The sequence below is a fragment of the Marichromatium sp. AB31 genome, from assembly GCF_003718685.1.
In the GTDB taxonomy this organism is placed as follows: Bacteria; Pseudomonadota; Gammaproteobacteria; order Chromatiales; family Chromatiaceae; genus Marichromatium; species Marichromatium gracile.
Map to the genome: position 1 here is coordinate 1 of NZ_RHFI01000013.1, position 98,850 is coordinate 98,850.

Below are 98,850 nucleotides of genomic sequence, written 5' to 3' on the forward strand. Positions count from 1 at the left end.
ATCTTATCTCATCAATTTTTATATTTTTATATTCATCTAGCAAATGTGAATAGGCATTTTTTATAGTCTTTTCACTAGCCATATCTTTGTCCGAAATTATTATTCTTTTTATGAATTCCGAGTGTTTATCTAGGTCTAGATGTTTTGCCCAATTTTTAATTACATATTTTCTTATGTATAAAGCACTTTCATACTGTTCTTTGTTCTTCTTTAATTTAAGAAAAGACTTGATTTTGTCTGCACCTATAGCTGCTGCAACAGCTGCGCTTATAGCAGATAGTAGAGATAATGGATCCATAGTATTTCCTCTGTATTTTTAATGCCCTAACAGTTGATTAGACAGAATCCCTAAATATGGCGCTAGACGGATTCTCTAATTTCCGTGCTAGACAGATTCTGTCTAGCAGCGCCCCCATGCCAAATCCGTCCGCCCACGCAGACCGACGATACTCCAGAAACCCCTCGTCAGCACTGCTGCCAGGTGCCTCATACCATCTATTCGCGACACCAAACACGGCTGAGTCCGCAACACTAGACAGAAACTGAACGCTATATCCGGCACCTTACCTGGGACAGACCTTATCACCCCCACCGAGCAATTCGGCATCAGAAATTTGAGTAAACCTTTACTCGCCGTTCAACCTCCTCCCCGCGTCGTCACAATCCCCTCCCGCGCGGAGGAAAAGGACACCCAAGTTCCGACTCCCCCAACCACCAAATCCTACACTTCCCCCTCCTGCAAAAACAAAAAAAAGCCCGCTCACGCGGGCTTCTTCCTCTCTTCCTGATCTCTAGCTGCCGCCAGCAACACACCCCAGCGACAGCCCTCCCGACCTCACTCCCACTCGATGGTCCCCGGCGGCTTGCCGGTGATGTCGTAGACCACGCGCGAGACGCCGTTGACCTCGTTGACGATGCGCAGACAGACGCGTTCGAGGAAGTCGTAGGGCAGGTGGGCCCAGCGGGCGGTCATGAAGTCGATGGTCTCGACCGCGCGCAGCGCGATGACGTGGGCGTAGAGACGGTTGTCGCCGACGACGCCGACCGAGCGCACCGGCAGGAACACGGCGAAGGCCTGCGAGACCTGGTCGTAGAGATCGGCCGCGCGCAGCTCCTCGATGAAGATGTGGTCGGCCTGACGCAGGGTCTCGGCATAGTCCTTCTCGACCTCGCCGAGGATGCGCACGCCCAAGCCGGGACCGGGGAAGGGGTGGCGGTAGACCATCTCCGAGGGCAGGCCCAGCTCGACGCCGATCTTGCGCACCTCGTCCTTGAACAGCTCGCGCAGCGGCTCGACCAGCGAGAGGTTCATCTCCTCGGGCAGGCCGCCGACGTTGTGGTGCGACTTGATGACCTTGGCCTTGCCGGTCTTAGCGCCGGCCGACTCGATCACGTCGGGGTAGATGGTGCCCTGGGCGAGCCACTTGACGTCCTCGATGCGGCTGGCCTCGTCGTCGAACACCTCGATGAAGGTGTTGCCGATGATCTTGCGCTTCTGCTCGGGGTCGGAGACGCCCTTGAGCCGACCGAGGAAGCGTTCCTCGGCGTCGACGCGGATCACCTTCACGCCCATGTGGTTGGCGAAGGTGCGCATCACCTGATCGCCCTCGCCGAGACGCAGCAGGCCGTTGTCGACGAACACGCAGGTGAGCTGATCGCCGATGGCGCGGTGCAGCAGCGCCGCGACCACGCTGGAGTCGACCCCGCCGGAGAGTCCGAGCAGCACCTTGTCGCCGCCGACCTGCTCGCGGATGCGGGCGATGCTGTCGTCGATGATGTTGCTCGGGGTCCACAGGCTGGCGCAGCCGCAGATGTCGTGGACGAAGCGCTCGATGATGCGCTTGCCCTGACGGGTGTGGGTGACCTCGGGGTGGAACTGCACGCCGTAGAAGCCGCGGCTCTCGTCGGCGATGCCGGCGAGCGGGGCGTTGTCGGTCTCGGCGATGACGGTGAAGCCCTCGGGCAGGCTCTCGACGCGGTCGCCGTGGCTCATCCACACGTCGAGCAGACCGAAGCCGGCCTCGCTGGTGTGGTCCTCGATGTCGCGCAGCAGGCGCGAGTGACCGCGCGCGCGCACCTGGGCGTAGCCGTACTCGCGGTGGTTGGCGGCGTTGACGCTGCCGCCGAGCTGGGCGGCCATGGTCTGCATGCCGTAGCAGATGCCGAACACCGGCACGCCGAGCTCGAAGACCAGCGGATCGGCGCGCGGGGTCTCGGCCTCGTGCACCGACTGCGGGCCGCCGGAGAGGATGATGCCGCGCGGGGCGAAGTCGCGGATCGCCTGCGCGTCCATGTCGCACGGGTGGAGTTCGCAATAGACGCCGGCCTCGCGCACGCGGCGTGCGATCAGCTGGGTGTACTGGGAGCCGAAGTCCAGGATCAGGACGCGGTCGGCGTGGATGTTGGTGGTGTGACTGGACATTGGTGGTCTGCTGCTAGGGGTTGGCGCCACCCCTGGTCGCCGCCGCGCGGGTCCGACCGACCCGGCCGCGCCTGGGGCATCGGCGCAAAGCGCATCGCGGCGCCCGAGGGCGCCGCGATGGGGCTTAGTTGTCGATGCGGTAGTTGGGCGCTTCCTTGGTGATCTGCACGTCGTGGACGTGCGACTCACGCATGCCCGCGGCGCTCACCCGCACGAACTGCGGCTTGGTGCGCATCTCGTCGATGGTGGCGCAGCCGGTGTAGCCCATGCTCGAGCCGAGACCGCCGACGAGCTGGTGGATGACGTTGCGCAGGCTGCCCTTGTAGGGGACGCGCCCTTCGATGCCCTCGGGCACCAGCTTCTCCTTGTCGGTGTTCTCCTGGAAGTAGCGGTCGCTGGAGCCCTCGGTGGCGCCCATGGCGCCGAGCGAGCCCATGCCGCGATACGACTTGTAGGAGCGACCCTGGTAGATCTCGACCTCGCCGGGGGCCTCGTCGGTGCCGGCGAACATGCCGCCGATCATCACGCTGTTGGCGCCGGCGGCGATCACCTTGGCGACGTCGCCGGAGAAGCGCAGGCCGCCGTCGGCGATCACCGGGACGCCGCTGTCCTTGAGCTCCTCGGTGACGTTGGCCACCGCGGTGATCTGCGGCACGCCGACACCGGCGACGATGCGGGTGGTGCAGATCGAGCCCGGACCGATGCCGACCTTGACCGCGTCGGCGCCGGCCTCGACCAGCGCGCGCGCCGCCTCGGGGGTGGCGATGTTGCCGCCGATCACCTGCACGTCGGGGTAGTGCTGCTTGACCCAGCGCACCCGGTCGAGCACGCCCTTGGAGTGACCGTGGGCGGTGTCGACCACCACCACGTCGACGCCGGCCTCGACCAGCGCCGCGACCCGCTCCTCGGTGCCCTTGCCGACGCCGACGGCGGCGCCGCAGCGCAGCCGGCCCTGGTTGTCACGCGAGGCCTTGGGGAAGTCCTTGGCCTTCTGGATGTCCTTGACGGTGATCAGGCCGCGCAGCTCGAAGCGGTCGTTGACCACCAGCACCTTCTCGATGCGGTGCTTGTGCAGCAGGTTCATGACATCCTGACGGTCGGCGCCCTCGCGCACCGTGACCAGTCGCTCCTTGGGGGTCATGATGGCCGAGACCGGCGCGTCCATCCGCTTCTCGAAGCGCAGGTCGCGACCGGTGACGATACCGACCAGCTCGCCGTTGTCGGTGACCGGCACGCCGGAGATGTTGTTGGCGTGGGTGATCTGCACCACCTCGCCGATGCTCAGGTGCGGCGAGACGGTGATCGGGTTGCGGATGATGCCGCTCTCGTACTTCTTGACCGTCAGCACCTCGCGGGCCTGGTGCTCGATGGTCATGTTCTTGTGGATGATGCCGATGCCGCCCTCGAGCGCCATCGAGATCGCCAGCCGTGCCTCGGTCACCGTATCCATGGCCGCCGACACCAACGGGATGCGCAGATCGATCTCGCGGGTGAGCTTGGTCTGGAAATCCACCTCGCTCGGGATCACCGTGGAGTGAGCCGGGACGAGGAGGACGTCATCGAAGGTAAGTGCTTCCTGGATCAGGCGCATGGGTGAAAGGGCTCCGGGGTGGTGCAAGGTGGAAGGTAACCTATAATTATAAAACGTATATGGACTCCTGTAAACTGGCGTTTTCCCTTGGTCTCGGGGTGTGGCGATGAGCGCGATCTTCGATCCGGATGTCTATACGGTCTCGCGGCTCAATCGCGAGGTCCGTGCGGTGCTCGACGGCGCCTTCCCGCTGTTGCGGGTGCGCGGCGAGGTCTCCAACCTCGCCGCGCCGGCCTCGGGGCATCTCTATTTCACCCTCCGCGACACCGGCGCGGCGGTACGCTGCGCGTTGTTTCGCGCCCGCGGGCGCTCGCTCGCGATGCGTCCGGCCAACGGTCAGCAGGTGGTGGTGCGCGCGCGTGTCGGGCTCTACGAGCCGCGCGGCGACTTCCAGCTCATCGTCGAGTCGCTCGAGGCCGACGGCGAGGGCGCCGCACGGCTGGCCTTCGAGCGCCTGGCCGCGCGGCTCGAGGCCGAGGGTCTGTGCGCGCCCGAGCGCAAGCGCGCGCCGCCGGCCTTTCCGCGTCAGGTCGGGCTGATCACCTCGCCGAGCGGGGCGGCGCTGCACGATCTGCTGGTGGTGCTGCGACGGCGCCAGCCGGGGCTGGCGGTGCTGATCTACCCGGCCCAGGTGCAGGGCGAGGGTGCCGCGGCCTCGCTGGTCGCGGCGCTGGCGCAGGCCAATGCCCGTGCCGAGTGCGACGTGCTGATCCTCGCCCGCGGCGGCGGCGCGCGCGAGGACCTGGAGGCGTTCAACGACGAGACCCTGGCGCGCGCCGTCGCCGCCTCGTCGATCCCGGTGGTGAGCGGGGTGGGGCACGAGACCGATCTCAGCATCGTCGATCTGGTCGCCGATCGGCGCGCGCCCACGCCCTCGGCGGCGGCCGAGCTGGTCGCCCCGGCGCGCGAGCCGCTGCTCGCCCGGCTCGATCGGCTCGAGGGTCGGCTGGCGCTGGCGTTGCGCCAACGCATCGAGACCGAGCGCCGACGGGTGCAGGGGTTGGAGCGTGGGTTGCGGCTGCTCCACCCGCGTGCCCGGCTCGAACAGCGCGCCCAGCAGCTCGATCGTCTGGAGGCGCGGCTGCGCGCGGCGCTGGCGGTGCGGTTGCGGCACGAGACGCAGCGTCTGGACGCGCTCGCCAATCGTCTCGAGCGCTGTCATCCGGGGCGGCGCCTGACGCCGGCGCGGGTACGGTTGGAGGCCCTGGAGCGGCGGCTGCATCAGGGGCAGGCGGCGCAGCTCGAGCGTCAGCGCGCGCGGCTGGCGCGCGCGGTCGCCGGGTTGGACGCGCGCGGTCCGCTGGCGACCCTGGCGCGTGGCTATGCCCTGGTCACCCAGCCGCCGGGTGGTGCCCCGGTGCGCGATCCGAGTGCGCTGGCGCCGGGGCAGCGGGTCGGGGTGCGGGTGAGCGGTGGGTGCTTCATCGCCCGGGTCGAGTCGGTGGCGGAGCCCGACTGAGCGCGCTCAGCCGTTGCTGGCGTAGTCGATGAAGCCCTTGTTGATGCTGTTGATCTTGCGGCCGTGTCGGCGCAGCACGCCGATCCCCTCGCGCCCGCCGGCGACATTGGTGTTGCCCTCGATGGTCACCAGCCGCGCCCCCTCGATGCGCTCGACCAGCCCGGTGTGACCGGCGCCGCCGGGGTCGCCGGTGTCGATCACGAAGATCGCGCCGGGCTGGACCCGCGTCGGGTCGGCGCTCGCCTCGGCCCGGGTGATGCGGCGTACCCCCTCGTGCCCGGCCCGGTTCCAGTGATCGAGCACCCCGGCGGTGTTGATGCAGGGGTTGTCGATGCCGAGGCCGCGCGCGGCCTCGGCGAAGCACCAGTGGACGAAGGCCGCGCACCAGGGGTGACCGCCGTCGAGCCCGGTGCTGGCGAGATAGGCCTCGACCCGGGGGCCGCGGTTCGACCCCGGTGGTTCCTCGCGCACCCCGATCTCGCCGCGGGCGATCTCCAGCACCTGGGTCAGCAGCCTGTCGGCGGCGCGCCTGCGGGGCGGCTCGGCGCCGAACAGCGCCGCCCAGGTCAGCGGCCCGAGGATGCCGTCGACCACCAGCGGCTCGCCGCGCGGGTCCTCGCTGCGTGCCTGGAACAGTCGCAACGCCGCCTCGGTCTTGCTGCCGAAATCGCCATCGATCACCAGCGCCGGGGCGGCGCAGCCGAGGGCGTTGAGTCGTCTCTGTACCCGGCGCACCAGCGCGCTGTCGCGCACGCCCTGGCGCAGCATCACCCCGGGGTAGTCGAGTGTGGCGGGCGCGCCGGTCGTCTCCGCCGTCGCCGGCTCGTCGAAGACCTCGACGCCGTGCGCCTCGAGCGCCTTGAGGAGGGTCGCCGCGCCGCACTGGCGCGAGACCAGCTCGGGGTCGAAGCGGCCGTCGGCGGCATACTTGCCCTTGCGGTAGTGCCCCGAGAAGGACCACAGATAGGGCGATCGCACCTCGGGGTGGTACTTGCGATAGCCCCAGCCGTTGTAGGCCTCGAGCCGGAACAGGGTGCCGGCCAGTCCCCAGTCGTGCCAGCCGGCAAGCCCGCTCAGGTGCAACGCGTCGAGCGCCGAGCGCTCCCAGCTGAACGGCGGCTCGCCCGGTGGTCGACCGGCGGGGACGCGACGGGTGCGGGCGTGCAGCGGGTCGCCGTTGTGCAGATGACGGTCGAAGCGCAGCCCGGACTCGAGCGCGTGGATGACGGCGATCACCGGCCAGGGGACCGCGGCGATGGCACCGAGCGCGCGATAGCGCTCCTGCTGGGCGAGGATCCGTGCGGCCAGTCGCTCGACGGCGCCGGTACGATCGGGGGCGGTCGTGCAGCTGTTGAAAAGCCGGGTGTATTCCTCGCGCAGTGCCTCGAGACGGATCGGCGTCGACATGGTGGCGTACTCCTGTTGCCGGCGGATGGCGCGCCAACAGGCTAGCACGTTGCGTGTTTTTCGGTCAGTCCGAGAGCGCGTTGATCAGGGTGCGCCAGATTGGGTCCTCGCTGCCGTCGAGCGATGGCTGGTCCTCGACGAGGGCGAGCGCGCGTCCGCCGTCGTCGTAGAGACGCAGCTGGCGCCTGGAGGTGTCGGCGCGCTGGAACACCCAGGCGCTATCGATCGCCCCGGTGTCGAGACGCAGTCGCGCGCCGTCGCCGATGAGCTGCAGCCAGGGCCCGGCGCGGCGGTGATGGGTGTGGAAGACGCCGCTGAAGCGCTGGGCGACGCCGCGGGTGCCGGTGAGCACGTGCAGTGCGCGGCCCTGGTCGGCGAGGGCCTCGAACAGACACCCGACCAGCTCGTGATCGACCAGGGTGAGCCGGCCGTGATCGCGCAGCCGGGGCGGATGGAGCCTGAGCCAGCCGCAGACCTCGGCCAGGTCGTGTCTGGTGTCGGGGTCGGTCGGCCCTTGCCAGGTGGACGGGGCTGGCTGGTGACGGCCCTGGCCAGGAGGAACACGACGGTCGTCGTCTTGATGTGTATGGATGAGCGTGCGCAGGGCGAAGTCGCTGGCGTCGCGCGCGAGCGAGATGCCGAGCAGCTTGGCGCCGCCGGCGTCCTCGATGCGCAGGCCGCGTGGCTGGCCCTGCAGCCGCTGCCAGTGGGCGAGGAAGCCGTGTAGCGCGAAGCCGCGCCCCTCCAGCCAGGCGTAGTGATCGCGGATCCGAATACCCTGCAACAGCGCCTGCTGGGTGAGCTGTATGCCCGGTAGCTCGGTCTCGATCCACACCTGATCGAGACAGCCGAGGTCCCACAGCAGCTCGGCCCAGCACCGGCGGTGCGGTGGCGATGGCGTGGCAGGGTGCAGTGGGGTGACGGTGGCGAGGTTGGCGTTGGCGTGCATCTGCGGCTCCTGTCGATCAGGCTTGAGGCGGTGGCCGCTCCCCGCGCGCGGGCGAGGGCCGAGCTGCGCTGGCCAGGGAGGCGCTGCTGGCCGGTATCGGGCTGGCGCGGCCTGGTTCCGTGCCCGGTGATCTAGGGCGTCGGTGGCAATCCTTCAATGGCTATGCACCAGGGTGCCGGCGCGCTGCTCGGCCAGCCAGCGCCAGTGTCGGGCGAAGCGGCGCAGGTGGCACTGCTGGTCGGGGTCGCGGCTGCCGGCGGGGTGCAGATAGAGCGCCTCGATGTGCTGGATCACGGCCCGGGCATGGCGCGTCGAGCCCTCGCGCGCATAGCGGCGGATGAGTTCGCGCAGCCGTGATTCCAACTCGCCGGGCGCGAGCCGGTGGAGGTCCTGGGCGGTGAGCTGGTCGGTGATCTCCTGCATATCCTGTACCTCTGAGGTCGTCATCGGAGACACGCTCTCGGCTGCGGCGGGGCGAGGGTGTTCGCGTGCCGCTGGAGAGGTGTCGACAGGGTGCCGCATCCGTGCGGCGCAGCGATGCCCTTGGGTCAGGGCTGGCGGGGATGTCCAGGGTGGCGTTGCCGCCCCGGAGGGCGCGGGTTCTGGTGTGGCGATGTCCATGTCGGGGTCTGTGTGTTCCTGGTCCGGTCGGCAGGGCCGCGCGGCGAGCGGGACTGGCAGTGAGGGGCCAGACCCGGCGCCGCGTCGGCTGGGACTATTTGGTCAGGATCAGCTTGTTGTTGCGGGTCATCCTGAGAAAGTAGCGCTCACCGGCGTGATCGATGAGCAGCAGGTGCTGACCGCCGAGCAGGGTGTGGCTGTCGATGCTGCGCATCTGCGGCGGGCCCTTGCGGCAAAGGGGGGCCTGGCGGTGGCTGTCTGTCGAGGGAACGGATGGCATGGTCACGGCGCTCGGTCTCCAGTCTCGCGTTGGTGAATCTTACAAATGACAATCGTTATCGTTTGCGATAACGCTAGTCTCTCGCGTACTGGATGTCAACCCCTGGTTGCGCCGCTCAGTGTGTCTGGCCCTCGCCGAGATAGTCCCGCAGGAGTTGCTGATACTCGGGCTCCTGCTTGAAGCGGGCGAGTTCGACGGAGAAGCGCTCGACCAGCTCGGGGGAGACACGCGCCTTGCTGAAGATGATGTAGATGCCGTCGCTCTTGATCGGGTGAGCGGTGATCGGAACGATGCTATCGAGCATCCCCATCCGCTCGATGATGTGGTGGGCATTGCCGTGTTCGGCGATCACGAAGTCGAGCCGACCGGCCTGGAGCTTGCGAAAGTTCTGCTCGTCGCTCTCGGCTGCCTCATAGACCTGATGGCGCTCGACGAACGCCCAGAACTCCGGCGTATAGCTGTAGCCGCGGACCACGCCGACGCGGTGGCCGCGCAGGTCGTCGAGTCCGTGGTAGGTCGCCGCCAGCTCGCGGGAGGTCCAGAGTTCCCAGGGGGTTTCCACCAGCGGTTGTTCGGGATAGAGGGCGAACTCGCTGCGTGCGTCGGTGTAGTTGGCCGAGAAGAGCGCATCGGAGGCACCGCGTTCGAGCATGATGATGGCGCGCTTCCAGGGGTAGACCCGGGTCTCGCGGACGGCCACATCGAGCCGCTCGAAGATGCGGCGCACCACTTGGGTGCTGAAGCCGTCGAGTCTGCCGTCGACGACCATCTGGTAGGGCGCCCAGAGGTCGCAGATCACGTTGAGTTGCGGTGTCTCGGTCGCCGCCCTGGCCGGTTGCGCCAGGGCGGCCGCGCCGCACAGCAGCATCAGCGCTGTCGCATGCATGAGGCGTGCGATGAGCCCGTGTCGGGTGAGAGAGGGCGGGAGGGTGTGGCGCATGGTGAGATCCTGGCGGGGCATTGGCGGGCCTGTCTGGAGCAGTGGATGGGGACGGCTTGATGGCTCGCCAAGGCAGCCGATGATGCGTTGATGCTGTACGCGTGCATCGTCGCGGTGGCGTGGCCTGCGGCGGCTGCGTGCTCATCATGCCGGTCGCCGGCCCTGGCGGTGGCTGCTCTAAACTTCGCACGCGCGCGAGAGATATTTGATCGCGATTCATTGAGATCCGCGAAGATCAAGTCGAGTTCTAAACTTCGCGCGCGCGAGAGAATTGATGCCAACACTGCCTGCGGGTACACAATTACCCGACGCTCTGAACTTCGCGCGCGCGCGCGAGAATTGATGATATCGTGCCATCGGGCTTGCTGATCGGCATCCCGCCAGCGGTCGCGATTCGCATGACGGACTTGAGTCGCTTTCATCAAAAAGCTTGATCTGACACACACTGTCTGTCACTCGACATGGACTGGCGCGTTAAAGGCTGATCTCTTGCCCGGGTTCGCGCTGGATGCGACGAGCGGTCCGGGGGGACGTGTCAACGCCGGCGCGAGCGTCCGACAGTGAAGTGAGGAGATATTAGTGTGACGCTACTCAATCGACATTCGATTGGCTTCAAGATCGCCCTGTGGTCGGGGTTGACGCTGATCGTGCTCGGCGGCGTGATTACCGCCTATGCCCTCAACCAGATGGCACAGATGGCCGACCGGCAGCGCGCGGAGGCGCTGGAGAACGGTCGTGCCTTCATCGTCAACGCCGCGCGCGAGCAGGCCGCGGTCATCAAGGGCGATGCCGATCGTGCCTTCGGTGTGGTGCGCAGCCTCGCCCAGGCCTTCGCCTCGGCCGCGCACAAGGACGGCGAGGCACTGAGTGCCTCGGACTGGACGCGACTGCGTGCGCGCTACAAGCGCATGGAGGTCGTCTCGGAGTTGGCCGCCTCGGCGATCGCCCCCCTGGTCGCTGCGGCCGAGCGTGGCGAGATGCCGCTGACCGAGGCCCAGGATCGCGCCATCGAGCTGGTGCGCAGCATGCGTTTCGATGGTGACAACTATCTGTGGATCCAGGATCTGGGAACGCCCTATCCGCGCATGCTCATGCACCCCTATCAGCCCCAGCTCGAGGGGCAGGTACTGAACGATCCGCGTTACAACACCGCGATGGGGCGAAACGAAAACCTGTTCGTCGCGCTCGGCGATCGGGCCCGCGCCGAGGGCGGTGGCTACATCCATTACAACTGGAGCCGACCGGGCGACAGTGGCACCACGCCCAAGTTGTCCTATGGTCGCCTGGTGCCCGAATGGGGCTGGGTGCTCGCCTCCGGGCTCTGGTCCGACGACATGTCCTTCTACAGCCGCGACGACATCAACCAGATGCTGCGCTCGGTGTTGCAGAACAACCCCGGTTTCGCCGGTCTCTACACCGTCTGGGAGCCGAACGCCTTCGACGGCATGGATGCCGAATTCGCCAACACCCCGGGGACCGACGCCAGTGGTCGCTTCATCCCCTACTGGAGCCGTGGCGGCAATGGCGAGCTGGTGCTCGAGGCGTCACGTGATTATGACGTGGCCGGGTCGGGTGACTATTACCTGATCCCCAAGCGCACCGGCAAGGAGCAGGTGATCGATCCCTATCTCTACGAGATACAGGGACGTGAGCAGCTGATCACCTCGGTGGTGGTGCCGATCACCAGCAACGATCGCTTCCGTGGCGTGGTCAGCGTCGATATCGCGCTGGCGCACCTGCAGCGTCTGGTCGAGGAGACTGCCTCGACCCTCTATGAGGGCAGGGGCAAGATCGCCCTGGTCTCCTATGAGGGGACGCTGGTTGCTTCCAGCCGGCGACCGGATCTGGTCGGCAAGCCCTTCTCCGAGCTGCACCCCGAGTCGGGGCGGATCATCGACGACATCCAGGCCGGTAAGACCACGGTGAGCGAGGTGGACGGTGAGCTGCTGGCCTTCGTACCGATCCGGCTCGGCGAGAACGAGCGCCCCTGGTCGGTCGGCGTGGCCGTGCCCATGGATGTGGTCACCGCCGCGGCCGATCAGGCCGAGGCCAGCGCCAAGCGGGCCGCGACGGTGATGCTCGGCGTGGCGGTGCTGTGCATCGTCGTCGGCGTCGGGGTGATGCTGTTGGTGGCGCGGGTCATCGTCAACCGTATCCATGGTGTCTCGGAGACGATGCGCGACATCGCCGAGGGCGAGGGCGACCTCACCCGCCAGATCGAGGTCCACGGCAAGGACGAACTGGCCGAGCTGGCGACCGCCTTCAACCTGTTCCAGGGGAAGGTTCGCGAGCTGGTCTCTCAGGTCGCCGGGGGAGGGGAGCGGCTGGCCGCCGCCGCCGAGGAGCTTTCGGCCACCAGCGAGCAGACCGACGAACAGGTCCGCCGTCAGCAGGCCGAGCTCGATCAGGTCGCCACCGCGATGAACGAGATGACCGCCACCGTCGCCGAGGTCGCACGCCATGCAACCGAGGCGGCCGAGGCGACGCGTCAGGCCGACCAGGATGCGGGCGCCGGTCGCGAGGTGGTCGCTCGCGCGATCGGCTCGATCGAGGCGCTGTCGCAACAGGTCGAGGAGGCCACCGGGGTGATCGGTCGCCTCTCGGCCGACTCCGAGGAGATCGGCAAGGTACTCGACGTCATCCGCGGCATCGCCGAGCAGACCAATCTGCTCGCGCTCAACGCCGCGATCGAGGCGGCGCGCGCCGGCGAGCAGGGCCGCGGCTTCGCGGTGGTCGCCGACGAGGTCCGCACCCTGGCCAGCCGCACCCAGGCCTCGACCACCGAGATCCAGCAGATGATCGAGCGCTTGCAGTCCGGCGCCGGGCAGGCGGTGACGGTGATGGAGCAGGGTCGCAGCCAGGCGCGGGAGAGCGTCGGCATGGCCGCCGAGGCGGGCAACTCGCTCGATCAGATCACCCAGGCGGTGAGTGCGATCAAGGACATGAACACCCAGATCGCCAGCGCTGCCGAGGAGCAGTCGGCCGTCTCCCAGGAGGTCGATCGCAACCTGATCAACACCACCCAGGCGGTCGAGGGCATCGCTGCCGGTTCGACCCAGATCAACCATGCTGCGAGTGAGCTGGCACAGCTCGCGGCCGAGCAACAGGAGCGTGTCGGGCGGTTCAAGTTCTAGACCGTCCATGCCAGTCGGGCGCCGGGCAATCCGGCGCCCGGGTCGTTCAGTTGCCAGTTTTCAGCCTCCAGCCTCCAGCCTCCAGCCTCCAGGAAATTGAACCGCAAAGCCGCGAAGGACGCGAAGGGTTTGATGGGGGGTAGGCGGTTTTTTCGCGAGTCGTCAGCCGTCAGCTGTCAGTCTCCAGCCTCCAGAAGTTGAACCGCAATGGTGTGAAGGGTGGGAGGGCGTTGAGGGGGAGTCGGCGAGAGCTTCCCCACTGGTGGCTGAAAGCTGGCGGCTGGAGACTGACTCAACCGCCGCCAGCGATTCGGCCGTGCCTCTGTGGGGATAGATTTCAAACGATCGTTTGAATTAAACATTCGTTTGAACTATGTTTCTGGTGTGTTCCGATCAGCGAGTCCCTTGAGATGACCACCAGACCCTCTACCCAGGAGACCCGCGAGCGTCTGCTCGCGGCCGCGCTGGAGGCCTTCGGCCAGCGTGACTACGATGCGGTCAGCACCCGCGAGCTGGCCACCGCCGCCGGGGTCAACCTCGCCGCCATCTCCTATCACTTCGGCGGCAAGCACGGGCTCTATCTGGCCACCGCGCGGCTGCTCGGCGAGCGCATGCGCGCGCTGCTGCACGAGGATCTGTCGTGGATCCGCAGCACCTATGCCGACGCCAGTCCCGAGGAGTGTCGACGGCTGGTCGGCGACCTGATCGGGCGTCTGGCCTCGCGTCTGCTCGGCGACGAGTTCGGGCGTCACGTGCCGGGGCTGATCATCCGCGAGCAGGGGCGACCGACCGAGGCCTTCGAGATCCTCTACGAGACCCTGTTCGGTCCCGTCCACCACGTCCTCGGTGAGCTGATCGGTCGCGCCCGCAATCGCCCGGCCGACGACGACGAGATCCGGGTGATCGCCCATGCGCTGATCGGTCAGGCGGTGATCTTCCGCGCCGGTCGCACCGCATTGCTGCGTTACATGGATCGCGAGGGCTTCGACGAGGGCGATCTCGTCCACATCCGCCGGGTGGTCGCCGCGCTCGCCGAGAGCGCCCTCGCCACCCCCGGCGAGGGAGCGCAACGATGAACCCGAGTCCCACGCCGCGCTGGCGTCGCCTGCTGTTGTTCCCCCCGATCATGCTGGGGGTGCTGATCCTGGTGCTGATGGTGCGCGGGCGCGAGCCGCCGGTGCTCACCGAGCCGGTCGAGCCGGTGCGCGCGGTGCGGGTGGTCGAGGCCACTCTGGTGGCGCTCGCGCCGACCGCCGCGGGCTATGGCTCGGTGCAGCCCGAGCGGGTGTGGGCGGCGGTGAGTCAGGTCGCCGGGCGGGTGGTGTGGGTCCACCCGAGGTTGCGCGAGGGCGAGATCCACGCCGCCGGCAGCGAGCTGCTGCGCATCGACCCGGTCGACTACGAGCTGTTGCTGGCGCAGGCGCGCGCCGAACTCGCCGATCTGGAGGTGCAGCGCGGCAACGCCGAGGCGCTGCTGGTGATCGAGCGGCGCAACCTCGAGCTGGCCGAGGCGGCGCTGGCGCGCAACCAGCGGCTGATCGGGCAGGGCACCACCTCGCAGAGCGTGGTCGATGATTCGGAGCGGGCGCTGCTCGCCAGTCGCGCCGAGGTGCGGCGGCTCGACAACACCCTGGCGCTGATCCCCGCCCGGCGGGCCCTGCTCGAGGCCAAGGCACGGCGCGCCGAGCGCGATCTCGCCCACACCCGCATCACCGCCCCCTTCGAGCTGCGGGTGGCCGATCTCGCGGTCGAGGCCGAGCAGTACGTCGGCGTCGGTCAGCGGTTGTTCGTCGGGGATACCGTCGAACGCATGGAGATCGAGGCGCAGGTGCCGCTGGCGTCGCTGCGGCGGTTGTTCCTCGATCGACCCGCAGTCGAGGTCGATGTCACCCGGCTCGGCGAGTTGGTCGCCTCGGTCACCGGGGTCGAGGCCCGCGTGCGGCTCGATCTCGGCAACCATGTCGCCGAGTGGGCGGCCGAGTTCGTGCGTTTCGACGATACCGTCGACCCGCGCACCCGCACCATGGGCGTGGTGGTCGCGGTCGATCGTCCCTTCGACAAGATCCGTCCCGGCTATCGCCCGCCGCTGTCGAAGAACATGTTCGTCGAGGTGGTGCTGCGCGCGCGTCCGGCCGGCGAGCAGCTGGTGGTGCCGCGTCTGGCGGTACGCGACGGCGCGGTGTTGGTGGCCGACGCCGAGGACCGGCTGCGCCGTCGCCCGGTCGAGGTGCGCTACACCCAGGGCGAGCTGTGCGTGATCGCCGCGGGGCTGGAGCCGGGCGCGCGGGTGGTGGTCTCCGACCTGGTGCCGGTGGTCGAGGGCATGCGTCTGGCCGTCGAGCCCGATGAGCGTCTGACACGGATGCTGCGCGCCCAGGCGGTGCAACCATGATCGCCTGGTTCGCCCGTCACCAGACCGCGGCCAACCTGCTGATGGCCGCGATCATGATCCTCGGTCTGACCCGCCTGCCGGGGCTGCAGCGCGAGACCCTGCCCGAGGTCGCCAATGACGAGGTCGAGGTACGGGTGGTCTATCGCGGCGCCACCCCGGGCGAGGTCGAGGACGCCGTCTGCCGGCGCATCGAGGACGCGCTCGAGGCGGTCAACGACCTCGACGAGCTGCGCTGCGAAGCCGTCGAGGGGCAGGGCGTGGCGGTCGCGGTGATGCGCGAGGGCGCGGAGATGATGCGCTTTCTCGACGACGTCAACGCCGAGGTCGAGGCCATCGACGACTTTCCCGACGAGACCGAGCGCCCGGTGGTGCGCGAGCTCGGCCGCACCGATCCGGTGATCGCGGTGGCGGTCACCGGTCCCGATGATCCGGTCGCGCTCAAGGCCTATGCCGAGGACCTCGAGGCGCGGATGCTGGCCGAGACCGCGATCGCCCAGATCGACATCCAGGGCTTCTCCGATCATCACATCCGTCTCGAGATCCCCTCCTGGCGGTTGCGCCAGTACGGTCTGTCCGCCGCCGAGGTCGCCGAGGTCGTCGCCCGTCACAGCGTCGGCACCCCGCTCGGCTGGATCGAGGGACCGGACGAGGATCTGCTGCTGCGCTTCGACGATCAGCGCAAGCGCGCCGCCGATTTCGCCGATCTGGTGGTGGTCTCGGGTGCGAGCGGGGCGCAGATCCGTCTCGGCGAGATCGCCACCATCACCGACCGCTTCGACCGCCCCGAGGACCAGGTGCGCTTCGACGGACGCCGCGCCGCACTGCTGGCGGTGAGCAAGACCCGCGACCAGGACGTGCTCGACATCTACGAGACGGTGCGCGCCTTCGTCGCCGCCGAGCGTGAGCGCGCCCCCGCCGGGATCGCGCTCACGCTCACCCAGGACGTCGCCTCGATGGTCGGCGACCGGCTGGAGATGCTGGTGGGCAACGGTCTCCAGGGGTTGGCGCTGGTGTTCCTGGTGCTGTGGCTGTTCTTCGGCATCCGCTACAGCTTCTGGGTGACCATGGGGTTGCCGGTCTCCTTCCTCGGCGCCTTCGTGCTGATGCCGCTGTTCGGCATCACCGTCAACATGATCTCGATGGTCGGGCTGTTGATCGGCATCGGCCTGCTGATGGATGACGCCATCGTCATCGCCGAGAACATCGCCGCCCGGCTGGCGCGCGGCGCCGCCCCCGCCGAGGCGGCCATCGCGGGTGCGCGCGAGGTGCTGCCCGGGGTGCTCGCCTCCTTCGCCACCACCACCCTGGTGTTCGGCTCGCTGGTGTTCATCGGCGGGGATCTCGGGCAGATCCTGCGGATCATGCCGGTGGTGTTGTTGCTGGTGATCTCGGTGAGCCTGATCGAGGCGTTCTGGATCCTGCCCCATCATCTCAACCACGCCCTGGCGCGCGAGCGCGGTCGTCCGCCCGCGCGGTTGCGCCGGGGTGTCGAGCGCGGCTTCGCGTGGCTGCGCGACGGGGTCTTCGGCCCGCTGGTCGATCGTGCCCTGGCCTGGCGCTATCTCACCCTCGGGCTGGCGCTGTTGTTGCTCCTGGTCTCGGTGGCGATGATCGCCGGCGGACGGCTCAAGTTCGTCGGCTTCCCCGAGCTCGACGGCGATGTCATCGAGGCCCGGGTGCTGTTGCCGCAGGGCACGCCGCTGGCGCGCACCGAGACCGTGGTGAGTGAACTCGAGGCCGCGCTCGGGCGTGCCGCCGCGCGGGTCATGGCCGGACAACCCGACGCTGGGCCGCTGGTGCGACACGTCGCCGTGCGCTTCGGCCAGAACCCCGATGCCTACGAGGGCGGCGCCCATGTCGCCCGGGTGGTGGTCGACCTGCTCGAGGCCGAGCGGCGCGCCTTCCCCCTCGACGAGCTGCTCGCGGCTTGGCGCGAGGAGACCGGGCCGCTGGCCGATGTCATCAACATCAAATACACCGAACCGGCGATCGGCCCGGCGGGTCGGGCGATCGACATCCGTCTGCTCGGCGCCGATCTCGAACGGCTGCGTGCGGCCTCGACCGAGTTCCAGGGCTGGTTGCTGGGCCATGCCGGGGTGCTCGACCTCGGCGACGACCTGCGTCCCGGCAAGCGTGAGCTGCGGCTGCGGCTCAAGCCCGGCGCCGATGTCCTCGGGCTCGACGCGCGGGCGGTGGCCGAGCAGGTGCGCGCGGCCTTCCAGGGGGTGGAGATCGACGAGTTCCAGGTCGGGCGCGAGCGCTACGAGGTCAACCTGCGGGTGGTGGCGGCCGATCGCATGGGGATCGACGATCTCGACGACTTCCGCGTGATCGGCGCCGAGGGCGCCTTGGTGCCGTTGTCGCTGGTCGCCGAGGTCGAGACGGTGCGCGGCTGGGCGCGTATCCACCGCATCGACGGGCGTCGCGCGGTGACCATCCAGGGCGAGGTCGACCGCGATCGGGTCAATGCCCGCGAGTTGCTCACCCTGGCTCAGTCCGAGTTCGTGCCCGGGTTGCGCGCGCGTTACCCCGAGATCCAGGTGGCCTTCCACGGCGAGATCCGCGAGTCGCGGCTCACCGGGCAGTCGATCGTCGGCAACGTGGCACTCGGGCTGATCGGCGTCTACATGCTGCTGGCGCTGCAGTTCCGCGGCTATCTGGCGCCGCTGACGGTGATGGTGGTGATCCCGATGGCGCTGGTCGGGGTGGTGTTCGGCCATCTCGCGCTCGGCATCGATCTGGCGATGCCGAGCATGATCGGCATGGCCTCGCTGTTCGGCGTGGTGGTCAACGACTCCATCCTGCTGGTGGTGTTCATCCGCGCCGCGCGGGCGCGCGGCGCGGCGGTGGTCGAGGCCGCCGCCGAGGCGGCGCGGGCACGCTTTCGCCCGATCCTGCTGACCTCGGTCACCACCATCGCCGGGCTCACCCCGCTGCTGCTGGAGAAGAGTCTGCAGGCGCAGATCCTCATCCCGCTGGCCACCAGCCTGGCCTTCGGGCTGACCACCGCAACGCTCGCCGCGCTGCTGCTGGTGCCCGCGCTCTACGCCATCCTCGACGACCTCGGCTGGCTCGGCGCGCTGGAGGCCGAGCGCGACTGAGACCTCCCGATGTCGTCATGCCGTCGGTTGGGCGGCCGTACCCGGCAACCCAACACCCGCGTGCGGAGGGCTCAGACGGCCCCGTCGTCGGGCTGCAACCCGGCGACGACCTTGCGCATCAGCGCGACGAAGGTCGCGCGCTCGGTCGCCGAGAGCGCGGCGAGGGCGTGGGCGTTGACCGCCGTGGCCGCCGCCGTCGCCGGTCCCTCCAGGGCGCGGGCGGTCTCGGTCAGCCAGATGCGCTGGGCGCGTCCGTCGTGCGGGTCGCGCCGGCGTTGGATCAGCCCGTCGCGCTCCATCCGCGCCAGGGTGTTGGCCATGGTCGGCTGCTCGATGTCGAGCGCGGCGATCAGCTCGCGCTGGGTCAGCCCGTCGCCCTCCCACAGCACCAACAGCGCGGGAAAGGTGCCGATGCTCAGACCGAGCGGCTTGATCCGCGCCTGCAGCTCGCGTGCGAAGAGTCGCGCCAGATGGTTGGCGAGATAGCCCGCCGAGTCGTCTCTGCTGAATGTCATGGCGTCTTGATAGCACTTGTATAGCTTGGAATGCAATGCTATATAGCAAGCTATGTTTAGTCCCGGAGCGGAGACCGTCATGACCAAGTGGATCCATCCCATCGCCGGCGCGCTGGCGCTGCTGACCATCCTGAGCTTCTGGTTCGCCACCGTGATCGTCGAGACCCTCGGCGCCCCGGCGGCCATCGTCGCGGTCAAGACCGCCATCCCCTGGGGCCTGCTGGTGCTGGTCCCGGCGCTTGCGGCAGTCGGCGGCTCGGGCTTCGCGCTGGCGCGTGACCGCCAGGGGGAACGGGTCGCGGCCAAGCGCCGGCGGATGCCGATCATCGCCGCCAACGGGCTGCTGGTGCTGGTGCCCTGCGCCTTCTTTCTCGCCGCCAAGGCCGCGGCGGGGGAGCTCGATGGCGTCTTCTACGCGGTGCAGGGGCTGGAGCTGGTCGCCGGCGCGGTCAACGCCACGCTGCTCGGGTTGAGCCTGCGCGACGGGTTGCGGTTGAGCGGTCGGCTGCGCGGCCAGCCGGTGCGGACCTGAGCGGGGGGCGGCGATCATGCGTATCCAGCTGTCACTCCTGTTCGTCGCCGTCGCGCTGCTCTCCGGCGGCTGCGGCGCGCCCCACCTGCGTCAGGTCCACGAGGCCGAGCAGCGCTTGCTCGGCGCCGAGGTCGAGCGGCTCGCGCACTGCATCGGCGAGCCGTTGTCGGTCACTCGACCGGCCACGGAGCCCGGTGTCACGCTGCGCCACTACTCCTCGGCGCAGCGCCGCGGTGCAGACGGTCTGCTGCGCGCCACCCCGGCCCCGGACCCCGAGGACGACGCCCGCGCCTGTGTCTTCGACATCCGCGTGCGCGACGGGCGCGTCGTCGCCATCGCCAGCGACAACCGCGCCGGTTGGGGCTTTGGCAGCATCAAGCGCTGCTCGGCGGTGATCGGACGCTGTGCGGGTGGTTGATGCGGCGGTGTCAGGGTAGGCTTCGGTCTGGCGCTTCCGACGCTGATGACCCGAACCGAGTCCAGGCCGCTGCTTCGGGCTCGGTTCCGTGCAACTGGCGCTCACCCGCCGCCATCGACCGGAGCTGCCTCCAGCTCGACGGGCAGTCGACGGAAGGTCCCGCGCCGGTGGAGCCTCGGGGCCCGATCCTCGATCTGACCGAGGATCACGGCGAGGGAGGTGTCATGATCCTTGGCCGATGAGCGAGGGCACCGCGTCTATCCATGACGGTTCGAGACGATCCTCCCCGCAGCCGTCAGCTCCCCGACATCCCCGGGGTCGAGGTGCTGTGCGGGACCTTCCGTGACCATGCCTTTCCCCGTCACTGTCACTACGGGCTGATGATCGCGCTGATCGACGGCGGCGCGCAGCGGGTGGCGTCCGCGGGCGGTCGGCTGGTCGCCACCCCCGGGCAGATCGTCGCCATGCCGGCTGGGGTGGTCCATGCCGTCTCGGCGATCGACGCCGAGGGTTGGCGTTATCGCGTCCTGACCATTCCCGAGCGTCTGCTGCTGCAGGTGAGCGAGGGGCCGCCCGCGGGGTTCGCGTCCGCCCCCGTCATCAGTGACCGAGCGCTTGCAGCGGCCTTGGCCGCCACGCATGAGGCGCTGACCGATCGCGTGACCTCGCTGAGCTTCGAGACCCGGTTGCTCGATGTGCTCGCCGGCTTCCTCGCGCGGCACGCGCGCCCGTGTCCCGCGATCGTGCGCAGCGGACGCGAGCCCGAGGCGGTGCGCCGCGCGTTGGAGTATCTCGGCGACTGTCCGGAGCGCGCAGTCTCGCTCACCGAGCTGGCCTCGGCGGCGGGGCTCGATGCCTACCGCCTGGCCCGTGCCTTTACCCGTGAGCTGGGGTTGCCGCCCCATGCCTGGCACCTGCAGTACCGGCTGCGCGCGGCGCAGTCGCGACTCGCCCGGGGCGAGGCGGTCGCCGCCGTCGCGCCGGCGCTGGGGTTCGCCGACCAGGCCCATTTCACCCGCGCCTTCAAGCGGCTGACCGGGGTGACCCCGGGGCGCTATCGCTCCGACCACGGTCATCCGCGCACACGCCGCCGTCGCTAGGCTGCCAAGATCGTTCAAGACAGCGCCGTCGGCGCCTCCTAGCCTGCGTGCCTCTTGATGCGGTTAGGGGGATGGTGCTGTGCGAGGGATGAGGCCGACGGGTTCGGTCGAGATGGTCGGACTGGGGGCTGCGCTGGTGACCCCGGTGGCCTGGGGGCTGACCGGGGTCTTCGTGCGCTTGTTGCCCGATCTGCCGGCGATGGTGATCGTCGTCGCCAGGCTGGGCGTCGGGCTGCTCGTACTGGCGCCCTTCCTGCTGATCCATCGGCGCCAGGCCGTGCATGCACTGCGCACGCCCTTGCCGCTGGCGATGGGGCTCTACTATGTGCTGGCCACCGAGGCCTTCGTGCGCGCGCCGGTCGTCGAGGTGACCCTGGTGATCGGCGCGGCGCCGGTGATCGCGGTGCTCCTGCAGTGGGTTGGTGGCGCGGCGCCGAGTGGACGCCAGCTCGGGTGTGTCGCGCTCGCGCTCGCCGGCCTGGCGCTCTATCTCGCCCCGGCGTTGGGCGCGGGCGGTCTGGGTGTCGGTCATGGGTTTGCGTTCGGCTGCGCGCTGGTCGCGGCGCTCTACGCGATCGGGGTGCGCCGGCGCGCGCTCGCTGGGGGCTGTCCTCACCCGCTCGCGCTCACCGCGGTGGCCTGTCTCTGGGGGCTGGTCGTGAGTCTGCCCTGGCTCTGGGCCGCGGCCCCACGCTGGCCGGTTGCCGGGGAGTTGCCGGTGATCCTGGCGCTTGCCCTGGTCTCGACCGTGTTGCCGACCTTGTCCTATGGGATCGCCGCCGCTCGTCTGTCCCCGTTGATTAGCACGACCCTGGGGCTGCTCACGCCCCTGGTCGCCGCCCTGGCCGCTGTCGCGGTGCTCGGTGAGTGGCCGCACCCGGCCTCGCTGCCGGGTGCGGTGATGACGCTCGCGGGTCTGTTCCTGCTGGTACGGACGCCGGCGCGGGGGTGAGGCGCTCTCAGTCGCGCGCTCGCTGTGCGGCCTCGAGGTCGGCGAGCAGCTCCAGCGGATCGACCACCATGCCGCTGCCGTCGGGGGCGGCGAACACCGAGACCAGACGGTCGTCGCGGTCCATGCCGGGCAGCCAGCGTTCCATGAAGGTGTCGAGCGCGAGCGCCTCGGGGCGGCAGTCGGCCCAGTCGTCGTCGGCCAGGGCGGCGGCCAGCTCCGGGGCCGGCCAGAAGGGGAAGCAGTCGGTGTCCTCCTCGTCGCTGAAGGCGACGAAGCCGTCCTCGGCGCACAGCGTCCACACCTGGCCGTGCTCCAGCACCTCGGTGACGAAGAGGGTGTAGCGCTCGGGGGCCGGCAGGTCGAACAGGGCGGCGAGTTCCTGGGTGGAGCGTGGTGCATTCATGGTGGGGCCCCCTTGCGGTCGGGTGGTTTGGGTTGCATCCCGCATTGTATGACAGCCGGGCGCGTCCCGGGGGCTCAGGGTGCGGGTGCGGTGCGCACGATCAGCAGGTGGTCGTCGAGAGCGGTCTCGACCGCGGTGACAGTCGATGCGGTGACGAGCGGGATGGCGAGCCGTTGCATCGATCGGGTCCGGATCACCAGGGGGCCATGGAGTCCATCACGCGGAAGGGCGCGCCCATGGCGCGGGTGTCGCTGGCCATGCCGCCGACGCCCTGGCGCATCAGCAGGGTGTCGTACTGGATGCGACCGATGGTGGCGTTCATCTGGGTCATGTCGCGGCTCATCGCGGTGATGTCGGTGGACATGCCGTCGACGCTCAGGCGCATCCGTCCCATGTCCTCGCGCATCGCCTCGATGCTGGTGCGCATCGCGCCCATGTCCCCGGCCATCGTGGCCATGTAGCTCTCGCCCTGGGCCTTGAACTCGAAGGGGCGGGTGCGGGCGTCGTCGGTGGCATGACCCATGTTGTACATGTAGTCCTCCATCCGGTTCATGTCGCGGGCCATCATGAACACCAGATAGAAGAGTACGGCACCGATGAGTAGCGCGAACAGGCCGAGCACCGCCGTGTACCACTTGGCACGGGTGTGACGCCGCTCCTCGATGTGGAGACGTTGTTCGAGCCCGTGGATGTCGGTGAGCTGGCGCTCGGGACCGCTCGCCGCGAGCAGGCGTTCGAGCTGTTCGCCGAGTCGGGCGCGCTGTGCGGTGTCGTCCCTGAGCGCCTGGATCAGCGCCTCGATTCCGTGCTGGGCTGAATCGCCCTCGATCTGATCGGCCATCTGCGCCCTCGTCCTGAGTCTTGCCGGGGATGTCGATTATAGAGCCGTCGTCGACGAGACGGCGAGGGTGGTGCGTCCCTGCACCGATGGCTCAATGCTTGCGCGAGGTGAACTTCTTGAGCCGCTGGCGGCTCTTGATCTGGCGCGGGGTGAGCGGGTTGCGCTTGCCCTCGTAGGGATTGCCGCCGCTCTTGAACTCCAGGCGCAGCGGGGTGCCGAGCAGGTCGAGCTCACGGCGGAAACGGTTGATCAGATAGCGCTTGTAGCTCGCCGGGGTCTCATCGGTCTGGTTGCCGTGGATCACCACCACCGGCGGATTGCGCCCGCCCTGGTGGGCATAGCGCAGCTTGATGCGCCGGCCGCGCACCAGCGGCGGCTGGTGCTCCTGTACCGCCGCCTCGAGCAGCCGGGTCAGCTCCGGGGTGGAGAGGTTGCGGGTGGCGTTGGCATAGGCCAGGTCGACGTCGTCGAGCAGCAGCCCGACGCCGCTGCCGTGCAGCGCCGAGATGCGGTGCAGCTTGGCGAAGTCGAGGAAACCGAGCTTGCGGGTGAACTGCGCCTTGACCTGTTCGCGCGCCTCGGCGTCGAGTCCGTCCCACTTGTTGATCGCCACCACCACGGCGCGGCCGCTGTCGATGACATGGCCGGCGAGGGTGGCGTCCTGCTCGCCGATGCCGGCATGGGCGTCGATCACCAGGACCACCACGTTGGCCGCCTCGATCGCCTGCAGCGTCTTGATCACGCTGAATTTCTCGATCGCCTCCTTGACCTTGGCGCGACGGCGCAGACCGGCGGTGTCGATCAGGGTGTAGCGCTGGCCATCACGCTCGAAGGGGATGAAGACGCTGTCGCGGGTGGTGCCGGGGCTGTCGAAGGCGACCACGCGCTCCTCGCCGACGAGACGGTTGATCAGCGTCGACTTGCCGGCATTGGGGCGACCGACGATCGCCACCTTGACGCCACGCTCGTCGTCGTCCTCGGGCGTTTCCTCCTCGGCGGCCTCGGGGAGCTGGGCGAAGACGTGCTCGATTAGCGGCCGGATCGCCATCCCCTGGGTGGCCGAGACCGCACGCGGTTCGCCCAGCCCGAGGGCGTGGAACTCGGCGGTGGCGAGCAGCGGGTCGAAGGTGTCGCTCTTGTTGACCACCAGGGTCATCGGCTTGCCGATACGGCGCAGCCGCTCGGCGATGGCGATGTCCTCCGGGGTGCAGCCGTCGCGCGCGTCGACCACGAACAGCAGGTGATCGGCCTCCTCGATGGCCAGTTGCACCTGACGCTCCATCAGCGTCTCGACGCCCTCGGTGGCGGTGGCGATACCGCCGGTGTCGACGATCACATAAGGGCCGGGGCCGATCCGCCCGACCCCGTACTGGCGATCGCGGGTGAGCCCGGGGAAGTCGGCGACCAGCGCGTCGCGGGTGCGCGTGAACCGGTTGAACAGGGTCGACTTGCCGACATTGGGACGACCGACCAGGGTGATGACGGGGAGCATGGTATTCAGGGACTCGCGTTATCGGCTTGCTCGGGCGCGCGTTGCGCCGTCCGCGCCGGGATGGCGCCGACGCTGAGGGCGCTCAGCGTCCCGTCGTCGGCATAGACATAGAGCCGCCCGGCGGCGGCCAGCGGCGGTGCGGTGATCGGCGCCTTCTTGGTGACGCGGGTGCGCCCGAGCAGCTGACCGTCGGCGGCGTCGAGCAGGTGGACATAGCCCTCCAGGTCGCCGACCGCGACCACCTGGCCGAGCAGCGCCGGCGCGGTGAGCCGACGATAGCGCAGCGCCTCCTGCACCCAGCGCCCGGCGCCGCTGAGCGGGTCGGCGCCCCACACCTGATCGCGCGAGTCGGTGACGAACAGCGCCTCCGGGGTGGCGGCGAGACCGGCATGGGCGGAGAGCTCGCGGCGCCACAGCACGGTACCGGTGACGGCATCGACCGCAGCCAGGTCGCCGTTGTAGGTGCCGACGAACACCGTGGTGCCGACCAGCACCGGATCGGCGTCGATGTCGGCGATGCGCGAGAGCTCGGAGCGCCCGCTCGGTCGGGTGATGGTGACCTCCCACAGCGGCGTGCCGTCGGCGACGTCGAACTTGATCAGCTTGCCGCCGGAGAGCCCGACGATGACCCCGTCCGGGGCCACCGCCGGGGTGCTGCTGCCGCGCAGGGTGAGCACCGGGGCGGGGTAGGTGAGGTGCCAGCGCTGCTCGCCGGTGGCCGCCTCGATGCCGTAGAGACTGTCGTCGAGGGTGTGGACGACGATGGTCTCGGCATCGGCGAAGCGCGGCACCGAGAGCACCTCGCTGCCGAGCCGGGTCCGCCACAGCTCGGTGCCGTCGGCGGTGGAGAAGAGCGCCAGCTCGCCGCCGGTGGTGCCGAGCACCAGACGCTCGCCGTGGACCTCGGGACCGCCGCTGAAGGCCAGTTCGGTCTCCTGGCGCCACAGCACGCGGCCGCTGTCGGCGGCTACCGCGGCGAGGGTGCCGCGGGCGTCGGCGACATAGAGCCGACCGGCGGCGAGCGTCGGCACCAGATAGAGGCGACGCCCGTCGGTGCCGTCGGTGACGCGCGCCGACCACAGCGTGGTCGGGGTCAACGACTGGTCGAGCTCGGGCAACTCGCTCGGCGGTGTCGGATCCTCCTCGCTGCCGAGCCAGGGGATGAGACTGCAGCCGCCGAGCAGCGCACTCAACAGCAGTGCGCTGGCGCCGGTGATCGCCGCTCTGGTGTGGATCGCCATAACTTCCTTCCGTGTGTCGTCTAGCCGGCCGAGGGCAGGTTATCGAGCTTGAGCTGGATGAGTTGCGAGAGTGCGGCGCCACCTTCGATGGCCGTCTCATAGGCCTCGCGGGCGGTGTCGAGGTCGCCGCGCGCGGCGGCCAGGTCACCGCGCACCGCGGCGAAGTCGGCGCTGAACTCGGGGCTGTCGTCATGGTCGGTGATGGTCGACTCGGCGGCGTCGAGCGCGCCCTCGGCGAGCTGGATGCGCGCCAGGCGCAACGCGGCGAGACGCGCCAGCGCGGCGTCCGGGGCGTCATCGATCACCCGCTCGAGTCGAGCGATGGCCGCCTCGGCCTCACCGGCCTGATAAAGCCCCTTGGCCGCGACCAGGGCGCCGAGCGCGGCATAGGGTGTGGCGCCGAAGTCGGCGTCGAGCTGTTCGGACTGCTTGGCCAGCACCGTGGCCGCATCGGCGTCCTCGGCGCTGTAGAGCATCTGCTCGAAGTGGGTCGAGGCCTGGGCGGCGAGGTCGGTGCGGTAGTCGCTCCAGTAGCGCCAGCCGAAGATGATGACCAGGCCGAGCGCGAGACCGGCGAACACGGCCACGCCGTTGTCACGCCACCACTTCTTGATGGCTTCGGCCTTTTCCTCGTCGGTTTGGTAACTCACAGGTCTGTCCTCTATGGGTGCGCGCGCGCTGTCGAGCGGCGCGGGTGGGTCTCGATGGGGTCAGGCCGGCGCGCCGGCGAGCAGCTCGGTCAGTGCGGTGAGGTCGAGTTCGCGCTGCTCGACCTGTTCGCGCAGCGCCTTGACGCCGACCACGCCGCGCTCGGCCTCGTCCTCGCCGAGGATCAGCGCGTAGCGCGCGCCGCTCTTGTCGGCGCGCTTGAACTGGCTCTTGAAGCTGCCGCCGCCGGCGTGCACCACCAGGCGCAGCTCGGGCAGGGCGTCGCGCAGTCGCTCGGCGAGCACCGGGGCCTCCTGTTGGGCGCGCTCGCCGAGCGCGACCAGATAGGCGTCGATGCCGGGATCATCCTGCGCGCCGCTCAGTTCGAGCAGCTCGACCAGACGCTCGATGCCCATGGCGAAGCCGACGGCGGTGGTCGGGCGACCGCCGAGCTGGGCGACCAGACCGTCGTAACGACCGCCGGCGCAGACCGTGCCCTGGGCGCCGAGTTCGTCGGTGATCCATTCGAACACGGTGCGATTGTAGTAGTCGAGTCCGCGCACCAGACGCGGGTTGAGCTGGTAGTCGACCCCGGCGCGCTCGAGTCCGGCGCGGATGTGATCGAGATGGGCGCGACTGGTCTCGCCGAGGTGATCGAGCAGCGAGGGCGCGTCGGCGACGACCTCGCGGGTCTGCGGATGCTTGGAGTCGAGCACCCGCAGCGGGTTGCTGTGCAGCCGCTTGCGGCTGTCCTCGTCGAGTTGGTCGATGCGCGCCTCGAGATAGGCGATCAGCTCGGCACGATAGGCCGCGCGCTCCTCGGCGTCGCCGAGCGAGTTGATCTCCAGGCGGAAGCCCTCGAGTCCGAGCGCGCGCCACAGTCGCGCGGTCATCAGCATCAGCTCGAGGTCGATGTCCGGTCCCTCGAGCCCGAAGACCTCGACGCCGATCTGGTGGAACTGGCGGTAGCGCCCGCGCTGTGGGCGCTCGTAGCGGAACATCGGGCCGCGATACCACAGCCGCTGCGGCTGCATCAGCAGGCCGTGCTCGATGGCCGCGCGCACGCAGCTCGCCGTCCCCTCGGGACGCAGGCTGAGACTGTCGTCGTTACGGTCGGGGAAGGTGTACATCTCCTTCTCGACGATGTCGGTGACCTCGCCGATGGAGCGCTTGAACAGGTCGGTGACCTCGACGACGGGGGTACGGATCTCGCTGTAGCCGTAGCCCTCGAGGACCCGCCGCGCGGTGTCCTCGAGACGGTGCCAGGTGGGGATGCGGTCCGGCAGGATGTCGTGCATCCCGCGGATGGCTTGGATCTTCTTGCTCATGCTGGGCGGATACTGATGGCCTGTGGGATCGCAGCGCGCCGGACTCAGTCGGGCTGACTGGGATCGAGGGTGAAGCGGGCGACGTTGCCTCGGGCGCGCTCGCTCAGATCGAGCGGTTCGCCGTCGATGGTGAGTCGCGCCATGGCGGTGTTGCCGATGATGAAGCGATAGGGCGGCTCGCCCTCGAGCACGCGTCGGTCGCCGGCACGCAGCTCGCCGGTGAGGATGATGCGACGGTTGACGTCACGCACCTCGACCCAGCAGTTGCCGGTGAACTCGAGCGCGACCTCGGGCGGCGTCGGTGCCGTTTCGACGCTCGTCGGCGCGGCCTCCGGACGATCCTCGTCGATCCCGGATGCGACAGTGGGCGCGGGCGCGGGCGCGGGCGCGGCGCCGGGCGGCGTCGAGATGGTGTCCGGTGTCGCCCCCGGCTCGGGCGCGGCGATGAGCGCCGACGTCTGCTGGGCGGGCGCCGGGGTCGGACGTGGCGCCGGCTGCGGGGCCCGGGGCTCGGGCGTCGTCGGTGCCGGAGCGACAGGGGCGGGTGTGGCCTGGGACGGTGCCGGGTCGAGGCGCGGCTGCTCGCTGGGCGCGACGTCGTCTGCGAGCGGCGCCGGGGCGATCTCGGGGCGGCTCTGCCACCACAGCACCAGCATGGCGACAGCCGCAGCCATCAGCGCCAGGCTGATCAGGCGCATCAGCCAGCGCGAGGTGGTCTCGGCGAGGTTGCCGCGCGTCCGTGGCCCCGTCTGGGCGGCGGCCTGCTCCTGGGTCACCGTGCGTGCCGACTCGATCAATGGTGTCGGGTCGATGCCGAGCAGTCTGGCGTAGTTGCGCAGATAACCGATCGCGAAGACCGGCCCGGGCAGCGCATCGTAACGATCCTGTTCGAGCGCCTCGATGATCTCCGGGCGCAGGTGCAGTTGCGAGGCCACGCGTGCGATCTCGAGGCCGCGCGTCTCGCGCTGCTGACGCAGGCGCTGACCGGGGTGCATGATGATGTCTGGCGTGCTCGGCGCCTCAGGACTCGGTGATCTGGTCTCGCTCATCCAACTGGACTCCCTGGGATTCTCTGGATGCCGCCGCGTCCGGGAAGCGCTCGCGCAGTGCCCGCTGGTAGAAGTTGGCGCGCTCGCGATCGCCGAGCTGGCGCTCGATGCTGGCGCCGAGCTGCAGGGCCTCGCGCGTGCTGGTCGCGGTGCGCAGGGTCTCTGCTCCGAAATAGCGGTCGATGTCCCCCTTTGCCGCCTTGATCTCGCCACGGGCATAGGCCATCGCCGCGCGCTTGACCAAGGCCGGGCCGAACTTCGGATTCGCCGCGACGGCGGAGCGATAATACGCCTCCGCCTGGCTCGCGTCGCCCTTCTTGCGGGCACAGTCGCCGGCATTGGTCATGGTCACCCAGGGGGTGGCATAGAGCGGATTGTCGAGTGCCTCGAGGAACTGGGCCTCGGCCTCCGCATAGCGCTGTTCACGGCACAGATAGGAGCCGTAGGCGTGGAGCACGTCGGGGTTCTTCGGCGCCAGCTGCACGGCGCGCTCGTAGTGCTCGGTGGCCAGTGCGTCCTTGCCCAGCTGCTCGTAGAGAAAGGCCATCCAGACATGCGCGCGGGCGTAGCGACGATCGGCCTCGAGGGCCTGGAGCGCACGGCGGAAGGCGACCTCGATCTGGCCCCGGGCATAGTACTGCTCGGCCATCCGCACGTAGATCTCGGCGGGGCTGTCGTCGGGTTCGAGACCGAGCGCGTCACCGCCCTCGGGGCGCTTCTCGGCGCCACCGCAGCCAGCCAGCAGGGTCAGGCACAGCAGCACGGCCAACGCGAGCGGGCGAGGCCAGCGAGGGGTCATGGCGCTCCTGTTCGGTCCTGTTCGAGTTGTACCCGGGCCTGGCGACGGGTGCGATCCTGCACCCGGCCGACGAGCTGGCCGCAGGCTGCGGCGATCTCCTCGCCCCGGGTCTTGCGGGTGATCGCGATCAGCCCCGAGCGCAGCAGTCGCTGGCGGAAGGCCTCGACCTGCTCGGGCGGACTGGTGGTGTAATCGACCCCGGGGAAGGGGTTGAAGGGGATCAGGTTGATCTTCGACGGCGTGCCCTCGAGCAGACGGATGAGCTGCTTGGCGTGGGCGATGCTGTCGTTGAGCCCGGCGATCATGATGTATTCCCAGGTCACCTTGCGGCGCTTGTCGTCGGCGACATAGCGGCGGCAGGCCGGGATCAGCTCGGCGAGCGGGTACTTGCGGTTGATCGGCACCAGCTCATCGCGCAAGGCGTCGTTGGGGGCGTGCAGCGAGACGGCCAGGGAGACGTTGCTGACCTCGCGCAGGCGCTCGAGCGCGGGGACGATGCCGACCGTGCTCACCGTCACCCGCTGCTTGGCGAGCATATAGGCGAGGTCGTCCTGCATCATCGCCATCGCCTTGACCACCGGGTCGAAGTTGGCGAGCGGCTCGCCCATGCCCATCATCACCACATTGGTCGGGGCGGTCTCGAGCTGGCGGGTGGCGTGCCACACCTGGGCGATGATCTCGCCGACCGTGAGGTTGCGATTGAAGCCCTGCTTGGCGGTGGCGCAGAAGCGGCAGTCGAGCGCGCAGCCGACCTGCGAGGAGACGCAGATGGTGCTGCGGCGGCCCTCGGGGATGAATACGGTCTCGATGTGTTGGCCGTCGGCCAACTCCATCACCCATTTCTTCGTCCCGTCGGCGGAGGGGTGTTCGTGGACGATCCGCGGCAGGCGGATCTCGGTGCGCTCGCGCAGCTGTTCGCGCAGCGCGAGCGGCAGATCCGTCATGGCGTCGAAGTCGACGACGCCATGCTTGTGGATCCACTTGAACAGGTTGCGGCCATGGAACGCCTTGCGGCCGAACTCGACGGCGAGCGCCTCGCAGTCGGCGCGGTCGAGATCGAGCAGGTTGGTCTTGGGTTCGCTGGCGTTCATGGCCGTCACCGGATCAGGATCAGCGGGTGCGCTCGCAGACGCCCTCGGGGAAGAAGAAGGCGATCTCCTCGGCGGCGGTCTCGGGGGCATCGGAGCCGTGGGCCGCGTTCTCGGTGAAGGAGTCGGCGAAGTCGGCGCGGATGGTGCCCGGGGCGGCCTCGGCCGGGTTGGTGGCACCCATGATCTCGCGGTTCTTGGCGATGGCGCCCTCGCCCTCGAGGACCTGGACCATGACCGGGCCGGAGGTCATGAAGTCGACCAGCTCGCCGAAGAAGGGACGCTCCTGGTGCACGGCGTAGAAGGCCGAGGCCTGCTCGCGGCTCAGGTGCATCATGCGCGCGGCGACGATGCGCAGGCCGGCGGCCTCGAAACGCCCGAGGATGGCGCCGATGGCGTCCTTGGCGACGGCGTTGGGCTTGATGATGGAGAGGGTGCGTTCGATGGCCATGCGGGCTCCTGAAGAACTCTTAAAGGATGATGTTAGGACACACGGGCTTCCCTGGCTCCGGCAACCACCAATACGCCGTCGTCGCCGATCGCGAGACGCCGAGCCAGGGCCGGAGAACCTGAGAAGATCAAAAGAAGTCGGTGAGCAGGCAAGTCTAACGTCAGCGGCTGTACCGGGCAATGCCGATGCGCGCTTGTCAGGATAGTCGCGCGCTGGTTAGGCTCCTCGCATTCCACTCGAATCGAGCCGGGCCGGGGATCGGCCAGGGAGGAGACGCGCATGGCCCTGTACGATGTCTTCAACGGCGACGCGGACGGACTCTGCGCGCTCCTGCAACTGCACCTGGCCGAGCCGCGCGAGAGCGTGCTGGTGACCGGGGTCAAGCGCGACATCGCGCTGCTCGATCGCGTCGAGGCCGGCGCCGGTGACGAGGTGCGGGTGCTCGACCTCTCGCTCGACAAGAACCGCGCCGCGCTCGAGCGGCTGCTCGCCGCCGGCGTGCGGGTGCGCTACTTCGACCACCACTTCCCCGGCGAGATCCCCGACCATCCGGGCCTCGAAGCCCATATCGACACCGCACCCGATCGCGGCACCAGTCTGCTGGTCGACGCCGCGCTCGACGGCGCCCATCGCGCCTGGGCGGTGGTCGGTACCTTCGGCGACAACTTCGACGCCGCCGCGCGCCAGGCCGCCGCGCCGTTGGGGTTCGACGCGCCGACGCTCGAACGGCTGCGCGAACTCGGCATCTATCTCAATTACAACGGCTATGGTGCCCGTGTCGCCGACCTCCACGTCGATCCGGCGCAGCTCTTCGAGCGCCTGCGTCCCTATGCCGATCCGCGCGCGTTCATCGCCGCCGACCCGGTCTTCGCCCAGCTCCGCGATGGCTACGCCGATGACATGGCGCACGCCGAGGCACTGCGCCCCGAGGTCGACGAGACGGCGGGGCGGGTGTTCGTGCTGCCCGATGCGCCCTGGGCGCGGCGGGTCAGCGGGGTGTTCGCCAACGCCCGGGCCCAGGCCGCCCCGGAGCGCGCCCATGCGCTGCTCACCCGCCTGCCCGAGGGCGGTTTCCTGGTCAGCGTGCGCGCCCCGCTGGCGCGTCCCGACGGCGCCGACGCGCTGTGCCGCCAGTTCCCTAGCGGTGGCGGACGCAAGGCCGCCGCCGGCATCAACCACCTCGCCGAGGACGACTATCCACGCTTCGTCGAGGCATTCCTCTCGACCTTCAAGCGCTGAGAGCGCTCGCCTCCCGTCCTGACCGGGGAAGGGTTCCCCGTGCGGCGGCGAGTCTGGATCCCTGCGGTGTCGGCGGAGTACCATCGGTCGCGCCCTTGCCGGAGCGGCGCGCGCGAGCGTGTCGGGACTGGGACTGCTCCGGGGTCTCTCCGTCGCGGCTGCGGCGGTCGCGCGTGACTCGCGGGGACCGGCTGCGGCTGGCGGGAGTGCCGCGATCCATCCTGAAGCCACCACCCCGACAAGCAGAGACCACATGCCTACGATCGGAACCCCTTTCTCCCCCAACGCGACCAAGGTCCTGCTTTGCGGGGCCGGCGAACTCGGCAAGGAGGTCGTCATCGAGTTCAAGCGACTCGGCCTCGAAGTCATCGCCTGCGACCGCTATGCCAATGCGCCCGCCATGCAGGTGGCCGATCGCGCCTACAGCTTCTCGATGCTCGACGGGGCCGAGCTGCGCCGGGTCATCGAGCTGGAGCGTCCCGACTATATCGTCCCCGAGATCGAGGCGATCGCCACCGACACCCTGCTCGAGCTGGAGGCCGAGGGCTTCAACGTCGTCCCGACGGCGCGGGCGACCCGGCTGACGATGAACCGCGAGGGCATCCGCCGGCTGGTCGCCGAGGAGCTGGGGCTGCCGACCTCACCCTATCGCTTCGCCGACACCCGCGAGGCGTTCGAGCAGGCGGTTGCCGAGATCGGGCTGCCCTGCGTGGTCAAGCCGATCATGAGTTCTTCGGGCAAGGGGCAGAGCCTGGTGCGCGAGGCCGCCGAGCTCGATCGCGCCTGGGAGTACGCCCAGGCCGGTGGGCGCGCCGGGGGCGGGCGGGTGATCGTCGAGGGCTTCGTCGCCTTTGATTACGAGATCACCCTGCTGACCGTGCGTCACCGCGACGGCACCGCCTTCTGCGCGCCGATCGGGCATCGCCAGGAGGATGGCGACTATCGCGAGTCCTGGCAGCCGCACCCGATGACGCCGACGGCGCTGGCGCGGGCCGAGGAGATCGCCGCGCGGGTGACCGCGGCGCTCGGCGGGCGCGGGATCTTCGGGGTCGAGTTGTTCGTGCGCGGCGACGAGGTGATCTTCAGCGAGGTCTCGCCGCGTCCCCACGACACAGGCATGGTCACCCTGATCTCGCAGGATCTCTCGGAGTTCGCGCTCCACGCCCGCGCCATCCTCGGGCTGCCGATCCCCGAGATCCGCCAGCACGGTCCGGCGGCCTCGGCGGTGATCCTGGTCGAGGGTGAGTCGCCCCGGCCCCGCTTCACCCATCTGGCCGAGGCCCTCGCCGAGCCGGGCACGGATCTGCGCCTGTTCGGTAAGCCCGAGGTGCGGGGGCGGCGTCGCATGGGCGTGGCGCTGGCGCGTGGCACCGATGTCGAGGACGCCAAGGCGCGCGCGTTGCGCGCCGCCGCACGGGTGCGTGTCGAACTCGACTAGGGCGCGGCGCGGGCGGATGTCCTCTGCGGGGAGCGACCGGCGCGGGCGGGCCGCGACGGTTGAGCGGTCTGCGGCGCGGCCCGTTGGTCGCTCGCCCGTCTCGACCGCCTGCCGGTGCGGCGCGAGCGGTGGTCGGGGCGCGGGTCGATGACCGCGATCCTCGATATCGTCGTCCCCGTCTTCACCGTCATCGTCGCCGGCTATGTGGCGGTGCGGCTGGGGGTGATGGAGCGCGCGGCGACGGCGGTGCTGGGGCGCTTCGTGCTCCATGTCGCGATGCCCGCGCTGATCGTCGCGACCCTGGCCGGCACCGATCTGCGTCAGGCGATCGAGCCGGGGTTCCTGCTGGCCTACGGCACCGGGACGCTGCTCACCTACGGGCTGATGCTGGCGTGGTTTCGGGGTGGTCGGGGCGACCGGCTTGATCGCGCGGCGGTGAAGGCGCTCGGCTCGGCCTTCTCCAACAGCGCCTTCATCGGTTACGCGCTGCTGCTGCAGGCCTTCGACGAGCCGCCGGTGGCCGGCTTCGCCATGGCGTTGATGTTCGAGAACCTGGTGCTGATGCCGCTGGTGCTGAGCGTGCTCGAACTCGGCACCGGGCAGGGGCGGGCGCCGGGCGCCCGGGCCACCGCGCGGTTGATCGTGGCGCGGCTCGTCACCAACCCGCTGATCCTGGCGATCACCCTCGGTCTCGCGCTCGCGCTGTTCGAGGTGAGGCTGCCGCCGGGGCTGAGCGGGGCGCTGGGGTTGCTCGGACAGGCGGCGGCGGGGGTGGCGCTGTTCTTCGTCGGTGCGACCCTGGTCGGCAGCCGTCTCCACGCCAGCCTCGGCGAGATCGGGCAGGTCGCGCTGGCCAAGCTGGTGCTGCACCCGGTGCTGGTGGCGGCGATGGTGCTGGCCCTGCCGGCGTTCGATCCCGACCTGCAGCGCGCCGCCATCCTGATCGCCGCCTGTCCGATGTTCGCCATCTTTCCCGTCCTCGGCGCCCGCTACGGTCACGCCGAGCTGGCCAGCGGGGCGCTCCTGGGTGCCACCGCGCTTTCCTTCCTCAGTCTCTCGGTGGTGCTGGCACTGTTGCTGTGATGGCCGGCGCGCGGGCGCGAGCTCAGACCTTGAAGCGCGCCATCATGTGGTGCAGCTGCGCGGCCAGTTGTGCGACCTGATCGCTGGCCTGCGCGCTCTGCTCGGACCCGCCCAGGGTGGTCTCGATGGAGTGGGCGATGTTGGTGATGTTGCGGTTGATCTCCTCGGTCACCGCTGATTGCTGCTCGGCGGCGCTGGCGATCTGGTTGGTCATGTCGCTGATCCGCTCGACCGAGGCGCTGATCGTCTTGAGCGACTGACCGGCCTCGCCGGCCTGGGAGACGCTGTCGCGCGCCTTGACGCGCCCGGCGTGCATCGCCTTGACGGCGCTGTCGGCGTTCTGCTGCAGCCGCTCGATCATCTCGCGGATCTCCTCGGTGGAGTGACGGGTACGATCGGCCAGGGTGCGCACCTCGTCGGCGACCACCGCGAAGCCACGTCCCTGCTCGCCGGCGCGCGCCGCCTCGATCGCGGCGTTGAGCGCGAGCAGGTTGGTCTGCTCGGCGATGGCGCGGATCACCTCGAGCACGCGACCGATGTCGTCGCTGTCGGCCGAGAGCCGGTTGATCACCTCGGCGGCGCCCTCGACGGCCTCGGCCAGCGCGTCGATGGAGTCGACGCTGTGACGCACCACCGCCTCGCCCGAGGTGGCCTCGCGTAGCGTCGTGCTGACCGCGCGTGCGGTCTCGTTGGCGTTTTGCGCGACGCCCTGCACCGTGGCGGTCATCTGGTTCATGGCGGTGGCGACCTGTTCGCTCTCGCGTTGCTGCAGCTGGACCTGGTTGCGGCTCTCGCTGCTGTTGGCCGAGAGTTGTTCGGCGGCGCTGGCCAGCTGCGCCGAGGCGGCGTTCACCTCGACGATGAGCTGCTGGATCTTGTCGACGAAGGCATTGAAGGCGCGCGCCAGATCGGCCAGTTCGTCGCGTCCCTCGGCCACGAGCCGGTGGGTCAGGTCGCCCTTGCCGTGGGCGATCTCGTCGAGTCGCCCGGCGACCTGACGGATCGGGGTCGCGGTGAGCTGTGCGAGCACGAAGGCGCCGGTGATGCCGAGGGCGAGGATCAGCGCCAGCCCGACCGCGAGTCGGCGTTCGAGCTGATCGACACCGGTGGCGACGATGGCGTCGGTCTGAGCGCGGGGGATGCCGAGGAAGAGGAGACCGATCACCCGTCCCGCCTCGTCGACGAGCGGGTCGTAGACGGTGAGATAGGGTTCGCCGAGGATCTCGGCCTCGCCGATGAAGCGTTTGCCCGCCATCACCGGGGCGAAGGCCGCGCTGGCCTCGCCCAGCCGGGTGCCGACGGCACGCCGTCCGTCGGCGAGCCGGATGCTGGTGGTGAGGCGGGTGAAGTCGTCGCCCTCGCGGGCAAACACCGTGGCGAGTACGCCAAGATCCTCGCTGAGTCGGTCGACCAGTTCGAAGCGCTCGCGGATCGCCTCGCCGTCGGCATCGACCAGCACGCCCGCTTGCATTCGCACGTTCCCCCAGGACTGGGCGAGATAGACCTTCGCCGCCTCCAGGTCGCCGGCGATCTTCATCGACAGGGTGTGATCGACCAGTTGCCGGCCCATGGCGGTTGCGCTGTGGGTCGAGATCAGCAGGGCGGCCCCACCGACGAGGATCAATAGCGCGACGGTGAAGGCGATCAATCGCTCACGTATCGTCAATTTTCTCCACATGGAACTGCTGTGCCCGATGGTCTGGCGGTGGGAGTTGAGATGGTGGCGTCAAGCCATCAGTCCAATGGGTTTTTACCGCTTCCGGCCTTTTTCAATCAGGTCGCTAGGGCTTGGGTGCCGTCGGCGGCAGAGGACGATCGTGGCGGCGGGGTGATGGCTCAACGGGGTCTGAACCCCTGAAGTCGTGTCGTCTCTGCGTGTAATGTGCGGCGGTTTTCGTTGCTCCCGCTCGCCTGCCCCCTTGGGAATGCCTGAATACCGACTATGCTGTGTACGACTACGGCAGGGTGGGGCATGGAAGGGTGCGCGGTGCGCCCCCCGGGGCAGCGACTGGAGGCCGATGTGGCTGGCGATGGTGCGATGCAGTGCAGGTTGGAACTGCCCCCAATGCTCGAGGCATTGCCGGTGGCTCGTGGCTTCGCCGGCGAGCTGGCGGCGCTGGCCGGTTTCGACTCGAGACGGACCAATGCCATCGAGGTGGCGGTGGAGGAAGGCGTGGCCGGCGTCCTCGAACGTGCCGCTCCCGACTCCATCGAGCCGCTGGCGCTGGTCGGCGAGCTGACGCCGCTCACCCTCACCCTCACCCTCGACGATCGCGAGGCGCCGCCGACGCCGCAGGCCGATCCGCCGTCGCGCGCGGTGCTCGATCGGGTCGACGAGATCGACCTCGACGGTCTGCAGCGGCAGATGATCCGTGCCGCCGCCGATGTCGCGCAGTGGCAGTCGCGCGGGCGCGAGGGCAATCGGCTGCGGCTGGTCTTCAACCGCCCCGAGGCCGATATCGTCGCCCGCGCCGATCTCGATGCCCGTCCGCTGGAGCCGTTCGCCGAGTCCGTCGCCCGTGCACCCGAGCAGACCTATACGGTGCGCCGCGCCGCGCGCGACGGCGACTGGTACCAGGTTTCGCGGCTGGTCTATCGCGCCTATGGCTATACCCACCCGAGCGATGATCTCTACTACCCGGACCGGCTGTGTGAACTCAACCGCGCCGGTCGACTGATCTCGGTGGTGGCGACCGATGCCGCCGACACCGTGGTCGGGCACTATGCGCTCGAACTCGGCGGGCTCGGTCAGCTCGGCGCCTCGCGCCTCGCCGTGGCCGAGACCGGGATGGCGGTGGTCGACCCCGCGCATCGCGGGCGGCGGCTGATGGAGCGGATGCGCGAGCGGCTCGAAGCCCTCGCGCGCGAACGCGGGCTGAGCGGGCTGTTCGGCCAGCCGGTGACCACCCATCCCTTCAGTCAGAAGGTCAACGAGCGCTTCGGCGCCCATGTCTGCGCGCTCTCGCTGGCCTTCCTCGCCGGCAACCTGCGCTTTCGCGCGATGGCCGAGGAGCGCCCGGCGCAGCGCGAGAGCTGTCTGCTCTACTTCAAGCCGCTCGCCCCGCCGCCCGAGCGGCTGATCCTGCCCCCCGCGCACCATCGCGAGATTCTGCTCGAGACCTATGCCGAGAGCGGCATCCCGGCGCGTCTCGGCGAGCCCGGCGGCAGCGCCGGCGCGAGCCGGTTCGATGCCCATTATCTGAGCGCGCTCGATCTCGGCATGATCCGTCTCGAACGGGTCGGCGACGATGTCGCCGAGGCGCTGCGCGCGGCGCGCAACGAGCTGTGTCGGCGCGCCGGGGCGCGGGTGCTCTATCTCACCGTGCGCCTGAGCGATCACGGTTGCGCGGCGGCGGTGGCCGCGGCCGAGCGGCTCGGCTTCTTCTACGGCGGTCTCGCGCCCTGTTTCGACGAGGGCGAGGACGTGCTGCGGCTGCAGTACGTCGACACCGCGCTCGATCTCGATCGGGTCGAGTTGGTCGCGCCCTTCGCCCGGCGGCTGCTCGACTATGTCGAGCGCGACCGCCGGCGCGTCGAGCGGTAACGGCCGGTGCTCGAGCTGTTTCGCGCCCATCCCGCCTTCCTGCGCTTCTGGCTGGCGCAGGCGGTCTCCCAGATCGGCGACCGGGTGCACTCGCTGGCGCTGATCTGGCTGGTCTATCACTGGTCGGGCTCGGCCTCGGCGGTCGGCGTCATCCTCATCGCCACCTCGCTGCCCGGCATCCTCGTCGCGCCCCTGGCGGGGATGGTCTGCGACCGCTACCCGCGCCGTCTGGTGATGATCTGCGCCGATCTGGTCCGCGCCCTGGTGGTCGGCGCGCTCGCCTGGCTGGCCCACGGCGGCGCCCTGGCGCTGCCCGAGCTGATCGCGGCCACGGTGGTGATCTCGATCGCCTCGGCCTTCTTCAACCCGGCGGCGCTGGCGATGGTGCCGGGGCTGGTCGCGCCCGCGGCGCTGCTGCGCGCCAATGCCGCCAGCCAGCTGCTGGTGGGGGCGAGCGCGGTCGCCGGACCGCTGTTCGGCAGCGCCCTGATCGCGCTGATCGGGGTCGCCCTGGCGTTCGCCATCAATGCCGTCTCCTTCCTGCTCTCGGCGCTGTTCATCGTCTCGGTGCGCGAGCCGGCGCGCCGCGTCGCGCCGCGCCTGGGGTTCTGGTCGGAGCTGCGCGCGGGGCGCGAGGCGTTGCGTCGCGCCCCCTTGATCGGCGCGCTGATGGGGCCGGTGGCGGTGGTCAACTTCTTCTTCGCCGCGGTACCCGTGGTCACCCCGGTGTTGGCCGAGGGCGTCCATGACGCCGGCGCCGCCGGGTTGGGGCTGCTGATGGCCTGCTTCGGCGCGGGGATGCTCGGCGGCTCGCTGGCGCTGTCGACGCGGCATCGTCCCGGCGAGCGCCGCGTGGTGCTCGCCGGGTTCCTGGTGATGGCCGGGTGTCTCGTGGTGGTTGCGCTCAGCCCCTGGCTGGCGCTCGCCGGGGCCGGACTCGTCGGGGTCGGGGTCGGGCTCAGCGCCATCAACATCACCCTCATCACCCTGTTCCAGCGTCTGCTGGAGGATGCCAGCCGGGGCAAGATCATGGCCCTGGTGACCGCCCTGGCGCTGTCGCTGCAGCCGCTGGCCTATGGCGTGATGGGCGTGGTCACGGATCTCATCCGCCCGGGTGGGGCCCTGCTGGTCAGCGCGGCGGTGATGCTGCTGATCACGCTCTGGGTTGCCCGGCTGCAAGCCCTCAAGGAGGTGTGCGTTGAATCCTGAGCAGTTCGTGCGCGCGGTCCACGACTCGGTGCCGGCCTATCGCCGCTTCCTCGCCGCGGCCGGGTTGAGCGCGCCTGGGGATTGGGCGGCGCTGCCGCTGATGGACAAGCAGGGCTATCTGCTCGCCTATCCGGTGGAGACGCTCTGTCATGGCGGCAGTCTCGAGGGTTGCCACCTGATCGGCAGTTCCTCGGGGTTCAGCCGCGGCGGCTCGACCTTCTGGCCCAAGCGCCCGGCCGACGAGGGCGACTATGTCGCCGCCATCGAGCAGATGCTGATCGCGCATCACGGCATCGAGCGCAGACGTACCCTGGTGATGGTCTGTCTCGCCCTCGGTACCTGGATCGGCGGGATGCAGCTGGCCGCGGCCCTGCGCACCCTGGCCGCCAGCGCCCGTCACCCGATCACCGTCGCGACCCCGGGGCTCAACCTGCGCGAGGCCGCAGCGCTGTATCAGCGCTTCCATCAGCAGTTCGAGCAGTGTCTGATCCTCACCAACCCGTCGAACATCAGCCTGCTCGGCGCCTTGCTGCGCGCGCACTGCCCGGACCTAGCCCCGGGCAGCGTCGCCTTCCCGGTGGTCGGCGAGTTCTTCACCGAGAGCTTCCGCGAGCAGGTGGCGCGCGACTTCGGCCACCCGGTCGAGGCCCCGTTCTGCGTCTGGACCGGCTACGGCTCGGCCGATACCGGGGATCTCGGCGTCGAGACCGCCGCGACCATCGCGCTGCGCAAGTGGCTCGCGCGCCGTCCCGAGCGGTTGCGGGCGCTGTTCGGCCGCGCCGAGGCGCCGATGCTGCTCGCGCCCACGCCCAAGGCGCTGATCGAGATCATCGGCGGCGAGATCGTGGTCACCAAGGACCAGTTGATCCCGTTGGTGCGCTACAACACCCGCGACCAGGGCGGGCTGCTCGCGCGCGCGCAGCTCGCCGCCGAGACGGGGCTGCCCGAGGCGCTGCTTGCGGCGCTGCCCGAGCAGCTCCTCTATGTCCACAGTCGGGTCAGCGACGCGCTGGTGTTCTACGGCACCAACCTGCCGGTGGCGGCGATCGGCGACTTCCTCCTCGGCCTGCCCGAGGCGTTCGGCTACGGCGGCCTGTTCCAGGTGGTGCGGCGCGAGCGCGCGGGCGTCGCGCGGCTGTTCTTCCGGGTCTTCACCCGCGACGGGGCGGGGCGCGCCGAGGACTACGGCGAGCGCCTGCTCGCCTTCCTGCGCGAGCACAGCCTCGAGTTCGCGGCCAAGTACGACAACCTCTGCGCCGCCGCCGGCGGGTCGCTGATCGAGGTCGAGCTGCGCGACATCGCCGCTCTCGACCCGAGCGTCAAGCACCGTTTCATCCTGGACGAGGAGGAGTAGCCGCATGTTTCCCTGGATCGAGTCCGAGCACCAGCTCGGACGCGCCCGCGAGATCTGGCACGCCGCGCTGGCCGCGCCCTTCTTCGCGGCCAAGTACGCCGGCATGCCGGCGCCGATGGACTGGACGCAGTGGCGCGCGCTGCCGGTGCTGAGCCGCCAGGAGCTCTACGACAACGCCTGGCCGCGGACCGGAACCATGCTCACCGTGCCGCCCGAGGGGATGATCGTGACCTCGACCGGGGGCACCAGCGGCATGGCGCGCTATACCGTGCTCACCCATGCCGAGTGGGATCGCTTCTGCGCCGAACAGGCCCGGGCGCTGGCGCTGATCGGGGTCGGGGCGAAGGACCGGGTGGCCAATCTGCTGGTCGCCGGCAGTCTGTGGCCGTCCTTCCTCGGCGGTCACGAGATCATCAAGCGCCTCGGCGCGCTGCACCTGCCGATCTCGGCCAACATCCCGGTGGAGACGGTGCTGCGCTTCTGTCGCGAGTTCCAGCCGACGGTGATGCTGAGCCTGCCGACGCTGTTCGTGTTTCTCGCCGATCTGGCGCTGCGCGACGCCATCCGCTTCCCCGGGCTGCGGCTGATCGCCTATGCCGGCGAGCACATGAGCCCGGCGGTGCGGACGCATCTGCAGCGCGCCTTCGGCGCCGAGGTCGAGATCCACGCCCTGGCCTATACCAGCGCCGACGCCGGGCTGATGGGTTATCAGTGTCGCCGCTGCGCGCCCAATGCCTATCACGTGCCGAGCGATTTCCAGCTCATCGAGGTCGTCGACATGGAGCGCGGACGGGTCGCTGAGAGCGGCGAGGAGGGCGAGCTGCTGGTGACCAACCTGGCGCGGCGCTCGCAGCCGATCGTGCGCTATCGCATCGGCGATCGCGGCTGCTATACCGGCGAGCCCTGCGCCTGCGGCGATCGCAACCCGGTGCTGCGCCTGGCCGGGCGCGCCGGCGACGACTTCAAGCTCGGCGGCGCCTATGTCGCCATGGCGGTGGTCGAGCGGGCGGTGGAGACGGTCGCCGGGCGCGACGGCATCAGCCCCAACTACTGTCTGCGCATCGCCGACGAGGCCAACCGCATCGCCCTCGAACTGGTGGTCGAGGCCGGCGACCCGACCGCCGCCGCGCCCCACGCCGAGACCCTGGTCGGCGCGCTGGAGACGGCCATCCCCGAGCTCGGGGTGGCGCGCGAGCGCGGCTATCTGGCGCGGCTCGAGGCCCGCTTCGTCGCGCTCGGCAGTCTCGAGCGCAGCCCGGTGACCGGCAAGGTCCGCCATCTGCACGACCTGAGGGTCGAGGAGCCCGCATCATGAGCGCGATCGCCTCGCTGGACGCACTGTTCGAACTCGATGCCTTCGCCGCCGGCGCGGAGGCCGACCGCCGCTTCCTCGCCGCCGTGCGCGAGGTCTGCGCCCACCACATCGCCCACTGTCCGACCTATCGCCGGCTCTGCGAGCAGGAGGGCTTCACGCCGGAGCGCCTGGCGCGCATCGACGATCTCGTCGAGCTGCCCTGGATCATGGTCAACGTCTTCAAGCGCCATCGCCTGCTCTCGGTGCCCGAGCGCGAGCTGGTGGCCACCTTCACCTCGAGCGGCACCAGCGGTCAGCAGAGCCAGATCGCCTGGGACCAGGGCTCGATGGCGCGTCAGGACGCGATGCGCGCGGCGATCGTGCGCGGGCTCGGGCTGGAGTCGAGCGAGCCGGCGAACTATCTGGTGTTCGCCTACGCGCCCGAGGTCGCCGGGGGCAAGGGCGCGGCCCATGCGCACAGCCGCTATACCGCCTTCGCGCCCGCCGCCGAGCGTTTCTTCGCCATCCACGCCGACGCCGAGGGCGCGGCGGTGTTCCGGGTCGAGGAGTGTCTGGAGCAGCTCGCGCGCTTCGCCGCGAGCGGACTGGCGCTGCGGGTGATCGGCTTCCCCGCCTTCGCCTGGCGGATGCTGCGCGAGATGGCGGCGCGCGAGCTGCGCATCGCCTTCCCGCCCGGCAGCCTGATGATCCTCGCCGGCGGTTGGAAGGCGGCCCAGGACGAGGCGGTGCCGCGCGCGCGCTTCGCCGCCGTCGCCGCCGAGCACCTCGGCATCCCGCCCGAGGCGCAGCACGACGTCTACGGCTTCGTCGAGCACGGCGTGCCCTACATGACCTGCGAGGCCGGGCGCTTCCACGTCCCGGTCTATGCCCGCGCGCTCACCCGCCGCCCCGGCGGGCTGGAGCCGCTGGGGCGGGGCGAGCCGGGACTGCTGCAGGTGATCTCGCCCTACAACCTGGCGCAGCCGGCGCTGTCGGTGCTCGCCACCGATTACGCGATCGTCGACCAGGGCTGCCCCTGCGGGCGCGGCGGGCACACGCTCGACATCATCGGGCGCGCCGGCGTCGCCAAGCACCAGGGCTGCGCGATCACCGCCGCCGAGCTGCTCAAGAGCTGAGGGAGCCACGCCATGCACAACTACATCCACGGCGAGATCGACCATGCCGAGGCGCCGCTGACCGGGGCGCGGCTGGAGGCGATCCTCTCGCGCGCGCACGCGATGAAGGCGCGGGTGGCCGCCACCCCGCAGGGCTATCTGCTCGACCTGCTCGATCGCGTCGCGCGGGCCTGGAGCGCGCCGGACTATCCCTACCGGGTCGAGGCGCTGCGGCAGCTGCCCGCGCGGATCGGCTTCAGTCCGGCGATGATCGAGGCCGGGATCGAGGTGATGGTCGACCTGCTGCGCCGCGAGAACCTGCTCACCCGCCTGGGCTGCGACCTGGGGGATGCGCGGATGCTCGACGACTGGGTGTTCGATGCCCGCTTCCAGGGGCTGGTCAAGGCCCAGCCGCTGGGGGTGCTGGCCCATGTCTCGGCCGGCAACGTCTTCGTCGGCGGGGTCGACAGCCTGATCCAGGGCATCGTCACCCGCAACGTCAACCTGATGAAGATGTCCTCGGTCGATCCGATCTTCCCGGTGCTCTTCGCCTCCAGCCTGCGCGATCACGACCAGCGCGGCGACATCGCCCGCGCGCTGGCGCTGCTGACCTGGAAGGGCGGCGATCAGGGGGTGGAGCGGGTGCTCAAGCGCGACTGCAACGCCATCGTCGTCTACGGCGGCGCCGACACCATCCGCAGCTATCGCCGCGATCTCGGGCTGCACACCCGGCTGATCGAGTACGGACCCAAGTACAGCTTCGTGATGGTCGCCGCCGATGCGCTCGAGCGGCGCGGGCTGTCCGCCTGCGCCCGACTGATCGCGCGCGATGCGGTGATGTGGGAGCAGTCGGCCTGCTCCTCGCCGCACGTGGTCTATGTCGAGGGGCGCGAGACCGCCGAGCGGCTGATGGCGGCGCTCGGCGCGGCGCTGACCTGCTGGGCCGAGGAGATCCCGCCGGGGGCGATCAGCGGCGATGCCGCGGTCGAGATCGACAAGGTGCGCGAGCTGGCCAAGGTGGAGCGGGCGATGGGCGTGGGCGACCTGCTGCACGGCGGCGGCGCCGGTTGGACGCTGGCGCTGCGCGACGACCCCGAGTTCGAGACCTCGTGCCAGCACCGTACCCTGATCATCAAGCCGGTCGATCGGCTGGAGTCGGTGATCGAGCGGGTCGCGCCGATGGGCGAATACATCCAGACCGTGGCGCTGCTCACCGACGAGGCGCGCGCGCGGCGGCTCGGTCGCGCGCTCTCGGCGCTGGGCGCCGATCGCATGGTCGAGATCGGGCGCATGGCGGTGCGCAAGCACGGCACCCCGCACGACGGCACCCGCGGGCTGGCGACCCTGGTGCGCTGGACCTCGCTGGCGCGTGATCGGCTCGAGCAGGGCGCGGAGAGCGCGCCCTGGCGCCGGCTCGACGACTCGGGCGACAGCTTCGATTTCCTCCCCGACGCCGAGCGCGCCGCCCAGACTCGCTCGCGGCTGCTGCAGGTGATCGAGGACTGTCGCCAGGACTCGCCGCTGTTGCGCGAGCGCTATGCCGGGATCGCCCTGACCGGGTTTGACGATGTGCGTCGGCTGCCGCTGATGTCCGGCGAGGACTACAAGCAGCACCTGCCGCCGCGCGGCGACGGGCTGCTGACGGCGGGCGCGAGCGACGGCTATGTGTTCTCCAGCGGCGGCACCACCGGCGCGCCCAAGCTGGTCTATCGCACCGTCGCCGAGCAGCACGCCAACGCGCTGCGGCTCGGCAAGGGGCTGTCGCTGTCGGTGTTCGGGCCCGGCGACGTGGTCGCCAACCTGCTCTTCGCCGGCAGCATGTGGGCCTCCTTCGTCTCCTACAACCAGGCGCTGGAGGTCACCGGCTGTCGCATCCTGCCGATCTCGGGCAACCTGCCGATGGAGCAGATCGTCGAGCAGCTCACCGGTTACGGCGCCACCGCCATCATCACCATCCCCTCGGTGCTGCTGTCGCTGGCCGAGTACGTCGAGGCGCACGGGGTGGCGCTGCGCATCGACAAGGTCGCCACCGGCGGCGAGCACCTGTTCGCCGGCTCGCGCGCCTATCTCGGCCGGGTGCTCGGCATCACGCGCTTCGCCTCCACCGGCTACACCACCAACGACACCGGCGCCATCGGTTATCAGTGCGCGCACTGCGAGGGCGGGGTGCACCATGTCCACGAGGACCTGCACCATGTCGAGCTGCTCCACCCCGAGACCCTGACGCCCGTGGGGCCGGGCGAGATCGGCAAGGTGGTGGTGACCAACCTGCAGCGGCGGCTGATGCCGACCATCCGCTACGACGTCGGCGACCTCGGGCGCTGGGTCGAGGGCGAGTGCCCCTGCGGTCGGCGCACCCGGCGCATGGAGCTGCTCGGGCGCGCCGACGACGTGCTGATCATCGGCGGCGGCAACATCCAGCCCGAGGTGGTGGCGGCGGCGATCGCCGCGGTGCCCGGGCTGGGTGCCCACTTCCAGCTGCGCGCGCGCCTCGACGGGCATCGCGATCAATTGGTGGTGCGGGTCGAGCGCGCCGCCGATACCGCGTCGGAGGACGCCGCCGGGCTCGCCGAGACGCTGTTGCGGCGCCTGCTGCACGACTCCAAGGAGATCCGCGCGATGACCGAGGCCGGGCTGGTGGCGCCGACGCGCATCGAGGTGCTGGCGCTCGAGGGCATCGAGCGCAACCCCAAGACCGGCAAGATCCGGCTGACGGTGGACGAGCGCGGCTAGCGCGGCTCAGTCCCCGAGCGGCGTGCCCGCGCCGCGATAGGCCAGCGCCATCAGGGTGATGTCGTCGGCCTGGGGCGTGTCGCCGGCGAAGGCGTGGACCTCGTCGAGGAGGCCCTCGACCAGGCTCCGGGGTGAGCCGGGGCCGAGCGCGCGCAGGGCCTCGCGCAGTCGCGCCTCGCCATAGAGCCCGGCCTCGGCGTCCATCGCCTCGGTGACCCCATCGGTGTAGAGCAGCAGGCGATCGCCCGGCGCGAGCCGGGCGCGCGCGTCGCGATAGTGCGCCCCTTCCATCACCCCGAGCACCAGTTGTCGCTGCGAGGGCAGGGGTTCAACGCTGCCCTCGGCGCGCAGTAGCAGCGGCGGGTTGTGTCCGGCGTTGCTATGGATCAGCTCACCGCTGCGATGATCGAGGATGGCGCAGAACAGGGTGACGAACATGCACCGCGGGTTGTCGCGGGCGAGTTCGGCGTTGACCCGCTCGAGCACCTCGGCGGGGCCGCGCCCGGGCGTGCTCGTCGCCTTGACCAGGGTCTTGGCCACTGCCATGAACAGCGCCGCCGGCACCCCCTTGCCGGCGACATCGGCGATCACCAGACAGTGATGCTCGGCATCGAGGGCGAAGCAGTCGTAGAAGTCGCCACCGACCTCGCGTGCCGGCTCGACCAGGGCGTGGAGGTCGAAGGCGGGGTGCGGCGCCAGCCGTCGCGGCAGGATCGAGAGCTGGATGTCGTGGGCGATGTGCAGCTCGCTGGCGATGCGCGCCTGGGCGGCGGTGCTGGCGGTGAGACGCTCGATGTGATCGCGCAGCGAGCGGGTCATGGTGGCGAAGCCGACGGTGAGGTCGCCGATCTCGTCGGCGCGCGGGTGGACCGGAAGCGGGGTGTCGAGTCGTCCCGCGGCGACCTCGCGGGTCGCCGCGACCAGTCGGCGCAGCGGTCGGGTGATGGCGCGCGCGCTGAGGGTGATCGCCACCAGCATCAGCGCCAGCCCGAGCAGGCCGATGGCGCTGGTGGTCAGCGCCAGGGCGCGGACGTCGTCGTCGATCTCCTCGGCCGGCAGCACTACCACCAGGGTCCAGCCGGAGGGGGCGACCGGGGCGTGATAGAGACGGATGGGATCGCCCGAGACATCGACCCCGTCGATCACGCCGGGGTGCCCCGAGAGCAGTTCGGCGGCGCGTTCGGGATGATGATCGAGCCCGAGCGCCTCGGGCACGGCGTGGATGTCGCGGCGCAGCGCCAGACCGGCCAGGGGATGGGTGATGAAGGTGCCCCCGGCGTCGAGCAGTGCGGCGTGACCGCTGTCGAGGAGGCGCAGCGCGGCGACCTCGCGGGTGAGTCGGTCGAGGTTCAGGTCGAGGCTCACCCGACCGCCGTCGAAGGCGGCGCTCAGCGTCACCATGCGCGCCTGACCGAGGTCGTCGTCGAAGTAGGGGGGCGACCAGGACAGCCCGTCAACCGGCGCCGGGTGGGGCAGGGGCGTGTCCGTCGGGCCGCGTTCGACCTCGCGCCCGTCCAGACACTCGACCTCGGTGCCGCGCCAACGGCAGTCATGGTCGCGTGGGCGTGGCGTGCCGGTCGGGGACGGGGCGAAGAGCAGGGCGCCGCCGAGGACGTCGCGGTTGTCGGCGATGCCCTGACGCAGCAATTCGCGCGCGCCGGCGTCGTCGAAGTGGCCGTGGTTGAGCGCCGCGGCCAGCGCGCGGGCGGTGCGGGCGGCTGCGCTCAGCGGGATCTCGAGGGCGTTGGCGGTGGCCTCGGTCTGGAGGCGCGCGCCGCGGTCGATCTCGGCCTCGAGGGTGGCGAGCGAGCGCAGATAGTCGACCCCGAGTACCGCGAGCAGGATCGCCGAGGTGTAGAGCGAGACGATCAGGCTCAGCCGGGCGGCGATGCTCGGGCGTCTCATCGGCGTGGTTGGCCGGGGAGGCGCATGGTCAGGCGCAGCAGGTTGCCGTCGTCGACCCGACGGTAGTCGAGGGCGTCGACCAGACGGCGGACCAGCACCCAGCCGAGACCGCCGACCGGGCGTGTCGCCAGCGGTCGCGTCAGGTCCGGTGTCGGCGCGCGGGTGCCGTCGAAGGGGATGCCGCCGTCGCGGATCTCGATCGTCAGGCGGTCGTCGGCGTGGTGGGTGCTGATCTCGACCCAGCCTGGCGCATCGACGGGGTAGGCGTGGGTACAGAGGTTGACGAAGACCTCCTCGACGGCCAGCTCCAGCCGTCCCCGGGCCTCGGCTTCGAGCCCGGCCCGCTCGGCCGCCGCGACGACGAAGGCCAGCGCCCGGGGCAGGGCCGCGGTCTCGGCCGGGAGTTCGAGCCGCTGGGTCGTCACCGGCCCCTAGGTGGCGTCGAGCGCCGTGGCGACGGAGTCGTAAGTCTTGAAGATGGCGTCGAGTCCCGCCATCTCGAACACGTCGCGGACATTGCCGGTGAGGCTGGCGAGCAACAGGACGCCACCCTGCTGCTGCAAGGCCTTGGCGGTGACGATCAGCGAGCGCAGTCCGGCGCTGCTGATGTAGGTGAGCCCGGCGAGGTCGAGTACGATGCGGGTGGCGCCGTCATCGATGAGCGCGAGCGCCCGGGCCTCGTAGCTCGGCGCGGTGAGGGTGTCGAGCCTGCCGCGGAGGGCGATGATCTGCGCACTGGGTGTCTGCTGAACGGCTAGCTCCATGGTTCAATCTCCTCGTTGCGGAGCGCTGTGCTGAGGGTGGTTGGAGGACACCAGCGGCGTTGTGTCGGTGCCCCGCAGGAGCCGAGGGGCACTTGTGGGGAATGGCCGTCAGCCGGGGTGGCTGGCGAGGATGTCAAGGCCCGGTTCCTGGTCGCAGAAAGGCGGGCAGCCTGCGAGCTGCTCTCCGACTGGCTGGGTCGGCGCCTCATGGACCGGGAGCGCGGCGTCGGTGGATAGCCAAGAATGCATGAGCAGGACGGCCGAAGCGGCCCCCAGCGCTGATTTGATCAACATCGTTGTCAGTCCCTTGTTGTCAGTCCCTTTTCGCATCACTGCCGACATGGCTGTGGGCGTCATGATGCTAGCACCCGTCTCGCTCGTATTGGAAGGCGGGGTGGGGCAGGCGCTGTCGGCGGCGCTGCATCCCGATCGCGATCCGCTGGCCCTTGGCCGACCCGCGGCTGGTCGCTCCGCCTGTCCGTGCCGACTCCTGGCGGGCCTCTTGGCATGCTCTAATCGGCGGGCCGATACGAGGAAGAAGGGGATGATCGCCGCCTTCTCGATGCATTTCGATGCCATGGGTCGTGTTCCCGCGCTCGCTGCCCGCTTGGTAGGGATGGACTCAACTCGAAGGAAGTCGAGGGTGTATGGATTCGCTGTGTGATGTGTACAGTCGACGGGGTGGCCGCTCGGGTGAGCGGCGATCCTGGCAATTTGGCTGGCTGGTCGGTGTCGCCGGGCTGGTGTGTTGGGGGCAGGCGCAGGGCGCCGCGCGCACCGAGGCCGATCAGATCGCGGGTCTGCTCGATCTGCTGGAGACCGAGACGCAGCTGGCCACCCGTAGCGGGATGAACGCCGACTTCGTCCCCGGGATGGCGACCATCCTGCTCGGTGACGAGATGCTGGCGCGCGGTGCGCGCACCGTCTGGGAGGCGCTGGCGCTGGTCCCGGGGATGAGCCCGGCGCTCGAGGTGACCGGTGAGCGACAGGTTCTCAGTCGTGGCGTCGGACACGGTTATGGCTCGGGCAACATCAAGGTGCTGCTCGACGGCATGTCGATGAACTCGACCATGATGGCCACCGCCAATCCGGTGCTCAACATGCCCATCGAGCAGGTCGAGCGCATCGAGGTGATTCGCGGACCGGGTTCGTCGGTCCATGGCGAGTATGCCTTTGCCGGTGTGGTCAATGTCATCACGCGCACCCGAGAACGTGTGCTCGGGGGCATGGCTGCAGAGGGTGGTGCTCAGGGTGTGACCGGGCGCTGGTTCTGGGAGGACCGGACGCGTGATCTGGAGGTCTCGGTCAACCTGGCCGGCACCCAGGGCGATGGCGGCAAGGCGTGGGTCGAGCGCGATGCCCTCGATCCGCTCGGGCTCGACGGGCTGTCGAATGCGCCGGGACCGGCCAATGCCGCGTTTCGCTATCGTGCCCTCCTCACCGATCTGCGCTGGGGCGCGAGCTTTGCCAAGCTGCGGCTGATCGACGACGCCAATGGCGATCATTTCGGCATCAACCATTTCCTCCCGCCCGACGACGGCAATCTGGCCGCGCGCCAGCGCTATGTGGCGCTGCAGCTGGGCCACCGGATGGCGCTCTCCGAGACGCTCGAACTCGAGCTGCGGGCCGAGGCCATCGAGCATGAACGTGATCGCGATCGATTGTTCGTCTTTCCTGCCGGTTATCTGGCCGATGAGGCGGTGTTCATGGATCAGGACTACCGCGAGCATCGCTACGAGGCCGTCGCCGATCTCCATTGGTACGGGTTGGAGGGACACGCGCTGCTGCTCGGTCTGGAGGCGGCCCATGTCGAGATCGACGAGGCGAGCTGGGCGTGGTCGGGATTGCCGTTCGCGCTCGAGCCGGAATGGCTCGACACCGCCCGCTCTCGGCGGATCCTCAGTGCGCTGATACAGGACCAGTTCAACCTCGGCGAGCGGGTGATGCTGACCGCGACGCTGCGCTACGACGACTACAGCGACGTCGGCTCGCTGGTCAGTCCGCGGCTCGCTGCGGTCTGGCGGATCGACGCGTCGAACATCCTCAAGCTGCAGTACGCCCGTGCCTTCCGTCCGCCGACCTTCTACGAACTGGAATACGCCCCGGCGGGTGATCTGCACGCCGGCGAGATCGCCAGCTATGAGCTTGGCTATATCTTCAAGCGACCGACTTGGGAGGCGCGACTGATCCTCTTCCACTCCGATCTCACCCGCCCGATCCAGTTCGACGACCAGGGTCTCGACGGTTTCGTCAATGGACCGGATGCTCGGCTGCAGGGGGTCGAGCTGGAGTACCAGCACCGCTTCGGTGCTCGTTTCAAGATCGACGCCAACCTCTCGCTGGTGGACGCACGTCGGCATGACAGCGATGAGCCGCTGGCCGGCGGCGCCGACCTGCTGGCCAATCTCGCGCTGCTCTGGCGACCGCACGAGCGCTGGACCGCTGCATTGCAGCTGCGCCATGTCGGGCCGCGACATCGCGCCGAGCGCGATCCGCGCGATGCGGTCGATGCCAGTACCCAGCTCGACCTGACGCTGAGCTATCGCCAGGTCGGCGGTGGTCCCTTCCTGCACCTCGGGGTGAAGAACCTGACCGATACCGAGGTCTGGCTCCCCGACCAGCTCACCAGTTATGACGGTGTCGGGCTGGTCTATCCCGATGGCTATCCGACGCCGGGGCGGCGCTGGTGGCTGTCGGTCGGATACAGCTTCTGAGGGCGCTCCGATGTCGCGATGGCGCGTGCTCATCACTCCTCTTGCGCTCTGCTGGCCGCTGCTGCTGGGGGGCTGGCTGTATACCGGGCAGGCAATGGCCGAGCGGACCGGGCTGTGGCCGGAGGACGAGCAGCGATTGCGCGTCGGGTTGAAGCTCTTCCCCGCCTGTCTGGGGGCGCTCGAGGGGTTGGAGAGGCATCTCGGCGCGGGTGATGTGCTGCACGTGGTGGTGGTCTACGAAGGTGCGTTGGATACCGCGCGTCAGGCGGCCCAGGTGCTCGGGGGGGTTGCCACGGTGCGTGATCATCCGCTGCGGGTCGAGACCCTGCCCGCCCACGAACTCGATGCCGAGCGCTGGCGCCGGGGGCCGCCGGGGGCGATCTTCGTCGCCACCCCGGGTCTGTCGAGCGGGCAGCTGCGCACCTGGTCGCGCGAGCACGGTGTGCTGGTATTCTCCCCCTTTGCCGGCGACGTCGAGCGTGGCGCCGTGGCCGGTCTGCACGTGGCCGACCGTATCCTGCCGCTGGTCAATCTCGGGCAGGCCGAGCGTGCCGGGATTCGGTTCCGCTCCTTCTTCCTGCAGGTGGCCAAGATCCATGAATAAAGGCGCAATGGTGATGCTGGGCCAGGCGTCGCTGAGATTCGAGCGAGTATTGGCGCTGATCTTCGCGCTGCTGGGTGCCACCATCATCGCCGTCAGCAGCGTCTACTGGATGTTCGCGCTCGAACCCCTGTTGCGCGAGCACTACGAGAGCCAGTCACGCGCCTTTGCCCAGGCCCAGGCCCCGGGACTCGAGCGGCTGCTCGACGGTACGGCCCGCCCCGAGTATCTGCGTGGCGAGCTGCAGGCGGCGCTCGATGCCATCCTGCTGCTCGAGGACCAGTCGACCGGCATCGCCTTCATCCATCGCATCGAGCTGGTGCTCGACTACGACATGCTGGATCTGCCCAAGGGGTGTCTCGACATGACGCGTGGCGACCTGGGCTGCGAGAGTTGCGTGCTGGTGCCGATCGCGCTCTATCACCCGCGCGACCATCTGCTCATCGGGGTGGTCCGGTTCTACGCCAATCCCGAGTTCCTGCAGCAGCTGATCGCCGGGGTGCGTGGCAAACTGCTGTGGGGTGCGGGGACAATGTTGGTGCTGATCACCCTGGCCTGGGTCGGTATCAGCCGCTTGCTGCGCCGCCTCGGCGAGAGCGAGTCCAACCTGCGCAATGTCTTTGAGGCGGCCTCTTTCCCGATGGTGCTCCACGAGCCGGGGCGGCGCAGCCTGTCGCGGGCCAACGAGGCGGCGCGCCGTTATCTCGCGCTGGAGGGGATGGCCGGTGATCTGAGCAGTGAGGACTGGCGCTATCTGCTTGCCGCCGGACTGCCGAGCGGTGATGGCGAGCAGCGCGAGATGTGTATCCCGACCGAGGACGGCGAGTTGCGCTGGGCGCTGGTGTCGACGGTCGAGCTGCGCTTCTCGGGAGGTCAGGGGCGGCTGGTGTCGCTGGTCGATGTCACCCGACTGAAGGCGATCCAGGAGGAGCTGCGCGCGGCCTCCTTCACCGATGGGTTGACCGGCCTCTACAACCGCCGCTATCTGTTCTCGATGCTGGGCAAGGAGGTGGACATGTTCCACCGCTATCATCAGCCGCTGTCGATCTTTCTCTTCGATCTCGACGACTTCAAGAAGATCAACGATCAGTACGGCCATCCGGTGGGCGACGAGGTGCTGGTGCGGGTGGCCGAGGAGCTGCGCCAGTGCGTTCGCGAGGTCGATGTGATCGGGCGTTATGGTGGCGAGGAGTTCATGGTGATCCTGCCCCATGCCCATCTCTCGGCGGCCCGTGAGGTGGCCGAGCGGATCCGGGTGCAGGTCAGCGCGCTGGGGTGGCCGCAGGCGGGGTTGCGGGTGACCATCAGTGGCGGTGTGTGCGAGTTCAACGGCGTCTCCGTCGACGCCTTCGTCAAGCTCGCCGACGACAGCCTCTATCGGGCGAAGAAGGCGGGCAAGGATCAGGTCTTGACCGATATGTCGCCAACCGGGGTTGAATTGCTCGATCAACGCCCCGACATTGGGGGCGCTCGCCAGCATGGGCGAGACGGATGAACCGACCGTCAGTTACGTTTAAGGGAGATAGTCAATGAAACGCATGCCAGCCAGCGCTGTCGCCGGCGTCCTCGCCGTCGCGCTCGCCAGTGTCGCCTCCGCCGCCGAGCTCAAGCCCGAGGATCAGATCCAGTACCGTCAGGCCGGCTACAGCTTCATGGCTTGGAACATGGGTAAGATCAAGGCCAACCTCCAGGGTGACTTTGATCAGGGGCAGGTCGAGGCCGCGGCCAACGCCATCGCCGCGATCGCCAACTCGGGCATGGGCGCGCTCTACGGTCCCGGCACCGACAAGGACGTGGGCGACGTCGAGACCGACGTCAAGCCCGAGTTCTTCGAGAACATGGAAGAGGTCGGCAAGGTGGCGCGTAACTTCATCGCCGCCGCCAACAACATGGCCGAGGTCGCCGCCGCTGGCGATCAGGCCGCGGTGCAGGATGCCTTCGGCAAGCTCGGCCAGAGCTGCAAGTCCTGTCACGACAAGTTCCGCGCCGACGACTGATCGCCCGGCCCGGGTCCGGTGACGGACCCATGGAACGACGAGGCCGCCTCCGGGCGGCCTCTTGCGTTATCGCCTCACCAGGCCGGGATGCTGCCCGGCGGTGGTGGCGGTGGCGGGGCGGGCAAGAGCCCGCCGGCGGCGATCCACACCACCAGCGCCGCGACCAGCAGCGCGAACACCAGGGCGATCGGTCCACCGCCGCGCGCCGAGGGGATGGCGGGGTCGTCGACCTCCTTGACGCCGTTGATCATCGGGATGACCAGGTTGTTCTTGCGCACCAGGGCGTAGAACAGCATCGCCGCCACGTGCAGCGAGACCAGCGCGATGATCAGCCAGTAGGCCTGGCGGTGCAGCCCGATCAGCCAGTCGCTGACGTCCTTGGAGACCAGCGGGTAGAGCGGTCCCTCGAAGGCGATGTCGTCGTTGCCGAACAGGCCGGTGAGGGTCTGGATGGCGAGGATGCCGAGCAGCACCAGCACCGAGACCGCGCCGAGCGGGTTGTGGCCGACGCCGTGCCAGCGTCCGCGCAGGTAGTCGAGCACCGCGCGCGGGCCGCGCACGAACTGGCTGAAGCGGGCATAGGTCGAGCCGACCACCCCCCAGGTGACGCGAAAGGCGATCAGACCGGCGATCGCCAGCCCGATCCAGCCGTGCCAGGTCATCAGGTTGCCGCCGATCTCGCCGGTGACGTAGGCCGCCACCACCAGCACGAACAGCAGCCAGTGCACGGCCCGGGTCGGCAGATCCCAGAGCCGGATACGGTATGCTTGCATGATGATCGATCCATGGTTCGGTTGAGTCCGGGACGTGATCGGTCACGACCCGGATAAGGGCCGTCGCGCCTCGGGCGGCGACGGTTCCGGACGGCGGGCGCTGACGATCGTCGTTGCGCGCGCTGGCCGCGCGGCGGGACAATCCCGGCACGGGCTCGCGGCCCGCCCGCCGCGGGGTTCGACGCCCGCGCTCGCCATCAGTTTCACCCACCGGGCCGAACCCTGCCAAGCACGCCCCGGCGGACAATCGCTTTTTTCGGAGACACGACCCAATGACCCCAGCAGTGGTGCTGCTCAGCGGTGGCCTCGACTCGACCACCGTGCTTGCGATCGCCAAGGACCAGGGCTTCGCCCCCCATGCGCTGTCGTTTCGCTATGGTCAGCGCCATGGCTGCGAGCTCGACGCCGCCGCGCGGGTGGCCGCGCAGCTCGGGGTGGTCGAGCATGTGATCGCCGATATCGATCTGCGTCGTTTCGGCGGCTCGGCGCTGACCGCCGACATCGCGGTGCCCAAGGGGCGCTCCGCGGAGGAGATGGACTCGGCGATCCCGGTCACCTATGTCCCGGCGCGCAACACGGTGTTTCTCTCCTTCGCCCTGGCCTGGGCCGAGACCCTGGGGGCGAGCGACATCTTCATCGGTGTCAACGCCCTCGACTACTCCGGCTATCCCGACTGTCGCCCCGAGTACATCGCCGCTTACGAGCAGATGGCCAACCTCGCCACCGTCGCCGGGGTCGAGGGGCGTCAGCGGTTGCGGATCCACACCCCGCTGATCGACCTGACCAAGGCCGGGATCATCCAGCGCGGACTGGCGCTCGGCGTCGACTACGCCCTCACCTCCAGCTGCTACGACCCCGACGCGCACGGCCGTCCCTGCGGCGGCTGCGATTCCTGCCTGCTGCGCGCCAAGGGCTTCGCCGAGGCCGGGGTCGCCGATCCACTGCTCAACCGATTCGAGAACCCATGACCGAACGTCTTCTCCATGTCGCCGCCGCCCCCTTCGAGGCGGCCCGTCACGTCTCCGTGCTGCCTGCCGAGCACCGTTGCCGCGCGCTCCACGGCCACAGCTTCCTCGCCCGGGTGCGCACCGAGCTGGCGCCCGGCTGGGCGCCCTTTGCCGGCGCCGAGACCGACGCGCTGCGCGAGCGTCTCGCCGAGGCGGTCGCGCCGCTCGACTATGCCGATCTCAACACCCGGCTGCGGGTGCCCACCGACGAGAACCTGGCGCGCTGGGTGCGCGATCATCTCGCCCTCGACGGGGTCGAGTCGGTCGGTATCCACAGCACCCGCGACCAGGGCGTCGATCTCGATGCCGACGGCCATTGCCATCTGTGGCGACGCTTCCGTTTCGAGTCCGCCCACCAGCTGCCCAACGTCCCCGAGGGGCACCAATGCGGGCGGATGCACGGTCACGGCTTCGAGGTCATCCTCCATGCCGACCAGACCCTGGCCGAGGATCAGGACATGGGCGTCGACTACGACTGTATCGACGCCCTCTGGGCGCCGCTCGGCGCCACCCTCGATCATGCCTGTCTCAACGACATCCCCGGGCTCGAGAACCCCACCAGCGAGATGCTCGCCGCCTGGATCTGGGCGCGGCTCAAGCCCGAGTTCGCGCCGCTGTCCTGGGTCAGCGTCTACGAGACGGCGACCGCCGGCTGCCAGTTCGACGGCAGCAGCTACCGGATCTGGAAGGAGCAGCGCTTCGAGAGCGCGCTCAGCCTGAGCGCCGCGCCCGAGGGCGACGCGCGCCGTCGGCTGCACGGTCACAGCTATCTGCTGCGGTTGCATCTGTGTGCGCCGCTCGATCGGGTGATGGGCTGGACGGTCGACTACGGCGACGTCAAGCGGCTGTTCAAGCCGGTCTATGCGCGGCTCGACCATCACCGTCTCGACACCCTGCCGGGGATCGATCAGGCCGCGCCGGGCGCGCTGGCGCGCTGGATCCGCGCCGAGGTCGGCGATGCGCTGCCCGCGCTCGATCGGATCGACCTGCACCAGACCCCGGGTTGTGGCGCGGTGCTCAGCTGGGGGCCGCAGGGCCCGGCGCTGCCGGTATGAGCTACGCGGTCAAGGAGGTCTTCTACACCCTCCAGGGCGAGGGCGCCCAGGCCGGGCGCGCGGCGGTGTTCTGTCGCTTCGCCGGTTGCAACCTGTGGTCGGGGCTGGAGCGCGATCGCGCCACCGCCCGGTGTCGCTTCTGCGATACCGATTTTCGCGGCACCGATGGCGCCGGCGGTGGGTATTTCGTCGACGCCGAGCGACTCGCCGCGCACATCGCCGCGTGCTGGCCGCGCGATGCCGACCCTCAGGCCATCCCTTATGTGGTGTGTACCGGCGGCGAGCCGGCGCTGCAGCTCGATGCCGCCCTGATCGCGGCACTGCACGCGCATGGCTTCGAGGTTGGCGTCGAGAGCAACGGCACCCTGGCACTGCCGGCGGGGATCGACTGGGTCTGTATCAGCCCCAAGGCCGGGACCGAGCTGATGGTGCGCCGTGGCGACGAACTCAAGCTGGTCTATCCGCAGCCCGGCGCCGAGCCCGAGCGCTATGTCGGACTCGCCTTCGAGCACCGTATCCTCCAGCCGCTCGACGACGCCGAGCGCGCGGCCCACACCGAGGCCGCCGCCGCTCACTGCCTCGCCGATCCGCGCTGGCGGCTCGGCATCCAGATGCACAAGCTCGTCGGGCTGCCCTGAGGTCGGCCGCCAGCCGCCAGCGGATTGAACCGCAAAGCCGCAAAGGGCGCGCAGGGATTCAAGCTGCCAGCCATCAGCGGCCAGCCGCCAGTGGATGGTCGGCGTCGACGATAGCGCCACTCCCCATTCGCTGTCAGCGACCGGTTGGCGTGCGTTTCCGACCAACACTCGAAGACAGGCAGTCACTGGCGGCTGGAGGCTGATCGCTGGAAGCTGCTTTGAACCGCAAAGGCCCAAAGGGCGCGCAGGGATTCAAGCTACCAGCCATCAGCGGCCAGCCGCCAGTCGATGGTCGGCGTCGACGATAGCGCCACTCCCCATTCGCTGTCAGCGACCGGTTGGCATGCGTTTCCGACCAACACTCGAAGACAGGCGGCCACTGGCGGCTGGAGGCTGATGGCTGGAAGCTCTTCTCTCCTTTGCGTGCTTTGCGGTTTTGCGGTTCAATCTCCTGGCCGCTGGCCGCTGGCCGCTGGCCGCTGGCCGCTGGCCGCTGGCCGCTGGCCGCTTTCCCTTGCGATTGGTTTCTGCCCAGGGGTGGCTGTTGTAAATCGTTATTGACATTGCTTGGTGTCAATATAAGATGACATGCTCAAGATCTCAGAGCGGGTCCATCCGAACGCGCGAGACGTGTGCACGGGTGAGCCGCGCCAGCTGTCGCGGTCGGGGTCATGGCGTCTCCCTTAACGCATGATTGAGGCGGCGACATCATCTCTAACCCCTCAGGAGGCCACTGTGGCTGATCAAAAATCCTTCTCCGCTCCCAAGGGTGGCGCGGGCAAATCGCGCGGCGCGGCCAAGGCGGCCAACAAGCAGCAGGCACCCGCGAAGCAGCAGGCACCCGTGCAGCAGCAGGCAGCGCCGGCTCAGCAGGCTGCACCTGCAGCCGTGCAGGCGAACACGTCCGGGATCACCGAGGCGCAGGCGAAGGAGTTCCACGAACAGTTCAAGGTGACCTACACCGCGTTCGTCGGACTCGCAGCCGTCGTGCACCTGTTCCTCATCGCGACCAAGCCCTGGTTCTGATCCCCCTCCGCAAGGACCAATCAACATGAGCGAAAACACCATGAAGCCGAGCAATCCCCAGGACGACTGGAAGATCTGGATGGTGGTCAACCCCGCGACCTGGCTGATGCCGATCCTCTACGCCGTGCTGGTGATCGCGCTGGCGGTGCACGCCGTCGTGTTCGCGGCCGGCTTCGGTTGGAACTGATCGCGCGCTGAGCCGTGCCTCGCCGCGCGCGGGGTCGCCGCTCCCAACGGCCCTGACGGTCTGCGACCGTCGGGGCCGTTGTCGTTTGGAAGGGCGCTGACAGCTGTCAGCGATCAGCGATCAGCGATCAGCGATCAGAAGATTGAACCGCCAAGACGCGAAGCACGCAAAGGGGTTTGGATATGCAAGCCTCCTGCGCCGACGCGGCTCACCACTGGAGGCTGTCAGCTGGTCGCTGGAAGCTGATTCGAATCGCAAAGACACCAAGGACGCAAAGAAAGCGGCCAGCCATCAGCGGCCAGCCGCCAGTGTCGGTTTGCAGTCAACCCAGGCGGTACGAGACAAGCCCGCGCCGCTCGCTAGAGGTTGACCGCAGGAAGCCCTTCTTCCCTTCGCGTTCTTCGTGACTTTGCGGTTCAACCTTCTGGCGGCTGGCGGCTGGCGGCTGGCGGCTGGCGGCTGATCGCTGGAAGCTGATTCGAATCGTAAAGACACCAAGGACGCAAAGAAAGCGGCCAGCCATCAGCGGCCAGCCGCCAGTGTCGGTTTGCAGTCAACCCAGGCGGTACGAGACAAGCCCGCGCCGCTCGCTAGAGGTTGACCGCAGGAAGCCCTTCTTCCCTTCGCGCCCTTGGCGGCTTTGCGGTTCAATCTTCTGGCCGCTGGCCCTCCCCGTGTCTCAGGCGCTCGCCCAGAAGGTGTCGAGCGCGGCGATGGTCGCCTCGGGACGCTCCCAGTGCGGCAGGCCGAGGTGCGGGGCCAGGGGCTCGCTGCGCCAGTTGGGGTGGTTGGCGATGAAGCCGGGCAGGGCGGCGAAGTCGATGTAGGGATCGCGGTCGGCGATCACCAGCACCGGCAGGTCGGTGAGCCGGCCGTAGAGACGTTCGCGCGCCTTGCGGGTAAACAGCAGGGTGGAGAGGAAGTGGAGCGGTGCGTGATGGGCGCCGGGTTGGTGCGAGGTGGCGTGGGCGTAGTCGATCAGCGCCTGCGGCGGGGTGGCGGTGAAGGAGCGCCCGAGATAGTGACGGATGCTCGGTCGCGAGGCGACCAGGGCATAGAGCGCGCGCCCGAGCAGCGGCAGGGTGAGCACCCGGCGCAGGATCTGCCCGGTGCGCTCGCTGGGCAGTTCGCGCTCGCTGAAACCGGTCGGCGAACTCGCTGCTCAGCGACAGCGCCAGCAGGTCGGCGGGGGCGCCGACGACCTGTTCGAGGAACTCATGGATCGCGGTGGCGAACAGCTCGGGGGTATAGCTGCGCGCCGAGCGCTCCGAGTGGCCGAAACCGGGCAGCTCCAGGCTGTAGACCGGACGCTTGCCACGATAGTGCTCGAACAGGGGACGGAGTTCGTAGCTGCTGGGCGCGGCGTTGATGCTGTGGATCAGTACCAGCGGGCGTCCCGTTGCGGTGGTGTCGGCGTAGTAGGCAAGTCTGCCGCTGGCAGCCTGCAAGGTGCCGCGCTGGGCGTCGAGTGCGTCGCCCAGTGTTGCGCGTTGCGCGACGTGCAGGATATGCGGTGCGCTGGAGGATTGAACGGCGTTGCTCATGGGTTGCCTCTCGGGGTGATGTTGGCGATGGCCGGATCCTACCCGATGCGACGCCCGGACGTTTATAGTGCTGCTCGATGTCGACCTCTTGGCAGAGGGGGCGATGATGGCGGGGTCGTCAGAACACGGTGGAGGCAGTCTATGGCGATGCGGATGGTGGCAGGATGGATGCTGCCCCTAGTGACATCCTTGCTGGTGATGCCGGTGCACGGCGAGGACCTGACCGCACTCAGCCTGGAAGAGCTGCTCGATGTCGAGGTGACCTCGGTCGGCAAGAAGTCGCAGGCGCTCGCCGATGCCGCCGCCGCGGTGTTCGTGATCGGTGCCGAGGACATCCGGCGCAGCGGCGCGACGGCGCTGCCCGAGCTGTTGCGGATGGTCCCGGGGCTGCAGGTCAGCCGACTCGACGCCAACAAATGGGCGGTCTCTGCGCGCGGCTTCAACGGTCGCTTCGCCAACAAGCTGCTGGTGTTGATCGACGGTCGCACCCTCTACACGCCGAGCTTCTCCGGTGTCTACTGGGAGCAGCAGAATCCGCTGCTCGAGGATATCGAGCGCATCGAGGTGATCCGCGGTCCGGGCGCGACCCTGTGGGGGGCCAATGCGGTCAACGGCGTGATCAATATCATCACCCGTTCGGCCGAGAATACCTTGGGCGGGCTGGCGAGCCTCGGCGCCGGCTCCGAGCAGCGGGCGATGGCGGCGCTGCGTTATGGCGCCGAGGTCGCGCCCGATACCTTCGCCCGGCTCTATGCCAAGTATCAGGACCATGACGCGCTGATCACCCTCGATGGTGACGGTGGTCGTGACGACTGGGACAGTGGTCAGGGCGGCTTTCGGGTCGATTCGCGGTTCGCCGACGGCAATCGTCTCACCGTTCAGGGCGATCTCTATCGCAGCAACCTGCGCCAGCAGCTCAACGTCCCCGCCCCCGAGGTGCTGCCGGAGCGCTATGTCGCGGTCGACGATCGCCTGCAGGCCAGCGGCGCGAACTTCCTGGCACGCTGGGAGCGGGCGCTGTCGGTCAGCTCGCAGGTGTCGCTGCAGCTCTACTACGACCATGTCGAGCGCGACGAGTACTATGTCTCGCAGCGCCACGACATCCTCGATGTCGAGTTCCAGCACCGGGTGATGCTGGGCGCGCGTCATGACCTGGTCTGGGGGCTCGGTTATCGGCATGTCGCCGACGACTTCAGTGGCGGCGTGCTGGTCGATCTCGACCCGGACGCCGAATCACGCGAACTCTGGAACGGTTTCCTCCAGGACGAGATCGATCTGGTGCCGGGGCGCTTGCACCTGACCCTGGGAAGCAAGTTCGAGCACAACGACTACACCGGGTTCGAGCTGCAACCCAACATCCGGCTGCTGTGGCACGCCACGGATCGCTCCTCGGTGTGGGGTTCGGTCTCGCGTGCGGTGCGCACGCCGTCGCGCGCCGAGCGCAGCGCCGAGGTCTGGGCCCGGGTGATCGAGTCCGGGTTGCCGGGATCCTGGCCGCAGTCGCTGGTGTTCGCCACCGCCGGCGACGACGACTTCGTCTCCGAGTCGCTGATCGCCTATGAACTGGGTTGGCGGCTGGCCCCATCGTCGCGGTTGAACCTGGACCTCACGCTGTTCTACAACGACTACGACGACCTGCGCTCCTCGGGCGACGCCGTGTTGCAGACCGGTGCCGATGGCGATGCGCTCTACTTCAGCCTGCCCTTCGACAACCAGGCCAGCGGGTCTGGTTATGGCGTCGAGCTCGCCGCCGAGTGGCAGTTGCGCGAGTGGTGGCGGCTGGCGCTGGCCTATGGCTATCTCGAGGTCGAACTCGAGGTGCCGGAGACCAGTCTCGATCGCAGCAACGAGACCCTGGCGCGTGCCGATCCGCGCCAGCAGTTCTCGCTGCGCTCGTTGATGAACCCGCGCGAGGATGTCGACCTCGATCTGTGGCTGCGCTATGTCGATTCGAGTTACCCGCCGTTCGACATCGGTCGGTTCAGCGACAGCCGCATCCCCGCCTACTGGGAGCTGGATGTCCGCTTGGCCTGGCGCCCGCGCGCGGGCTTGGAGCTTGCCCTGGTGGGACAGAATCTGCTGAGTCCCGCGCATCCGGAAGGCTACCCGGAGGCCTTCGCAGCCTTGCCGCTGGAGGTCCAGCGCGGCGTCTATGCCTCGGTTCGTCTCGAGTTCTGAGCGCTCCTCTCGGCGCGCGGTTCGGCGCATGCGGCGTCGTTGCGGGGCACTGATGGTCTCGATGCTGCTCTATGGCTCTGCGGTGTGCGCCGGCGTCGAGGAAGGCGAGTTGATGGCCGCCTATCTCTACAACTTCTCCAAGTTCATCCATTGGCCACCCCGCGCCGAGTCCCTGCATCTGTGCGTCTATGGACGCAGTGAGTCGGCTCAGGCGCTGGAGGCGCTGAACGGGAAGCAGGTCCAGGGACGGTCGATGACGGTGGTGCGCCGCTCGCGTGGCGAGTCGCTCGAGAGTTGCCACATCGTCTATGTCGCCGACTCCGAGCGTCCCTTTCTTGCCGCAGTGCTGAGATCGCTTGCCGGACGGCCGGTGCTCACGGTGAGCGAGATCCCCGAGTTCGTCGCCGCCGGCGGCATGGTGCGCTTCGTGCGCGTCGAGCGCAGGCTGCGCTTCGAGATCAATGCCGCCAGTGCGCGGGCCGCAGGACTCGGGATCAGTTCACAGCTGCTGAAACTGGCCGTCGACGTGGTGAGGGACTGAGATGAGACAGTGGCTGGAACGGCTCTCGATCCGCTACAAGCTGATGCTGCTGATGCTGGTGGTGGCGCTTGCGGTGTTGCTGCTCTCCGGGGCGAGTCACGGACTCAACCAGCGCCAGGTGCTGCAGCGCAGCGCCATCGACGAGCTCAATGCCCTGGGCGACATGCTCGCCTACAACGTCGCCGCGGCACTGACCTTCGATGATCCCGAGGCCGCGGCCCGGACCCTGGCCGCGCTCGCCGATCGCCCGCAGCTGCTCGGGGCCTATGTCTACGACCTCGACGGCGGGCTGTTCGCGCGCTACCCGCCGAGTGCCGAGCCCTTGCCGCCGGACGAGTACGGCCCCGGCGGCAAGGGACACCCGGGGATCGGCATCGAGCCCGATCATCTGCACGTGGTGCGCGCCATCGTCATCGACGACGAGGTCATCGGCCATGTCCATCTGCTCGACACCCCCGCGCGGGTACGTGCGGCGCTCAACCGCTCGCTGGCGATCAGCGCGCTCACCCTGATCGCGGCGGTGGTCGCCGCGCTGCTGCTGGCGCACTGGCTGCAACGACTGGTCTCGGCGCCGATCCTCTCGCTGACCCGGGCGATGGAGCGGGTCTCGAGCGCGCGTGACTACGGCGTGCGGGTGAGCGAGTCGCGTGGCGACGAACTCGGTTCGCTGGTCCACGGCTTCAACGACATGCTCGACCAGATCCAGCAGCGCGATCTCAGGCTCGAGAGCTATCGGGAGGATCTCGAGCGTCAGGTGCATGCGCGTACCCGAGAACTCGAGCATACCGTGGCCGCGCTGGCCGAAGCGCGCGATCGTGCCGAGGCGGCGAGCCGGGCCAAGAGCGACTTCCTCGCCACCATGAGCCACGAGATCCGGACCCCGATGAACGCCGTGCTCGGCATGGCCGAGCTGCTGCGCAAGAGCGGTTTGAATGCCCGTCAGATCCGCTTCGCCGAGACCATCCAGCGCTCGGGCGAGGCGTTGCTCGAGATCATCAACGACATCCTCGATTTCTCCAAGATCGAGGCCGGGCGGCTGAGCCTGGAGCGTTACGACTTCGAGCTGCGGGCACTGATCGAGGGCACGGTGCAGCTGTTCGCCGAGTCGGCGAGCATCCAGGGGCTGCGGCTCGAGACCGAGCTGCCCGAGGACCTGCCGGTGCGGGTCAACGGTGATGGTGCGCGGTTGCGTCAGATCCTGATGAACCTGATCGGCAATGCGGTCAAGTTCACCGCCGCCGGCGAGGTCCGGGTACGCGCGCTGACCCGGCAGCGGGCACATGGTGGACTGATCCTGGTGGTGACCGTCAGCGACACCGGTCCCGGCATCGATCCGACGCAGCAGGAGGACATCTTCGAGGCCTTCGCCCAGGGTGACGGCTCGATCACCCGCGACTACGGCGGCACCGGGCTGGGGCTGGCGATCTGTCGCCAGCTGGCGCGGATGATGGAGGGCGATATCCGGGTCGACAGCGCTCCGGGGCGGGGCGCCGCCTTTACCCTCGAGGCGCGGTTCGACGAGGCCTGCGGTCGAGTCCCTCCCGGTATACTGGAGACCGGCCGGGTCGAGCACGAGCCCGAGCCCGACCCGAACTCGACCCTGCGCGGCCGGGTTCTGCTCGTCGAGGACAATCCGGTCAACCAGGAGATGGCGACGCTGATGCTCGAGGACCTCGGGCTCGAGGTCATCATCGCCGATAACGGAGAAGAGGCGGTCAAGGCGTTTGCCCACGATGCGTTCGACCTGGTGCTGATGGACTGCCACATGCCGGTGATGGATGGGTTCAGCGCCACCGCAGCGATCCGTCGACTCGAAGGCGAGCAGCGGCCTGCTTCATCGGTCCCGATCATTGCGCTCACCGCCAACGTGCAGAAGGGGATCGAGCAGCGTTGCGACGAGGCCGGCATGAACGGTTATCTGAGCAAGCCCTTCTCCCAACGCCAACTTGCCGCGCGCATTGCTCCCTGGGTCGTCGCCAGGTCGCCGGAGGCGGGAGGCGGGGGTGGGGGTGGAGGTGGGGCGCCGCCACTGCTCGATCCGGCGGTACTCGACTCGATCCGGGCATTGCGTCGTGACGGTCGGCCCGATCCGCTCACCAAGGTGATCGGCCTGTATCTCGACAGCGCCCCGAAATTGATGTCGGAGCTGCGCCAGGGGCTGGAGAGTGACGCCGCCGAGCTGGTCCAGCTTGCCGCGCATACCCTCAAGTCGAGTAGCGCCAACCTCGGCGCTCACGGCTTCGCCGCGACCTGTCGCGTCCTCGAACGGCTCGCCCGCGCTGGCGCATTGGATGAGGCAGGCGGTACCCTCGCCGCAGCCGAGGCCCAGTTCCGAGAACTCGTCGCCGCGCTCGAGCGGCTGCAGCGCGACTCCTGAGGATATCTTCCGATGCGTCCACATCTCGCCGTCTCTCCGATCCGCGTGCTGCTCGTCGACGATGACGTCACCTCGCGCTATCTGCTCGCCGAGGCCCTGGAACAGTGCGGCATGGAGGTTGTGGAGGTCGATGGTGGCGCGCAGGCGCTCGCCTGGGTGGCCGCCGAGGGGCTGCCCGAGATCGTGTTGCTCGATGTGATGATGCCGGGGCTCGACGGCTTCGAGACCTGTACGCGGCTGCGTGCGCTTCCCGGGGGGGACTATCTGCCCATCCTGATGATGACCGGTCTCGACGACGAGGGCTCGATCGAGCAGGCCTATCGAGCCGGGGCGACCGATTTTGCGGTCAAGCCGATCATCGCTTCGGTGATGGTGCACCGCATTCGCTACATGGTGCGTGCCGGTGAGGCCACCGAGGCGCTGTTGCTCAGCGAGCGGCGTCTCGCCGCCGCGCAACGGATGGCGCGGATCGGTGACTGGGAGTGGCTCCCCGGTGAGGGACGGATACGCTGGTCGGCACAGGCGCTCGAGATCCTCGATTGCACGCTCGCGAGGGATGTCTGTGGCCTCGAGGCCCTGGTCGAGCGGGTGCCGCTCGATGAGCGCGATGCGGTGATCGACTGGTTTGCGCATCTCGAACGGTGCGATCGCGATGCCGAGCTGCACCACCGGGTGCTGACCAGCGGGGGCGAGGTGCGCCATCTGCGTCAGTTCGTCGAGCCCTCGCATTCCGTGGCGCCTGGCGGCGTTTGCTGCTATGGCGCGGTCCAGGACATCACCGCGCTGCAGGAGGCTCAGGCCAGCATCCATCGGCTCGCCTTCTTCGACACCCTCACCGGACTGCCCAACCGGGTGCTGTTCCAGCAGCGTCTCGAGCAGGTGCTGACGGTGATGCACCGACGCCGCCATGCCTGTGCGCTGGTGTTCCTCGATCTCGACAACTTCAAGCAGATCAACGATACCCTGGGGCACCATCTCGGCGACCTGCTGCTCAAGACCGTCGCCGAGCGCCTGTCTGCGAGCCTGAGCGTCAGCTGGTCGAAGACCTGCGAGGCCGATCCCGATGCGCAGCAGTGTCTGGCGCGCCTCGGTGGCGACGAGTTCGCGCTGCTGTTGCCCGATGTCGGTGGGGTGCGTGGTGCGATCCGGGTGGTGCGTCAGCTGCAGCGCGATCTGAGCGAGCCGCTCGAACTCGACGACACCACCGTGGTGGTGACCCCGAGCATCGGCATCACCCTGTTCCCGCAGGATGCGCAGAACGCGACCGACCTGCTGCGCAACGGCGACCTGGCGATGTATCAGGCCAAGCGCTCCGGCAAGAACACCTATCGGCTGTTCGACGTCAGCATGAACGATGACATGCGCCAGCGGATGCGGATCGAGAACGCCTTGCATCAGGCGCTCGCCAAGGACGAGTTCGCCCTGCACTACCAACCGCAGGTGGATCTGCACCGTGGTGAGGTCAGTGGGGTCGAGGCATTGTTGCGTTGGACGCATCCGGAGCTGGGCGCGGTCTCGCCACAGTTCTTCATCCCGGTGGCCGAGGAGAGCGGACTGATCCTGCAGATCGGTGACTGGGTGCTGCGCCAGGCCTGTCTACAGCTGGCGCGCTGGCGTGCCCAGGGGGTGTTCATCCCGCGGGTGGCGGTCAATGTCTCGGCCAACCAGTTCGCGCGTCCCGGCTTTTCCGAGCGTGTCGCCCAGGTGCTGCGCGAGAGTGGACTCGATCCGACCTCGCTGGAGCTTGAGTTGACCGAGACGGTGCTGATGAATCAGCCCCGGGAGACGGTGACCACCCTGCGCGCGCTCAAGACCATCGGGGTGCAGTTGGCCGTCGACGACTTCGGTACCGGCTATTCGAGCCTGAGCTATCTGCGCCGCTTCCCGATCGGCCGGCTGAAGATCGACAAGTCCTTCCTGGTCGATATCGAGCGTGACCGTGACAATGCCGCCATTGCTCAGGCGGTGATGGCGATGGCCGAGACCATGGGGCTGAAGGTGACTGCGGAAGGGGTGGAGCGTCACTCGCAGCTCGAATTGCTGCGCGCGCATCATTGCGACGAGGTGCAGGGGTTCCTGTTCAGTCGTCCGGTTGCGCCGGCGACGATCCCCGAGATCTGCCAGGCGATCCGCATCATGGCCGCAACGGCAAGCGAGGAGCTGGAGTAGGGGAGAGGGAGTTGGCGCGCCCGGCAGGATTCGAACCTGCGACCCCAGCCTTCGGAGGGCTGTACTCTATCCAACTGAGCTACGAGCGCGTGGGAGACACGATAGACGCAGAGGCTCTATCGAGAGAGCGATTATGACGAATCTGCCCGCGTTCGTCAAAGGGCGCCGCCGGCGACCAGTCACCAGCTATCAGCCGCCAGCCGCCAGCGGGCGCGATCACCCGACGGCGGTGTGGACCCGCGCCGTCTGTGGCCTCACGCCGACATCACACATCATTCACTTTGCGTGCTTCGCGGCTTTGCGGTTCACGACCAGCCACCGCCCGTCGCCCACGCAACCCTGACGGTCCCATACCACCGCCCGCTGCCCGCACCCACTGACGGCTGACGGCTGGTCGCTGGCGCGCTAGGACCCGAGCATCTCCTTGAGCATGTCGAGATGGCTGCGGCCGCGCGCCTTGCTGCGTTCGGGGTCGGCCTTGGGGCCGCCCTCCCAGATCAGGTCGTCCTCGGGCAGTTCGGCGAGGAAGCGGCTGGGTTCGCTGCGCACCCACTCGCCGTAGCGCCGGCGGCGGCGCGCCAGGGTGAAGGTGAGGCCGCGCTGGGCGCGGGTGATGCCGACATAGGCCAGACGGCGCTCCTCCTCGATGGTGTCCTCCTCGATGCTGGTGCGGTGCGGCAGCAGCTCCTCCTCCATGCCGACCAGGAAGACGTGAGGGAACTCCAGCCCCTTGGCCGCGTGCAGGGTCATCAGTGAGACCCGGTCGCCGCCTTCCTCCTCGTCCTGGCGTTCGAGCACGTCGAGCAGGGCGAGGTGGGCGACCAGGTCGCCCAGTCCGCGTCTGCGCTCGGTGTCGCGGTGCAGGGTACCGAGCCATTTCAGCAGGTCCTCGACGTTCTCGTAGCGGCGCTCGGCGACCTGCTGGCTGGAGGCGTTCTCGCGCAACCAGGTGGGATAGTCGATACGCTCGACCAGGGTGCGCAGCGCCGTCGGCGGGTCGCCGGCGGCGGCGCGCGCCTGCTCGCGGATCAGCGCGGTGAAGGCGCCGAGCCGGTCGCGCTGGCGCGGGTTGAGGTGTTCGGCCAGGGCCGGGTCGGCGCAAGCGGCGAACAGGCTGGTGCCCTCGGCGCGGGCGTGGGCGGCGAGGCGCTCCAGGGTGCTCGGGCCGATCTCGCGGCGCGGGGTGTTGACCACGCGCAGCAGCGCGGCGTCGTCCTCGGGGTTGGCGAGCAGGCGCAGATAGGCCATCACGTCCTTGACCTCGGTGCGGGCGAAGAAGGAGGTGCCGCCGCTGAGGAAGTAGGGGATGTCGTGGACCCTGAGCGCCTGCTCGAACAGCCGCGCCTGATGATTGCCGCGATAGAGGATGGCGATGTCGCCGAAGGCGACGCGCTCGGCGTGGTGGAGATGGAGGATCTCGGCGGTGACCCGCTCGGCCTCGTCGCGCTCGTCGCGACAGCGCAGTACGCGCGCCGGCTCGCCGGGACCGAGTTCGCTCCACAGCCGCTTCTCGAACACATGCGGATTGTTGGCGATGAGGGTGTTGGCGAGCCCGAGGATACGGGCGCTGGAGCGGTAGTTCTGCTCGAGCATGATGATCTCGAGCCGCGGGTAGTCCTCGCGCAGCCGCGCCAGGTTCTCCGGGCGGGCGCCGCGCCAGGCATAGATCGACTGGTCGTCGTCGCCGACCACGGTGAAGGCGCCCTCGGGGCCGGCGAGCAGCCGCACCAGCTCGTACTGGGCGCCGTTGGTGTCCTGGTACTCGTCGACCAGCAGATAGCGGATGCGCGCGCGCCAGGCCTCGCGCACCGGCTGGCACTCGGTGAGCAGCCGCGCCGGGGCGAGGATCAGGTCGTCGAAGTCGACCGCGTTGTAGGCGCGCAGGCTGCGCTCGTAGTCGGCGTAGAGTCCGGCGAGCTCCGCCTCGAAGGCGTCCTCGGCGCGGCTCAGTGCCTCGGCCGGGCCGATGGTGTCGTTCTTCCACCGCGAGATGCGCTGCTGCAGCGCGCCCGGGGCGATGCTGTCGGGCGCGCGCGATTGGCGCAGGTGCTCCTTGAGCACCGATTCGACGTCCTGGGCGTCGAGCAGCGAGAAGCCGGGGCGCAGCCCGGCCGGCTCGGGATCGCGACGCAGGATCTCGAGTCCGAGGGTGTGGAAGGTCGAGATCGCCAGGCCGCGGGTGTCGGTGCCCTGGAGCTGCTGGCCGATGCGCGCGCGCATCTCGCGCGCGGCCTTGTTGGTGAAGGTGACGGCGCGGATGTGGCGCGGCTTGAGGCCGCCGTGGTCGATCAGATGGGCGATCTTGCGGGTGATCACCCGGGTCTTGCCGGAGCCGGCGCCGGCGAGCACCAGCAGGGGGCCGTCGGTATAGCGCACGGCCTGACGCTGTCGGGGGTTGAGTCCGCTCATGGGGTGGGGCGTGCCGGGTTGGTCAACGCATCATTATGCCCCAGGGCCCCGGCGCGATGGGGCGCGGGTGACAAGCGAAGGGGCTTGGGCGATGATTGGGCGCGTCATCACCGCGTCAGGAGCCGAGCGGGGCGAGTCCTCGTGCCATGATCATCGTCCGCCGTATCCGGCGCCCGCCGATGCGTCACCATCCGAGCGCCGCGCTCGCCACCGGGTGCCGGCGTCGGCGCCGCGCCCGGCGGCTCGTTGCGCGTCCCGGCCTGACCTCCCCGATCCGTCCGTGTCATGCATCCAGGTCGACCGCGATCGGCGCGGACCGGATGCCCTCATCCCGTCTGCCCGAGGCCTCATGGAACTGTTACTGCTGACCGCCCTGATCCTGCTCAACGGCGTCTTCGCCATGTCCGAGATCGCGCTGGTGACGGCGCGGCGCGCGCGCCTCGCGCGCCTCGCCGGGGATGGCGACCGCGCCGCCCAGGTCGCCATCGAGATCGGTGAGGATCCGACCCGTTTCCTCTCGACCATTCAGATCGGCATCACCTCGATCGGTATCCTCAACGGCATCGTCGGCGAGGCGGCGCTGGCCGAGCCGCTCGCCGTCTGGCTGCAGACGCTCGGGGTCGAGCAGGCGAGCAGCGAGGTCGGCGCCACCGTGCTGGTGGTGATGGTGATCACCTATGTCTCGATCGTGATCGGCGAGCTGGTGCCCAAGCGCATCGGTCAGCTCGACCCCGAGGGCATCGCGCGACTGGTGGCGCGACCGATGAACCTGTTGGCCAGCGCCTCGCGTCCGTTCGTGTTCATGCTCTCGCGCTCGACCGCGCTGACCCTGCGTCTGCTCGGCCAGCGCGAGTTGGTCTCGCCGACGGTGACCGAGGACGAGATCCAGGCGCTGCTCGAGGAGGGCTCGCAGGCGGGCATCATCGAGAAGGTCGAGCACGAGATGGTGCGCAACGTCTTCCGCCTCGACGATCGGCCGATCAGCTCGCTGATGACCCCGCGCTCGGAGCTGGTGTGGCTCGATCTGGAGCGCCCGCTCGATGAGAACCTGGCGCGCGTGGCACAGGCCGGGCACTCGCGTTTCCCGGTCTGTCGTGGCGGCTTCGGTGACGTGCTCGGGGTGATCGGCGCCAGACAGCTGTTCGTCCAGCAGCTTGCAGGAGGCGCGATCGACCTCACCCGCGACCTGCAGGAGCCGCTCTACGTCCCCGAGTCGCTCAATGCCATGGAGCTGCTCGGTCAGTTCCGCGACTGCGGTACTCATCTCGCCTTCGTGGTCGACGAATACGGCGAGGTGCAGGGCATGGTGACCCTGCATGATCTGCTCGAATCGGTCGCCGGTGAGTTCCACGCACTCGGTGACGAGGACGATGCCTGGGCGGTGGAGCGCGAGGACGGCTCCTGGCTGCTCGATGGTCTGATCCCGGTGGTCGAGCTCAAGGATCGTCTGGGGTTGCGCACCGTGCCCGAGGAGGAGCGCGGGCGCTATCACACCCTCTCGGGGATGATGATGTGGCTGCTCGGTCGCCTGCCGGCGACCGGTGACGTCGCCCACTGGGAGGACTGGCGCCTGGAGGTCGTCGACCTCGACGGCAAGCGCATCGACAAGGTGCTGGCCAGCGCCTGCCCGGCCGCGTCCGAGACCTCGCCCGATGAGGCCGCTCCGGTGAACGGGGAGACGGGCGGCGATGACACGAAGACGGATTGAGCCAACAGTGGGAAGCGACCAGCGACCAGCGGTCAGTCGCCAGCTGGCAGCTGCCAGCTGCCAGCGACCAGCTGCCAGCGACCAGTCGTCAGTCGTCAGTCGTCAGTCGTCAGCGACCAGCGGTCAGCCGCCAGCCACCGGCGGCCAGCTGGCAGTGACCAGCGGGGCGGGTCTCTGCCGCGACCGTTGAGTGGGCCACCCACTGGAGGCTGACGGCTGCTGGTTAGCCGCCGATCGCGCACGCGGTGGGCGTTTCGTAATACCATTGGGGCTTCGTATACGCCGAGGAGAAGGGTGACGACGTGAAGAGGTTGCTCGCGATCATCGTCCTGGCCGTGATGGCCGGGACGCTCCATGCCCAGGAGCCGGATGCGTCCGGTGGTGGTTTCCTGGAGGTGCCGACCGTCGTCCCCTCGCCGGTCACCGGCGAGGCCGTCGAACCCGACATCACCATCCGCGAGGACGGCGATGCCGTGGTCTACGAGTACCGGGTGCGCGGCGCCCTGTACATGGTCAAGGTCCAGCCCCAGGTGGGACCGCCCTACTATCTGTTCGATACCGATGGTGACGGGGTGATGGACGCGCAGGACAGCTCGCCCGACAACCTCGCCGTCCCCCAGTGGGTACTGTTCCGCTGGGATTGAGCGGCTGAGCCCCGGCCCCTGGATGTGGCCGGGGCTCCGTGCTGACCGGACGCCTCGCTTCGTCTTCGTCTCATTCCCGCCCCTGGTGTCGTCCTGACCCCGGGGGGTTCGATCGTCCTGTAACGCATGGACGCGAGCGCGCGACGGGCTCGTGTCTCCGAAACCGAAAAACCGACAGATGAACAATCACTCTGCAACCCGTGCGGCGCGTCTGCTCGCCCTCGCCGATCGGGTCGAGCGCACGATCCGGCGCATCGGCGAACTGGTCGCCTGGCTGGCGCTGGCGATGGTGCTGGTCACCTTCACCGTGGTGGTGCTGCGCTATGTCTTCGATCTCGGCTGGATCGCGCTCCAGGAGTCGGTGACCTATCTCCACGGGCTGATGTTCATGCTCGCCATCGCCTACACCTTCGGCGCCAACGGTCATGTGCGGGTCGATATCCTCTACCAGCGCTGGTCGCGCCGCACCCGCGCCTGGATCGACCTCGGCGGCACCCTGCTGCTGTTGCTGCCGGTGTGCGGCTTCATCCTCTGGCTCGGCTGGGACTACGTGGCCGAGTCGTGGCGGGTGCGCGAGGCCTCGCGCGAGGCCGGCGGACTGCCCGGGGTCTATCTGCTCAAGACACTGATCCTGGTGATGCCGGCGTTGCTGCTGGCCCAGGGGTTGAGCTATGCGCTGCGCAACGCGCTCTATCTCGCCGGTGTCGACTCGGCACTGCCCGCCAGCGAGGGGGAGAGCGCCCGTGTCTGAGCTGATGCCGTTGTTTCTGTTCATCGGGGTGGTGGCGGTGCTGCTGCTCGGCTATCCGGTGGCGCTGTCGCTCGGCGGCACCGCGCTCGCCTTCGCGCTCGCCGGCGAGGCGCTCGGCTGGTTCGACCCGAGCTTCCTCGAAGCGCTGCCCAACCGGCTCTACGGGGTGATCACCAACGAGACCCTGATCGCGGTGCCGCTGTTCGTGTTCATGGGGGTGATGCTCGAGCGCTCGCGCATCGCCGAGCACCTGCTCGACACCATGGCGATGCTGTTCGGCTCGGTGCGCGGCGGTCTGGGGATCTCGGTGACCCTGGTCGGCATGCTGCTGGCGGCGAGCACCGGCATCGTCGGGGCGACCGTGGTCACCATGGGGCTGTTGTCGCTGCCGGTGATGCTCCGACGCAACTACGACCCGGCGGTGGCCGCCGGCACCATCTGCGCCTCCGGCACCCTGGGGCAGATCATCCCGCCCTCGATCGTGCTGGTGCTGCTCGGCGACGTGCTCTCCTCGGCCTATCAGCAGGCGCAGCTGGAGATGGGGGTGTGGTCGCCCGACACCGTCTCGGTGGGCGATCTGTTCGTCGGCGCACTGGTGCCGGGGTTGTTGCTGGTCGGGCTCTATCTGCTCTACCAGATCGGTCTGGCGGTCGTCCGTCCGCAGGCGGTACCGGCGATCCCCGCCGAGGAGCGGCCCGCCGGTCGTGGCGAGCTGGCGCGTCGCGTGGTCTCGGTGCTGCTGCCGCCGTTATTGCTGGTGGTGGCGGTGCTTGGCTCGATCCTCGGTGGTCTGGCGACGCCGACCGAGGCGGCCTCGGTCGGCGCCGTCGGTGCCATGGTGCTCGCCGCCGCGCGCCGTCAGCTGTCGCTGACGATCCTGCGCGAGGTGGTGCGCCAGACCGCGACGGTCACCAGCATGGTGTTTCTGATCTTCATCGGCGCGGCGATCTTCTCGCTGGTGTTCCGCGGCTTCCACGGCGACGACCTGATCACCGAGTTCCTCACCGGGCTGCCCGGCGGCGTGGTCGGCGCGGTGGCGGTGGTGATGCTGGTGATGTTCCTGCTCGGCTTCATCCTCGACTTCATCGAGATCACCTTCGTGGTGGTGCCGATCGTCGGTCCGGTGCTGCTGGCGATGGGACTCGATCCGGTGTGGCTGGGGGTGATGATCGCGCTCAACCTGCAGACCTCCTTCCTCACCCCGCCGTTCGGCTTCTCGCTGTTCTATCTGCGCGGCGTGGCGCCGCCCGGCGTGGGCACGGCGCAGATCTATCGCGGGGTGCTGCCCTACATCCTGATCCAGCTGGCGATGCTGGCGATGCTGGCGTTGTGGCCGGCGCTGGCGACCTGGCTGCCGGGGCTGATCTACGGCTGAGGCCGATCCCGGGCACCCTGACCATTCAGCCCCGCGAGGGCTGAACAGGGTGGGGTCGGAGCAGGGAGGGGTGGTGAAGAGGCTCAGTAACTGCTGACGTGCAGTCGAGCGGTGGCGGCGGACGCCTGGGCGGGGAACTTGGCGGCGGGGCGACGCGGCAGATCCTGGTAGAGGGCGTTGTGTTCGTCGCGGAACATCACCCCGACCCCGCCGCCATGGTGATGGACCACGATCGCCGGTATCAGCCAGTGACGACCGAGCGCCTGGAACTCCAGCTCGATCAGGGTGCCGGTGGGCAGGGTGACGTTGCGGACATCCAGGAACATGCCCTGGCTGGACAGGTTGCGCGCGGTGGCGCTGCAGAAGCGGCGCTTGCGGTAGAGGATCTGGACCTGCAGATCGATCGGCAGGCGCGCGCAGTAGCGGCGTTCGACGGACATCGCTGAGCGACTCCATAGGGTTGATGGTCAGGCCATCTTAGTCAGCGATCTTGACGGTGCCGTGACCGGCGAGCTCGATCGCCGGTTTCAGCTCTCAGCTGCCAGTCGCCAGCTGCCAGTCGCCAGCTTCCAGCTTTCAGCTTTCAGCTTTCAGCCTCCAGTCGGGCGGGCCGGCGCACATGACCGGCGGTTGACGGACAAAGATGCTCTTTCGTGTTCGCGGCTCACAATCTCCTGGCCGCTGGCCGCTGGCCGCTGGCCGCTGGCCGCTGGCTGCTGGCTGCTGGCTGCTGGCTGCGCCCCAAAAAAAACCCCCGACGGCCCAGGGGGAGAGGGCTGCGGGGGAGTCGCTTCCCCGGCGAGGGCTGCCGGGCACTGGGCCGCTCCCAGGGGGGAGAAGCGGCCTGTATCGCACACGTCGGTTGTGACCGACTATTTTAGTCGGAGTTCCCCGAGGGTGCGTCTCAGTGCGCGGCCTGCCAGTTCTCGCCCACGCCGATGTCGACCACCAGGGGCACGTGCAGCTCCGCGGCCTGCTCCATGGCGACGCGGATCCGTGCCCCGACCGCCTCGACCGCGTCGGCGGCGACCTCGAACACCAGCTCGTCGTGGACCTGCATGATCATCCGTGCCGGCGGTCGCTCGCGCTCGATCCAGTCGTCGAGGGTGATCATCGCGCGCTTGATGATATCGGCGGCGCTGCCCTGCATCGGTGCGTTGATGGCGGTGCGCTCGGCCGCGGCGCGGCGGTTCTGATTGCGGCTGGCGATCTCGGGGAGGTGCAGGCGGCGACCGAACAGGGTCTCGACATGACCGTCCTCGTGCGCCTGGGCGCGGATGCGCTCCATGAAGGCATGCACCCCGGGGTAGCGCTCGAAGTAGCGATCGACATAGTCCTGGGCGGCGGCGCGGCCGATGCCGAGCTGACGCGCCAGACCGAAGGCCGACATGCCGTAGATCAGCCCGAAGTTGACCGCCTTGGCCGAGCGGCGCTGCTCGGCGTCGACCGCCTCGGGGGTGATGCCGAGGATCTCGGCGGCGGTGGCGCGATGGATGTCCTGACCGCTGGCGAAGGCGGCGAGCAGACGCTCGTCGCCGGAGAGATGGGCCATGATGCGCAGCTCGATCTGCGAGTAGTCGGCGGCGATCAGCAGGTTGCCCGGCTCGGCGACGAAGGCGCGACGGATGCGCCGTCCCTCCTCGGTGCGGATCGGGATGTTCTGCAGGTTGGGGTCGCTCGAGGACAGTCGGCCGGTGGCCGCGACCGCCTGATGGTAGGAGGTGTGCAGCCGCCCGCTGTCGGGGTCGACCAATTGCGGCAGCTTGTCGGTGTAGGTCGAGCGCAGCTTGGCCAGACCACGGTGTTCGAGGATCAGCCGCGGCAGCTCGTGGCCCTCGGCGGCGAGCTGTTCGAGCACCGACTCCGAGGTCGAAGGGGCGCCCTTGGGGGTCTTGGCCACCACCGGCAGCCCCTGCTCGTCGAACAGGATGGCGCCGATCTGCTTCGGCGAGCCCATGTTGAAGGGCCGCCCGGCGACCTCGTGGGCCTGGGTCTCGAGCGCCTGGATGCGCGCAGCGAGGTCCTGGCTGTGCGCGGCGAGCTGCTCGCAGTCGATGCGCACGCCGTGGCGCTCCATGCGCGAGAGGATCGGCACCAGCGGGATCTCCAGGTCGCGATAGAGGGCCGCCAGTCCAGCCTCGCTCTCCAGCCGGGGCCACAGGTGTCGGTGCAGGCGCAGCGTCACCTCGGCGTCCTCGGCGGCATAGGGGCCGGCCTGTTCGAGTGGGATCTGGTCGAAGGTGAGCTGCTTGACGCCCTTGCCGGCGATGTCCTCGAAGGCGATGGTGTCACAGTCGAGATAGCGCTTGGCCAGCGAGTCCATGTCGTGTCGCCCGGCGGTGCTGTCGAGCACATAGCTCTCGAGCATGGTGTCGTGGGCGATGCCGCGCAGGGTGATGCCGTGACGCGCCAGCACGCTCATGTCGTACTTGAGGTTCTGTCCGACCTTGGCGCGTTCGGGGTCCTCGAGCAGGGGCTTGAGTTCGCCGAGCACCCAGTCGCGGTCGAGCTGCTCCGGGGTGCCGGGGCAGGTGTGGGCGAGCGGGACATAGGCCGCGGCGCCGGGCTCGGTGGCGAAGGAGACGCCGACGATCTCGGCGCGCATGTAATCGAGCGCGGTGGTCTCGGTGTCGAAGGCGAACAGCGGCGCGGCGCGCAGCCGCTCGACCCAGTCGAGGAACCCGTCGCGATCGAGCACCACCTGGTAGTCCGCCGCCACGCCCTGTGGGGCCTCCGGCGCGGTCGGCGCCGGGGCCGTCGGGTCGAGGCGGTCGAGATCGGCGAGCAGCTTGCGCGACTCGATGCGCTCGAACCACTCGCGCAGCCGCTCGCGATCGGGCGTCCCCGGCACCAGTTCGGTGGGACCGAGCGGCAGCGCGACGTCGCACTTGATGGTGGTGAGCTGGCGTGACAGCGGCAGCTGGTCGAGCGCGGCGCGCAGGTTGTCGCCGACCTTGCCCTTGATGGCGGCGGCGTTTGCGATCACCCCGTCGAGGTCGCCGTGGGCGGCGAGCCACTTGACCGCGGTCTTGGGTCCGCACTTGGGCACCCCGGGCACGTTGTCGACGCTGTCGCCCATCAGGCTCAGGTAGTCGACGATGCGCGCCGGCGGCACGCCGTACTTCTCCTCTACCCCGGCGGCGTCGAGCAGGGCGTCGGTCATGGTGTTGATCAGGTGCACTTGGTCGTCGACGAGCTGCGCCATGTCCTTGTCGCCGGTCGAGATCAGGGTGCGGATGCCGGACTCGGCGGCCTGGGTGGCAAGGGTGCCGATGACGTCGTCGGCCTCCACCCCGGGCACGCACAGCAGCGGCAACCCCATGGTCTCGATGATGGTGTGCAGCGGTGCGATCTGTTCGCGCAGATCCTCGGGCATCGGCGGGCGATGGGCCTTGTAGTCGGCATAGAGGTCGTTGCGGAAGGTCTTGCCGCTGGCGTCGAACACCACCGCGAGATAGTCCGGTCGGTAGGTCTCGATGAGCTTGCGCAGCATGTTGAGCACGCCGATCAGCGCCCCGGTCGGTTCCCCCCGCGAGTTGGTCAGCTTCGGCATGGCGTGATAGGCGCGGAACAGATAGCTCGAACCGTCGACCAGGATCAGGGGGTAGGGTGCTGCCATGGATGGGATCTCTCGCGAGTCAGGGTGGATCGGGGCGAAGACGGTAGCATAGCTCGCGCTTCGGACCGCCGGGAGATTGAACCGCCAAGACACGAAGAGCGCGAAGATGAGGAAAGGCTTCCAGCCGCCAGCCTCCAGTGAGGGGGCAGGGTTGTCTCGTCGCGTCGCGGTTAACCGCATACCGACACTGGAGGCTGTTTGCTGAAGGCTGGTCGCTTTCTTCGTGTCCTTTGGGTCTTTGCGGTTCAATCCCCTGGCGGCCGCCCTCAGTCTCGTAGGTTGGGTTAACCGTCCGTCCACCATGCCATCGACGAATCTGCGGCGTTCGTCGACGGTTAACCCAACATCGGGGCTGGTGGCTATCAGCTGATCGCTGGAAGCGAATTCGAACCGCCAAGATACTGTCTTGCCCGTCAATCGCCGATCATGCACACCAGCCTCCCCGACTGGAGGCTGGAAGCTGCTTCGAACCAGCCAAGGCATCAAGGATGCGAAGGGTGGTCGAGCGATTGGTTAGCCGCCAGGGCGCATCACTGGCCGCTGGCGGCTGATCGCTGGTCGCTGGTCGCTGGTCGCTATCGGTCCGATCGCTCGGATCGATGGGTATACCTAGTAGGTGTGGGTCTATAATGGCCGCGCAGTCAATGCTATGGTGGTGCAGGGATGACCACCAGGGTCGCAGACCTCGGGTCTGTGGCCCATGTCGCGGGGGAAAGCGAGCCGGAATCCTGGTCATGCGCTGCCCCGCATTCGGCTCGTCCAAGCTTGCAATACAGGAGTTGACTCATGAATTTGCCCAAGAACGTTGGCAAGACCGATCGTAATTTCCGCCTCGCCGCCGGCGGCGTGCTGGTGCTCGGCGGTATCGCCAGCGGCAGCTGGATTCCCAGTGCCATCGGTCTGGTGGTGCTCGCGACCGGTTTCCTCGGCACCTGCCTGGCCTACGTGCCCTTCCACATCAACACCTGCAAGGAAGGCGAGGAGTAAGGCGCTCTCGCCCCGGGCCCGGATTCGCCCTGTCGCGTCCGGACTCGGCGGACGGGCGGATGCCCGTCCGGAAGACCCGGCCTGCTGGCCGGACCCGGGCGTCGCTCCAAGGAGCGACGCCCGGAGTCGCCGATTACGGCGTCATCGATGTGCGACGGCGATGTACTCGGCTGACCCTTGGGGCTCAAGCCCCACCTTCATTTGTCGTCGAAGTGCGCACGGATGCGCGAGAGCGTGTCGCGGGCGCCGCGCTTGAGTTCGTCCCACTTCTCCTCCGCGTCCTCGCGGATCTCCTCCCAGCGCTCGTCGGCCTCCTCGCGAATCTGTTCGCGCTTCTCGTGTCCGGCCTCCCACTTCTCGCGCAGTTCGTCGATCTGCTGCTGCACGCGCTCGCGCGCCTCCCCCGAGCTCTGCGCGGCCTTTTCCTGCAGCTGTTCGAGGTCGTCCTTCCACTCGTCGAGTTGCTGTTTGAGGCGGCTGAGATAGTCGTCTTTGGTCGGCATCTGCTTCCCTCCTGTCGCTGTCTGCAAACCCGGTCGCGGGTTCATTCCCGCGCCGTCCCAGTCCGACATTGGGTCGGCTGGGGCGGCAGTGCAAGGCATCGAGCATATCCTTCGGGGCGCGCGGGGTCAGCGTCCGCTGGTCTCGGCAGGCAGGGCCGGCTCGCGACAGGCGCCGGCGAGCCGCTGCCACCAGGGACAGGCATGCTCATGGCCGTGCTCGCGGGCATGCAGCCAGAGCGCGAGCCCCAGGGTGATGATCAGGATCAGCACCGCGCCCAGCACCACCCCGGGCCAGTCCGCCCAGTGCCAGTAGGGACCGAGATAGAAGCCGCCGAGGCTCGCCCCGGTGTAGTAGAACACCAGATACAGCGAGGAGGCGCTGGCGCGTGCCCGGGTGGCCTTGTGGCTGACCCAGCTTGCGGCCTGGGAGTGAGCGAAGAAGAAGCCGACGGCGTTGACCAGCAGGCCGCCGATGATCGCCGCCAGGTGCGGCACCAGGGTCAGCAGGGTGCCGCCGAGCAGCAGCAGGGTGCCGGCGGCCATCGCCAGCGGTTGCGAGCGCCCGCGCGCCAATCGGCCGGAGAAGCTGGCGGCGACGGTGCCGGAGAGATAGGTGAGGAACAGCATCCCCAGCCACATCGGCGAGAGGTGATAGGGCGGGGCGCTCAACAGGAAGGTGACATAGCTGTAGAGGTTGATGAACACCATGAAGTTGAGCCCGCCGATGAGATAGGCGCCGAGGATGCTCGGGTTACGCAGGTGCAGCGCGAGGTCGGCGACCATGGCGCGCGGCCGCGGCGGCTTGGGCTGGAAGCGGCGCGAGGGCGGCAGCAGGATGATGAAGGCGATCAGCACCGCGAGGCTGAGCAGCCCGGCGCTGAGGAAGCTCGCCTGCCAGCCCCATTCGGCGGCGCTCGCGCCGCTGAGCAGGCGTCCGGCGATACCGCCGATCGAGTTGCCACCGATATAGATGCCGACGGCCAACAACAGCGCCTCGTGGTCGAACTCGTCACCGAGATAGGCCAGCGCCAGCGCCGGCACGCCGCCGAGGAAGAAGCCCTGCAGTGCGCGCAGGGCGAGCAGGGTGCCGAAGTCCGGGGCGAAGGCGAGCGCGAGCGCGCAGGCGGTGGCCAGCGCCAGGGTGGTGAACATGATCGCGCGCCGACCGATGGCGTCGGAGAGCGGCCCGAAGAGCAGCAGCGACAAGCCCAGGGTGAAGGTCGTGACCGAAAGGGTCAGGCTCGCCTGCAACTCCGAGATGCCGAGATCACCACGCAGCAGCGGTAGCAGCGGTTGCGGGGCATAGAGGTTGGCGAAGATGGCGATCGAGCCGAGACAGAGTGCCAGGGTCGCGCGCCAGAAGGCCGGGGTGCGTGCGGTGATCGGTGGGCTCATTGGAATCCTGGATGGGTGAGGCATGGGTTCATTGTATGAACGCCATGCTCTATAAATAAAATAAATTTAAGATATTTTTTCGATTCGAAATCGATATGGATTTGAAGCAGCTGCGTTACTTCCTCGCCGTGGTCGATGCCGGTGGTTTCACCGCCGCCGCCGCCCGTCTCGGCATCGCCCAGCCGGCGCTGAGCATCGCCATCCGCAAGCTCGAGCGCGCGCTCGACCTGGAGCTGTTGCATCGCGGGACGCGTCGAGTCACGCCGACCAGCGAGGGCGAGGTGCTGGCCGGGCACGCCCGGGCCCTGCTCGAGCGCGCCGAGGCCGCCGAGCTGCAGATGCGCGAGTTGCGCGGACTGCTCAAGGGCGAGGTGCGGATCGGGTTGCCGAGCATCCTCGGCTCCTACTTCTTCCCGCCGCTGTTGATGGCCTTCAAACACCGTCATCCCGGGTTGCGGCTGTCGGTGCAGGAGGCGGGCACCCGGAGTCTGCTGAGCATGATCCGCGCCGGGGGGCTGGATCTCGGCGTGGTGACCAGCGACGCCGAGCTCGACGGTCTCGAGACCCATCCCTTCCTGCGCGAGGAGGTGGTGGTACACGTCGGTCGCTCGCATCCCCTGGCGGAGGCCGAATGCATCGACTTCGCGATCCTGTTCGAACACGATCTGGTGGTTGCGCGTAGCGGCTACTTCCTGCGCGAGTTCATCGACCGTCATGCCGCCGCGCTCGAGGTCGAGCCGCGCATCGCCTTCGAGACCAATCTCATCCCGCTCGCCGAGACCATCGTCCGCCAGGGCTTCGGCATCACCTGCGTGCTGCGCATGGTCAGCGAGCAGACTCGCGACCCCGGGCTGGTGGCGATTCCATTCGCGACCCCGGTTCATCTCGACTTCTCGCTGGCATGGCAGAGTGGGGGCTATCTCTCGCGTGCCGATCGCGCTTTTCTCGACTTCGTGCGAGAGCAGACCGCGTGACGTGGCGATAAGGTCGAGACGAGGTGACGGAATTCTTGACGGTGTTGGTCGCGGGTTTCGGGTCTGTCGCGCCGGCGGGTCCTGTCGCGGTGAGGTTTTTGGTCCGGTGGCTGGGCGTTGCCGGTAAAAACGTCGACCTTTTTTACACAAAAAGTGTCTTGCTCGTTATTGGGTCCAGCAATCTCTTCCCTTTCCTTTTGTCTTCAATGGCTTGTCGGGTCTGGCCTGCTTTTCGCTTTTCTGTCAGCGGGGTGGAGCAGCCCCTTCTTGAAGCGATACAGGGAGATGGATCATGTTGACTCGGAAAAGCGCGCTGCTCGGTGCGGCGATCATGGTGTCGCCGCTTGCCGGCGCTGATGTCATCAATGTCGGCGGGGTGTTGTGGAACCCGGATTCGCCGCTCGACATGAAGATGGATAGTAACTTCACCCAGTGGTTCCAGAGCACCAACTCGGGCTACGACATGGGCAGCCTGGTGGGCATCAACGCCACCAACGCCACCACGATGATGTTCGGCAACTATCTCTATGGCGGCGGCAAGATCAACAACTTCAACGACGCCAACGACCAGACCGGTCAACCGAACCCCGAGACGAATCCGGCGGACTTCTGCCCGGGCTGTGAGCTGACCTATGAGTTCGGCGGCATCGAGTTCGTCGAGAACACGCCCGGTGGCGGCGACTTCCTCGATCCCGCCACCTATACGGTCGACTGGAGCCAGTCGTATTTCAAGATCTGGGTCGATCACAGTCGGAACTTCAACGCCAACAACGACTTCGAGGCCGACCCGAACGAGATGTACGAGGCCACCGATGGTGCCCTGTTCCTCGAAGGTACCTTCGAGTCGATCTCCTTCACCGGTCAGCTCTTCGCCGCGGGCATGCTGTTCAGTAACGCCGGCTCCGCGATGCACGTCACCGGCGGTATGGCCCGTGACTATTTCGATACCGACCCTCTCGTGACCCTGGGTGGCACGCCGTTCGACTTCTCCTACACCGCAAGCTCGCAGTTCATGGTCGATCTGGCGGGAGGAGCAGATGTCTTCTTCGCCCGCGTCTCGACCGCCGAGCTGTTGGGTGACACCATCAGCATCCCCGAGCCTGGCGCGCTGGCGTTGCTCGGCGCCGGCCTGATCGGTCTGGCGCGGGTGCGGCGGCGTCACGACGCGGCCTGAGGTCGTGCTCGGGCTGAACGGCTGACGGCGCCGGGGTGTCCGCCGACACCCCGGCGTCTTGCGTTGTGCGGGCAGGAGATGGGTTTGTTGGAAGCCATCGGTCAGCGTTTTTGTATGCGATCTGGCTGTCCTTCGCCGTCTCCGGTTCTCACCCGGGTCGCTTCGTCAACGGCGTGATTCTGCCGCTGGCCGTGATACGGAGTCTGGCGCTGTTCGCCGCTGCGTTCGATCGGGTCGAGAACCCGCCGCGCTCGGTCCCATGCAGGTCGATATCGCGCGCTGTCGCAACGGCGGCGGGCGTGACTGACGGTTGACCGGGTAGGGGGCGGCTGATAGAACCCGCCCGGTCTGCTGTCATCGGATCGACCGCCATGTCTCTGTCGTCAGTTCTCCCGCCCTCGCGCAGATCAGCCCTGATCGCCTTCCTCGCCGGCGCCCTGGCGGTGTCGAGCTTCGCGCCTTTCGGGGGCTTCCCGCTCGCGGTGCTCGCCCTGGCGCTGCTGCTGCTGGCGCTGGAGGGGGCGACGCCGCGCGCCGGTTTCTGGCGCGGTTGGCTGTTCGGGGTCGGGTTGATGGGGTTCGGGGTGTTCTGGATCCGCATCAGCCTCAACGAGTTCGGCAACATGCCGGCGCCGGTGGCCCAGTTGCTCACCCTGGTCTTCGTCGCCGCGATGGCGCTCTACTACGGCGTGCTCGGCTGGGCGCTGCGGCGGCTGGCCGCCGGGCCGGACCGGGTGGGCGCGCTGCTCTGCTTCCCGGCGCTCTATGTGCTGCTCGAATGGCTGCGCGGTTGGCTGTTCACCGGCTTCCCCTGGCTCGCGCTCGGCTACGGGCAGATCGACGGACCACTGGTCGGTTGGCTGCCGCTCCTCGGCGTCTATGGCGCCTCGTTGGTGGCGGCGCTCTCGGCCGGGATGCTGTGGTGGTCGGTGCGGCGGGCGCGGGGCCGGGGGCGTCCGCTGGCGCTGGCAGTGCTGGTCGTGCTCTGGGGCGGCGGCTGGGCGCTGGCGCAGCTCGACTGGACCCACCCCGAGGGCGCGCCGCTGCGTGCGAGCGTGGTCCAGGCCAATATCCCGCAGGCGATCAAGTGGAACCCGGAGACGGGACCGGCGACGGTGCGCGCCTATCTCGAGCTCACCCGCGATCATCTCGACGCCGATGTGGTGGTGTGGCCGGAGACCGCGCTGCCCGACTTTCTCGATGTGCTGCGCGCGCCTCTGATCGATCCGCTCGCCGAGCGCGCGCGCGAGACCGGAACCGAGATCGTGCTCGGCATCCCGGTGCGCGAGCCCGACGGTGGTCGTTATTACAATGCGTTGCTCGCCATCGGCAGCGTCGAGGACCGCTACTTCAAGCGACATCTGGTGCCCTTCGGCGAGTTCCTGCCGTTCAAGGCCTGGCTGGGGCCGCTGATCGCCTGGTTCGAGGTGCCGATGTCGGACTTCAGTCGCGGCGAGGCGGCGCGCCCGCTGCTCCAGGTCGGGACGCATCCGGTCGGTGCCTCGATCTGCTACGAGGACGCCTTCGGCGCCGAGCTGATCGAGGCGCTGCCCGAGGCGCGCTATCTGATCAACGTCAGCAATGACGCCTGGTTCGGCGACTCGCTTGCGCCTCACCAGCACCTGCAGATCGCCCGCGCCCGCGCCCTCGAGAGCGGGCGCGATCTGCTGCGCGCGACCAACACCGGGATCTCGGCGATCATCGATTACCGCGGCCGGGTGATCGAGCGCGTCCCGGCCTTCGTGCGCGGCGGCGCCAGCGCCGAGATCCAGCCCCGCGTCGGCGCCACCCCCTTCGCGCGTCTCGGCAACGCACCGGTCGTCGTCCTCGCCGCGCTGATGCTCGCGCTCGGCATCGCGCTGGCGCGGCGTTGAGCGGACGGCTGCCAGCCGCCAGTCGCCAGTCGCCAGCGATCAGCCGCCAGCCTCCAGTGGCGGCCTGCCCTCGAACACTGGTGCCGAGAATGTGCGCTTGCCGGTCGCCGACCGTTGGTGGCAAGTGGCGCTGTCGTTGAGTACCACACCCACTGGCGGCTGGCGGCTGGCGGCTGGCGGCTGGCGGCTGGCGGCTGATAGCTGACCGCTGAACTTGCGGTCGTCGTGGTCCCGGCGGTTATCATTGGCGCCATGTCCCGCTGCAGGTGATCGTCGTGCAGGCCCTAATCATGTTCTTCGCCGAGCTGTGCTGGCTGCGTCGTACGCCGCAGCAGCTCCCGGCCTCGGAAACCCTGTTCGTTGTCGTGTTGCTGGCCGATCTGCTGGTCGGGATGCTGGTGGGGGTCTCGGCGGGGATCGGCTGGTGGCCGAGCCTGTTGCAGGCGCTTGCCGAGATCGTGCTGACCCTGGCCGCGCTCTATGTCGGTCTGAGCGCGGTGCGTCACGCCCGGCGCTTCCTGCAGACGGCGACCGCGCTGCTCGGCGCCGGCGCGCTGCTCGGGTTGCTCGCGCTGGTGCCGCTGGGGCTGCAGCCGACCGGCAGTCGCGAGACCGAGCTGGCCGCGCTCGGTGCCCTGCTGTTTCTCGCCCTGGTGGTGTGGAGCCTGGTGGTGACCGGGCACATCCTGCGCCATGCCTTCGTCATCGGCCTCGGTCAGGGGGTGGCCATCGCGCTGGCCTTCGAGCTGTTTGCGGTGGCGCTGATCGGCGCGCTGTTCGGGGGCGGCTGAGCGCCGTCGCCGCTGAATCCTCGTGCGGGCCCGCGCGGCCCGCGTCCTCGTCGTTCGGGAGAACCGTCTCGCATGCATCTGCATATCCTCGGTATCTGCGGCACCTTCATGGGCGGGGTGGCGCAGCTCGCGCGCGCCCTCGGTCATCGGGTGACCGGCTCCGACGCCAACGTCTATCCGCCGATGAGCACCCAGCTCGAGGCGGCAGGGATCGAGCTGATGGAGGGCTATGACGCCGCCCATCTCGATCCCGCCCCCGATGTGGTCGTCGTCGGCAACGCGATGCGGCGCGGCATCCCCGCGGTGGAGGCGATGCTCGATCGCGGGCTGCCTTACTGCTCCGGCCCCGAGTGGCTGCGCGAGCACCTGCTGCGCGAGCGCTGGGTGCTGGCGGTGGCCGGCACCCACGGCAAGACCACCACCGCGAGCATGCTCGCCTGGGTGTTGGAGGAGGCCGGGCTCGCCCCGGGGTTTCTGATCGGCGGGGTGCCGCGCGACTTCGACGTCTCGGCGCGGCTCGGTGAGACGCCCTTCTTCGTCGTCGAGGCCGATGAGTACGACACCGCCTTCTTCGACAAGCGCTCGAAGTTCGTCCACTACGGACCGCGCACCCTGATCCTCAATAATCTCGAATTCGATCATGCCGATATCTTCGACGACCTCGGCCAGATCCAGCGTCAGTTCCACCATCTGGTGCGCACCGTGCCCGGCTCCGGCCTGATCCTCCACCCGGACGGCGACGCCGCGCTCGAGACGGTGCTGGAGATGGGCTGCTGGACGCCGACCGCGCGCTTCGGTGGCGAAGGCGAGTGGCGCGCCGAGCTGCTCGCGGCCGACGGTTCGCGCTTCGGCGTGTTCCATCACGGGCAGCCGGTCGGCGAGGTCGACTGGGCGCTGACCGGTCGGCACAACGTCGACAACGCCCTGGCGGTGATCGCCGCGGCGCGTCACGCCGGGGTGGTGCCGGCGCAGGCGCTGGCGGCGCTGAGCCGCTTCGGCGGGGTGAAGCGGCGCATGGAGCTGCGCGGCGAGGTCGGCGGGGTGCGGGTGTTCGACGACTTCGCCCATCACCCGACGGCGATCGCCACCACCCTCGACGGGTTGCGCCAGCAGGTCGGCGCGGCGCGCATCCTCGCGGTGCTCGAACCGCGCTCCAACACCATGCGCCTGGGGGTACACAACGCCGCCCTGGTCGACTCGCTGGCCGCCGCCGACCGGGTCTATGTGTACGCCCCGGATGATCTCGGCTGGGACGCCGGCGCGGTCTTCGCCGGGCTCGGCGAGCGCGGCGCGGTACTCGATTCGGTCGCGGCGATCGTCGCGCGAGTGGGTGCCGAGGCGCGCCCCGGCGATCAGGTGCTGGTGATGAGCAACGGCGGTTTCGGTGGGATCCACCAGCGTCTGCTCGATGCCCTCGGGCGTGCCCGCGCGTCGTGACCACGTCCAGCGCACGGCAACCACTCAGTCAATCACGGGAAGATGCTTCGATGACCCATGTTCCGAGCCAATGGCCGCAGACCGTCGCGGTGGCGCTGACCGGTGCCTCGGGGGCGCAGTACGGGCTGCGTCTGATCGAGACCCTGGTCGGCGCCGGGATGCGCGTCTATGTGATGGTCTCGCAGGCGGCGCAGGTGGTGTTGCAGATGGAGTTGGGGCTGGAGGTGCCCTCGCGACCGGCCGAGGCCGAGCGCTTCTTCAGCGATCGCTTCGATGCCGAGGTCGGTCAGTTGCGGGTGTTCGGTCGTCAGCAGTGGACGGCGCCGGTGGCCAGCGGTTCCAACCCGCCCGATGCGATGGTGGTCTGTCCCTGCACCACGGGGACCCTCGCCAATCTCGCCGCGGGCATCTCCAACTGTCTGATCGACCGCGCCGCCGATGTCGCGATGAAGGAGCGGCGCAAGCTGATCCTGGTGGTGCGCGAGACCCCCTATACCAGCATCCATCTCGAGAACATGCTCAGCCTGTCGCGCAACGGGGTGGTGATCATGCCCGCCAGCCCCGGTTTCTATCACCGTCCGCAGCGCGTCGAGGCGTTGGTCGATTTCATGGTGGCGCGGGTGCTCGATCATCTCGGTGTCGAGCACGACCTGCTCGAACGCTGGGGACGGGAGCTGGAGGAGTAGCGCGCCCCCTCGGGGCGGGGGGCGTGCAGTGACGTGATTGCGCGCCCGGTGCTGGGCGCGCTTTGGGGTCAGACCCCGAGCAACAGCAAGGCCGGGTCCTCGAGCAGCTCCTTGATCGCGACCAGGAACTGCACCGCCTCGCGACCGTCGATGATGCGATGGTCGTAGGTGAGGGCCAGATACATCATCGGCGCGACGACGATCTCGCCGTTCTCCACCACCGGGCGCTCCTGGATCTTGTGCATGCCGAGGATGCCGCTCTGCGGCGGGTTGAGGATCGGCGTCGAGAGCATCGAGCCGAACACCCCGCCGTTGGTGATCGAGAAGGTACCGCCGGTCAGCTCCTCGTAGCTCAGTGAGCCGTCCTGGGCCTTGGTGGCGAACTCGGCGATGCCGCCCTCGATGTCGGCCATGGTGAGCTGGTCGCAGTTGCGCAGGATCGGCACCACCAGACCGCGCGGCGAGCTGACCGCGATGCCGATGTCGTAATAGCCGTGGTAGAGGATGTCCTCGCCGTCGACGGTGGCGTTGAGCACCGGGTAGCGCTTGAGCGCCTCGACCGTGGCCTTGACGAAGAACGACATCAGCCCGAGACGCACCCCGTGCTGCTGCTCGAAGCGGTCCTTGTAGCGTCCGCGCAGCGTCATCAGCGCCGACAGGTTGACCTCGTTGAAGGTGGTCAGCATGGCGGCGTTGCGCTGCGCCTCGAGCAGCCGCTCGGCGATGCGCGCGCGCAGCCGGGTCATCGGTACGCGTTGCTCGGGACGCCCGGCCTCGCCGGTGAGGCTCGGCGAGGCCGGTGCCTGCTGCTCGAGCAGGTGCTCGTCGGTGGCCTCGGGGGCCTGGCGTTCGCGTTCGTCGAGGAAGGCGATGACATCGGCCTTCTGCACCCGGCCGTCCTTGCCGCTGCCGTGGATCTGGCTGGGGTCGATCGCCATCTCCTTGACCAGCCGCCGTGCCGCCGGGGTGATGATCGGCTCGTGCGCGGGCGCCGGCTCCGGCGCGGCGGCCGGAGGCGTCTGGCGAGTCGGCGCCGGCGCGGGCGTGGCGGCCGCCGGCGCCGCTGGGGCCGACTTGGCCGGCGCCGTCTTGGGGGCTGCCGGCGCGCTCGGTGCGGCGCCTTCGGTGATCACTGCGAGGACGGTGTCGAAGGTGACCAGCTCACCCTCCTTGGCCTTGATCTCGCCCAGGACGCCGTCCGCCGGCGCCGGGACCTCGAGCACCACCTTGTCGGTCTCCAGGTCGACCAGGGTCTCTGCCCGTGAGACGCGCTCGCCGGGCTGCTTGTGCCAGGTCAGCACAGTGGCGTCGGCGACGGACTCGGGGAGGGCGGGTACGCGGACTTCACTCATTGTGGCGGGATCCTTCTGTTCATGCTCGGGTTGAAACGACCGCTCAGCGCCTCATCGATCAGGCGCTCGTGCTGCTCGACATGGGCCGCGCGATGGCCGACCGCGGGGGCGGCGGAGGCCGGGCGTCCCACGTAGTAGGGGCGCTTGCCGTCCTGGATCAGGCAGTGGAAGCGGTGCTTGATCTGGTCCCAGGCGCCCTGGTTCTGCGGCTCCTCCTGACACCAGACGATCTCCTCGGTGTGCGCGTAGGTCTCGATCACCTCGGCGAACTGACGCTTGGGGAAGGGGTAGAGCTGTTCGATGCGGACGATGGCGACATTGCTCAGGCCGCGCGCGCGCCGCGCCTCGAGCAGGTCGTAGTAGACCTTGCCGCTGCAGAACACCACGCGCTCGACCTCGGCCGGGTCGATCGGGTCGACCTCGGGCAGCAGCGGCTGGAACTGGCCGCTGGCCAGCTCCTCGAGCGAGGAGCCGGCGAGGCGGTGGCGCAGCAGGCTCTTGGGGGTCATCACCACCAGCGGCTTGCGATAGTCGCGGACGATCTGACGGCGCAGCAGGTGGAAGATCTGTGCCGGGGTGGTCGGGGTGCAGACCTGGATGTTGTGCTCGGCGCAGAGCTGGAGGAAGCGCTCGAGCCGGCCCGAGGAGTGCTCGGCGCCCTGACCCTCGAGTCCGTGCGGGAGCAGCATCACCAGTCCGCAGAGCAGGCCCCACTTGGTCTCGGCCGAGGTGATGAACTGGTCGATGACCACCTGGGCGCCGTTGGCGAAGTCGCCGAACTGCGCCTCCCACAGCGTCAGCGCGTGCGGCTCGGCGGTGGCGAAGCCGTACTCGTAGCCGAGCACCGCCTCCTCGGAGAGGATCGAGTCGATGGCGATGAAGGCGCCCTGGTTGGGGCCGAGGTGCTGCAGCGGGGTGTAGGACTCGCCGGTGAGCTGGTCGTGGATCTTGGCGTGACGGTGGAAGAAGGTGCCGCGCCCGGCGTCCTGACCGGAGAGACGCACCGGGGTGCCGGCGTCGAGCAGGCTGGCGTAGGCGAGGTTCTCGGCAAAGCCCCAGTTGGCGAGCTGATCGCCCTGGGCCATCTTGCGCCGTTCGTCCCACAGCTTGGCCACCCGCGGGTGGAGCTTGAAGCCCTCGGGGACGGCGAGCAGACGCTCGGCGAGCGCGCGCAACTGCTCGAGCGGCACCCCGGTGTCGACGTCCTGCTCCCAGTGCTGGTCGCGACAGAACCTCCAGTCGACCCGGTAGGCATGGTCGAGCCCGCAGAGCACCGGACGGGCGACCACCACGCCCTGTTCCATGGAGTCGCGATAGTCGGCGACCATCGCCTCGGCCTCCTCGCGCTCGATCACGCTGTCGCTGATCAGACGCTCGGCATAGACCGCGCGCGGGGTGGGGTGCTGGCGGATCTTCTGATACATCATCGGCTGGGTGACCGCCGGCTCGTCGGCCTCGTTGTGACCGAGACGACGGTAGCAGACCAGATCGATGATGACGTCCTTGTGGAACTGGTTGCGGAAGTCGAGCGCCATGCGGGTGACGAAGATCACCGCCTCGGGGTCGTCGCCGTTGACGTGGAACACCGGCGCCTGAACCATCTTGGCGACGTCGGTGCAGTAGAGCGTCGAGCGGGTGTCGAGCGGGTGGCTGGTGGTGAAGCCGATCTGGTTGTTGATGACGATGTGCACGGTGCCGCCGGTGGCGTAGCTGCGCGTCTGCGACAGCTGCAGCGTCTCCATCACCACGCCCTGGCCGGCGAAGGCGGCATCACCGTGGATCAATACCGGCAGCACCTGATCGCCGGTGCGATCGCGGCGGCGGCGCTGGCGCGCGCGCACCGAGCCCTCGATCACCGGATCGATGATCTCGAGGTGTGAGGGGTTGAAGCCGAGCACCAGGTGGACGATACCGCCGGGGGTGTCGATGTCGGTGGCGAAGCCCATGTGGTACTTGACGTCGCCGGCCATCTTGCGCGAGTCCATCGCCACCCGGCCCTCGAACTCGGCGAAGATGTCCTGCGGCGGCTTGCCGAAGATGTTGGTGAGCACGTTGAGCCGGCCGCGGTGGGCCATGCCGATGACCACCTCCTTCTGGCCCTTGCGCCCGGCGCGCTGGATCAGCTCGTCGAGCAGCGGGATGAGCGCGTCGCCGCCCTCGAGCGAGAAGCGCTTCTGGCCGACATAGCGCTGATGCAGATACTGCTCGATGCCCTCGGCGGCGGTGAGCAGGGTGAGCAGCCAGCGTCGCTCCTGGGTGTTGAGCTCGGGGGTGGCGCGATAGCCCTCGAGACGCTTCTGGATCCAGCGCTTCTCGAGGGTGTTGGTGATGTGCATGTATTCCGAGCCGACGGTGCCGCAGTAGATCTGCTCGAGCATCTCGAGGATGTCGCGCAGCGGCATGCGGTCGGGGGCATAGAGCGACCCGGTGTGGAACACCTGATCCATGTCGCCCTGGTCGAGGTTGTGATAGGCAGGATCGAGATCGGCGATGCGTCGCTGCTCGCGCAGGGTGATCGGGTCGAGGTCGGCGACCTGATGGCCGCGATAGCGGTAGCCGTTGATCAGGCTGAGCACCGCATACTGTTTCTCGGCGGCGGCCGGCTCCAGGTGCTCGGTCGATCGGGTGCGCGCGCGCGAGCGACTCTCCTGCGCCAGACGCAGGAAGTTCTCGCGCACCGGTCCGTGCGGGACCTCGTTGGCGGCCTCCTTGCGCATGGCGTCGAAGCGTTCCCGCCAGGCCAGATCGACGCTCTCGGGGTCTTGCAGATAGCGTTCGTAGAGATCCTCGATGAAGGCCGCGTTGCCTCCATAAAGCGCGCCGGAACTCCGGAACAGTTCTAGGATTGCGCTCATGCTGTGTCTTGATCTGCCTTTGATAGAATGGGCCTGAGTCGAAGCCGGTTCCTGAGTGGCTCCGCAATGACGACCCCTCGGGCACGCCGTCGCGTCCGCCACGGCGTGTCGTCGGGTCGGTGACTTCTGGGTCGCAGGGTGCCAGACAATCGCGGCCGAGGCCGCTCCGAGGTCCGTGATACATGGATGCCGTGGACGCTGCGCGTCTCGGGACCCGCCCCGAGGTCCTCGCCAGTCCCCGGTTCGGACATGTCTCACGGAAGATGCTTCCCACATCCCCCTAATACCATATCATCGGAGCCGGTGAACACGACTCTTTGACGGCGGGACCCCGCGTCCCTGCCCGAGGCCTGGTGCGAGATGGCGTATCGAAAATCCGATGCTCAGACACAGACGCGGCATCGGCGCCGCCTCCAGATTGCGCGCCTCGAGGCCGATCTGGCCTACTTCCAGGCGCGTCTGGAGCTGTTGCGCGCGCCTCGCAGCGCCAACCAGTTGGCCCAGCGCAAGGCGTTCAAAATGCTTGCCGAGGTGCTCGCGCAGCGCATCCGGCGAGCCCGGCAGAAAGTGAAGGAGGGCCGTTGAGTGTGTACCCTGGTGATGTTGCGCCGTCCCGGCGAGGACTGGCCGCTGCTGCTCGGTGCCAACCGTGACGAGCAGCGCGCCCGCCCGGCGCGTGCGCCCGGGCGGCACTGGCCGGATCGTCCCGAGGTGTTCGCCGGACTCGATCTGGTCGGCGAGGGCAGTTGGCTGGGGGTCAACGACCATGGCCTGATGGCGGCGGTGCTCGATCGCCGTGCCAGTCTCGGTCCGGCCCCGGGCAAGCGCAGTCGTGGCGAGCTGGTGCTCGAGGCGCTCGATCACGCCGAGGCCGATGTCGCCGCCGAGGCGCTCGCCGATCTCCACCCCGCCGCCTATCGCCCCTTCAACCTGGTCGTCGCCGATCCGCGCGCGGCCCATTGGCTGCGCCATGATGGCGCCGGCAGGATCCGGGTCACGCCGATCCCGGCGGGGCTGCACATGCTCTGCGCCGGCGAACTCGACGATCCCGGCGATCCGCGCATCGCCGCGCAGCTGCCGCGGTTTCGGAATGCCGAGCCGCCGGACCCGTTGCGCGGCGACTGGGAGGACTGGCAGCGGCTGCTCGCCGGGCGCGAGCCGCTGGCGGGTCTGGCGCCCGAGGCGGCGATGGTGCGGTGTCGCGACGACGGTTTCACGACCCGTTCGAGTGCGCTGATCGCCATCCCCGCCCACCCCGGGTTCGGGGCCTGGCCGCACTGGTTGCATGCCGAGGCCGACCCGGTGCCCGAGACCTTTCGCCAGCTGTTGCCCGAGCCCACTCGTTCACGTCCCAATTGACTGGGATCATCGCAGTCGCGCCGCGAGGGTGAGAGCGTCACTGTGCCGAGCCGCCTCGCTGTGACACAATCATGCGCCGTCCGCGCATCGCCCGGCGGGCGACGGCGCTATCCATCAAAGCTCTAGTCCTCAGGACCGAACATGTCGAATTGCATCCGTATCGCCACCCGCAAATCCCCCCTGGCCATGTGGCAGGCCGAGCACACCGCGGCGCTGCTCAAGTCGCTCCACCCCGGTCTCGAGGTCGAGATCGTGGGCATGACCACCAAGGGCGACCAGCTGCTCGACTCGCCGCTGTCGAAGGTCGGCGGCAAGGGGCTGTTCGTCAAGGAGCTGGAGCAGGGGATGCTCGAGGGCACGGCCGATATCGCGGTGCACTCGATGAAGGACGTGCCGGTCGAGTTCCCCGAGGGGCTGCACCTGGCGGTGATCATGGAGCGTGAGAACCCCTACGACGCCTTCGTCTCCAACAACTACGAGGGCCTCGCCGATCTGCCCGAGGGTGCGGTGGTCGGCACCTCCAGCCTGCGTCGCGAGTGCCAGCTCGCCGACCGTCGTCCCGACCTCCAGATCAAGCCGCTGCGCGGTAACGTCAACACCCGTCTGGCCAAGCTCGACAGCGGTCAGTTCGACGCCATCGTGCTCGCCGCCGCCGGGCTGATCCGCCTCGGCTTCGAGTCGCGCATCCGCAGCTGCATCGATCCGGTCGACAGCCTGCCGGCGATCGGTCAGGGTGCCATCGGCATCGAGTGCCGCAGCGACGATCAGCGTGTCCACGACCTGATCGCCCCGCTGGCGCATCGCGACACCACCGACCGGGTGCTCGCCGAGCGGGCGATGAACGCGCGTCTCAACGGCGGCTGCCAGGTGCCGATCGGCGGTCACGCGGTGCTCGACGGCGATCAGCTCACCCTCAAGGGCCTGGTCGGCACCACCGACGGCAAGCGCATCCTGCGCGCCGAGGCCAGCGGCCCGCGTGCCGAGGCCGAGGCGATCGGCCTGCGCGTGGCCGAGGACCTGCTCGGCCAGGGCGCCGGCGAGATCCTGGCCGCGCTCTATGAGTCGCACTGAGATGGTCGGTTGCGATCTCGGTGGCCGCGGCGTCCTGGTGACGCGTCCGGCGGCGCAGGCCGACGGGCTCTGTACGCTGATCGCCGAGGCCGGCGGTCGGCCGATCCGGCTGCCCACCATCGAGATCGTGCCTCCCGTCGATCCGGCGCCCGCGCGGGCCTTGCTCCGCGCCGACTGGGATCTGCTCTACTTCGTCAGCGTCAATGCCGTCGAACAGGCGCTGGCGCTGGTCCCGGCGGCGGACTGGCCGCGCGCGGCGCGGATCGCCGCGGTGGGGCGGGCCACGGCCGAGGCGTTGGCCGCTGCCGGTCGCGCGCCCGACCTGGTGCCCAGCGACAGCTACGACAGCGAGACCCTGCTGCGTCATCCGGCGCTGGCCGAGATGGCCGGGCAACGGGTGCTGATCGTGCGCGGCGACGGTGGCCGTGCGGTGTTCGCCAACGCCCTCACCGAGCGTGGCGCCGAGGTGGCCTTCGCCGAGGTCTATCGGCGGGTGTGCCCGGCGCACGACGTCGCCGCGCTGTTGCGTGACTGGGACGCTGAGGTGGGGCTGGCGCTCGCCACCAGTAACCGCGTGCTCGACAACCTCGTCGAGCTGATCGGCCCGGCCGGTCGCGCACCGCTCCTCGCCACCCCGCTGGCGGTGATCGCCGAGCGCACCGCGCGCCATGCCGGCGAGATCGGTTTCGCGCGGGTCGAGGTCGCCGATCGTGCCGACGATCCGGGCATGCTCGCCGCACTGTGCCGGCTCTGCGCCGAACGCTGAGAGGCGATCGACCCATCCGGCGGGGCCGTCCGGCCCCGCCTTTTCCCATCAATCCCTGCCCGATCGTTCGGGCGTTCCCTTCGCCGCGATCACCCCATCGCGCTGCATCCGTGACACCGTCGCCGCGATCAGGTCGCCGATGGTGGTCTGCTCCGAGTCGGGCGCGAGTGGCGCCGAGCGGCCCGACCACACCAGATGGGCGTCCTCGGCGTCATAGAGGCTGGTCTCCAGTCTCAGCGTGTGCTCGCGGGCATAGTAGTCGGCGCCGCTCACCGCCTGATGGACCCGGGTGTAATAGGGGTAGAGCCTGCCGTCCTCGGCGAGTCGGACATGGCTGAAGGGGTTGATGCCACCGTCGCCGGGCTCGTCGCAACGCAGATGGATCACCACCACACCGGCCGCGCTCGAGCGCCCGATCGCCGCGCGCAGCGCCTTGCCGCGGGTGACGTCGGCCTCGGCGAGCAGGCGGTGCCCGGGCGTGACCTCGAGGCCACGCTGGCGCAGCTCGCGCGCGAAGTGCTCCTCGTAGGCGCGGCGCACCAGCGGGCTGTCGGCGACGCCGAAGACCACCAGGCTGGGGTAGTGGGGCGTGGGGGTGGCGAGGTCCTGCCAGGTCGAGACGATGCGAGCCGGGGTACAGGCGGTCGTCAACAGGGTGGCGAGCAACAGCGGGACAAATGACAAGACGACACGCATCGGGCGGGCTCCTCGTGAGCGACGGACGGAAAGGATCCGGAGTGTCGCCGCTCAGAGGCGTTGTCGACAAGCGTGTCTGCGCTCAGTTGCCGTGACTGGTGTCGACGAAGGCATCGGTGAACAGTGCCGCCGGGTCGAGGCCCCGGGCGAGCAGCGCGGGGCGGGCGTGCTCGATCATCGCCGGCGGGCCGCTGATGTAGACCTGGTGGCCGGCGAGGTCGGGGAAGTCCTCGATCACCGCCTGATGGACCAGTCCGCGGCGCCCGTCCCAGTCCGGCTCGGGCTCGGAGAGCACCGCCTGGTGGCCGAACCAGGGGTGCTCGGCGGCCCAGCGCGGGGCGAGGTCGGGGAGGTAGAGGTCGGCGCGGGTGCGGGCGCCGCGATAGAGCAGCAGCGGGCGCTGCAGGCCGCGGGCGATGGCGTCCTCGATCATCGACTTGAGCGGGGCGAAGCCGGTGCCGCCGCCGATCAGGATCGCCGGCGCCGTGCTCGTGGGATCGAGCCCGAAGTCGCCGAGCGGGGCCTGGACGCGCAGCAGCGCGCGCTCGCCGAGGCGCTCGAAGACCTCGGTGGTGAAGCGTCCGCCCGGTACCCGGCGGATGTGCAGTTCGAGATAGGGGCTGAGCGCCGGGGCGCTGGCGAAGGAGAAGGCGCGGCGGCTGCCGTCGCGCAGCAGCACGTCGAGATATTGTCCGGCGCGAAAGCGCAGCGGGTCGTGATCGGGGAGCTTGAGGCTGAGCCCCATCACCTCGGGGGCGAGCCGCTCGATGCGCTCGACCCGGCAGGGCAGGGTGCGCACCTGTTGCGGTTCGTCGGGCCGGGTGCGCGCCGGCAGGTCGAGATGCAGGTCGCTGCGGGGGACGGCGCGGCAGGTCAGACACTGCCCGGCGCCGAGCCCGGCGAGCGCCGGCGGCGTGCCGCCGGGGTAGTCGATCTCGCCGGCGCCGAGGGTCGCGGCGCAGCTGCCGCAACGCCCGTCGCGACAACCGTGGGGCAGGGCGATGCCCTGGCGCAGCGCGGCGTCGAGCACGGTCTCGCCGGGCTCGGTGGTGAAACGTGCTCCGTCGGCGTCGATACTGATCTGAAATCCCATGGTCCCGACCGTCTTGCAATCCGTCCTGCTCGCCGCCGATAGTGTCACCATCGATAACCCATGCGGAGTACGACAGGGTGAAGTTGATCCTTGGATGTGGATATGTGGGCACCCGGCTGGCGCGCCAATACCAGGCCGCGGGCGAACCGGTCAGCGGTGTGGTGCGCAGCGAACAGGGACTGGCGCGGCTGCGCGCGGCGAGGATCGATGCGGCGCGGCTGCCGCTCGACGAGCCCGATGTGGTCGACACGCTCGACTGGGCCGGGGCCGAGGTCTTCCATCTCGCGCCGCCGCCGGGCGAGGGGCGAGAGGACGGCGTCACCCGCGCCCTGGTCGAGCATTTCGCGCGCGTCGGCGATCCGCGTCGACTGGTCTATGTCAGTACCACCGGGGTCTATGGCGACTGTGACGGGGCCTGGGTCGACGAGTCGCAGCCGTTGCGCCCGGTGGCCGATCGCGCCTGGCGGCGTCTCGACGCCGAGTGCGTGCTGCGCGAGTGGCGCGCGCGCAGCGGCGGCGAGCTGGTGATCCTGCGCGTGGCCGGGATCTACGGCCCCGACCGGTTGCCGCTGGCGCGACTGCGCAGTGGCCAGCCGCTGGTGCGGGCCGAGGAGGCGCCGTACTCCAACCGTATCCATGTCGACGATCTGGTCGCCACCTGCCGGGCGGCGATGGCGCGTGGTGGCGACGGCGAGGTCTACAACGTCAGCGACGGCCGCCCGAGCACCATGACCGAGTACTTCCGCGCGGTGGCCGACGCCGCCGGGCTGGCGCGCGCGCCCGAGCTGCCGCTGGCCGAGGCGATGGGTCAGCTCTCGGCGGGGATGCGCTCCTACATGGCCGAGTCGCGCCGACTCTCCAATCGCAAGCTGCGCGAATCGCTGGGGGTCGAGTTGCGCTATCCGGACCTCGAGGCCGGGCTGCGCGCGGCGCTGGCCGAGGCGTCCTGAGGGCGGGCTGCTATGCTTGGCGGTGGCCGACCGGGCGCAGGCCGAGGTGTCTGACACCAGGGAGCCGGGGCGCGATGCCGCGCCCCGGCAGTGGCGCCCGTATGCGTAACCATCCGGAGGACCCGTGATGAGATCGACCCCATCGCTTCGTCAGCGGCTGTTTACCGCCTGTCTGCTACCGCTGCTGGCCGCCCCGGCGCTGGCGCTCGAGCGCCAGGACTTCGACTACGAGACCACCAGGAACCTCTACAACATCTGCTCGGTCCCATCCGGGGACGCCCACGCGATGACCGCCGCACTGGCCTGTCGCGCCTTCATCGAGGCGACCATGCAGTATCACGACGCGGTCTCCGCCCACGAGGCGCTCGAGCCGCTGGTCTGTCATCCGCCCAAGGCCACCCTGGCCGATGCCCAGACGGCCTTTCTCGACTGGGCCGGCAAGCATGCCGATGAGGGAGCGCTGATGGACGAGGTGCCGGTCAAGGGCGTGGTGCGGGCGCTGGCCGAGCGTTATCCCTGTCGTTGAGCCGGTCAGCGGTGATCAGGGATGGTCCCGGTTGTCGGGCGCGACCGGCAGTTGGCGTCCCGACCTTTCCAATGCCTTGCAGGAGTCGAGCCGTGAAGCAGATCCTCTTTCCCGCCCTGGCGCTGGTCCTCACTCTGGCGCTCGCCGGTTGCGGCAATACCACCGGTGCCCGGGTGTCGAGCGGCACCGCCATCGGCGCGGCCACCGGTGCGATCAT

General features: G+C 68.9%; 82 protein-coding genes and 1 tRNA gene. 48 read left to right on the plus strand and 35 right to left on the minus strand.

Annotated elements, in window-relative coordinates; translation table 11 throughout:
- The 3 genes from EBL84_RS16920 to guaB form a co-directional block, all read right to left on the minus strand.
- Positions 1–298 (minus strand): hypothetical protein (locus EBL84_RS16920; protein WP_148040292.1); only part of this gene is annotated, 298 nt, incomplete at its 3' end.
- Positions 299–835: 537 nt separating this feature from the next.
- Positions 836–2,422 (minus strand): glutamine-hydrolyzing GMP synthase, encoded by a 1,587-nt coding sequence (gene guaA, locus EBL84_RS10860; protein ID WP_062272616.1) that lies wholly within the window; start codon positions 2,420–2,422, stop codon positions 836–838.
- Between the two features lie 124 nt (positions 2,423–2,546).
- Complete coding sequence (gene guaB, locus EBL84_RS10865; protein WP_062272618.1) at positions 2,547–4,013, minus strand: IMP dehydrogenase; 1,467 nt, start codon at positions 4,011–4,013, stop codon at positions 2,547–2,549.
- A 106-nt stretch (positions 4,014–4,119) separates the two neighbouring features.
- Between guaB and xseA the strand changes: the two genes are divergently transcribed.
- Positions 4,120–5,472, plus strand: coding sequence for an exodeoxyribonuclease VII large subunit (xseA, locus tag EBL84_RS10870; protein WP_123140832.1), 1,353 nt, complete (start codon positions 4,120–4,122; stop codon positions 5,470–5,472).
- Positions 5,473–5,478: 6 nt separating this feature from the next.
- On the opposite strand, the gene EBL84_RS10875 is transcribed toward xseA, so the two are convergent.
- From EBL84_RS10875 to EBL84_RS10895, 5 genes are all read right to left on the minus strand, one after another.
- Positions 5,479–6,879 carry a peptidoglycan-binding protein gene (locus EBL84_RS10875; protein ID WP_123140833.1) on the minus strand — a complete coding sequence of 467 codons (1,401 nt, stop codon included), beginning with the start codon at positions 6,877–6,879 and terminating at the stop codon, positions 5,479–5,481.
- A gap of 64 nt (positions 6,880–6,943) precedes the next feature.
- Positions 6,944–7,828 (minus strand): hypothetical protein, encoded by an 885-nt coding sequence (locus EBL84_RS10880; RefSeq protein ID WP_123140834.1) that lies wholly within the window; start codon positions 7,826–7,828, stop codon positions 6,944–6,946.
- A gap of 153 nt (positions 7,829–7,981) precedes the next feature.
- A complete protein-coding gene (locus EBL84_RS10885; protein ID WP_223806997.1) occupies positions 7,982–8,275 on the minus strand; it encodes an ATP dependent RNA helicase in 294 nt (97 codons plus the stop codon).
- A gap of 268 nt (positions 8,276–8,543) precedes the next feature.
- Positions 8,544–8,663 carry a hemin uptake protein HemP gene (gene hemP / locus EBL84_RS17335; protein WP_223806130.1) on the minus strand — a complete coding sequence of 40 codons (120 nt, stop codon included), beginning with the start codon at positions 8,661–8,663 and terminating at the stop codon, positions 8,544–8,546.
- A 181-nt stretch (positions 8,664–8,844) separates the two neighbouring features.
- A complete protein-coding gene (locus tag EBL84_RS10895; RefSeq protein WP_190287939.1) occupies positions 8,845–9,669 on the minus strand; it encodes an ABC transporter substrate-binding protein in 825 nt (274 codons plus the stop codon).
- 581 nt (positions 9,670–10,250) lie between these two features.
- Between EBL84_RS10895 and EBL84_RS10900 the strand changes: the two genes are divergently transcribed.
- From EBL84_RS10900 to EBL84_RS10915, 4 genes are all read left to right on the plus strand, one after another.
- Positions 10,251–12,803, plus strand: coding sequence for a methyl-accepting chemotaxis protein (locus EBL84_RS10900; protein WP_123140838.1), 2,553 nt, complete (start codon positions 10,251–10,253; stop codon positions 12,801–12,803).
- 410 nt (positions 12,804–13,213) lie between these two features.
- Complete coding sequence (locus tag EBL84_RS10905; RefSeq protein ID WP_123140839.1) at positions 13,214–13,879, plus strand: CerR family C-terminal domain-containing protein; 666 nt, start codon at positions 13,214–13,216, stop codon at positions 13,877–13,879.
- Positions 13,876–15,195, plus strand: a complete 1,320-nt coding sequence (locus EBL84_RS10910; RefSeq protein WP_123140840.1) for an efflux RND transporter periplasmic adaptor subunit — start codon at positions 13,876–13,878, stop codon at positions 15,193–15,195. The genes EBL84_RS10905 and EBL84_RS10910 overlap by 4 nt, the downstream gene beginning before the upstream one ends.
- On the plus strand, positions 15,192–18,296 hold the full coding sequence (locus tag EBL84_RS10915) for an efflux RND transporter permease subunit (protein ID WP_123140841.1): 3,105 nt from the start codon (positions 15,192–15,194) through the stop codon (positions 18,294–18,296). The genes EBL84_RS10910 and EBL84_RS10915 overlap by 4 nt, the downstream gene beginning before the upstream one ends.
- 71 nt (positions 18,297–18,367) lie before the next feature.
- On the opposite strand, the gene EBL84_RS10920 is transcribed toward EBL84_RS10915, so the two are convergent.
- Positions 18,368–18,811 (minus strand): MarR family winged helix-turn-helix transcriptional regulator, encoded by a 444-nt coding sequence (locus EBL84_RS10920; RefSeq protein ID WP_123140842.1) that lies wholly within the window; start codon positions 18,809–18,811, stop codon positions 18,368–18,370.
- 79 nt (positions 18,812–18,890) lie between these two features.
- On the opposite strand from EBL84_RS10920, the gene EBL84_RS10925 reads away from it, so the two are divergent.
- The 4 genes from EBL84_RS10925 (at position 18,891) to EBL84_RS10940 (ending at position 21,813) form a co-directional block, all read left to right on the plus strand.
- Entirely contained in the window at positions 18,891–19,343 is a 453-nt protein-coding gene (locus EBL84_RS10925; RefSeq protein ID WP_123140843.1) for a hypothetical protein, read from the plus strand.
- A 16-nt stretch (positions 19,344–19,359) separates the two neighbouring features.
- The gene (locus tag EBL84_RS10930; RefSeq protein ID WP_123140844.1) at positions 19,360–19,761 is read left to right on the plus strand and encodes a hypothetical protein; all 402 of its coding nucleotides are present in this window, start codon (positions 19,360–19,362) and stop codon (positions 19,759–19,761) included.
- Between the two features lie 263 nt (positions 19,762–20,024).
- Positions 20,025–20,861: an AraC family transcriptional regulator gene (locus EBL84_RS10935; protein ID WP_123140845.1), complete on the plus strand. Its 837-nt coding sequence runs from the start codon at positions 20,025–20,027 to the stop codon at positions 20,859–20,861.
- A gap of 88 nt (positions 20,862–20,949) precedes the next feature.
- Complete coding sequence (locus EBL84_RS10940; RefSeq protein WP_123140846.1) at positions 20,950–21,813, plus strand: DMT family transporter; 864 nt, start codon at positions 20,950–20,952, stop codon at positions 21,811–21,813.
- Positions 21,814–21,820: 7 nt separating this feature from the next.
- Here EBL84_RS10940 and EBL84_RS10945 read toward each other — a convergent pair whose 3' ends face one another.
- The 10 genes from EBL84_RS10945 to ndk all read right to left on the minus strand — a co-directional run bounded on the left by EBL84_RS10945 (position 21,821) and on the right by ndk (position 31,153).
- The gene (locus EBL84_RS10945) at positions 21,821–22,216 is read right to left on the minus strand and encodes a DUF2750 domain-containing protein (protein WP_123140847.1); all 396 of its coding nucleotides are present in this window, start codon (positions 22,214–22,216) and stop codon (positions 21,821–21,823) included.
- Positions 22,217–22,409: 193 nt separating this feature from the next.
- Complete coding sequence (locus EBL84_RS10950) at positions 22,410–23,057, minus strand: hypothetical protein (protein WP_123140848.1); 648 nt, start codon at positions 23,055–23,057, stop codon at positions 22,410–22,412.
- Between the two features lie 91 nt (positions 23,058–23,148).
- Positions 23,149–24,549, minus strand: coding sequence for a ribosome biogenesis GTPase Der (gene der / locus EBL84_RS10955; RefSeq protein ID WP_123140849.1), 1,401 nt, complete (start codon positions 24,547–24,549; stop codon positions 23,149–23,151).
- Between the two features lie 5 nt (positions 24,550–24,554).
- Positions 24,555–25,790, minus strand: a complete 1,236-nt coding sequence (gene bamB / locus EBL84_RS10960; protein ID WP_123140850.1) for an outer membrane protein assembly factor BamB — start codon at positions 25,788–25,790, stop codon at positions 24,555–24,557.
- A 20-nt stretch (positions 25,791–25,810) separates the two neighbouring features.
- On the minus strand, positions 25,811–26,440 hold the full coding sequence (locus EBL84_RS10965) for a tetratricopeptide repeat protein (RefSeq protein WP_123140851.1): 630 nt from the start codon (positions 26,438–26,440) through the stop codon (positions 25,811–25,813).
- A gap of 60 nt (positions 26,441–26,500) precedes the next feature.
- Positions 26,501–27,766 (minus strand): histidine--tRNA ligase, encoded by a 1,266-nt coding sequence (gene hisS, locus EBL84_RS10970; protein WP_123140852.1) that lies wholly within the window; start codon positions 27,764–27,766, stop codon positions 26,501–26,503.
- Between the two features lie 44 nt (positions 27,767–27,810).
- On the minus strand, positions 27,811–28,815 hold the full coding sequence (locus EBL84_RS17520; RefSeq protein ID WP_123140853.1) for a RodZ domain-containing protein: 1,005 nt from the start codon (positions 28,813–28,815) through the stop codon (positions 27,811–27,813).
- Positions 28,787–29,614, minus strand: a complete 828-nt coding sequence (gene pilW, locus EBL84_RS10980; RefSeq protein ID WP_123140854.1) for a type IV pilus biogenesis/stability protein PilW — start codon at positions 29,612–29,614, stop codon at positions 28,787–28,789. The genes EBL84_RS17520 and pilW overlap by 29 nt, the downstream gene beginning before the upstream one ends.
- Positions 29,611–30,705, minus strand: a complete 1,095-nt coding sequence (gene rlmN / locus EBL84_RS10985) for a 23S rRNA (adenine(2503)-C(2))-methyltransferase RlmN (protein WP_123140855.1) — start codon at positions 30,703–30,705, stop codon at positions 29,611–29,613. The genes pilW and rlmN overlap by 4 nt, the downstream gene beginning before the upstream one ends.
- 19 nt (positions 30,706–30,724) lie before the next feature.
- Positions 30,725–31,153: a nucleoside-diphosphate kinase gene (ndk, locus tag EBL84_RS10990; protein ID WP_005221611.1), complete on the minus strand. Its 429-nt coding sequence runs from the start codon at positions 31,151–31,153 to the stop codon at positions 30,725–30,727.
- Between the two features lie 279 nt (positions 31,154–31,432).
- Between ndk and EBL84_RS10995 the strand changes: the two genes are divergently transcribed.
- From EBL84_RS10995 to EBL84_RS11005, 3 genes are all read left to right on the plus strand, one after another.
- Positions 31,433–32,392 (plus strand): acetyltransferase, encoded by a 960-nt coding sequence (locus EBL84_RS10995; RefSeq protein ID WP_123140856.1) that lies wholly within the window; start codon positions 31,433–31,435, stop codon positions 32,390–32,392.
- 253 nt (positions 32,393–32,645) lie between these two features.
- The gene (gene purT, locus EBL84_RS11000) at positions 32,646–33,830 is read left to right on the plus strand and encodes a formate-dependent phosphoribosylglycinamide formyltransferase (RefSeq protein WP_123140857.1); all 1,185 of its coding nucleotides are present in this window, start codon (positions 32,646–32,648) and stop codon (positions 33,828–33,830) included.
- 147 nt (positions 33,831–33,977) lie between these two features.
- Positions 33,978–34,913: an AEC family transporter gene (locus tag EBL84_RS11005; protein WP_123140858.1), complete on the plus strand. Its 936-nt coding sequence runs from the start codon at positions 33,978–33,980 to the stop codon at positions 34,911–34,913.
- Between the two features lie 22 nt (positions 34,914–34,935).
- Here EBL84_RS11005 and EBL84_RS11010 read toward each other — a convergent pair whose 3' ends face one another.
- Positions 34,936–36,579, minus strand: coding sequence for a methyl-accepting chemotaxis protein (locus EBL84_RS11010; RefSeq protein ID WP_223806998.1), 1,644 nt, complete (start codon positions 36,577–36,579; stop codon positions 34,936–34,938).
- Between the two features lie 384 nt (positions 36,580–36,963).
- Between EBL84_RS11010 and EBL84_RS11015 the strand changes: the two genes are divergently transcribed.
- The 6 genes from EBL84_RS11015 to EBL84_RS11040 are packed head-to-tail and all read left to right on the plus strand — an operon-like array spanning position 36,964 to position 46,162.
- The gene (locus EBL84_RS11015; protein ID WP_190287940.1) at positions 36,964–38,457 is read left to right on the plus strand and encodes a GNAT family N-acetyltransferase; all 1,494 of its coding nucleotides are present in this window, start codon (positions 36,964–36,966) and stop codon (positions 38,455–38,457) included.
- Positions 38,458–38,463: 6 nt separating this feature from the next.
- Positions 38,464–39,666, plus strand: coding sequence for an MFS transporter (locus tag EBL84_RS11020; RefSeq protein ID WP_123140861.1), 1,203 nt, complete (start codon positions 38,464–38,466; stop codon positions 39,664–39,666).
- Positions 39,656–41,020 (plus strand): phenylacetate--CoA ligase, encoded by a 1,365-nt coding sequence (locus EBL84_RS11025; RefSeq protein WP_123140862.1) that lies wholly within the window; start codon positions 39,656–39,658, stop codon positions 41,018–41,020. Before EBL84_RS11020 ends, EBL84_RS11025 begins: the two co-directional genes overlap by 11 nt.
- Positions 41,021–41,024: 4 nt before the next feature.
- Positions 41,025–42,335 (plus strand): phenylacetate--CoA ligase family protein, encoded by a 1,311-nt coding sequence (locus EBL84_RS11030; RefSeq protein ID WP_123140863.1) that lies wholly within the window; start codon positions 41,025–41,027, stop codon positions 42,333–42,335.
- A complete protein-coding gene (locus tag EBL84_RS11035; RefSeq protein ID WP_123140864.1) occupies positions 42,332–43,450 on the plus strand; it encodes an acyl-protein synthetase in 1,119 nt (372 codons plus the stop codon). Before EBL84_RS11030 ends, EBL84_RS11035 begins: the two co-directional genes overlap by 4 nt.
- Before the next feature lie 12 nt (positions 43,451–43,462).
- On the plus strand, positions 43,463–46,162 hold the full coding sequence (locus tag EBL84_RS11040) for an acyl-CoA reductase (protein WP_123140865.1): 2,700 nt from the start codon (positions 43,463–43,465) through the stop codon (positions 46,160–46,162).
- Positions 46,163–46,168: 6 nt separating this feature from the next.
- On the opposite strand, the gene EBL84_RS11045 is transcribed toward EBL84_RS11040, so the two are convergent.
- From EBL84_RS11045 to EBL84_RS11055, 3 genes are read right to left on the minus strand one after another with little or no spacing between them, the layout of a single operon-like run.
- On the minus strand, positions 46,169–48,067 hold the full coding sequence (locus tag EBL84_RS11045) for a PP2C family protein-serine/threonine phosphatase (RefSeq protein ID WP_123140866.1): 1,899 nt from the start codon (positions 48,065–48,067) through the stop codon (positions 46,169–46,171).
- The gene (locus EBL84_RS11050; protein ID WP_123140867.1) at positions 48,064–48,492 is read right to left on the minus strand and encodes an ATP-binding protein; all 429 of its coding nucleotides are present in this window, start codon (positions 48,490–48,492) and stop codon (positions 48,064–48,066) included. The genes EBL84_RS11045 and EBL84_RS11050 overlap by 4 nt, the downstream gene beginning before the upstream one ends.
- Before the next feature lie 6 nt (positions 48,493–48,498).
- On the minus strand, positions 48,499–48,831 hold the full coding sequence (locus EBL84_RS11055) for an STAS domain-containing protein (RefSeq protein WP_123140868.1): 333 nt from the start codon (positions 48,829–48,831) through the stop codon (positions 48,499–48,501).
- A 647-nt stretch (positions 48,832–49,478) separates the two neighbouring features.
- Here EBL84_RS11055 and EBL84_RS11065 point away from each other — a divergent pair.
- Genes EBL84_RS11065 through EBL84_RS11080 form a run of 4 tightly spaced genes read left to right on the plus strand, consistent with a single transcriptional unit; the run spans position 49,479 to position 54,143 of the window.
- Positions 49,479–51,545, plus strand: a complete 2,067-nt coding sequence (locus EBL84_RS11065) for a TonB-dependent siderophore receptor (protein ID WP_123140870.1) — start codon at positions 49,479–49,481, stop codon at positions 51,543–51,545.
- 25 nt (positions 51,546–51,570) lie between these two features.
- On the plus strand, positions 51,571–52,149 hold the full coding sequence (locus EBL84_RS11070; RefSeq protein WP_223806156.1) for a YfiR family protein: 579 nt from the start codon (positions 51,571–51,573) through the stop codon (positions 52,147–52,149).
- Positions 52,142–53,641 (plus strand): diguanylate cyclase, encoded by a 1,500-nt coding sequence (locus tag EBL84_RS11075; protein ID WP_223806999.1) that lies wholly within the window; start codon positions 52,142–52,144, stop codon positions 53,639–53,641. The genes EBL84_RS11070 and EBL84_RS11075 overlap by 8 nt, the downstream gene beginning before the upstream one ends.
- Positions 53,642–53,675: 34 nt before the next feature.
- Complete coding sequence (locus EBL84_RS11080) at positions 53,676–54,143, plus strand: cytochrome c (protein WP_123140873.1); 468 nt, start codon at positions 53,676–53,678, stop codon at positions 54,141–54,143.
- Positions 54,144–54,217: 74 nt separating this feature from the next.
- On the opposite strand, the gene EBL84_RS11085 is transcribed toward EBL84_RS11080, so the two are convergent.
- Complete coding sequence (locus tag EBL84_RS11085) at positions 54,218–54,916, minus strand: cytochrome b/b6 domain-containing protein (protein WP_123140874.1); 699 nt, start codon at positions 54,914–54,916, stop codon at positions 54,218–54,220.
- Positions 54,917–55,188: 272 nt separating this feature from the next.
- Between EBL84_RS11085 and queC the strand changes: the two genes are divergently transcribed.
- The 5 genes from queC (at position 55,189) to pufA (ending at position 58,829) form a co-directional block, all read left to right on the plus strand.
- Positions 55,189–55,884 carry a 7-cyano-7-deazaguanine synthase QueC gene (queC, locus tag EBL84_RS11090; RefSeq protein WP_123140875.1) on the plus strand — a complete coding sequence of 232 codons (696 nt, stop codon included), beginning with the start codon at positions 55,189–55,191 and terminating at the stop codon, positions 55,882–55,884.
- A complete protein-coding gene (locus tag EBL84_RS11095) occupies positions 55,881–56,978 on the plus strand; it encodes a 6-carboxytetrahydropterin synthase (RefSeq protein WP_123140876.1) in 1,098 nt (365 codons plus the stop codon). The genes queC and EBL84_RS11095 overlap by 4 nt, the downstream gene beginning before the upstream one ends.
- Complete coding sequence (gene queE, locus EBL84_RS11100; protein WP_123140877.1) at positions 56,975–57,616, plus strand: 7-carboxy-7-deazaguanine synthase; 642 nt, start codon at positions 56,975–56,977, stop codon at positions 57,614–57,616. The genes EBL84_RS11095 and queE overlap by 4 nt, the downstream gene beginning before the upstream one ends.
- Positions 57,617–58,504: 888 nt before the next feature.
- Positions 58,505–58,642 carry a light-harvesting protein gene (locus tag EBL84_RS17350; protein ID WP_062278067.1) on the plus strand — a complete coding sequence of 46 codons (138 nt, stop codon included), beginning with the start codon at positions 58,505–58,507 and terminating at the stop codon, positions 58,640–58,642.
- A gap of 25 nt (positions 58,643–58,667) precedes the next feature.
- Entirely contained in the window at positions 58,668–58,829 is a 162-nt protein-coding gene (gene pufA / locus EBL84_RS11115; protein WP_123140879.1) for a light-harvesting antenna LH1, alpha subunit, read from the plus strand.
- A gap of 679 nt (positions 58,830–59,508) precedes the next feature.
- Here the strand turns inward: pufA and EBL84_RS17585 are convergent.
- On the minus strand, positions 59,509–59,919 hold the full coding sequence (locus EBL84_RS17585; RefSeq protein WP_369957907.1) for an alpha/beta fold hydrolase: 411 nt from the start codon (positions 59,917–59,919) through the stop codon (positions 59,509–59,511).
- Positions 59,920–60,553: 634 nt separating this feature from the next.
- Here EBL84_RS17585 and EBL84_RS11125 point away from each other — a divergent pair.
- From EBL84_RS11125 to EBL84_RS11140, 4 genes are read left to right on the plus strand one after another with little or no spacing between them, the layout of a single operon-like run.
- On the plus strand, positions 60,554–62,551 hold the full coding sequence (locus EBL84_RS11125) for a TonB-dependent siderophore receptor (protein WP_223807000.1): 1,998 nt from the start codon (positions 60,554–60,556) through the stop codon (positions 62,549–62,551).
- 28 nt (positions 62,552–62,579) lie between these two features.
- Positions 62,580–63,092 (plus strand): YfiR family protein, encoded by a 513-nt coding sequence (locus EBL84_RS11130; RefSeq protein ID WP_123140881.1) that lies wholly within the window; start codon positions 62,580–62,582, stop codon positions 63,090–63,092.
- A gap of 1 nt (position 63,093) precedes the next feature.
- The gene (locus tag EBL84_RS11135; protein ID WP_123140882.1) at positions 63,094–65,469 is read left to right on the plus strand and encodes an ATP-binding protein; all 2,376 of its coding nucleotides are present in this window, start codon (positions 63,094–63,096) and stop codon (positions 65,467–65,469) included.
- Positions 65,470–65,481: 12 nt separating this feature from the next.
- Positions 65,482–67,638 carry a bifunctional diguanylate cyclase/phosphodiesterase gene (locus tag EBL84_RS11140; RefSeq protein WP_123140883.1) on the plus strand — a complete coding sequence of 719 codons (2,157 nt, stop codon included), beginning with the start codon at positions 65,482–65,484 and terminating at the stop codon, positions 67,636–67,638.
- A gap of 12 nt (positions 67,639–67,650) precedes the next feature.
- Here the strand turns inward: EBL84_RS11140 and EBL84_RS11145 are convergent.
- Positions 67,651–67,727 (minus strand) — tRNA-Arg (locus EBL84_RS11145).
- 316 nt (positions 67,728–68,043) lie between these two features.
- Complete coding sequence (locus EBL84_RS11150) at positions 68,044–70,047, minus strand: UvrD-helicase domain-containing protein (RefSeq protein ID WP_123140884.1); 2,004 nt, start codon at positions 70,045–70,047, stop codon at positions 68,044–68,046.
- Between the two features lie 349 nt (positions 70,048–70,396).
- Here EBL84_RS11150 and EBL84_RS11155 point away from each other — a divergent pair, with 349 nt between their 5' ends.
- The 4 genes from EBL84_RS11155 (at position 70,397) to EBL84_RS11170 (ending at position 74,525) form a co-directional block, all read left to right on the plus strand.
- On the plus strand, positions 70,397–71,755 hold the full coding sequence (locus tag EBL84_RS11155) for a hemolysin family protein (protein WP_123140885.1): 1,359 nt from the start codon (positions 70,397–70,399) through the stop codon (positions 71,753–71,755).
- A gap of 302 nt (positions 71,756–72,057) precedes the next feature.
- Complete coding sequence (locus EBL84_RS11160) at positions 72,058–72,399, plus strand: DUF2782 domain-containing protein (protein ID WP_123140886.1); 342 nt, start codon at positions 72,058–72,060, stop codon at positions 72,397–72,399.
- 178 nt (positions 72,400–72,577) lie between these two features.
- Positions 72,578–73,150 carry a TRAP transporter small permease subunit gene (locus tag EBL84_RS11165; RefSeq protein WP_123140887.1) on the plus strand — a complete coding sequence of 191 codons (573 nt, stop codon included), beginning with the start codon at positions 72,578–72,580 and terminating at the stop codon, positions 73,148–73,150.
- Complete coding sequence (locus tag EBL84_RS11170) at positions 73,143–74,525, plus strand: TRAP transporter large permease subunit (RefSeq protein WP_190287941.1); 1,383 nt, start codon at positions 73,143–73,145, stop codon at positions 74,523–74,525. Before EBL84_RS11165 ends, EBL84_RS11170 begins: the two co-directional genes overlap by 8 nt.
- 83 nt (positions 74,526–74,608) lie before the next feature.
- Here EBL84_RS11170 and EBL84_RS11175 read toward each other — a convergent pair whose 3' ends face one another.
- Together EBL84_RS11175 and polA are read right to left on the minus strand one after the other, a co-directional pair.
- On the minus strand, positions 74,609–74,965 hold the full coding sequence (locus EBL84_RS11175) for a PilZ domain-containing protein (protein ID WP_123140889.1): 357 nt from the start codon (positions 74,963–74,965) through the stop codon (positions 74,609–74,611).
- Positions 74,966–75,429: 464 nt separating this feature from the next.
- Entirely contained in the window at positions 75,430–78,144 is a 2,715-nt protein-coding gene (polA, locus tag EBL84_RS11180; protein WP_123140890.1) for a DNA polymerase I, read from the minus strand.
- Between the two features lie 786 nt (positions 78,145–78,930).
- Here polA and EBL84_RS11185 point away from each other — a divergent pair.
- Complete coding sequence (locus EBL84_RS11185; protein ID WP_062276366.1) at positions 78,931–79,131, plus strand: DUF2892 domain-containing protein; 201 nt, start codon at positions 78,931–78,933, stop codon at positions 79,129–79,131.
- 197 nt (positions 79,132–79,328) lie between these two features.
- On the opposite strand, the gene EBL84_RS11190 is transcribed toward EBL84_RS11185, so the two are convergent.
- Together EBL84_RS11190 and EBL84_RS11195 are read right to left on the minus strand one after the other, a co-directional pair.
- Complete coding sequence (locus EBL84_RS11190; protein ID WP_062276368.1) at positions 79,329–79,634, minus strand: hypothetical protein; 306 nt, start codon at positions 79,632–79,634, stop codon at positions 79,329–79,331.
- 126 nt (positions 79,635–79,760) lie between these two features.
- The gene (locus tag EBL84_RS11195) at positions 79,761–81,029 is read right to left on the minus strand and encodes an MFS transporter (protein ID WP_123140891.1); all 1,269 of its coding nucleotides are present in this window, start codon (positions 81,027–81,029) and stop codon (positions 79,761–79,763) included.
- 95 nt (positions 81,030–81,124) lie between these two features.
- Between EBL84_RS11195 and EBL84_RS11200 the strand changes: the two genes are divergently transcribed.
- The 6 genes from EBL84_RS11200 (at position 81,125) to EBL84_RS11225 (ending at position 87,965) form a co-directional block, all read left to right on the plus strand.
- On the plus strand, positions 81,125–82,003 hold the full coding sequence (locus tag EBL84_RS11200) for a LysR family transcriptional regulator (protein WP_123140892.1): 879 nt from the start codon (positions 81,125–81,127) through the stop codon (positions 82,001–82,003).
- A gap of 292 nt (positions 82,004–82,295) precedes the next feature.
- Complete coding sequence (locus EBL84_RS11205; protein WP_123140893.1) at positions 82,296–83,177, plus strand: PEP-CTERM sorting domain-containing protein; 882 nt, start codon at positions 82,296–82,298, stop codon at positions 83,175–83,177.
- Positions 83,178–83,548: 371 nt separating this feature from the next.
- A complete protein-coding gene (lnt, locus tag EBL84_RS11210) occupies positions 83,549–85,051 on the plus strand; it encodes an apolipoprotein N-acyltransferase (protein WP_123140894.1) in 1,503 nt (500 codons plus the stop codon).
- 275 nt (positions 85,052–85,326) lie between these two features.
- Positions 85,327–85,842 (plus strand): hypothetical protein, encoded by a 516-nt coding sequence (locus tag EBL84_RS11215; RefSeq protein WP_223807001.1) that lies wholly within the window; start codon positions 85,327–85,329, stop codon positions 85,840–85,842.
- Positions 85,843–85,914: 72 nt separating this feature from the next.
- A complete protein-coding gene (gene mpl / locus EBL84_RS11220) occupies positions 85,915–87,279 on the plus strand; it encodes a UDP-N-acetylmuramate:L-alanyl-gamma-D-glutamyl-meso-diaminopimelate ligase (RefSeq protein ID WP_123140896.1) in 1,365 nt (454 codons plus the stop codon).
- Positions 87,280–87,329: 50 nt separating this feature from the next.
- Positions 87,330–87,965, plus strand: a complete 636-nt coding sequence (locus tag EBL84_RS11225; protein WP_005224732.1) for a flavin prenyltransferase UbiX — start codon at positions 87,330–87,332, stop codon at positions 87,963–87,965.
- Between the two features lie 68 nt (positions 87,966–88,033).
- Here the strand turns inward: EBL84_RS11225 and odhB are convergent, their stop codons facing one another.
- Together odhB and EBL84_RS11235 are read right to left on the minus strand one after the other, a co-directional pair.
- Positions 88,034–89,317 carry a 2-oxoglutarate dehydrogenase complex dihydrolipoyllysine-residue succinyltransferase gene (gene odhB, locus EBL84_RS11230; protein WP_123140897.1) on the minus strand — a complete coding sequence of 428 codons (1,284 nt, stop codon included), beginning with the start codon at positions 89,315–89,317 and terminating at the stop codon, positions 88,034–88,036.
- Entirely contained in the window at positions 89,314–92,172 is a 2,859-nt protein-coding gene (locus tag EBL84_RS11235; RefSeq protein ID WP_123140898.1) for a 2-oxoglutarate dehydrogenase E1 component, read from the minus strand. Before EBL84_RS11235 ends, odhB begins: the two co-directional genes overlap by 4 nt.
- A 360-nt stretch (positions 92,173–92,532) precedes the next feature.
- On the opposite strand from EBL84_RS11235, the gene EBL84_RS11240 reads away from it, so the two are divergent.
- The 4 genes from EBL84_RS11240 (at position 92,533) to EBL84_RS11255 (ending at position 95,368) form a co-directional block, all read left to right on the plus strand.
- Positions 92,533–92,757, plus strand: coding sequence for a hypothetical protein (locus EBL84_RS11240; protein WP_123140899.1), 225 nt, complete (start codon positions 92,533–92,535; stop codon positions 92,755–92,757).
- Positions 92,758–93,531: an NRDE family protein gene (locus EBL84_RS11245; protein ID WP_123140900.1), complete on the plus strand. Its 774-nt coding sequence runs from the start codon at positions 92,758–92,760 to the stop codon at positions 93,529–93,531.
- Between the two features lie 141 nt (positions 93,532–93,672).
- Positions 93,673–94,602, plus strand: a complete 930-nt coding sequence (hemC, locus tag EBL84_RS11250; protein WP_123140901.1) for a hydroxymethylbilane synthase — start codon at positions 93,673–93,675, stop codon at positions 94,600–94,602.
- Positions 94,589–95,368 carry a uroporphyrinogen-III synthase gene (locus tag EBL84_RS11255; RefSeq protein ID WP_369957918.1) on the plus strand — a complete coding sequence of 260 codons (780 nt, stop codon included), beginning with the start codon at positions 94,589–94,591 and terminating at the stop codon, positions 95,366–95,368. The genes hemC and EBL84_RS11255 overlap by 14 nt, the downstream gene beginning before the upstream one ends.
- A 48-nt stretch (positions 95,369–95,416) precedes the next feature.
- On the opposite strand, the gene EBL84_RS11260 is transcribed toward EBL84_RS11255, so the two are convergent.
- Positions 95,417–96,064, minus strand: coding sequence for a hypothetical protein (locus tag EBL84_RS11260; protein WP_123140903.1), 648 nt, complete (start codon positions 96,062–96,064; stop codon positions 95,417–95,419).
- Positions 96,065–96,146: 82 nt separating this feature from the next.
- Positions 96,147–97,157 (minus strand): 2Fe-2S iron-sulfur cluster-binding protein, encoded by a 1,011-nt coding sequence (locus EBL84_RS11265; protein WP_123140904.1) that lies wholly within the window; start codon positions 97,155–97,157, stop codon positions 96,147–96,149.
- 77 nt (positions 97,158–97,234) lie between these two features.
- Between EBL84_RS11265 and EBL84_RS11270 the strand changes: the two genes are divergently transcribed.
- Both EBL84_RS11270 and EBL84_RS11275 read left to right on the plus strand, forming a co-directional pair.
- On the plus strand, positions 97,235–98,107 hold the full coding sequence (locus EBL84_RS11270; protein WP_123140905.1) for an SDR family oxidoreductase: 873 nt from the start codon (positions 97,235–97,237) through the stop codon (positions 98,105–98,107).
- 127 nt (positions 98,108–98,234) lie between these two features.
- On the plus strand, positions 98,235–98,633 hold the full coding sequence (locus tag EBL84_RS11275) for a Rap1a/Tai family immunity protein (RefSeq protein WP_123140906.1): 399 nt from the start codon (positions 98,235–98,237) through the stop codon (positions 98,631–98,633).
- Positions 98,634–98,850: the final 217 nt, after the last annotated feature.

Bases quoted from the DNA above. Each gene is read 5' to 3' on its own strand.
- guaA (WP_062272616.1), bottom strand. From the start codon at position 2,422: ATGTCCAGTCACACCACCAACATCCACGCCGACCGCGTCCTGATCCTG.
- guaB (WP_062272618.1), bottom strand. From the start codon at position 4,013: ATGCGCCTGATCCAGGAAGCACTTACCTTCGATGACGTCCTCCTCGTC.
- xseA (WP_123140832.1), top strand. From the start codon at position 4,120: ATGAGCGCGATCTTCGATCCGGATGTCTATACGGTCTCGCGGCTCAAT.
- EBL84_RS10875 (WP_123140833.1), bottom strand. From the start codon at position 6,879: ATGTCGACGCCGATCCGTCTCGAGGCACTGCGCGAGGAATACACCCGG.
- EBL84_RS10880 (WP_123140834.1), bottom strand. From the start codon at position 7,828: ATGCACGCCAACGCCAACCTCGCCACCGTCACCCCACTGCACCCTGCC.
- EBL84_RS10885 (WP_223806997.1), bottom strand. From the start codon at position 8,275: ATGACGACCTCAGAGGTACAGGATATGCAGGAGATCACCGACCAGCTC.
- hemP (WP_223806130.1), bottom strand. From the start codon at position 8,663: ATGCGCAGCATCGACAGCCACACCCTGCTCGGCGGTCAGCACCTGCTG.
- EBL84_RS10895 (WP_190287939.1), bottom strand. From the start codon at position 9,669: ATGCGCCACACCCTCCCGCCCTCTCTCACCCGACACGGGCTCATCGCA.
- EBL84_RS10905 (WP_123140839.1), top strand. From the start codon at position 13,214: ATGACCACCAGACCCTCTACCCAGGAGACCCGCGAGCGTCTGCTCGCG.
- EBL84_RS10910 (WP_123140840.1), top strand. From the start codon at position 13,876: ATGAACCCGAGTCCCACGCCGCGCTGGCGTCGCCTGCTGTTGTTCCCC.
- EBL84_RS10915 (WP_123140841.1), top strand. From the start codon at position 15,192: ATGATCGCCTGGTTCGCCCGTCACCAGACCGCGGCCAACCTGCTGATG.
- EBL84_RS10920 (WP_123140842.1), bottom strand. From the start codon at position 18,811: ATGACATTCAGCAGAGACGACTCGGCGGGCTATCTCGCCAACCATCTG.
- EBL84_RS10925 (WP_123140843.1), top strand. From the start codon at position 18,891: ATGACCAAGTGGATCCATCCCATCGCCGGCGCGCTGGCGCTGCTGACC.
- EBL84_RS10930 (WP_123140844.1), top strand. From the start codon at position 19,360: ATGCGTATCCAGCTGTCACTCCTGTTCGTCGCCGTCGCGCTGCTCTCC.
- EBL84_RS10935 (WP_123140845.1), top strand. From the start codon at position 20,025: ATGACGGTTCGAGACGATCCTCCCCGCAGCCGTCAGCTCCCCGACATC.
- EBL84_RS10940 (WP_123140846.1), top strand. From the start codon at position 20,950: ATGAGGCCGACGGGTTCGGTCGAGATGGTCGGACTGGGGGCTGCGCTG.
- EBL84_RS10945 (WP_123140847.1), bottom strand. From the start codon at position 22,216: ATGAATGCACCACGCTCCACCCAGGAACTCGCCGCCCTGTTCGACCTG.
- EBL84_RS10950 (WP_123140848.1), bottom strand. From the start codon at position 23,057: ATGGCCGATCAGATCGAGGGCGATTCAGCCCAGCACGGAATCGAGGCG.
- der (WP_123140849.1), bottom strand. From the start codon at position 24,549: ATGCTCCCCGTCATCACCCTGGTCGGTCGTCCCAATGTCGGCAAGTCG.
- bamB (WP_123140850.1), bottom strand. From the start codon at position 25,790: ATGGCGATCCACACCAGAGCGGCGATCACCGGCGCCAGCGCACTGCTG.
- hisS (WP_123140852.1), bottom strand. From the start codon at position 27,766: ATGAGCAAGAAGATCCAAGCCATCCGCGGGATGCACGACATCCTGCCG.
- EBL84_RS17520 (WP_123140853.1), bottom strand. From the start codon at position 28,815: ATGAGCGAGACCAGATCACCGAGTCCTGAGGCGCCGAGCACGCCAGAC.
- pilW (WP_123140854.1), bottom strand. From the start codon at position 29,614: ATGACCCCTCGCTGGCCTCGCCCGCTCGCGTTGGCCGTGCTGCTGTGC.
- rlmN (WP_123140855.1), bottom strand. From the start codon at position 30,705: ATGAACGCCAGCGAACCCAAGACCAACCTGCTCGATCTCGACCGCGCC.
- ndk (WP_005221611.1), bottom strand. From the start codon at position 31,153: ATGGCCATCGAACGCACCCTCTCCATCATCAAGCCCAACGCCGTCGCC.
- EBL84_RS10995 (WP_123140856.1), top strand. From the start codon at position 31,433: ATGGCCCTGTACGATGTCTTCAACGGCGACGCGGACGGACTCTGCGCG.
- purT (WP_123140857.1), top strand. From the start codon at position 32,646: ATGCCTACGATCGGAACCCCTTTCTCCCCCAACGCGACCAAGGTCCTG.
- EBL84_RS11005 (WP_123140858.1), top strand. From the start codon at position 33,978: ATGACCGCGATCCTCGATATCGTCGTCCCCGTCTTCACCGTCATCGTC.
- EBL84_RS11030 (WP_123140863.1), top strand. From the start codon at position 41,025: ATGTTTCCCTGGATCGAGTCCGAGCACCAGCTCGGACGCGCCCGCGAG.
- EBL84_RS11035 (WP_123140864.1), top strand. From the start codon at position 42,332: ATGAGCGCGATCGCCTCGCTGGACGCACTGTTCGAACTCGATGCCTTC.
- EBL84_RS11040 (WP_123140865.1), top strand. From the start codon at position 43,463: ATGCACAACTACATCCACGGCGAGATCGACCATGCCGAGGCGCCGCTG.
- EBL84_RS11045 (WP_123140866.1), bottom strand. From the start codon at position 48,067: ATGAGACGCCCGAGCATCGCCGCCCGGCTGAGCCTGATCGTCTCGCTC.
- EBL84_RS11055 (WP_123140868.1), bottom strand. From the start codon at position 48,831: ATGGAGCTAGCCGTTCAGCAGACACCCAGTGCGCAGATCATCGCCCTC.
- EBL84_RS11065 (WP_123140870.1), top strand. From the start codon at position 49,479: ATGGATTCGCTGTGTGATGTGTACAGTCGACGGGGTGGCCGCTCGGGT.
- EBL84_RS11075 (WP_223806999.1), top strand. From the start codon at position 52,142: ATGAATAAAGGCGCAATGGTGATGCTGGGCCAGGCGTCGCTGAGATTC.
- EBL84_RS11080 (WP_123140873.1), top strand. From the start codon at position 53,676: ATGAAACGCATGCCAGCCAGCGCTGTCGCCGGCGTCCTCGCCGTCGCG.
- EBL84_RS11085 (WP_123140874.1), bottom strand. From the start codon at position 54,916: ATGCAAGCATACCGTATCCGGCTCTGGGATCTGCCGACCCGGGCCGTG.
- queC (WP_123140875.1), top strand. From the start codon at position 55,189: ATGACCCCAGCAGTGGTGCTGCTCAGCGGTGGCCTCGACTCGACCACC.
- EBL84_RS11095 (WP_123140876.1), top strand. From the start codon at position 55,881: ATGACCGAACGTCTTCTCCATGTCGCCGCCGCCCCCTTCGAGGCGGCC.
- queE (WP_123140877.1), top strand. From the start codon at position 56,975: ATGAGCTACGCGGTCAAGGAGGTCTTCTACACCCTCCAGGGCGAGGGC.
- pufA (WP_123140879.1), top strand. From the start codon at position 58,668: ATGAGCGAAAACACCATGAAGCCGAGCAATCCCCAGGACGACTGGAAG.
- EBL84_RS11130 (WP_123140881.1), top strand. From the start codon at position 62,580: ATGCGGCGTCGTTGCGGGGCACTGATGGTCTCGATGCTGCTCTATGGC.
- EBL84_RS11135 (WP_123140882.1), top strand. From the start codon at position 63,094: ATGAGACAGTGGCTGGAACGGCTCTCGATCCGCTACAAGCTGATGCTG.
- EBL84_RS11140 (WP_123140883.1), top strand. From the start codon at position 65,482: ATGCGTCCACATCTCGCCGTCTCTCCGATCCGCGTGCTGCTCGTCGAC.
- EBL84_RS11150 (WP_123140884.1), bottom strand. From the start codon at position 70,047: ATGAGCGGACTCAACCCCCGACAGCGTCAGGCCGTGCGCTATACCGAC.
- EBL84_RS11155 (WP_123140885.1), top strand. From the start codon at position 70,397: ATGGAACTGTTACTGCTGACCGCCCTGATCCTGCTCAACGGCGTCTTC.
- EBL84_RS11165 (WP_123140887.1), top strand. From the start codon at position 72,578: ATGAACAATCACTCTGCAACCCGTGCGGCGCGTCTGCTCGCCCTCGCC.
- EBL84_RS11175 (WP_123140889.1), bottom strand. From the start codon at position 74,965: ATGTCCGTCGAACGCCGCTACTGCGCGCGCCTGCCGATCGATCTGCAG.
- polA (WP_123140890.1), bottom strand. From the start codon at position 78,144: ATGGCAGCACCCTACCCCCTGATCCTGGTCGACGGTTCGAGCTATCTG.
- EBL84_RS11185 (WP_062276366.1), top strand. From the start codon at position 78,931: ATGAATTTGCCCAAGAACGTTGGCAAGACCGATCGTAATTTCCGCCTC.
- EBL84_RS11190 (WP_062276368.1), bottom strand. From the start codon at position 79,634: ATGCCGACCAAAGACGACTATCTCAGCCGCCTCAAACAGCAACTCGAC.
- EBL84_RS11195 (WP_123140891.1), bottom strand. From the start codon at position 81,029: ATGAGCCCACCGATCACCGCACGCACCCCGGCCTTCTGGCGCGCGACC.
- EBL84_RS11200 (WP_123140892.1), top strand. From the start codon at position 81,125: ATGGATTTGAAGCAGCTGCGTTACTTCCTCGCCGTGGTCGATGCCGGT.
- EBL84_RS11205 (WP_123140893.1), top strand. From the start codon at position 82,296: ATGTTGACTCGGAAAAGCGCGCTGCTCGGTGCGGCGATCATGGTGTCG.
- lnt (WP_123140894.1), top strand. From the start codon at position 83,549: ATGTCTCTGTCGTCAGTTCTCCCGCCCTCGCGCAGATCAGCCCTGATC.
- mpl (WP_123140896.1), top strand. From the start codon at position 85,915: ATGCATCTGCATATCCTCGGTATCTGCGGCACCTTCATGGGCGGGGTG.
- EBL84_RS11225 (WP_005224732.1), top strand. From the start codon at position 87,330: ATGACCCATGTTCCGAGCCAATGGCCGCAGACCGTCGCGGTGGCGCTG.
- odhB (WP_123140897.1), bottom strand. From the start codon at position 89,317: ATGAGTGAAGTCCGCGTACCCGCCCTCCCCGAGTCCGTCGCCGACGCC.
- EBL84_RS11235 (WP_123140898.1), bottom strand. From the start codon at position 92,172: ATGAGCGCAATCCTAGAACTGTTCCGGAGTTCCGGCGCGCTTTATGGA.
- EBL84_RS11240 (WP_123140899.1), top strand. From the start codon at position 92,533: ATGGCGTATCGAAAATCCGATGCTCAGACACAGACGCGGCATCGGCGC.
- hemC (WP_123140901.1), top strand. From the start codon at position 93,673: ATGTCGAATTGCATCCGTATCGCCACCCGCAAATCCCCCCTGGCCATG.
- EBL84_RS11255 (WP_369957918.1), top strand. From the start codon at position 94,589: ATGAGTCGCACTGAGATGGTCGGTTGCGATCTCGGTGGCCGCGGCGTC.
- EBL84_RS11260 (WP_123140903.1), bottom strand. From the start codon at position 96,064: ATGCGTGTCGTCTTGTCATTTGTCCCGCTGTTGCTCGCCACCCTGTTG.
- EBL84_RS11265 (WP_123140904.1), bottom strand. From the start codon at position 97,157: ATGGGATTTCAGATCAGTATCGACGCCGACGGAGCACGTTTCACCACC.
- EBL84_RS11275 (WP_123140906.1), top strand. From the start codon at position 98,235: ATGAGATCGACCCCATCGCTTCGTCAGCGGCTGTTTACCGCCTGTCTG.